We start from the raw sequence: 113,153 nt of genomic DNA, 5'->3' as shown, positions 1-113,153 counted from the left end.
ACTTTGGGCGCGGTCTCGGGGTTCCACCCGCAAGAACCGCGGGGAGGACCCGGTGCCGCGAACGGTGTGGGGCTTCCACCCCCGGGGGGGGAAAATTCACGCACGGGCGCCGAAGGCGCTTCCCCGACCGATTCACGTAAGGACCGCAGATGACCGAGGTCAAGACCCTCACCTCCACCCGGCCGTTCACCGACCTCACCACCCTCACCCCGCTCGGCGACGGCGCGTTCGGCGCACACATCGACCCGATCTGGACGATCGGACCCAAGGTGCACGGCGGCTGCATGATGGCGGTGTGTGCGGCGGCCGCGCGGGACGCCGTCCGGGCCGAGGGCGGCGCCGCCGCCATGCAGCCGGTGGCGGTCAGCGCGAACTATCTCACCGCCCCCGACCCCGGCGACGTCCGCCTCGTCACCACCGTGCGCAAGCGCGGCCGCCAGGTCTGCCTGGTGGACGTGGATCTGCTGCAGGGCGACCGGATCGCGGTGTCGGCGTCGGTCACGCTCGGTGTGCCCGACGAGGCGGCGTCCCGGCACCGGGAGCCGCTCGCGATCGACGCGCTGCCCGCCGAGCCGACCGCGGCGGCGGCCCGGATCACCGCCGACCACCCGATGGCCGCGATCGTGCACGTCGCCAAGGGCTGCGAACTGCTGGTGGACCCGTCGGCCGCCCGGTTCCTTGCCGGGGAACTCGGCGACCCGGTGAACCGGATGTGGGCGCGGCCGCTCTCCGCGGACGAGGCCGACGCGGACACCGCCGCCCTGTTCGCGATCATGCTCGGTGACATCAGCGCGCCGGTGACGATGAACCGGGGCATGTTCGGGTGGGCACCGACCGTGCAGCTGACCACCTACCTCCGGCGTCGCCCTGCGCCCGGCTGGCTGCGGGTGATGGCCAGCGCACAGGTCATCGGCGAGGCCTGGTTCGAGGAGGACCACCTGGTCCTCGATTCCGCGGGGCAGGTGGTCGTGCAGAGCAGGCAGCTGGCGATGGTGCCGAGGGCCTGACCGGTCGCCGGCCCACGTTTCGCCCGTGGCAGGCTTGCGGTCATGACGAGAATCGCAGTGATCGGTGGCGGCCGGATCGGTGAGGCCCTGATCGCGGGACTGGTGAAGGCAGGCCACGCGCCGAAGGACCTCGTGGTCGCCGAGCAGCACCCGCCGCGCGCCCAGGAACTGGCGGGCCAGTACGGCATCCGGGCCACCACGGTCGCCGATGCCGCGGAGGGTGCGCACGTCGTGGTTGTCGCGGTCAAGCCCGCCGATGTCGATGCGGTGATGGTCGCGCTGAACAGCATCGACCTCGACGGCGACGTCGACCAGCTGATCGTCAGCCTCGCCGCCGGGATCCCGACGGCCCGGTACGAGAGCAGGCTGCCCGCCGGGTTCCCGGTGGTGCGGGTGATGCCGAACACCCCGATGCTTGTCGGTGAGGGGGTCAGCGCGATCGCGGCAGGCCGGTACGCGACCGCCGAGCATCTGGACACCGTCCGCGAGATCCTCGGTGCGGTCGGCAAGGTGGTCACCGTGTCCGAGCCGCAGCTCGACGCGGTCACCGCGGTCTCCGGGTCCGGGCCCGCGTACTTCTTCCTGGTGGCGGAGGCGATGATCGAGGGCGGCGTCGGGCTGGGGCTGACCAGGGCCGTCGCGACCGAGCTCGTCGTCCAGACCATGGTCGGGTCGGCCGCGATGCTGGACGGGGCGGGCAGCACCGCGAACGAGCTGAGGGCGGACGTCACCTCGCCCGGTGGCACGACGGCGGCCGCGATCCGGGAACTCGAGCGTGGGGGAGTCCGGACCGCGTTCAACGACGCGCTCGCGGCCGCGAAGCAGCGTTCGGCTGCGCTCGGTGCGGGCCCGGAATGAGATTCGATACCTCACACACGTCGCAGTAACCCCACGTGTCCCGTTAAGCTCGGATGCAGCACGTGCGTGTCTGTTCCGCCGGAGGGGAAGCCGGCGGCGCGACACGTGCCGGAGGTATGCAATCTGATGGTGTCGACAGACAAGCCAAAGGGTGCGGGCACGGACAAAGAGCCCGCCCTCGGCGGCACACAATTCCTCACCGTCGCCGAGGTGGCGGCGTTGATGCGAGTGTCGAAAATGACGGTGTACCGACTGGTGCACAGCGGGGAACTGCCCGCGGTGCGGGTCGGACGGTCGTTCCGGGTGCACGCGAAGGCGGTGCACGACTACCTGGAAACGTCCTACTTCGACGCCGGCTGACGAGTCCGGTTTCGGACGGCCCGCGGCGTCCCGGTACGATGACTTATCGTCGTGCCGGCCAGCCGGGTGTCGTCAGGCGCTGGGCTCGCGGATACGAGAGGCACAGCGCCAGGTCGGTTCGCGCCGACCAGAACGCACGTACGTCACCGGCGTGCGCAGGAACGCTAGAGAAGAACGTGAGGAACTCCCGCCATGGGTTCAGTGATCAAGAAGCGACGCAAGCGCATGTCGAAGAAGAAGCACCGCAAGCTGCTTCGCCGGACTCGCGTGCAGCGCCGGAAACTCGGTAAGTAGTCCGCTCGGTCTCCGAGCGGGCCAACGCCCGCGATGCCCGTCACCGTTCCGGTGGCGGGCATCGTGCATTTCCGGGTCCCGGACCGGCTCCGAGTTGGTCGTCCAACCAGATGACACGCGCCGGGGAATCCGACAAAACGCCAGGTGGACGGGGTGTTTCGGGCTCGTTAAGTTTTTGAGCGACTGCTCCCGGACCGGCTACGCTCGACGTGATCGATCGGTGACGGATTCGAGACACGGGCAGGGGTGGTCGTGGCAGGTGATCGTGGCGTGCAGTATCCGTCGGTGGTGCTGGTGACGGGGGCGAGTCGGTTCCTTGGCGGGTACCTGGTGTCGCGCCTGGCCCAGGATCCCGGCATCGACCGGGTCATCGCCGTCGACTCGCGGTCGCCGACCAAGGACATGCTGCGCCGGATGGGCCGGGCGGAGTTCGTCCGCGCCGACATCCGCAATCCGCTGATCGGCAAGGTGCTGCGCGGCGCCGGGGTGGACACGGTGGTGCACGCGTCGACCCTGGTGAAGCCGCCGAAGTCGGGCAGTCGCACCGCGATGAAGGACATGAACATCCTCGGCGCCATGCAACTGTTCGCCGCCTGTCAGAAGTCGCCGGACGTGCGGAAGGTGGTGGTGCGCTCCACGACCGCCGTCTACGGTTCCAGCGCGAAGGACCCGGCGAAGTTCAGCGAGGAGATGAGCGCTCGGCGTCCGCCCTCCGGCAGCTACGCGCGGGACAGCATCGAGATCGAGGGGTACGCCCGAGGCCTGGGACGGCGGCGCCCGGATCTCGCGGTCACGCTGCTGCGGATGGCGCCGCCGATCGGGCCCAACCTGCACGGTTCGATGTCGCGATACCTGCGGTCGCCGGTGGTGCCCACCATCCTCGGGCGGGACGCCCGGATGCAGTTGCTGCACGAGGAGGACGCGCTCGCCGCGCTCGAACGCGCGACGCTCGCCGGGCCTGCGGGCACCTTCAACGTCGCCGGTGACGGGGTGGTGACCCTGAGCCAGGCGATCCGTCGGGCGGGCGGGGTCGAGGTGCCGGTGCCGTTCCCGCTGCTCGGCACGCTCGGTCGGGTGCTGCCGGGGGCGGGCACCCGCGGCGTCACGCGGGAGCAACTCGACTATTTCCACTTCGGGTGCGGCGTCGACACCACCCGGATGCGCACCGAGCTCGGCTTCGACCCGCGACGGTCGACGCTGCAGGCCCTTGACGACATGCTCGCCGGTTCCGCGTCGAGACCGATCGTGAGCAGGGACTGGGTGCGGTCGGTGGAATCCACGGTTCAGCAGTTGGTCGGCGTCGGCGAGGGGGCACGATGAACGAGGTCGCCAAGGTCATTCCGCTGCGGGGGGACGCGGCGCGGACCGCCCGCGGGCAGATCCGGCGGGCCCGGCTCGAACCGTCACCGCCGACGCGGCTGTATCCGGCGGCTCCCGCCATGCACCCCGCCGCGGCGCCCGGGTCGCTGGCCGCGTCGATGCGCGACGCGGCGCGGGACCTGGTTGCGGATCAGGTGGTGGCGGTCGCCGAGTTCCTGCGCCGCAGGCTGACCGGCGACTACCAGGTCGACGACTTCGGTTTCGACCCGCACTTCGCCGAGAACGTGTGGCTGCCGCTGCTGCGTCCGATGTTCGACTCCTGGTTCCGGGTCGAGGTGCGCGGCGTCGAGAACATCCCCGACGAGGGCGGCGCGCTCGTCGTCGCGAACCACGCCGGGGTGGTCCCGATCGACGGGCTGATGACCTCGGTCGCGCTGTTCGACCATCATCCCGCGCGGCGGCCGCTGCGGATGCTCGCCGCCGACCTGGCGTTCGAGCTGCCGGTCGTCGGGAACGTCGCCCGCAAGGCGGGCCACACCCTCGCCTGCACCGCCGACGCGGAACGGTTGCTGCGCGGCGGGGAGGTCGCCGCGGTCTTCCCCGAGGGGTTCAAGGGCATCGGCAAACCGTTCAGCGAGCGCTACAAGCTGCAGCGGTTCGGCCGCGGCGGCTTCGTGTCGGCCGCGCTGCGGACCGGTGTCCCGATCGTGCCGTGCTCGATCGTCGGTTCCGAGGAGATCTACCCCAAGATCGGGGAGCTCAAGTCGCTCGCGCGACTGCTCGGCATGCCGTACTTCCCGGTCACGCCCCTGTTCCCGCATCTCGGTCCGCTCGGGCTGATCCCGTTGCCGTCGAAGTGGTACATCGAGTTCGGGGAACCGATCCGCACCGACACTTACGACATCGCCGACGCGGAGGATCCGATGGTGATGTTCGAGGTGACCGATCACGTGCGGGAGACGATCCAGCAGACGCTGTACCGGCTGCTCGCCCAGCGCCGCAACGTGTTCCTCGGCTAGGTCAGTGCTTCTTTCGGCTCGCGGCGGCGGCGAGGGCGCCGCCGATCGCGCCGAGGGCGAGCGCGGTGGGAACACCGACCTTCGCGGCCTTGCGGCCGGTCCGGTAGTCGCGGATCTCCCAGCCCCGGTTCCGCGCCACCTCCTTGAGGTCGGCGTCCGGGTTGATCGCGACGGCGGTGCCGACCAGTGACAGCATCGGGACGTCGTTGTGGCTGTCCGAATACGCGGTGCAGCGTTTGAGGTTCAGGCCCTCCCGGACCGCGAGGGTGCGCACCGCGTGCGCCTTGCCCGCGCCGTGCAGGATGTCGCCGACGAGCCTGCCGGTGAACCGGCCCTCCTCGGACTCGACGACGGTGCCGAGCGCGCCGGTGAGGCCGAGACGCTTCGCGATGACCTGAGCCAGCTCGACCGGGGTCGCGGTGACCAGCCACACCTGCTGGCCCGCGTCGAGGTGCATCTGCGCGAGCGCCCGGGTGCCCGGCCAAATCTTGTCGGCGATCAGCTGGTCGTAGATCTCCTCGCCGAGGCGGCTGAACTCCGCGGTCTCGCGGCCCGCGATGAACGCGAGCGCCTTCTCCTTGCCGGACGCGACGTCGTCGCTGTTCTCCTTGCCGGTCACCCGGAACTTGAGCTGCTGCCAGCCGAATCCGGCCATGTCCCCGAGGGAGATGTACTTGCGGGCGGCGAGCCCGCGGGCGAAGTGGATGATCGAGGCGCCCTGCACCATCGTGTTGTCGACGTCGAAGAAGGCCGCGGCGGTGAGATCCCTGGAGATCGCCGGTTCGCCCGCCGCGTCGGCCGCCCCAAGGTCGGCGGCCGATTCGGCCTCGTGCAGGGCGAGGGCGGCGTCGGCGCTGGCCTCACCCGCGAGATTGGCCCGCAGCTGCGAATCGGTGGGACCCAGCGGGTTGCGCCACCGGCGGCGCACGCGGGACCACCCGGCACCCGGTCTTGCACCGGTCGGCCCTGTCAGCCCAGGCACACGCACCTCCCGTGGTTGGCAATCCGGGGTAACCCTATCCCCAGCCCTGAGCGGGCACCGCGAAGACGGAGCCGCAGGCGCACCCCGTGTGATGTCCGTCTCCGGTCATCCGGGCCGTCGCGGTGGCAAGGTGGACGTCATGACGGCCTCGACCCACACCATCACCCTGCTGACCCGAGCCGGCTGCGGCTCGTGTGTCGTTGCTCACGACCGGTTGGTGCCGTTGTGTGAGGAATTCGGCATTCTCCTCGAAACCGTCGACGTCGACGAGGCGGCGGGCCGAGATCCGGAACTCCGCGCCGAGTATGGCGATCGTCTTCCGGTCGTGCTGTTGGACGGCCGCGAACACAGCTACTGGGAGGTCGACGAGGTTCGACTGCGTTCGGATTTGACAATCCGAGGGTGAAGGGCTCGCCCGGACATCCGGTCGCTGTGCAGGTCGCGGCCGGTTGAGCAACTTTGTGCAGGGCTTCACAAGCAGTTACCGTGGGTGAGAACGTCCCCCCGGATCAATGTGAACTCCGGTCGTGTGCATGGCCGGACGAGGAGCCACCGAAGTGAGCGAACAGCACCAGTCGCATGGGTTCTCCGCCCGTGGCGCCTCCGGGGCTGATTCGACCACCGCCGCTTCGACCACCGCCGCCGGTGCGGCAGCAGCTGAGACCGCCGCGCCGCGGGCCGAGGTGAAGGATCTGCCGCAGGCGACCGTCACCCGGCTCGCGACCTACCTGCGGGTGCTCGGCGTGATGACCGACGCGGGCACCCACATCGTGTCCAGCGAGGAACTCGCCACCGCCGCCGGCGTCGGCTCGTCCATGCTCCGCAAGGACCTGTCGTTCCTCGGCCCGAACGGGGTCCGCGGCGTCGGCTACGACGTGACCCGGCTGCGGGCCCGCATCGAGGCCGCGCTCGGACTCGACCAGGGGCACCGGGTGGTGCTGGTCGGGGTCGGGAACCTGGGGCAGGCGCTGGCCCGGTACGGCGGCTTCGGCCGCCGCGGCTTCACGATGGTTGGCCTGTTCGACAGCAGCCCGGACCGGATCGGCACCGAGATCGACGGCCTGATCGTGCGGGACGTCGCCGAACTCGAGGCGGCGTGCCGGGAACTCGAGGCGACGATCGGGGTCGTTGCCACCCCGGACGACGCCGCGCAGCGGGTGTGCGACGGCCTCGTCGACGCGGGCGTCCGGTGCATCCTCAGCTTCGCGTCGGCGCCGTTGGAGTTGCCCCCGCACGTGGAGATCCGCAGGGTGGATCTCGCGGTGGAGATGCAGGTGCTCTCCTTCCGCAGCGCCCGCAGGACCGACGGTGAGCATGCGGCCGTCGCGCTCGGGGGCGGGGCGCCGCGTCGCGCGGCCCGCTCGACTTCGAAAGACCTGGGATCGACAAGGAATGGATCGGTGATCGCACCGTGAGTGTTCTCCTGGTCGGGATTTCGCATCGCAGCGCTCCCGTCTCCGTCCTCGAGCGGGTTGCCGTCGCGGACACCGATCGGCCGAAGCTGATCGACAAGTTGCTTGCCTCCCCGCACGTCTCGGAGACGATGATCGTCTCGACGTGCAACCGGGTGGAGATCTACGCGGTCGTCGACGCCTTCCACGGCGCCCTCGCGGACGTCGGGGACGTGGTCGCCGCGCATTCCGGGCTCGACCTGAACGACTTCACCAAGCACGCCTACGTGCGGTACAGCGAGGCCGCGGCCGAGCACCTGTTCGCGGTCGCCAGCGGCCTGGACTCGATGGTGATCGGCGAGCAGCAGATCCTCGGCCAGATCCGGACCGCGTACGCGGTGTCCGACGCGCAGAACGCGGCCGGCCGGGTGCTGCACGAGCTGGCGCAGCAGGCACTGCGGGTCGGCAAGCGGGTGCACTCGGAGACCGGGATCGACCGCGCCGGTGCCTCCGTCGTGTCGGTGGCGCTGGACCGCGCGGGCTCGATCCTGGCCGCGGCGGATGCGACGGGCACCGGGTTGGCGGGCCGGACCGCGATGGTCGTCGGCGCCGGGTCGATGGGCGGGCTGTCCGTCGCGCACCTGACCAGGGCAGGCATCGGCCGGATCGTCGTCGCCAACCGCACCCGCGAACGCGCCGAGCGACTCGCCGACACCGTGCGCGCCGCTGGCGTCGCCGCCGACGTGGTTGCGCTGTCCGACCTGGCGCCCGCGCTGGCGGAGGCGGACGTGCTGGTCGCCTGCACCGGCGCGGTCGGCGCCGTCGTCACCCTCGCCGACGCCCACCTTGCGCTCGCCGCCCGCAACGCCGCGCAGCGCCCGCTGGTGATCTGCGACCTCGGGCTGCCGCGGGACGTCGAACCCGCGGTCGCCGGACTGCCGGGGGTGGCGCTGCTCGACATCGCGACGATGAAGGCGGACCCCGGCGCCGGTGCCGCGGCCGCGGACGCCGACGCCGCCCGCGAGATCGTCGCAGGCGAACTGGCCACCTATCTGGCCGGGCAGCGGCTCGCGGAGGTCACCCCGACGGTGACGGCGCTGCGGCAGCGCGCCGCCGAGGTGGTCGAGGGCGAACTGCTCCGACTCGAGTCGCGCCTGCCCGGCCTCGACGATCCGCAGCGCGACGAGGTGGCGCGCACGGTGCGCCGGGTGGTGGACAAGCTGCTGCATGCCCCGACCGTGCGGGTCAAGCAGCTCGCGACGACGCCGGGCGGCGACGCCTACGCGGCCGCGCTGCGCGAACTGTTCGAGCTGGCTCCGGGCAGCGCCCAGGCAGTCGCCTCGCCGATGGAGATCCGGGCAGTCGAACTCGCCGACAACGTCACCGCCGAACGGCGTGACGAGGACGCGGTGACGTGGTGGAAGGGAATGCAGGAATGAACGCGGCAGCACCCGTGGCGCCCGGTACCGAGGCGTCCCGCAGGACCCTGCGCATCGGTACCCGCGGCAGCCTGCTCGCCACCACCCAGGCCGGGACCGTTCGGGACGCGTTGATCGCGGCGGGGCATCCGGCGGAGCTGGTGGTCATCACGACGAAGGGCGACGTCACCGCCGGACCGGTGCAGCGCATCGGGGTCGGGGTCTTCGTCGCGGAACTGCGCGAGGCGCTGCTCGCTGGCGACGTCGACGTCGCGGTGCACTCGTACAAGGATCTGCCGACGGCGCAGCCCGCCGACCTGGTGGTCGCCGCGGTGCCGCCGCGGGAGGACCCGCGGGACGCGCTGGTCGCCCGCGACGGGCTGGTGCTCGGCGAGCTGCCGCCGGGGTCGAAGGTGGGGACGTCCGCGCCGCGCCGCCGCGCTCAACTGCGGGCGCTGGGCCTCGGACTGGACATCCAGCCGCTGCGCGGCAACATCGACACCCGGATCGGCAAGGTCGAGTCCGGTGAGCTGGACGCGATCGTGATCGCGCGCGCCGGGCTCTCGCGGATCGGGCGGCTGGACGTGATCACCGAGTCGCTGGAGCCGGTGCAGATGCTGCCCGCGCCGTCGCAGGGGGCGCTGGCCGTCGAATGCCGCGCGGACAACCCCGACCTGGTCGCGGTGCTTGCCGAACTCGACGACGCGGCCACCCGCGCCGCCGTCGTCGCCGAACGGGCGCTGCTGGCGGAACTCGAGGCCGGGTGCACCGCCCCGGTCGGCGCGATCGCCGAGGTCGTCGAGTCCCTCGACGACGACGGCAGGGTCATCGACGAGCTGTCGGTGCGCGGCTGCGCGGCCGCGGTGGACGGGTCGGATTCGATCCGCGCGTCCGCCGTCGGATCGCCCGACCGCGCCGAGGAGTTGGGGCGCGCGGTCGCCAGGGAACTCCTCGACCTCGGTGCGCGCGAGTTGATGGTGGCCGCCGAGAGGGACGGTGCCGCCGATGACTGACCCGACCCCGTGGCGGTCGAAACGGTGCGCGCGACCACCGCGCATCGACCCGCCCGCCACCGCCCCGACCGCACCACGCCCGAACACCGGCATTTTGAACGCACTGGAGAACAACCGATGAGCCGAGTCCGAAAGAACACCCCCGGACGGATCCTGTTCGTGGGATCGGGCCCTGGAGACCCCGCCCTGCTCACGGTCCGCGCCCGCGATGTCCTCGCCCATGCGACGCTCGCGTTCACCGACCCCGACGTCGACAAGGGGGTGACCGCGCTGGTCGGCACCGCGCTGCACGTCAAGGGCGTGGAGGAGGATCCGGAGCACCCGCTCTCGGAGGTGCGACCGGCACTCGGCGAGCCCGCCGAGGTCGCGAAGACCCTGGTGCACGAGGCGAAGGCCGGGCACGACGTGGTGCGCCTCGTCTCCGGCGACCCGCTGACCACCGACTCGGTGATCGCCGAGGTCAACGCCGTCGCCCGTACCCAGGTCGTGTTCGAGATCCTGCCGGGCCTGCCGTCCGGCTCGGCGGTGCCGAGCTACGCGGGCATGGCACTCGGGTCCGGGCACACGGAGGCCGACGTGCGCGGCGAGGTCGACTGGGCGGCGCTGGCCGCGGCGCCGGGGCCGCTGGTCCTGCACGCGGGTGCAACGCACCTGGCGGAGACGGCGAGCGCGCTCGTCGAACATGGCCTCGCCCCGCAGACCCCCGCCGCGATCACCGTGCGCGGCACCACCCGTCAGCAGCGCACCGTGGAGGCGACCCTCGCGACGCTGAACGAGGCGGGCTCGGAACTGGTCGGGTCGCTGATCGTCACGGTCGGCAAGGTCGTCACGCACCGCAACAAGATGTCGTGGTGGGAGTCGCGGGCCCTGTACGGCTGGACCGTGCTGGTGCCGCGGACCAAGGATCAGGCGGGCGACATGAGCGACCGGCTGGTCACCCACGGCGCCATCCCGATCGAGGTCCCGACGATCGCGGTCGAGCCGCCGCGCAGTCCCGCGCAGATGGAACGCGCGGTCAAGGGCCTGGTCGACGGCCGCTACCAGTGGGTGGTGTTCACCTCCACCAACGCGGTTCGCGCGGTGTGGGAGAAGTTCGAGGAGTTCGGGCTCGACGCCCGCGCGTTCTCCGGGGTGAAGATCGCGTGCGTCGGTCAGGCCACCGCGGACAAGGTGCGCAGCTTCGGGATCAACCCGGAACTGGTGCCCGCGGGGGAGCAGTCCTCCGAGGGGCTGTTGGCCGAGTTCGCCCCGTACGACGACGTCTTCGACCCGGTCAACCGGGTGCTGCTGCCGCGCGCGGACATCGCGACGGAAACCCTCGCCGAGGGGCTGCGGCAGCGCGGCTGGGAGATCGACGACGTCACCGCGTACCGGACCGTGCGGGCGGCGCCGCCGCCGGCCGAGACCCGCGAGATGATCAAGACCGGCGGCTTCGACGCGGTGTGCTTCACCTCCTCGTCGACGGTCCGGAACCTGGTCGGCATCGCCGGGAAGCCGCACGCGCGCACCATCGTCGCGTGTATCGGACCGAAGACCGCGGAGACCGCGATCGAGTTCGGCCTTCGGGTGGATGTGCAGCCGGAGACGGCACAGATCGGTCCGCTGGTCGAGGCGCTCGCCGAGCATGCGGCCCGACTCCGCGCCGAGGGTGCGCTGCCGCCGCCCCGCAAGAAGTCCCGCAGGCGATAGGCGCTACGCGCCCGTGAGTCCTTATGGCCCCGTCGCGGGCCAAAAGGGCTCACGGGCCCGACGAAGGAGGCACCTCCCTTGTTCCCGGCCGAACGACCCCGACGCCTGCGTGGCACCGCCGCGCTGCGTCGACTGGTCGCCGAAACCTCCCTGGAGCCACGGCATCTGGTGCTGCCGATGTTCGTGGCCGACGGTATCGACACGCCGCGGGAGATCTCGTCGATGCCCGGGGTGTACCAGCACACCCTGGACTCGCTGCGCGCCGCGGCGACCGAGGCGGTTGCCGCCGGGGTCGGTGGGCTGATGCTATTCGGGGTGCCGCGACCCGAGGACAAGGACGCGGAGGGGTCGGGCGCGATTGATCCCGACGGCATCCTCAACCGCGGACTGCGGGCGCTGCGGGACGAGCTCGGTGACGCCACCGTCCTGATGGCGGACACCTGCCTCGACGAGTTCACCTCGCACGGACACTGCGGTGTGCTGACCGCCGACGGCGGAGCTGGCACCGTCGACAACGATGCGACCCTGGCCCGGTACGTGGACATGGCAGTTGCGCAGGCGGAGTCGGGTGCACACCTGCTCGGCCCGAGCGGGATGATGGACGGCCAGGTCGCCGCGATCCGTGAGGGGCTCGACGCCGCCGGGCACCTCGACACCGGCATCCTGGCGTACGCGACGAAGTATGCGTCCGCGTTCTACGGTCCGTTCCGGGAGGCCGTCGGCTCCACCCTCGACGGTGACCGCCGCACCTATCAGCAGGATCCGGCGAACCGCCGCGAGTCCCTGCGTGAGGTGGACCTCGACCTAGAGGAGGGCGCCGACATCGTGATGGTCAAGCCAGCGATGAGCTATCTCGACGTGCTCCGCGAGGTCGCCGACATGTCGACGGTTCCCGTTGCCGCCTACCAGATCTCGGGCGAGTATTCGATGATCACCGCGGCCGCGGAGCGGGGTTGGATCGACCGGGACGCCGCGATCATGGAATCGCTGCTGAGCATCCGGCGGGCCGGTGCCGACATCGTGCTTACCTATTGGGCCAGCGACGTGGCGGGCCGGTTGTGACGGCCCCGGGATCGCCGCAGGGCCCGCCGCCGCAGGGCCCGCCGCCGCAGGGCCCGCCGCCGCCGGGCCCGCCGCCCGGTGCACCGTGGCCGCCCGCCCAGTACGGCCCCCCACCGGTCGGCCCACCCCAGCGGCCGGAGCCGCCGGTGGACGTGGTGACCGCGTTCCAGTTGCTCTGCGCGGTCGCGGCCCTCGGCGTGCTGAACATGATCGCCTCGCTGTGCGCCGTCTACGCCGACCGCGAGACCTACGTCGACCAGTTGCTGCGCGACGTCGCGGCGCAGGATGCGTCGGTGCAGATCGGCCGGGACACCGCGGACTCGCTGATGATCGTCGGGCTCGGACTGACCGGGCTGATCGGACTCGGGATCACCGCGCTGTATCTGCTGTTCGTGTTCAAGATGCGGGCCGGGCGCAACTGGGCCCGCATGCTGGTGACGATGGCGGGCGTGCTGATGGTGTTCATGGCGATCCCCGTCCTGTTCGGGCTCGGCGGGGGCGGTGCGGCCGTGATGATCGCGGGCGGCGCGGGAATCCTGCAGGCGGTGCTCGTGGTCGGGGCGATCGTGCTGATGCACCGCGCGGACTCGAACCGGTACTTCCTGCCCGGTATCGCGCCGCGATGAGCGGGCGGGAGACTCGGCCACAGCAGGTCGCCATCGCGTACTGGCTGTGGCTGGCGTGCGCGGCGCTGCTGGTGCTGTTCGGTCTGCTTGCGTTGACGGCGTCCGGGGACGCGGTGCGGGACCAACTGCTGGCGAACGGCGCGGACCCCGGCGACGTTGATGCGCTGGTCGGGTTGCTGCGCGGATCCGGCGCACTGGCGGGCGCGGTCGGCGTCGCGATCGGATTCCTCGCCGGACCCGTTCGCGCGGGGGATCCGCGGTTCCGGCGGGCGGCCGTCGCCCTGAGCGCGGTGTACACGCTGATCCAGGTGCTGTCGACCGCGGTCGGTGTCGGCCAGGCACCGACGCTGATGACCGCGATCGGCCTCGTCATCGCGTCGATCCTGGTGTACCTGCCGTCCGCGCGTGACTGGTTCGTTCGTGGCTGAGGCCCCCTTCGTCGAGCCAGGGGGGCGGTGGCGCACGGTGGCGCTTGGCCCGCTGCTGTGCCTGATCGTGCTGATCGGCGACCTGTTCATCGGGGCAGGGGTGCACGTCGCGGGGCTCAGCCTGTTCGCGGTCCTGCTCGCCGCCCTGGTGTGGGTGCAGGTCAAGGCGGCCCGCACCCACGCGAGCGTCGAGGTCACCCCCACCACGCTGCGGTGTGGCACCGAGACCCTCGCCCTCGCCGACATCGCCGAGGTGCTACCCGATGCGGACCCGTACGCCGACGACCTGCAGCCGTGGGAGACGGCGCCGCCGCTCGGCGAGCTGTCGGGGGTACCGCGACGCCGGACCGGGATCGGGTTGCGGCTCACGGACGACCGGCTGGTGCGGGCCTGGGCGCGGGACGGCGAGGGGCTGCGGTCGGTACTGGAGGCGGCGGTGCCGCACGAGGGGAGCGAAGGATGACCGGTCGGGTCCGGGCCGTCGCGGCGGGGTCGGCCGCGGTGGTCGCGGCGGTCGTCGCGGTGCTGTGCTGGCTGCGCGGGGTGACGTCGTCGACGTTCGGCCCGGTCGTCGACGGCGCGCCGGAGTTCACGTCGACGCACTACTCCGGGCCGTGGATCGGCGGCGCGACCGTTGCGGTGATCGTCGCCGGGTTGGCGCTGCTCGACCTGTGGCGGCAGCGCGGCTAGCCACCCTGGCGGAAAATACCCAAGGGGGGTATGCTATGGGCATGAACGGATACACGCCCGAGAAGGAAGCCCTGCTCAAGCGGCTGCGCCGCATCGAGGGTCAGGTCGCGGGCATCTCGCGGATGGTCGACGACGACCGCTACTGCATCGACATCCTCACCCAGGTGTCCGCAGTGACCAGTGCGCTGCAGTCGGTCTCGCTCAAGCTGCTCGACGAGCACCTCTCGCACTGCGTTGTCGAGGCCGCGAAGCGGGGCGGACCGGAGGCCGACGCCAAGGTCAAGGAGGCGTCCGACGCCATCGCCCGCCTCGTCAAGTCATAGGAAGGGAACCGTCGTGCAGAGCGCCTACACCGTCACCGGCATGACCTGCCAGCACTGCGTCGCGTCGGTCACCGAGGAGGTCTCGGAGATCGCGGGCGTGACCGCCGTCGCCGTCGATCTGGACAGCGGTCGCGTCGACGTCACCAGCGAGACCCCGCTCGACCGGGCAGCCGTCGCCGCGGCCGTCGAAGAGGCGGGATACGAGCTGGCGCCGTGAGCGCCGACCTCCGGGAGGACGGTGTCGACCTCGACATCGGCGGGATGACCTGCGCGTCCTGTGCCAATCGCATCGAGCGCAAGCTCGGCAAGCTCGACGGCGTCACCGCGACGGTGAACTTCGCGACCGAGCGCGCGCACGTCACCCACACCGCCGCCGTGTCGGTCGCCGACCTGGTCGCCGCGGTGGAGGCCGCGGGCTACACCGCCGCGGCGGTCCCCGACCGGCCGGAACCGACCCCCGCGCCCTCCGACTCCCTCGGTGTCCGTCTCGCCGGGTCAGCGACCGCCGCGGTGCCGGTCGTTGCGCTGTCGATGGTCCCCGCGCTGCAGTTCGACTACTGGCAGTGGGTGTGTCTCGCGCTCACCACGCTCATCGTCTTCTGGGGCGGCTACCCGTTCCACCGTGCGGCGCTGACCAACGCTCGGCACCGCGCAGCCACAATGGACTCCCTCGTCTCGCTCGGCACCCTCGCCGCCTACGCTTGGTCGGTGTGGGCCCTGGTGTTCGGCACCGCGGGCCACGTCGGGATGACCCACGAGTTCACCTTCCGGCTCGGCGCGCACGACCCCGCCGGCCAGATTTACCTCGAGACCGCGGCCGCGGTGACGGTGTTCCTGCTCGCCGGACGGTACGCCGAGGCGAAGGCCAAACGGCGGGCGGGCGCCGCGCTGCGGTCGCTGCTCGATGTCGGCGCCAAGGACGTCGCGGTCCTCGCGGGCGGGGTGGACACCCACGGCGCCGCCGAAACGCGAATCCCGGTGCAGCAGCTGCGGGTCGGCGACCTGTTCGTGGTGCGGCCCGGCGAGCGGATCGCCACCGACGGGGTCGTGGTCCGCGGCAGCGCCGCCGTGGACGCGTCGACGATCACGGGCGAGTCGGTGCCGGTCGATGTCGGCCGGGGCGACGCGGTGATCGGCGGCACCGTCGACACCGACGGTCTGCTGGTGGTGCGGGCCGAGAAGGTCGGCGCGGACACGCAACTCGCGCACATCGCGACGCTCGTCACCGAGGCGCAGAACGGCAAGGCCGCCGTCGCGCGGCTGGCCGACCGCGTCTCGTCGGTATTCGTTCCGGCCGTGCTGGTGCTCGCGGCCGTGACCCTGGCCGGCTGGCTGGTGACCGGACACGGCGCGACGGAGGCGTTCACCGCCGCCGTCGCCGTGCTCATCGTTGCGTGCCCGTGCGCGCTCGGGCTGGCAACGCCCACCGCACTTCTCGTCGGAACCGGCCGTGGCGCGCAGCTCGGCATCCTCATCCGCGGCCCCGAGGTGCTTGAGCAGACCCGCCGCATCGATACCATCGTGCTCGACAAGACCGGCACCGTCACCACCGGCGTCATGGCGGTCGGGCGGGTGCTTGCCGCGGACGGGGTCGACCCCGGCCTGGTGTCGGCGCGTGCGGCGGCCGTCGAATCCGCGTCCGAGCATCCGGTGGCGCGGGCGATCGCCGGACCGCACGCGGGCCCGGTGACGGACTTCGCGAACCGGCCCGGACGCGGTGTCGTCGGCACCGTCGACGGAGTCCGGGTCGCGGTCGGCACGCCGGAGCACCCGGTGCCGCCGGAGCTGGCCGGGGCGTTTGGGTCGGGGGACACCACGGTCGCGGTGATATGGGGCGGCGCGGTCCGCGGCGCGATCACCGTTGTCGACGCGGTGAAGCCGACCAGTGCGGAGGCGGTCGCGCGGATGCGGGCGCTCGGGATGACGCCGGTCCTGCTCACCGGCGACGATGCGGCGGTGGCGCGACGGGTCGCGGCCGAGGTGGGCATCGACGAGGTCGTCGCCGGGGTGCTGCCGGACGAGAAGGCCGCCGTCGTTGCGCGGCTGCAGGCCGAGGGGCGGGCCGTCGCGATGGTCGGGGACGGTGTCAACGACGCCGCCGCGTTGGCGACCGCCGACGTCGGGCTGGCGATGGGCACCGGCACCGATGCCGCCATCGAGGCCGCGGACCTCACCCTGGTGCGCGGCGACCTGCTTGCGGTGCCGCAGGCCATCCGGCTGTCCCGTGCGACGCTGAACACCATCCGGGGCAACCTGTTCTGGGCGTTCGCCTACAACGTCGCCGCCCTGCCGCTCGCCGCGTTCGGCCTGCTCAACCCGATGATCGCCGGTGCAGCGATGGCGGCCTCGTCGGTGTTCGTGGTGACCAACAGCCTCCGCCTGCGCGGCTTCGCCGCCCGTGCGTGATTTTTACCCCGATCGGGGTAAAAATCACGCACAGTCACGGAGTGAATTTGCCTTTGCGAAGGATTACTTGAACACTGTTCAAGTGTGGGCGTGACAAGAGATGATGTGCGGACGGTGCGGGTGCTGATCGTCGGGGCCGGGTTCGCCGGGCTCGGGATGGCCGCCGTGTTGGACCGCGCTGGCGACCGGGACTTCCTGGTCCTGGAACAGGGTGCTGGCGTCGGGGGCACCTGGCGGGACAACACCTACCCGGGATGCGCCTGCGACATCCCGTCCGTGCAGTACTCCTATTCCTTTGCGCCCGGGGACGGTTGGACCACGGCGCGGGCGGCGCAACCGGAGATCCTCGGCTATCTCCGCGGCGTCGCCGCCGGATTTCGCGACCGCATCTCGTTCGGCGCGCGGGTCGCGGAGGGGCACTGGGACGAGGCGGGGGCATGCTGGCGCGTCACCACCGACGGCGGACGCCGCTACACCGCTCGGTATCTCGTCGTTGCGACCGGGGCGCTCACTGTCCCTCGGCTGCCCCGCATCCCGGGCGCGGAGACGTTCGCCGGGTCGGCATTCCACACCGCGGCCTGGGATCATGCGGTCACCCTCGACGGCAAGCGGGTCGCGGTGATCGGCACCGGCGCCTCCGCCGTCCAGGTGGTCCCCGAGATCGCGGCACGGGCCGCCGAACTGCACCTCTATCAGCGCACCCCGGCCTGGATCCTTCCGGCGCGAGGCGCGCGGCCGCCCCGCCTGCGCAGGCTCGCGCGGACCGCCGAGTACTGGCGGGCCGAGGCCCGAGTTCCCGCATTCGCCGGACCGGGCCCGGTGGCGTCGGCGCTGCACCGGCGGGCGCTGCGGCACCTGCGCCGCCAGGTGCCCGACCCCGCGCTGCGAGAGATGCTCACCCCGCAGTATCGCATCGGATGCAAACGGATCCTGCACTCCGACAGCTACTTCCCCGCGCTGACCGGGCCCGGCGTCGAGGTCGTCACGGCGCCGATCGACCGCATCGTCCCGGACGGCGTCGTGACCGCGGACGGCACCCGACGGGCCGCGGAGGTCCTGGTGTACGCCACCGGATTCCGGGTCGCTGGCGCGCTGGGGCGGCTACCGCTCGTCGGCAGGGACGGCGTCACCCTGCAGCAGCGATGGCAGGATCGGGGTGTTCGCGCGCACCTCGGGATCGCCGTCGCTGGCCTGCCCAACCTGTTCCTGCTGTCCGGGCCGAACACCGGACTCGGGCACAACTCGGTGCTGTTCATGATCGAGTCCCAGATCCGATACGTGCAGGACGCGATGGTCGCGGTCGAACGGGCAGGCGCCGCCGCACTCGAGGTCCGGGACCGGGTGCAGGAGGCCTCGCACGACGACGTGCAGCGCAGGCTGTCGGGGGCGGTGTGGAGCACCGGCGGCTGCGCCAGCTGGTACCTCGATGGACGCGGCGTCAACCATGCGCTGTGGCCGGGCGCCTCCTGGCGGTACCGATGGCGCACCCGCCGGGTGTCCCTCGCCGACTACCACCTGACCCACCTCCGGCCGCGTTGAATGGGGGTTCATGTGTCCGTTCCGGGCGGCGGATGACGCATGAACCCCCATTCAACGGTGGTGGGGGGCGGTGTGCGCGGCGTTGGTCGCCTGCTCCCCGCCCGAGGCGCCGAATCCGATTTCGCCGCGGTCGCCGACCTCGGTCCCGCCGCCCGCCGTCGAGGTGTCGACGCTGCTGGGCGACCTCGACCATCCGTGGGACCTGGCGGTGGCCCCGGACGGCGCCGTCCTGACCGGCGAGCGGTCCGGACGGTTCGTGGTGCGGCGGCCCGACGGCAGCACCGGTGAGCTGGCGGCGGACCTGGCCGACCTGCACGTGCTGCGGGAGACCGGGCTGATGGGCCTGACGTTGTCCCGCGACTTCCCCGACGACCGCACCGTCTACACCTGCCAGGGGCATCGCGGTGCGGACCGGCGAGACGTGCGGGTGGTGTCCTGGACCGTCGACCCGGGCTGGACCACGCTGACCCGCGGCGCCGACGTGCTCACCGGTCTCCCGGTGTCCGACGACGGCAGGCACAGCGGCTGCCGGCTGCTGCTGCACCCGGACGGGGCCCTGTACATCGGCACCGGCGACAGCAAGTCCGCAACGGTGCCGCAGGATCCGACATCGTTGGGCGGGAAGGTGTTACGCATCAACCTCGACGGTTCGCCAGCGGCGGGGAACCCCGATCCGGTCAGTCCGGTGTACACGTTGGGGCACCGCAACGTGCAGGGCCTGGCGCTGCAGCCCGGGACGGGTCGGGTGTATTCGATCGAGCAGGGCACCCACCTGGACGACGAGGTGAACCTGCTGCACCCGGGCGGGAACTACGGGTGGCGGCCGGACCGGTCCGGGTCCGGCTACGACGAGGACGTGCCGATGACCGACCCGGAGCGGGTGCCGGGAGCGCTTGCCGCGGTGTGGAGTTCGGGCTACCCGACCATCGCGACCCCGGGTGGGACGTTTCTGGACGGTCCGGCCTGGGGCGACTGGTCCGGGGCGCTCGTGGTCACCAGTCAGCAGGGCGAGAAGCTGGTGCTGCTGCGGCTGTCCGAGGATGGCCGCACCGTCACCGACGAAACCGCCCTGCTGGACGGGCAGTTCGGCAGGCTGCGGACGGCGCTCCTCGCGCCGGACGGCGCGCTGCTGGTCACCACCGACAACGGCTCAGACGACCGGATTCTGCGCATCACGCCCGCCACCTGATCGCCCGTTGAATGGGGGTTCATGTGTCACTTCCGTGCGGGGGGTGACGCATGAACCCCCATTCAATGCCGGGGGAGGGCGGGCAGCAGCGACACCTCCTGCGCCTTGACCGCGAACCACACCGCGCGCCCGGGCGCGAGGTCGAGGTCGGCGACCGCGGCGGGGGTGACGTCCGCGGCGAGCCCGATGCTGCCGTCGGGGTGGTCGGCGGCGCGGACCCGGACCGTGGACCCGTGCACGTCCAGTTCCGCGATCGTGACCGCGAAGACGTTGCGGGGGCTGGCATGTGGGGGTTCGGTGTGCACGGCGACCGCGGACGGCGGGAACAGCGCGACCGCGGCCACACCGGCGCCGGGCGGCTGCGCATTCTCGGCTGCCCCGGACACCGTGACACCCCACGACGTCACCAGATGGTCCGCGTCGCGCATCGTGCCCCCGACCAGGTTCACCCCGGCGATCCGGGCCGCGAACGGGCTGCGCGGCGCGGTGAGAACCGCACGGACCGTTCCGGTTTCGACCACCCTGCCGGATTCGACGACGAGTACCCGGTCGGCGAGGGCGAGCGCGTCGAGCAGGTCGTGGGTGACGACCACCGCGGTCCGGTGCTGCTCCCGCAGAATCCGGCGCAGCAGCCGGCGCAGGACGGGCGCGACGGCCACGTCCAGGGCGGCCATCGGCTCGTCGAGCAGCAGCAGCGTCGGATCGGCGGCCAGCGCCCGCGCCAGCGCGATCCGCTGCGCCTGCCCGCCCGACAGCTGCGACGGGCGGCGGTCCGCGAGGTCGAGGGCGTCCACCTCCCGCAGCCAGTGGGTGGCGACTTCCCGCGCCGCGTGCCGGGACATTCCGCGGCTGCGCGGCGCGAACGCGACGTTCGCCGCGGCCGTCAGGTGTGGGAACAGCAGGGCCTGCTGGGACAGCAACGCGACACCTCGGTCGTGCGGGGGCACGAACACCCCGGCCGCGGTGTCGGTGAGGGTCCGGTCGCCGAGCGTGACGGTGCCGGTGTCCGGGTGCAGCAGACCCGCGACGAGGCCGAGCAGGGTGGACTTGCCCGCGCCGTTCGGGCCGAGGACCGCCAGCACCTCGCCGTCGGCGAGCGCGACGTCGAACTCGGTGTCGCGCCGCGTCAGCCGGGCCCGGACCCGGAGCGCACTCACCCGAACCCCGACGACCGGTTGCGATGCGTCAACAACACGATCACGGCGGCGGCGACGATCAGGAGCAGCGACAGCGCGACCGCGGCCTGCGGGTCGGTCTCGCGCTGCAGGTAGATCTCCAACGGCAGGGTCCGGGTGACGCCCTGCAGCGACCCAGCGAAGGTGATCGTCGCCCCGAACTCACCCAGCGCCCGCGCGAACGCGAGGACGGCGCCCGACGCGAGCCCCGGCAACACCAGCGGCAGCGTCACCCGGCGCAGCACCGTCGTCGGACGGGCGCCGAGCGTCGCGGCCACCTCCTCGTACCGGCGTCCCGCGACCCGCAGCGCGCCCTCGAGGCTGACCACCAGGAACGGGAGGGAGACGAACGTTTGCGCGAGCACGACGGCGGTGGTGGAGAACGCGATTCGGATGCCGAGCGCATCGAGGTGCCTGCCAAGCAGCCCGGCGCGACCGAACGTGTACAGCAGGGCGATGCCGCCGACGACCGGGGGCAGCACCAGCGGCAGCAGTACCAGTGACCGCAGCGCGGCCCGGCCGCGGAACCGGCCCCGCGCCAGCACCAGTGCCAGCGGGACGCCGAACAGTACGCACACGACGGTGCTCACGCTCGCGGTCTTCAGGCTGAGCAGCAACGCGACCCTGGCCGATTCGGAGGTGACAAGGGACAGGAAGCTACCCCAGTCGATCTCGAGGAGCACCGCGACCAACGGCAGGGTCAGGAACACGGTGGCGACGGCGGCGGGCAGGTACGCCCAGCCGGGCAGGCCGATGCGTACCCGCCCGTCCGGGTCGTGCGCCGCCCCGAGCCTCACGGTGCGTCGAATCCCGCCCCGGACAGCACTTCCCGGCCCTCGGGGCCGGTCACCAGGGAAACGAACGCGGCCGCCGCCGCGGGGTTGCCGGACGTCGACACCGCCGCGATCGGGTAGGTGTTCACCGCTCCAGCCGATTCCGGGAACGGCACCTCGGTCACCCGGTCCCCGGCACCGGCGGCGTCCGTGCGGTACACCAGGCCGGCGTCGGCCTGACCCGAGAGCACCTTGCCGAGCACGTCGGTCACCGACGACTCCTCGCTGACTGGGGTCAGGGTGATTCCGCCTGCCTGCTCGACCTTGTCGGTCGCGGCGCCGCACGGCACCTGAGGCGCGCACACCACGACCTGCAGGTCGGGATCGGCGAGATCCGCGAACGAGGTGATCCGCGCGGGGTTTCCGGGTGGGGTGACGATGGTCAGGGTGTTGCTGGCGAAGTCGGTGGGCGTGCCGGCGACCAGGTTCCCGGCCCGGGTCATGTTGGTGGTGTCGGCGGAGGCGAACACGTCGGCGGGCGCACCCTGCCGGATCTGGGCGACCAGGTCCGACGACCCGGCGAAGTTGAACCGCACCGACGTCCCCGGATGCGCCGACTCGAACATCGCACCGAGTTCGGTGAACGTCGACGTCAGGGACGCCGCCGCGAAGACGGTGAGGTCGCCGCGCACCGCCCCGTCGGTGGCCGGTGCCGCCTCGTCCGCCGCCGACGTCGAGCACCCGGCGGCAAGGGCGACGGTGGCCGCGGCCGCCGCCAGGGCCGTCGGGGCGCGGCGGTGGTGGCTCACGAGGTTCCCTCCGGGGTTTCGACGATGACGGTGGTGGCCTTGACCATCGCGACCGCGATCGAGCCGGGTTCGAGCCCGAGGCTGCGGACCGACGCGCTGCTCATCAGCGAGACGACCGTGAATGGGCCGCACTGCATCTGCACCTCGGCCATCACCGTGTCGGTGGTGACCTTGGTGACCAGGCCGACGAATCGGTTGCGGGCCGAGCTGCCGGATCCGAGGGGGTCGGGCGGGGGAGTGGCGTGGTCGACCGCGAACTCGGCGAGCACCTTCCCGTCGACGACCTTGCGTCCCGAGTCGTCCTTCGATGCGGGCAGCGCGCCGCTGTCGATCCACCGCCGGACGGTGTCGTCGCTGACGCCGAGCAGGCCCGCGGCCTCCCGGATGCGGATCGTCGTCATGGCCCCTCCCGGTTCTGATCCGCAGATGCGGATTGGAGTCGATGATAGACCGGTGAATGCGGAAGGGCTCAGTAGACGTCCCGGAGGTATCGCTTCTCGGCCGCGAGCGCCCTGACATACGCATCCGCGCTGCGCGGCGCCAGCCTGCCGTGCTGCGCGACGATCCCGCACAGCGCCTCGTCGACGTCCTTCGCCATCCGCTGCGCATCGCCGCACACGTAGAGGTGGGCGCCGCGGCCGAGCCACGTCCAGATCTCGGCGCCGCGGGCACGCATCCGGTCCTGGACGTAGACCTTCTCCTCCTGGTCCCGGGAGAACGCCGCATCGAACTCGGTGAGCACCCCCTCCGCGCGGAGCTCCTCGACCTCGTCGCGGTAGTAGAAGTCGGTCGCGGCGTGCTGTTCGCCGAAGAACAGCCAGTTCGGACCGGTGTGCCCGAGCGCCCGCCGCTCCCGCAAGAAGGCGCGGAACGGGGCGATGCCGGTGCCGGGGCCGATCATGATCATCGGCGCGTCCGGTTCGGCGGGCGGCCGGAAGTGACGTGACTTCTGCACGAAAATGCCGACCTTCTCCCCCTCGGCGTGGTCGGCGAGGTAGGTCGAGCACACCCCGCGGCGCGGGGTGCCGTGCACGTCGTACCGCACCGCGGAGACGGTCAACTGCACCTCCCCGGCATTCTCCCTGGGGCTCGACGAGATCGAATAGAGTCGTGGCTGAAGCGGTTTGAGAATCGTGAGCCACTCCTCGGCGGTAGCGCGGACCGGAACCCGCGCGAGCAGGTCGAGCGACTGCCGACCCCACGACCAGTCGTCGAGTTCGGCCCGGTTCTCCGGCCGGAGCAGCGCGGCGAGCTCCTCGTCCCCGGTGCGGCCGTGCACGAACCGCAGCAGGTCGCCGGTGATGCGGGTGATGTCGAGGCGTTCGGTCAGCGCGGTCCGCAGCGGCATTGTGCCGTGCTCGCCGATCTCGACCGTCGCGGCACCGTCCAGCCCGGTCGCGTCGAGCCACTCCTCGACGACGCGGACGCTGTTGCGGGGCCACACCCCGAGCGCGTCGCCCGCCTCGTACTCGAGGGTGCCGTCGGGGAGATGGAACCCGAACTGCCGCACATCCTTTGCCGATCCGGGCAGGGACAGCGTCACGTTGCGGGTGAGGGTGGTCATCAACGGAGTCTTCCGGCCGTACTCGGGCGCCGCGGCGACAGGTGCGGCGGGTGGCGCCGACGGGGTCACCCCGCTGGCGTCGTCCGGTGCGGTGCGCAACGACTCGGTGACGGCGGCAAGCCAGGCCGCGGCGGAACCCTCGTAGTCGGGTTCGCAGTCGACCCGGTCGACGATGCGGGTGCCGCCGAGCTCGCCGAGCCGGGCATCGAGTTTGCGACCGTGGCCGCAGAAGTCGTCGTAGTTCGAATCCCCGAACGCGAGCACCGCGAACCGGGTGTCCGCGAGCCGCGGCGCGTCGTCCGCGGACAGCGCGTCCCACAGGCGGGACCCGTTGTCCGGTGCGTCGCCGTCGCCGTACGTGCTGGTGATCAGCAGCACGTCCCTGGTGTCCGCGAGTTTGGCGGCCGCGAAGTCGTCCATGCCGTGCACCGCCGCGGGCACCCCGGCCGCCGCGAGCGACGACGCGCACGCGGCGGCGAACTCCTCCGCATTCCCGGTCTGCGACGCCCACAGCACCACAACCGGCGACCGTCGTGCCGTGATGTCGGCGGGGTGAGTGGCCGTGGATCCACCGGGAAGCGTTGTGCGGGAAAACAACCCGGCAAGGATGCCGTCCACCCAGGCGCGGGTGGGCGGATCGAACGGCGCGCCGTCCGGCAGCGCAGGAACGTCCCGATCGGTGCCGCCCGGGTCGGTGCGCAGCGCGGCGACCATCCCCGCGAGATAGCGGCGCTGCACCGGACCGAGGTCGGCCGCGGGTTCGGCCGCGACACCGAGCAGGTCGGCGAGGGTGTCGAGTCGGGTCACGCCTGCCCCTCCGGTCGTCGGATGTGCTGGTGCCGAGGCCGGGGTCCGATCGGCGCCGTCCGTGGTCGCCGCATGGTCGGCTGCCGCGGCCACCCTGGTCAGGGTGACCGCGCACGCCTTGAACTCGGGCTGCTGCGAGACCGGGTCGATCGCGTCGTTCGTGACGGCGTTGATCGCCAGGTACTCCCCGAACAGGTCGTTCCAGTGGAACGGCGCGAAGCAGTTCCCCGGCCGCACCCGGTCGCTGACCACGGCGGGGAGCACCGCGCGACCGCGGCGGGACGCCACCTCGACCCGGTCGCCGTCCGTCACTCCGAGCCCCCGCGCATCGTCGGGATGGACCTCAACGAACGGTCCGGGTGCCAGCCTATTCAGCTTTGCGACCCGTCCGGTCTTGGTCATCGTGTGCCACTGGTGCGCCACCCGGCCGGTGTTGAGCAGGATCGGGTAGTCGTCGTCGGGCAGCTCGGCTGGCGGCAGGTGTGGCCGGGGGAAGAAGGCGGCCCGCCCGGACGGGGTCGGAAAGGCCAGTCGCGGCACGGTGCCGTCCGGGCGGACCAGAAGGTCTTGGCTCACACCGTCGTTGCGGTAGCGGATGGGGTGCCGGTCGGTGTCGACGCCGGGCGGGCACGGCCACTGCACCGGCGTGCGCCGCAGCCGCTGGTAGCTGATGCCCCGCAGGTCGTAGCCGGTCCGGGGATTCGCGAAGCGCGTGATCTCCTCGAACACCTCCTCCGCCGACGAGTAGGTGAATGCCTCCGAATACCCCATTTCGCAGGCGATCCGGGCGATGATCTGCCAGTCCGGGAGGGCCTGCCCGACCGGATCGAGTGCCTGCCGGAACAGCGTGAGGGTGCGTTCGGAGTTGACCATCACCCCGTCGGACTCGGTCCACAGCGCGGCGGGCAGCAGGACGTCGGCGTAGTCGTTGGTCTCGGTGTCGAGGTACGCGTCCTGGGTGATCACCAGCTCCGCCCGTTCCAGTCCTGCCAGCACCGTCTTCCGGTTGGCAACGGTGGCAACGGGGTTCGTGCACATGATCCAGCAGGCCTTGATGTCGCCGTCCGCCATCCGGGTGAACATGTCGATGGTGCCGCCGCCAACGTCGGCGCGCAGTGACCCGCGGGGAATGCCCCACGCGTCCTCGACGAAGGCCCGATCGTCCGCGGACGTCACCGACCGCTGGCCGGGCAGACCCGGGCCCATGTACCCCATCTCGCGGCCGCCCATCGCATTCGGTTGACCGGTCAGCGAGAACGGACCGCTGCCGGTGCGGCAGATCGCGCCGGTCGCCAGGTGCAGATTGCAGATCGCGTTGGTGTTCCACGTGCCGTGGGTGCTCTGGTTGAGACCCATTGTCCAGCAGCTCATCCAGTCGGCGGCCTCGCCGATCCACCGTGCCGCGGTGCGGATGTCGTCCTCGGGGATGCCGGTGACCTCGCCGACCCGGTCCGGGGTGTAGTCGGCGAGGAAGTCGGGCATCGCGTCCCATCCCTCGGTGAACTCGGCGATGAACCCGGGGTCGGTGTGCCCGCTGCTGGTGATCAGGTGCAGCAGACCGTTGAGGAGGGTGAGGTCGGTGCCCGGCGCGATCTGCAGAAACAGGTCCGCCTTGTCGGCGGTCGCGGTGCGGCGCGGGTCGACGACGATCAGCTTTGCGCCCGCCTTGACACGCTCCATCATCCGCAGGAACAGGATCGGGTGGCAGTCGGCCATGTTGGAGCCGATCACGAAGAACACGTCCGCGTGGTCGAAGTCCTGATACGAGCCCGGTGGGCCGTCGGCGCCGAGTGACTGCTTGTACCCGGTGCCCGCGCTCGCCATGCACAGCCTCGAGTTGGACTCGATGCGGGTGGTGCCGATGAATCCCTTGGCCAGCTTGTTCGCCAGGTACTGGGCCTCGAGCGACTGCTGCCCCGAGACGTACAGGGCGACGGCGTCCGGGCCGTGCTCGTCGACAATCGCCCGCAGCCGCGTCGCCGTCTCGGTGATGACGGCGTCCACGCCGGCTGGCGTGATCGAGGATCCGCGGTCGGGCCGGAGGTAGGCCGACTCCATCCGGCCGGGCCCGGCGAGCAGGTCGCTGGTCGTCGCACCCTTCGTGCACAGCCTGCCCGCGTTCGTCGGATGCGCAGCGTCGCCGGACGACCTCGCGGCGCGGCGCCTCCCGGTCTCCGGGTCGGTGGTGACGTCCAGAATCAGCCCGCAGCCGACCCCGCAGTACGCGCAGAGGGTCTCGACCCTGTCGATGTCGCCGGATGTGCCCACCTGGTGACCTCCCGTCGTTGCCGGTCCGGACGACGTGAAGTCTCGACGGCGGATGTTTCGACGCCCGGCCGCAGATATTTCGGGCAGGTGAATCGTTCATCACCGCCGCCGCGCCGGTGCGGTGCGCGCGCCGCCGGGTCGCGGTGGAGGTCAGTCCCGTGTCGGCGGCACCAGCTGGATGCGCCGCAGCGGGATCGGCGTCTCGAGGGCGATCGCCGTCGCCGACCGCAGCACGTGCCGTCCGTCGACGATCTCGTCGATCACCCGCTGCAGGTCCGCGTGCGTGCGCGCCACCACCCGGACCAGCAGGTCGCCCGCGCCGGTGGTGGTGTGCGCCTCGAGCACCTCCGGGATCGCGGCCAGGTGCTCGATCACCGGCGCGTGCCCCCGGCCCTGCGCGATTTCCAGGGTGGCGAACGCCGTCACCGGGAAGCCGAGCGCGGCGGCGTCCAGGGTGGGGGAGCGGCCGACGATCACGCCGTCCCGTTCGAGCCGGTCGAGCCGGGCCTGCACGGTGCCGCGGGCGACGCCGAGCCGCCGCGACGCCTCCAGCACCCCGACCCGCGGCTCGTCGTGCAGCAGCCGCAGCAGGGCGGCGTCGAGACGGTCGATCGACATCGCGGCCTCCTGGTCATCTTGCCCGGTAAAACGGCGACACCACTCAGCATTCTGTACAGGCTGTGCAGCGTCAACGGCGGCCGTTGCGCAGGGCTGGCGCCGGGGTGACCGTGGGGGATGACCTCCGCACGACTCACCAGCCACGAACGGGCAGCGCACCTGCGGGCCGGGCAACTGCGACGCCTGGTCGGGCTGGTCGACCACGACGACGACGCCGACCCGTTCCCCGTCGTCGGGATGGACGCGGTCGAGTTCGGGTGCGGCAACGCGACCCAGGCGGCGCACTACTTCGGCTCGGCGTGGGGCATGGACCTCGTCGCCTACGCGGGCCCGGAGACCGGGCGGCGCGACCACAAGTCGTACGTCCTCGAGTCCGGGTCGGCCCGGTTCGTGCTCAGCGGCGCCGTGGACCCGCGCAGCCCGCTCGCCGACCACCACCGCAGGCACGGCGACGGGGTCGTCGACCTCGCCCTCGAGGTCGTCGACGTGGACCGCTGCATCGCGCACGCCCGCGGCAGGGGTGCGGTCGTCCTCGACGAGCCGCACGATGTCACCGACGGCGACGGCACGGTCCGGGTCGCCGCGCTCGCGACGTACGGAAGCACCCGGCACACCCTCGTCGACCGGTCCGGATACCGCGGGCCGTATCTCCCCGGATTCGAGTCCCGCACCTCGACCGTCGTGCGCAGGCCGGGAGCCCCCGACCATGTCTTCGTCGCGCTCGACCACGCCGTCGGCAACGTCGAGATGGGCCGGATGGATCACTGGGTGCGCTTCTACAACGAGGTCATGGGGTTCACGAACATGGCCGAGTTCGTCGGCGACGACATCGCCACCGAGTACTCGGCGTTGATGAGCAAGGTGGTCGCGAACGGTAACCACCGCGTCAAGTTCCCGCTCAATGAGCCCGCGGTCGGGCGCAGGCGGTCGCAGATCGACGAGTACCTCGACTTCTACGGCGAACCCGGCTGCCAGCACCTAGCGCTGGCCACCGACGACATCCTCGCCAGCGTGGACGCATTGCTGGCCGAGGGGGTCGAATTCCTCGCCACCCCCGACGCCTACTACGACGATCCGCTGCTGCGGGCCCGGATCGGCCGCGTCCGGGTCCCCGTCGAGCAGCTGAAGGCCCGCGGGATCCTCGTCGACCGCGACGAGGACGGCTACCTGCTGCAGATCTTCACCCGGCCCCTCGGTGACCGGCCGACGGTGTTCTTCGAACTGATCGAGCGGCACGGCTCCCTCGGCTTCGGCAAGGGCAACTTCAAGGCCCTGTTCGAATCGATCGAACGCGAGCAGGCGGCGCGCGGGAACCTGTGAGGTCACCGTCCGATCTCGTTGCGCTGGCGAACGGCGCGCGAGTGGTGTTTCATCGGTGAACTATGAGCCACGTCACCCACGCCGCCCGCATCGCCACCATCGCCGCCGGAGTCGTCGCCGCAGCGGCCTCGTCGGTCGTGATCGCGACCGCTGCGCCAGCGGCGCCGGGCTCGGAACGGTTCACCCCGCTCGCCGACGGTTCGCACACCGAATTCCTCGTCAACCCGGTCGTCACCCAGGACGACCTGCTGTACACGGACAAGGACATCACCACGATGCCGGGGGTGCGCGCCCACAGCATCGACGGCCGCAGCTACTCCTTCTACCGGGTGGTCGACGGTGTCCGGATCGGGATGGCCCGGATCAGCGAGTTCTGCCTGCCCACCGGTGCCTGCCACGGCATCATCGTCGACGCCCCCAAGCTGCCCTGACCGCTCCGCCCGGTCGGGAGTGAGCCCGGTCTCCTACACCCTGTCGTTGTCAAAATCTCGGCAGCTGGGACACTGGAGGCCGTGACTGCCACCCCCGGCGCAGCAGCGCCCGACTACGCCCGGTCCGCCCAGCTCTTCGACCGGGCCTCCGCGGTCATCCCCGGCGGGGTGAACTCACCGGTCCGGGCCTTCGGATCGGTCGGCGGCACCCCCCGCTTCATCGCGTCCGCGTCGGGCTGCACCCTCACCGACGTCGACGGCAACGACTACGTCGACCTGGTCTGCTCGTGGGGTCCGATGATCCTCGGGCACGCGCACCCCGCCGTCGTCGATGCGGTGCAACGGGCGGCAACGACCGGACTCTCGTTCGGCGCACCGACCGAGGCGGAGGTCGAACTCGCCGAGCTGATCGTCGACCGGATCGCCCCCCTCGAGCAGGTCCGGCTGGTCAACTCCGGCACCGAGGCCACGATGAGCGCGGTCCGGCTCGCCCGCGGATTCACCGGGCGCGGCAAGGTCGTCAAGTTCGCGGGCTGCTACCACGGGCACGTCGACGCGCTGCTCGCCGAGGCGGGTTCCGGGCTCGCCACCTTCGGGCTGCCGACCTCGCCCGGCGTCACCGGCGCCCAGTCGTCGGACACCCTGGTGCTGCCGTACAACGACCTCGACGCGGTGACCCGCGCCTTCGCCGCGCACCCCGGCGAGATCGCGTGCGTCATCACCGAGGCGGCGGCGGGCAACATGGGCACCGTTCCGCCGGTGCCCGGCTTCAACGAGGGCCTGCGCAGGCTGTGCACCGAGCACGGCGCGCTGCTGATCATGGACGAGGTGATGACCGGATTCCGGGCCAGCCGCACCGGCTGGCACGGCATCGACGGCGTCGCTGGCGACCTGACCACCTTCGGCAAGGTGATGAGCGGCGGCCTGCCCGCGGCCGCGTTCGGTGGGCGCGCCGACGTGATGGGCCATCTCGCGCCGGCAGGCCCGGTCTACCAGGCGGGCACCCTGTCCGGGAACCCGGTCGCCGTCGCCGCCGGCATCGCGAGCCTGAAAGCCGCAGATCAGGCCGTGTACGACGCGCTGGACCGCAATGCGGCGACCCTCGGCGCCCTGATCGGTGACGCACTCCACGCGGAAGGGGTGCGGCACCAGGTGCAATTTGCAGGCACCATGGTGAGCGTGTTCTTCGCCGACCGACCCGTGACCGACTACGCGGCGGCGAAGGCCAGCGAGACGTGGCGGTACCCCGCGTTCTTCCACGCACTGCTCGACGGCGGCGTGTGCGCACCCCCGAGCGCGTACGAGACGTGGTTCGTCTCCGCCGCGCTCGACGACGATGCCTTTGACCGGATCGCGGCGGCACTACCCGCCGCGGCAGCGGCGGCCGCCGCCGCCACACCCGGCGCCTGAGCCTGCCCCGCCCGACCCAGACCACCCGCCCGATCCGAGCTCCCGGAGCAGCCCACCGTGACCAGTCCGCAGCAGACGCCGTCCGCAGCACCCGCCGAGTCCCGCACGATCGTGCACGTGCTGCGGCACGGCGAGGTGCACAACCCGAAGGGCATCCTCTACGGGCGGCTGCCCGGCTACCGGCTCTCGGTGGCGGGGCAGGCCCAGGCGCGGACGGTCGCCTCGGTGCTGTCCGGGCACGACATCACGCACGTCGTCGCGTCCCCGCTGCAGCGCGCACAGGAGACGGCGACGCCGATCGCCGACGCGCACGGCCTGACGCTGGCCACCGACGACAACCTGATCGAGGCGGCGAACGACTTCGAGGGCCTGAAGGTCTCGGTCGGCGACGGCGCGCTGCGGCGGCCCCGGCACTGGTGGAAGCTGCGCGACCCGTTCACCCCGTCGTGGGGTGAGCCGTACCTGCAGATCGCGCACCGGATGCTGGCGGCGGTCAACGCGGCCCGGGTCGCCGCGGTCGGGCACGAGGCGGTGTGCGTGAGCCATCAGCTTCCGGTGTGGACGCTGCGCCGCTTCCTGCAGGGTGAGCGGCTCTGGCACGACCCCCGGCACCGGCAGTGCGCGCTGGCCTCGCTGACGTCGCTGGTGTACGAGGGCGACACCCTCGTCGACATCGTCTACTCCGAGCCGGCGGGCGCCTCCGATCCGACGGTGACCGGGGCATGAGGGTGGTGTCGCCGCTCGTGCGTGGTCGGCGTGCCGCTCGCCTCCGGGTCCTCGTCGCGCTGCTGCTTGCGCTGGTCGTCGGGTCGACCGCGAGCGCCTGCGCCACCGGCGACGACGCGGTCGCGACCGGCGGCACCTTCGACTTCGTCTCGCCGGGCGGGCAGACGTCGATCTTCTACGACCCGCCCGCCGACCGCGGCACCATCGGCAATCTCACCGGCGAGAACCTGATGGAGGAGGGGCAGACCCTCTCGCTGTCCGACTTCGACGGCCAGGTCGTCGTTGTGAACCTGTGGGGCCAGTGGTGCGGCCCGTGCCGCGGTGAGGTGGACGACCTCGAGACGGTGTACGAGAACACCCGCGACCAGGGGGTCGCGTTCCTCGGCATCAACGTCAAGGACTATCAGCGGGACAAGGCGCAGGACTTCGTCACCAACAACAAGGTGGGCTTCCCGTCGATCTACGACCCGTCGATGCGCAGCCTCACCGCGCTCGGCGGCAACTTCCCGACCAGCGTCATCCCGTCCACCCTCGTCCTTGACCGCCAGCACCGGGTCGCCGCGGTGTTCCTGACCGCGCTGCTCGTCGACGACCTGCAGCCGGTGGTCGAGCGGATCGCGGCGGAACAGTGACCACCGCAACCCTCGCGCAGGGCATCAGCGTCAGCGCCCAGGGCATCGGCGCCACCTTCCAGGACACCGCGGCCACCGGTCCGCTGCTGCTGGCGCTGCTCGTGTGCGTGCTCGCCGGACTGGTGTCCTTCGCGTCGCCGTGCGTCGTCCCGCTGGTTCCCGGCTACCTGTCCTACCTGGCCGGGGTCGTCGGCTCGGACGCGCCCCCGGTGACGGTGCAGCAGGCCAGCGTCCGCACCGAGACGAAGTCGGCGCGGCTGCGGGTCGCGGGGGCCGCCGCCCTGTTCGTCGCCGGGTTCACCGTGGTGTTCGTGCTGGCGACGATGACGGTGTTCGGCGCGATGTCCGCGCTGTCCGTCAACCGGGAACTGTTCCAGCGGATCGGCGGCGTGGTCACGATCGCGATGGGCCTGGTGTTCATCGGCCTGGTCCCCGCGCTGCAGCGCGACGTCCGGTTCGAGCCGCGCCGGATCTCCGGCCTGCTCGGGGCGCCGCTGCTCGGCGGGGTGTTCGCGCTCGGCTGGACGCCGTGCCTCGGACCGACCCTGACCGGGGTGCTCACCGTCGCCGCTGGCACCGAGGGCGCCACCGCCGCGCGCGGGCTGGCGTTGATGGTCGCGTACTGCATCGGCCTCGGGCTGCCGTTCGTGCTGCTGGCGTTCGGGTCGGCGCGCGCGCTGCGCGGGGTCGGCTGGTTGCGCCGCAATGCGCGGACCATCCAGATCTTCGGGGGCGTGATGTTGGTTGCGGTCGGTGTCGCGCTGGTGACCGGCGCGTGGGACCTGTTCGTTGGGTGGGTCCGGGACGCGTTCGTGTCGGAAGTGACGTTGCCGATCTGATGGCGGCGGAGGAGAAGGAGTACGCAGTGACGGACCCGAACGGGAGCGCGGTTCCCCGGCAATCCGCCGTGGGACGGCTGGTCGCCCCGGTTCGCAACACGTGGCGCGGCCTCACGTCGATGCGCACCGCGCTGGTGCTGCTGTTTCTGCTCGCGGTCGCGGCCATCCCCGGCGCGCTGCTGCCGCAGCGCAGCCTCAACGCGGGCAAGGTCGACGAGTACATCGCGAACCGTCCGACCCTCGGGCCGTGGATGGACAAGCTGGAACTGTTCGACGTCTTCGGCAGCTTCTGGTTCACCGCGATCTACGTGCTGCTGTTCGTCTCGCTGATCGGGTGCATCATTCCGCGCTGCTGGGATCACTACAAGGCGCTGCGCACCAAGCCGGTCGCCGCCCCGCGCAGGCTGTCCCGGCTGCCGCACCACACCGAGACGGTCGTCGACGCCACCCCGGAGGAGGTCGCGGCGGGCGCCGTCGCCCGGCTGCGCGGCTGGAAGTCGGTCACCCGCAGCGGTGCCGCGCTGCGGTCCGGTCGGCCCGGGGAGATCACCGTGTCCGCGGAGAAGGGGTACCTGCGGGAGGCGGGCAACCTGGTGTTCCATCTGTCGCTGGTCGGCCTGCTCGCCGCGATCGCGGTCGGCAAGCTGTTCAGCTACGAGGGCAACGTCATCATCGTCGCGAACGGCGGACCCGGCATCTGCACCACCTCGCCCGCGATGTTCGACTCGTTCCGGGCGGGCAACATCGAGGACGGCACCGGGATGACCCCGCTGTGCGTGCAGGTCAAGGACTTCACCGCCGACTACCTCGACAATGGTCAGGCCGAGATGTTCACCTCGAACATCCGCTACCAGGCGGGCGCCGACCTCGAGTCGAACACCTGGCGGGACGCGCAGCTGCGGGTCAACCATCCGCTGCGCGTCGCCGGTGACCGCGTCTATCTGCAGGGCCACGGCTACGCGCCGACGTTCACGGTGACCTTCCCGAACGGGGAGACCCGCTCCGAGACGCTGCAGTGGCGGCCCGACGACGCGACCACCTTCCTCTCCAGCGGCGCGATGCGGTTCGACCCGCCCGGCGGCATGTACCCGGACGAGACCGAGCGGCGCAAGAACCAGATCGGCATCGAGGGACTGTTCGCGCCGACCGCCTCGTTCCACGGCGAGCTGCTGTCCTCGAGCTTCCCCGCGCTGACCGACCCGGCTGTCGCGATCGACGTCTACAAGGGCGACACCGGCCTGGATACCGGCAACCCGCAGTCGATCTTCTCGCTGAGCAAGGAACTGGTGAACCAGGGCCGGATGACGAAGGAGGCCCGCGTCAACCTGCGGCCCGGGGAGTCGACGACCCTCGCGGACGGCACCGTGGTGCGGTTCGACGGGGCGACGGACTTCGTGAACCTGCAGGTCTCGCACGATCCGGCGCAGAACTGGGTGCTGGTGTTCGCGATCTCGATGATGGGCGGCCTGCTGGTGTCGCTGCTGATCAAGCGGCGTCGGATCTGGGTGCGGGTGTACCCGGCGCCCGTCGACAAGGATGCCGACACCGCGTCGGATACATTGGGCGAGGGTCGACGACGTACCGTAGTAGAAATGGGTGGGCTCGCCCGCACCGATCAGGCCGGCTGGGGCGACGAGTTCGACCGGCTCGCCGACCGGCTGCTGGAGGACCTTCGCACGCCGGACACAGCGGCGTCGACCGACAGGTCGACGCGGAGTCGCGCCTGACGCGCGGGAGAGAGAACCATGCCGATCAACGAGAACCTGTCGCACCTCAGCGACCTGGCCTTCGAGTCCGCGTTCGCGATCTTCGTGCTGGCCTTCGTGCTGCTCATCGCGCAGTACGCGACGACCCGGGCGCGCGCCGTCCAGGAGCGTGAGCTGGTCGCCGCGGGCGGGCTGCCCACCGACGCGCCCGCGACCCCGGGCCGGGTGACAGCGCCGCAGGGCACGCCCCTGTCCGAGCGGCTCGGCAACATGGCGATGGCGGTGCTCGTCGTCGGTGTCGTGCTGCAGTGGGCGTCGATCCTGCTGCGGGGGCTGGCGACGGACCGCTTCCCGCTCGGCAACATGTACGAGTTCGTCAGCATGGCCGTCGCCACCGCCACCGCGGTCGGCGTGATCGCGCTCCGCAAGCAGCAGTACCGGTCGCTGTGGGCGTTCCTGCTGATCCCGGTGCTGATCCTGATGTTCCTTGCCGCGACGGTGCTGTACTCGGACGCCGCCCCGGTGGTCCCCGCGCTGCGCTCGTTCTGGCTGCCGATCCACGTCACGATCGTCAGCATCGGCAGCGGCATCTTCCTCGTCTCCGGCGTCGCCAGCCTGCTGTTCCTGCTCCGCATCCGGCAGCCGCGGGGCGAGGAATCGGCCGGGGTGCTCGGCAAGCTCGCCGCGCGCCTGCCCGACGCCCAGACGCTGGACCGGCTCGCGTACAAGACCACGATCGTCGCGTTCCCGCTGTTCGGCGCTGGCATCATCCTCGGCGCCATCTGGGCCGAGGCGGCCTGGGGCCGGTTCTGGGGCTGGGACCCCAAGGAGACCGTCTCCTTCATCGCCTGGGTGATCTACGCGGCGTACCTGCACGCCCGCGCGACCTCCGGCTGGCGCGATACCCGCGCCGCCTGGATCAACATCGCCGGCTTCGTTGCGATGCTGTTCAACCTGTTCATCATCAACATGGTCGTCTCCGGACTGCACTCCTACGCGGGCCTGACCTGACCGTCGTTCCGGGTGTCCCCGGAACGGGGTCACGAATCGACAGCGAAAAACACTACGGTCACGGAACCGTGGCGGAGTTGTGACCAACTAGGTCCCGGGTGCGGATGCCGGGGACCGCTGATGTAACGGATGATCGACACATGCGCAGGGCGAGGGGGAGGGTTCGGGTCTGGAGCACGATTGCGGTCGCCGTGATCGTGCTCCTGACGATCGGTGTGGTGACGGCTGTCCTGTCCCGGCCGGAAAGCGACGCGCCGACCGTCCTCGCCAGGTACGTCGCTGCGCTCAACGACGGCGACCTCGACGCCGCCGCCGACCTGACGTCCTACCCGAACGCGGCGAACGAGGTGATGGCGCAGGCGTTCGACGCGCTCGCACCCGAATCCGTCACCTTCGAGGTCAACCAGATCATCGACCTCGACGCCGACTCCGGCATGTTCAACGCGGTCGCGAGGTGGGACCTCGGCGACGACCGGGTGTGGACCTACGACGTCGACGGCTGGATCCGGAATCTGTCGGTGGGCTGGCGGGTGTCCTGGAACCCGGACACCTTCATGCCGGGGCTCGGCAACGGCCGCACCGTCCGGCTCGACCGCACCGACGCCGCCCCGCCGACCGTCTTCGACATCACCGGAACACCGATGATGACCGAGCAGACCATCAACTCGATCCGCCTGGACCCGTCCCGCACCCCGGACCCGATCGGCAGCACCGTCGCCCTGGCGAAGGCGATCGAGCCGGTTGCGCCGCTGATCACCGCCGAATCGCTGCAGCAGGAACTCGCCGCGGCGAACGGGCAGCCGATCATCGCGGTCAACCTCAGGGACGGCGACTTCGCGGTCCTTGAGGACCGGCTGCGCGCGGTGCCCGGCGTCGTGGTGGACGGGGAGCCGCGGCTGATCACCCTGGATCGGCGGGTGTCGGGGCCGGTGGTCGACGCGATGCGCGGGGTGTGGCAGGCGAACCGGGACGAGTCGGCGGGCTGGGCCGTGAACTCGGTCGAGCCGAACGGGAACGTCACCCGGCTGGCGGGCCATCAGGGCCCGCCCGGGCCCGACATCCGCTCGACGATCGAGCCGCGGCTGCAGATGGCCGCCGAACACGCCGCGGTCAGCGTCGGCACCCCGGCCGCGATCGTGGCGCTGCAGCCGTCCACCGGCGCGATCCTGGCGGTCGCCCAGAACAACCAGGCCAGCGACCTCGGGTCGATCGCGTTCACCGGCCTCTACCCGTCCGGGTCCACGCTGGACCTGGTCCGGGTCGCGGCCACCGCGCAGAACACCGACATCGAGCACGCGGCGAAGCAGCTGGGGCTCGGCGTGGACTACAAGATCCCCGGGCTGGAGCAGAAGACGGCTTCCTTCGTCGGCAGCGGGCCGAACCTGATGCGCTCGGAGTCCGACCGCACGCCGGACAATCAGGTGGCGGTCAGCCCGTTCGGGATGGCGCTGGTCGCGGCGTCGATCGCCCGCGGCGCGCCGACCGTCCCGCTGATCGCGGCGGGCCAACCGGCCAGCACCGACGAGCCGGTCGAGCAGTTGCCCGCCCCGGTCACCGACCAGCTGCGCGCCATCATGCGGGACACCGTGCACCGGGGACCGGCGAACCTGCTGGCCGGCTACGGCGACCTGATCGGCGCGACCGGCGCCGAGGGGGACGACCGCTGGTTCTACGGGTCGCGCGGCGACCTCGCGTTCGCGGTCTTCGTGCAGGACGCGGACGGTGGCGATCTGGCGGTCAAGGTGACCGACCGGATGTTCACGGCGCTGGCCCGGCCCGCCGAGTAGCGCACCGCCCGGTCGACGCCCGGCCGGATCAGTCCTGCGGGTCGCCGTCCGGGGTGTCGCGGGTCCGGCGATGATTCTCCCGATCGACCTGCCACAGGAACTCGGGGTCGTCGTCCGGGCCGACGACCCGGCCCGCGGGCCTCTGCAGGTCCGGTCCGAACCCCTTCCACAACAGCACGGCGAGCGTCACCAGTCCGATGAGCGCCAACAGGTAGATCACGACGCACCTCCTTCCCTTCAGGCTAGTCGCCCCGGCCGGGCCCCGTAACGGGGTGAGGGGCACCTTCGACCGGTTCAACCGGTCGAAGGTGCCCCTCACCCGAGATGTCGGAGCCGCGGGACGTCAGACGGAGACGATGACCGACGAGCCGTGACCGAACAGGCCCTGGTTGGCGGTGATGCCGACCCGGGCGCCCTCGACCTGACGGCCCTCGGCCTGCCCGCGCAGCTGCCAGGTGAGCTCGCACACCTGCGCCAGCGCCTGCGCGGGGACGGCCTCACCGAAGCAGGCAAGTCCGCCGGACGGGTTGACCGGGATGCGGCCGCCGATCGTGGTGTCCCCCGCGCGGAGCAGGTGCTCGGCCTCGCCGCGCTTGCACAGCGACAGGTCCTCGATCCAGTCGAGCTCCACCGAGGTGGCGAGGTCGTAGACCTCGGCGACGTCGACGTCCTCCGGCGAGATGCCCGCCTCTTCGTAGGCGGCGTCGCCGATCGACTCCTTGAACGTGCGCTCCGGCGCGGGGACCGCGGACGCCGACTCGGTGGAGAAGTTCGGCATGTCCATGATGGTCTGCGGGAACGTCGGGGTGACCGTCGAGATCGCCTTGATCTTCACCGGGTCGACGATGCCCTTCTTGCGGGCGTACTCCAGCGACGTCAGGATGATCGCCGCGCCGCCGTCGGAGGTGGCGCAGATGTCGAGCAGGTGCAGCGGGTCGGCGACCATCGGCGACGCGAGCACGTCCGCGGCCGCGACCTCCTTGCGGTAGCGCGCGTACGGGTTGTTCAGGCCGTGCTTCGCGTTCTTCACCTTGACCGCGGCGAAGTCCTCGACGGTCGCGCCGTACAGGTCGATGCGACGGCGCGCGTTGAGTGCGAAGTATGCGGGGTTCGTCATGCCCATCAGGCGGAACCGCAGCCAGTCCGGGTCGTCCCAGCGCTCGCCGGCGACCGGGGCGAGGAAGCCCTTCGGGGTGGTGTCGGCGCCGACGACGAGCGCGACGTCGGACAGGCCAGCCAGGATCCGGGCGCGGGCGGTGTCGAGGGCCTGCGCGCCGGTCGCGCACGCCGCATAAGAGGTGGCGACCCGGGCGCCGTTCCAACCGAGGGCCTGCGCGAACGTGGCGCCCGCGACGTAGCCGCCGTAGCCGTTGCGGACCGTCTCGCCGCCGACAATCAGGTCGACGTCCTGCCAGTCCACGCCCGAGTCGGCGAGGGCCGCGCGGGCCGCGGCGACGCCGTACTTGACGAACGAGTGCCCCCACTTGCCCCAGGCGTGCATGCCGACGCCGAGAACCGCCACATCGTTGTTGCTCATGCCACTGCCCCGTTCTCTGCTGCCGCGACCGGCTTCCAACGCCAGATCGTGCGATCGCCGGTCTCGTCGGTGTAGAGGGTCTCGACGACCAGCTCGACGGCGTTGCCCACCTTGAGGTCGGCGACGCCGAACCCGTCGGCGACCTGGCCGAGCACGACGAGGCCCTCCGGTAGCTCCACGGCGGCGAGCGCGAACGGTACGTACGGATCGGTGGTGGCGATGTACGGCGCGGGCGGCTTGTACTGGGCGTCGGTGTAGGACCAGACGGTGCCGCGGCGGGACAGCTCGACGTCGTCGAACTCCTCGCCGGCGCACGCCGGGTTCTTGCAGAAGGTGGTTTCCCGGGGGAAGGAGATCGTGCCGCAGGACCGGCACGAGGTTCCGATCAGGGCCGGCTCGGGGCCGGTGGTGAACCAGCCCTCCACGGCGGGGGTCGCGTCGCTCATCACGTCCTCATCTGCAGGGGAGAACCCGGCTCGGGCGAACATCACGAGACGGGTAGAACGCGTTGCAGTATTACACGAAATCGGCCGGTTGCGGGCTCGAGATCCCACCCAGCGGGTCCGGGCGGCTCGCGGTAGGTTCGGGGGCATGGCCGCCGCAGGGAGCGCCGCCCCGATCGAGGTCGGGGGCCGCGTGGTGCGCATCTCGCACCCGGACCGGGTGTACTTCCCGGCCACCGGCGCGACGAAGCTAGACCTCGCCCGGTACTACCTCGCCGTCGGGGACGGCATCGTCCGTGCGCTGCGGGAGCGGCCATGCATGCTGCACCGGTTCCCGGGCGGAGTTGCGGGGGAGAAGGTGCACCAGAAGCGGCTGCCGCGGGGCGCACCGGACTGGATGGACACGGTGCGCGTCCACTTTCCGCGTTACGACCGGGACGCGGACGAGCTGTGCGTCACCGAACTCGCCCAGGTGATCTGGGCGGTGCAGATGTCGACGGTCGAGTTCCATCCCTGGAACTCGCGGCGCGGTGACGTGGAGAAACCCGACGAGTGGCGGATCGACCTCGATCCGATGCCCGACTGCGGGTGGGACCGGGTGCTGCGCGTTGCCGGGGTCGTGCACGAGGTGCTCGACGAGCTCGGCGCGGTGGGCTGGCCGAAGACGTCGGGAGGCCGAGGGGTGCACGTCTACGTGCGGATCCCGCCAACGCACGGCTTCGCGGATGTGCGCCGGGCCGCCCTCGCCTTCGCGCGGGAGGTGGAGCGACGCGCACCGGCCGACGCGACCACCACCTGGTGGCGGAAGGACCGGGACCCGGCGGCCCTGTTTGTGGACTACAACCAGAATGCCCGCGATCACACGATGGCGGCGGCCTACTCGGTGCGCGGCGTGCCGAACGGGCGGGTGTCCGCTCCCGTTGGCTGGGACGAACTCGGGGACGCGGACCCGGACGACTTCACGCTCGCGACGATGCCGGGCCGTTTCGCCCGTCTCGGCGACCTGCACGCGGGCATCGACGACGCGGTGTTCGATCCGGCGCCGCTGCTCGATTGGGCGGACCGGGACGAGCGCGACGGCGCCGCCGACCCCGGCAATCCCGACTGAGTTCGCCGAGGCTCAGCGGGCGGTGGCCTCGGTGGTGAGGGACTGCAGCAGCGCCATGACCTCGGACTCGCGGAAACGGCGGTGCCCGCCCGGGGTGCGGAGGGAGCCGAGGCGTCCGGCGTGCGCCCATCGCGTGACCGTCTTGGGGTCGACATGGAACAGGGCGGCCACCTGGCCAGGGGTGAGCAGTGCTTCCTGGGTGGCGTGGAACGCGGGGACGCTCATCGAGGCCCTCCCTCAAGGGTCGTGTGCCGAGCCGTGGCCCGGGCCGTGGCATGGCCGGACGGCTCGGCCGCGGTGCACGTCGCGGACAGTGCGCACATCGTGGCACCCGACCCCCCAGGTACTCGAACCGTCTAAGTTCGGTAAAGGGGAGGTAATTCGCAAATCGGATAAGTCCGGCAGGTGTGATGGTCCGGTGCCCGGTCGGTACCCTGGGGTAGTGACTGACTCGACCCCCGACTCCGCCCCCGCGAACCCGAAGGGTTCACTCGCCAAGGCGATGGCGATCTACACTGCCGCCCGCCTCGGCCTGGTGGTGGTCATCGCGGCGATCATCCTGGGCGTGAGCAAGCTGGTCAGTGTCGAGGTACCGCTGCTGGTTGCGCTGATTTTCGCGGTTGTCATTGCGCTTCCGCTGTCGCTGGTGCTGTTCAAGACGCTGCGGATCCGCGTCAACGAGCAGATCTCCCAGGTCGACGCGCAGCGCCGCAAGGACCGCGACGACCTGCGGTCGAAGCTCCGCGGCGACAAGTAATGACGGCCACCGTCGACCGGAGCGCGCCGCGTGACTGGGTCGACGAGGCGGTGCGGCTGATCGACGCCGACACCCAGCGCAGCGCGGACACGCACCTGCTGAGGTACCCGCTGCCTGCGGACTGGAGCGTCGCCCTCTACCTCAAGGACGAGTCCACCCACGTCACCGGCAGCCTCAAGCACCGGCTCGCGCGGTCGCTGTTCCTCTACGCGATCTGCAACGGGTGGGTCACCGAAAACACCACCGTCATCGAGGCGTCGTCCGGGTCGACGGCGGTCAGCGAGGCGTACTTCGCGAAGCTCCTCGGCCTGGACTTCGTCGCGGTGATGCCGCGCAGCACCAGCCCGGCCAAGATCGCGCTGATCGAGGCGCAGGGCGGACGCTGCCACTTCGTGGACCGGCCCGGCGAGATCTACACCGAGGCGCAGCGACTCGCCGACGAGGTCGGCGGCCACTACATGGACCAATTCACGCACGCCGAGCGGGCGACCGACTGGCGCGGCAATAACAACATCGCCGAGAGCATCTTCGAGCAGATGCGGCTCGAGCGGCACCCGGTTCCCGACTGGGTGGTCGTCGGGGCCGGGACCGGTGGCACGTCAGCGACGATCGGCCGGTACCTCCGATACCGCAGGCACGCGACACGACTGCTGGTCGCCGACCCCGAGAACTCGGCGTTCATCGGCGGTTACGAGACCGGCTCGGCCGAGCACCGGACCGGGATGCCGTCCCGGATCGAGGGCATCGGCAGGCCGCGCATCGAGCCGTCGTTCATTGGGCAGGTCGTGGATCGGATGGCGACCGTCCCCGATGCCGCGTCGATCGCCGCCACCCGGCATGCCAGCGCCGTCCTCGGCCGCCGCGTCGGCGGATCCACCGGCACCAATCTGTGGGGCGCCTTCTCGGTGCTCGCCGAGATGCTCGCCGCCGGGCGTGCGGGCAGCGTCGTCACCCTGATCTGCGATGGCGGCGAGCGGTACGCGGGCACCTACTTCGACGACGACTGGGTTCGGGGTCAGGGCCTCGACCTCACCGGCCCTGCGGCGGTGCTCGACGCGTTCGCGCGCACCGGCCGCTGGACCGCGTGATCCGTCAGCGCGCTGGCGCGTGCTCATCGGTGTCGGCGAACTGGGTGCGGTAGAGGTCCTCGTACCGGCCGCCCGCGGCGAGGAGTTCGACGTGGGTTCCGCTCTCCACGACCCGCCCGTCCTCGATCACCAGGATCTGGTCCGCCGCCCGGATCGTCGACAGCCGGTGCGCGATCACCACCGACGTCCGGCCGATCAACGCCTCGCCGAGCGCGGCCTGCACCGCGGCCTCGGACGTCGAGTCCAGGTGCGCGGTCGCCTCGTCCAGGATCACCACCCGCGGATGCGCCAGCAGCAGGCGGGCGATGGTCAACCGCTGCCGCTCGCCGCCGGAGAGCCGATAGCCGCGCTCGCCGACCACGGTGTCGAGGCCGTCGGGCAGCGACCGGATCAGGTCGGTGAGCCGGGCCCGGTCAAGGACCGCCCACATCTCGTCCTCGGTCGCACCAGGCCTGGCCAGCATCAGGTTCGCGCGAATCGAATCGTGGAACAGATGCCCGTCCTGGGTGACCATGCCGACGGTCCCGCGGATCGCCTCGGCGGACAACTCCCGCACGTCGACGCCGCCGACCCGGACCGCGCCTGCATCGGTGTCGTAGAGCCGCGGCACCAGCTGCGCGATCGTCGACTTGCCCGCCCCGGAGGAACCGACCAGCGCGACCATCTGGCCCGGCTCGGCGCGGAACGAGATCTCGTGCAGGACCTCGACGCCGCCCCGGGTATCGAGGGTCGCGACCTCCTCGAGCGAGGCGAGCGACACCTTGTCCGCTGCCGGGTACGCGAACCGGACCTGTTCGAACTCGACCGACACCGGCCCGTCCGGCATCGGTGTCGGGCGCGCGGGTTCGGCGATCAGCGGCGGCAGGTCCAGGACCTCGAAGACCCGCTCGAAGCTGACGAGCGCGCTCATCACCTCGACCCTCGCGGACGCGAGCGCGGTCAGCGGCGCGTACAGCCGGGTCAGTAGCAGCGCAAGGGCGACAACGGAGCCCGCCTCGAGGCGTCCGGTCAGCGCGTACCAGCCGCCCAGTCCGTACACCAGGGCCAGCGCCAGCGCCGACACCAGCGTCAGGGAGGTGACGAACGCGGCCTGCGTCATCGCGGTGCGCACCCCGATGTCGCGGACCCGGTGCGCCCGGACCTCGAACTCCGCGGACTCCTCCTGGGGCCTGCCGAACAGTTTGACCAGGGTCGCGCCGGGTGCCGAGAACCGTTCGGTCATCTGCGTGCTCATGGTCGCGTTGTGGTCCGCCGCCTCGCGCTGCAGGACAGCCATCTTCGCGCCGATCCGGCGAGCAGGCAGCACGAACACCGGCAGCAGCAGCAGCGCCAGCACGGTGATCTGCCAGGAGATACCCAGCATGACCACCAATGTCAGGATGAGCGTCACCAGGTTCGCAACAACCCCGGACAGGGTGTCGCTGAACGCGCGCTGGGCCCCGATCACGTCGTTGTTGAGCCTGCTGACCAGGGCGCCGGTCCGGGTGCGGGTGAAGAACGCGATCGGCATCTTCTGCACGTGGTCGAACACCGCGGTGCGCAGGTCCAGGATCAGGCCCTCGCCGATGCTCGACGACAGGTAGCGGTTGTACAGCCCGAGCGCGGCCTCGAGCAGGGCGATGACCGCGATCGCGATCGCCAGCCACACCACGACGCTGGCGTCGGTGCCCTTGACGATGGCGTCGACGACCCGGCCCGCGAGTACCGGCGTCGCGACCGCGAGCGCCGCGGTCGCGACGCTGACCAGCAGAAACAGCGTGATCTTGCGGCGGTGCGGTGTCGCGAAGCCGAGGATCCGCCGGACCGTGGCCATCGAGAACGGACGCCGGTCGTCCTGGGCGTGCATCATCCGGTACATCGAGTTCCAGGCGACCGATTCCATGCTCATGACCGGGCTCCATTCCTGACCGTGCTGTTCACTGCCGTCCCCCTCGATTCGTCTGGTCGGTGCAACGCTACGGGCAGGCTCTGACATGCCCGGTGTGCAGCCGACCGTAGAACCTAAAGTGAACTTGAGGTCAAGCCGGGCAGCGTGCCGGGGCATCCTCGGCGAACGGGACGTCGTCCGGCAGCAGGTAGGTGACGAGGAGAACGACGGGGTCGGGGCCGAGATTGAGCCCGACATGGTCGCCGCCCGGGTCCTCGGTGACCCACGCTCCCGCGGGCGAGGTGACCCGCGAGCAGTCGGGCAGCACCCGCGTCAGGGTGCCCGACACGACGAGGCCCTGGACATGGCCGCCGTGGCGGTGCCAGCCGGTGCTGCCGCCCGGCGCGATGACGAGCCGGCGCAGCGTCCCCTCGGTCTCGTCCGGCACGGCGGCGTGTCCGGGCGGTGGCGGCGGCAGCAGGGACGGCGCGAGCTCGAGTTCGGCGAGGGTGTCCGCGGTGACGCCCTGCGGCGGCGTCGCGCCAGCAGGCGCGGTGAGGCCGAACGCCGCGATCGAGGTCAGGGCGGCGGTCGCGGCGAGGCGGGGAAGGGTGCGCATGGCGGTGATCCGTTCGAGTCGAGGTGCTCGTGCGTCTGGGTCGAATCCCTCGAGGCCGGGTCGGCCCCGGAACGTGTCCTGCCCGTCCATCGTCACGCACCCCGGTGGGGGGCGGCCGCGAAATCGGCCGATGGTGGCCACATAGTGATCACCACTGGAACGTGTTCTCGCTACGCTGCCGGGTATGCGCACCTCCCGTCGAGTCCTCGCCCTGTCCGCCATCGGGGCCGCTGTCGCCGTCTCCGCCGTGATCGCGACCGCGGGCACCGCTGCCGCCGGTCCCGCCGTCTCGGCTGATCCGGGTCGCGTCGACAGCGAGCGGGAGGCCGTCGCCCGCGCCTACATCGATGCGTTGCTCTCCCACGACGCATCGGACGTGGCGTTCGCGCCGGGCGCCACCCGGGTCGAGGCGGGCCTGAAGACCGGCTTCACCGGTGCGCAGATGGCGTGGGACCTCACCCACGGCCCGCAGTACCGCGTGATCCAGGGCATCCGCGACCTGGAACTCAGTGAGCAGGGGGACGTGGTGTCGACCCGCTACCTGCTCGACGCCGGGATCGCGGGCGCAACGTTGATGACCGTCGAGATCGTCGAGACGTTCGAGATTCCGGACGGCACCATCCATGCGGTCGTCGCGCACATCACGCCGAAGTTCGGCGCCTGAACCGTCCGGGACCTCGGCGCCGTCACCTGCTGATCAGCTGCGCGGCGGCCGCGGTGCCTGCCGCGACGACCCCGACCGACGGCCAGCACCTCGTGGACGCACCCATTCGTTGAATGGGTGTTCATGCGTCACTTCCGGGTGGCGGATGACACATGAACCCCCATTCAATGGTTCAGGGGGTGCGGGTCAGGTGGCTGGGGTTCAGGGGACGCTGCATCGCGATCCGGGGCCAGGCGTCGAGGCCGTGCGCGGCCTCGGCGGCCCGGACCGCCCGCAACTGCGGGCCAAGGTCGGAGTCCGGGATCGGCTCGAAACCGAGACGCCGGTAGTACGGCGCGTTCCACGGAACGTCGACGAACGTGGTCAGCGTCAGCCGCCGGTCGCCCCGGTCGACCGCCCACGCGGCGACCGCCTCGATCAGTGCCGCGCCGAGGCGACGGCCCGACCAGCGCGGATCCACCGACACCTGCTCGAGATGCGCGCCGCCGTCGACGACCTCGGCGCACGCGTAGCCCACGGCGGTGCCGTCGGACCGGCCGACCTGCGACCGGGCGAGCGAATGGACCATTCGGTCGATCTCATCGACTGAACGCTTCCGTTCACTCGATGCTGGGGAGGCGGCGGTGGCGACCCACAGCCGGCCCGCGCGCCGATACCGCTCGAGTCCAGCGATCGTCGGCGGCGCGTCGTCGGCGACGGCCGTCATCCCGAGCGCGCGAAACGGGTGCCCGGCGGCGACCTCGATGGCCGGCAGCGCGGACAGGTCGGCGGCGATGGCGAGTCGGATCATCGGTCCCGTCCGGAGCCTCTCGTGTGTCAGCATGGGCGCATGAGTTTCTTGGTGCGTCTGGTGATCAACGCGATTGCGATCTGGCTGGCGTCGGAATGGGTGTCCGGCATCGACATCGCCACCAAGGACGACGTCAGTCAGGTCGTCGTGATCGCGTTCATCGCGCTGGTGTTCACCGTAGTGAACGCGTTCGTCAAGCCGATCGTGCAGCTGCTGTCCCTGCCGCTGCTGATCCTCACGCTCGGGCTGTTCACGCTGGTGATCAACGCGCTGATGCTGCTGCTGACGGCCTGGATCACCGAATCGACCTCGCTGGGCATCTCCGTCGACGGGTTCTGGACCGCGGTGTGGGGTGCGCTGATCATCTCGGTGGTCAACTTCGTGCTCACCGCCGTGGTTCCCGGCGGCAAGCGCTGAGCCGACCCGCCGTCGGCGCGCGCGAGCGTCAGCCGAGCCACAACGCGAGGCCGGTCGCCGCACCCCAGACGAGCATCGCGGCCCCGGTTCCGGCGAGCGCCGGGATCAGGGCGAGGCCCTGGCCGCCGGACCGGACCGGGGCGTTCGCCTTCACCGCCAACGGCAGCGCCAGCAGGCCGAGCAGGGCCAGCGGGGTGCGCGCGACGAGAGCTAGCGTCACCACGAACGGCACCGCGAGCAGCGCCAGGTGCAGGGTGCGGGTCCGGGCGTCGCCGAGCCGCACCGCGAGGGTGTGCTTGCCGGACTCGGTGTCGGTGGGGATGTCGCGCAGGTTGTTCGCGACCAACACCGCGGACGAGAACGAGCCGACCGCGACCGCGGTCACCGTCCCGGCCCAGTCGACGCGGCCTGCCTGCACGAACTGAGTGCCGAGGACGGCGACCAGCCCGAAGAACACGAACACCGCGATCTCGCCGAACCCGCTGTACCCGTACGGCTTCGACCCGCCGGTGTAATACCAGGCGCCGACGATGCAGGCCGCGCCGACCAGGATCAGCCACCACGCCGACACCAGCGCCAGCACGACGCCCGCGACGGCGGCGACCCCAAAGCAGGCGAACGCCGCACCCTTGACCGCGGCGGGCGACGCGAGCCTCGACCCGACCAAACGGAGCGGGCCGACCCGCTCGTCGTCGGTTCCCCGGATCCCGTCGGAGTAGTCGTTGGCGAAGTTGACGCCGACGATCAGGGCCATCGACACCAGCAGCGCCAGCAACGCCTTCCACCACACGGCGCCGCCGATCGACGCCGCCGCGCCGGTGCCCGCGAGCACTGGGGCGATCGCGTTCGGCAGGGTGCGCGGTCGGGCGCCGGAGATCCATTCGGAAACAGAAGCCATGCCTGCGATCCTGTCACCATCCGGTCCCGGACCCGTCGGGGTGGCTAGCATGGGCGCCGGTGCACCCCCCTGTGAACGACCCCGGCCCGGACGTGTCCACCGATCTGGTGGTGGCCCTGCTCGGTGCGGTGTCGACGCGACGCGACGGATCCCTGGTCCCGCTGCCGGGCCCCCGGGCCCGCACCCTGTTGGTCGCGTTGGCGCGCACACCGGGGCGGGTGCGGGGCGCATCCGCCCTGATCGAGGACGTGTGGGGGGATGACCCGCCGCGGTCCCCGACGAATGCGCTGCACACCCAGATCTCGCGGTTGCGGTCCGCGCTGCCCGACGGTGCGGTGGAGAGCACCGCCCACGGCTACCGGCTGGTGCTGACCCGGACGCAGGTGGACCTGACCCTCGCGCGTGTCCTCGAGCAGGCGGCACAGCAGCACCTCGCCGACGGCGACCCGCGCGCTGCTGCGGAGTCCGTCCGGGCCGCGCAGGCGTTGTGGCGCGGCGAGCCCGGTGCGGACCTGCCGGCCGGTGCGCCCGCCCGCGAGCTCGTCGAGGAGGCGGCGCAGCGCAGGGCGGCGTTGGACGCGGCCCTGCTCGCCGCGCTGGTCACCGCCGGTGACCTGCGGCAGGCGCTGCCGCTGGCGCGAGCAGCAGCGGACCGGTCGCCCCTGGACGAGCAGGCGCACGGGCAGTTGATGCTGGTGCTCGCCGGACTGGGTCTGGCGAACGAGGCGCTGGACGTCTTCGCCGGGTTGCGGGAACGGCTCGCCGACCGGCTCGGTACCGACCCGTCGCCCCGGCTGGTGGAGCTCAACGCCGCGGTGCTGACCGGGGCCGCGCCGACGTTCGGCGGGCAGGCCAGGGCCGCCGGATCGGCGGTGCCCGCGGTAGCCGAACCGCTGCCGGGGGCGGCCGAGCCGGTTCCCTCCGCCGTCGGGCTGCGGGCGGCGCCGAACGCGCTGCTCGGCCGCGATGCGGACCTGGATGCGGTCGACGACCTGCTTGCCGCGGCCCGGGTGGTCACCCTGCTCGGTCCCGGCGGCACCGGGAAGACCCGGCTCGCGCACGCGATCGGACTGCGCGCCGCCGCCGACCTCCCGGTCGCACTCGTCGAACTGGCGCCGCTGCGCAGCGGCGCCGACGTGATCGGCGCGATCAGCGCGACCCTGGGGCTCAGCGAGATCGAGCTGACGCCGGGTGCCGGCCTGACCCGCGCCCGGATCCACGACGCGCGGAATCGGCTGCGGGACGCGCTGTCCGCGCGGCCGTCGCTGCTAATTCTGGACAATTGCGAGCACCTGATCGACGACGTCGCAGCGGTGGTGGCGGACCTCGTCGCGGTAAGTGACCGGGTGACGGTGTTGGCCACCAGCCGTGCGCCGCTGGCGATCAACGCCGAGGTGGTGTATCCGCTTGCGCCGCTTGAGGTTGACGAGAGCGGTTCCCCGGCAACGGAACTGTTCCGGACCCGGGCGCGGGCCGTGCGACCGTCGGTACGGCTGGACCCGCGGGAGGTGGCGCGACTGTGCCGCACCCTCGACGGACTCCCACTGGCCATCGAATTGGCGGCCGCCCGGGTCCGGACGATGAGCGTGGCGGAGATCAACACCCGGCTCACCGACAGGTTCACGCTGCTGCGGTCCGGGGATCGGACGTCGCCGGAACGGCACCGCACGCTGCGCGCCGTGATCGACTGGAGCTGGAATCTGCTCGGGTCCGGGCAGCAGGCGGCGCTGCGCCGCCTGTGCCGGTTCCCCGGCGGCGTCACGGGCGAGGCCGCAATGCTGGTCGCGCAGTGGGGTGCGGTGACCGACGCGGCGGACGCGGTGGAGGGCCTGGTCGGTCAGTCGATGCTGACGGTGGTCGAGGGAACCGACCGGGCAGGCCTGCGCTACCACATGCTCGAGACCGTGCGGGAGTTCGGCGAGGAACGGCTCGCGGAGGCAGGGGAGGTCGACGAGGTGGAGGCGCGCACCTTCGGGTGGGCGCGCGAATTCTGTTCCGCCGCAATGCGTGGTTTCCTCGATGGCGACGAGATCGCGGTGACCGCCATGGTCGAGGCGGAACACGACAACCTGCTCGCCGTCCTCCGGCGGGCCGCGGAGGTCGACGCGAACGATGTCGTCGTCGGGGTGTTATCCGTCCTCGGGATGCTGTGGTCGCTGCGCGGTTCGCAGTCCGAGGTGCTGGCCTGGGCTCCCCGGATCCTCGCCGTCGACCCCCGCGACGGCCGGCTGGCGGGGGTCCCGGGGAACAGTCTGGCGCTGTGCCACGTCCTCGTTGCCGGGACCGCGGCCTTCTCCGGGTCGGTACGGATGCTGGCAACGACCCGGGTACGGCTGCGTGAGATCGTCCGGACCCGAACCGATCTCGACCCAGTCCTGGTGTTGAGTGCGGCACTGCTCACCCTGCCCGCGGGAGGTGCGGGGGCGGCGCGGATCCTCGCGGAGGGTGTCCGGCATCCCGATCCTGCCGCCCGCAGTGCTGCCCTGATGTCCCGCGCGAACCTGCGAGAGAACAACGGGGACCTGCACGGGTCGCGGGTCGACGCGCTGGCCGCGTTGGCGCTCGCCAGGGAGTCCGGTCAGGTCTGGACGCTGTCGATGGTGTGTCAACATCTCGGCAGTCTCGCGGCGCAGGCCGCGAACTACGAGGAGGCCCTCGGGTACTACCGGGAGGGCGTGGAGTTGCTGGGGCAGCTGCGCGCGTACGACGAGGCGCTGGCCTCGCGCACCTATCTCACCGCCGTCCTGGTCGGTCTCGGCCGCGTCGACGAGGCCCGCCGCGAACTGGAGCGGGCCGGGAACCTGGCCGAGATCGCGAGCGGTGCCCCCGGACGCTTCGAGGACCGGCGCGGGGCCGCGGTGCTCGCGACGGCCCGCGCCGAGATCGACCTCGCGGCCGGAGAGGTGGAGGCCGGGCTGCGCGGGTACCGGCGGGCGCTGGGGTTGGAGGGCGGACCGGAGCCCGGCGCCGGGGACACCCCGGACCCGTTCGGGTTGATGGTGATGTCCGCGGCTGTCGACGCCCATGTACTGGCCGGCCGGGCCGGGGCCGTGGCCGACATCGTCGCCGCCTTCACCGAGCGGGTGCTGACCCAGCTCGGTCCGGCGGGCTACCCGGATCTCCCGCAGACCGGGGCGGTGGCCTGTGCGGTCGGCGGGTTCGACATCGCGACCGGCGACCCGGACGCCGGGCTGCGGCTGCTGGCACTGTCGACGAGAGTCTCACCGCGGCAGGACTTCCCGGTGATGCAGGTGTCCCGGCACCTGGAGCGGGCCCGCGCGGAGGTCGGCGCCGACCGAGTCGACGCCGCCCTTGCCGCGGTGGCGGGCCTGCCGAGGAGCCGGGCCCGGCGACAGATCCTGGACGCATTCCGCACCCGCGGGTGAGCGTCCCGCCGAAGCCGGGATCCGGAGTGCGGCTAGGCGTTCCGCATGTAGGCGCGCATCGTGATCGGAGCGAAGACCGCGACGATGACCGCGGCGCCGACCAGCGCCCACACCAGGTCGATCCCGACCGGGCCGCCGGACAGCAGCTCGCGGACCGCGGTGACGATGTGCGAGACCGGGTTCAGTGACACGAACGTCTGCATCCAGCCGGGCATGGTGTCGGCGGGAACGAACGCGTTCGACATGAACGTCAGCGGGAACAGCACCAGCATCGAGATGCCCTGCACGCTCGATGCCTTGCTCATCAGCACCCCCATCAGCGCGAAGATCCAGCTGATTGCGAAGGCGCACACCATCACCAGCAGCACCGCGGCAACGACACCGAGGATCCCGCCGCCGGGGCGGAAGCCCATCGCGTAGCCCATCGCGAAGGTGATGGTCGACGCGATCGCGTACCGCACCATGTCGGACAGCAGCGCGCCAGCGAGCGGTGCGATCCGGGCGATCGGCAGCGAAGTGAAGCGGTCGAACACCCCCTTATCCATGTCCTCGCGCAGCTGGGTTCCGGTGACGATCGACGCGGTGATCACCGTCTGTACCAGGATGCCGGGGATGATGATCGGCAGGTAGGAGGCGATGTCGCCGGCGATGGCGCCGCCGAAGATGTAGGTGAACATCACCGTGAAGATGATCGGCTGGACCACCACGTCGAACAGCTGCTCGGGGTTGTGCTTGACCTTGATCAGGCCGCGGTGGGCCATGGTCAGGGACTGGGCGACGGTGTCGCGGAGCCCGACGGTGCGGGCGGCGGGTAGCGGCGGGGCGGTGGTGGCCGGAGTGGCGAGGGTGGTCGTCATGCTGCGCTCCTGTCGGCGTCGGCGTCGGCGTCGGCGTCGTGTCCGGTGATGGCGAGGAAGACCTCGTCGAGGCTGGGCTTGCTCACCGTGATCTCGTCGACGCCGATCCCGTTGTCGCGCAATCGGATCAGCAGTTCCGGTGTGATCGAGGTGTCGGCGAGCGGTGCGGTCAGCCGCGCGGCCTCCGGGCTGACGACGACCTCCACGCCCAACGCGCCTGCAAGCAGGGCGCGGGTGGCCTCGATGTCGGCGCGGTCGACCAGGCTCAGCTGCAGCGACGACGTCCCGACCGACGCCTTCAGCTCGTCCGCGGTCCCGTCGGCGATCACCCGGCCGTGGTCGATCACCGCGATCCGATCCGCCAGCTGGTCGGCCTCGTCGAGGTACTGCGTGGTCAGTAGCACCGTCGACCCCTCGGCGACGAGCCGCCGGATGGTGTCCCACATCTGGGCGCGGGTGCGCGGGTCGAGGCCGGTGGTCGGTTCGTCGAGGAACAGCAGCGGCGGGCGTGAGATGAGGCTGGCGGCGAGGTCGAGGCGTCGCCGCATGCCGCCGGAGAAGTACTTGAGCGCCTTGCTCGCGGCGTCGGTGAGCGCGAACTCCTCGAGCAGTTCGGCGGTCTTGCGTTTGGCGTCCGCGCGGCTCAGCCCGAGGAGTCGGGAGAAGATCATCAGGTTCTCGGTCGCGGTCAGGTCCTCGTCGACCGACGCGTACTGCCCGGTGACGCCGATCAGCGACCGCACCGCGGTCGGTGCCGCGGTGACGTCGTGCCCGAAGACGGCCGCGCGGCCCGCGTCGGGTCGCAGCAGCGTCGCGAGCATCCGGATGGTGGTGGTCTTGCCCGCGCCGTTGGGGCCGAGCACACCGTAGACGGTGCCGGTGGGGACGGTCAGGCTGACGCCGTCCACGGCCGTGTGGGTGCCGAAGCGCTTGACGAGTCCGTCCGCCTCAATGGCGGGGGGAGTCGAGTGTGTCATGCGGGGTGTCCTTTCGGATCGAGTGCTGACGCCACTGTCCGCGTCCCCGCTTGCACGACCCTTGCACCGCCCTTGCATGCCCTCCGCAAGCGATGAACGGGGGTTCATGCGCTGGCCCGCGGGCGGAAACGACGCATGAACCCCCGTTCAACCCTTGGGGGTGAACCGGGCGGTGAGCGCGCGGCGGTCGACCTTGCCGGGGCCGCGCAGCGGCAGCGCCGCCAGCAGGTGCACCTCGCGGGGCGCCGCGGTGCCGTCCAGGGTGCGAACCAGATGCTCCCGCAGGGACTCTGGCGTCGGGGCGGTGCCCGCGACCGGGACGACCGCCGCCGCGACCCGCTGCCCCAGGCGGGTGTCGGGGAGGGCGAACACCGCGACCTCGGCGACCTCCGGGTGGGTCGCCAGCGCCGCCTCGACCACCTGCGGGACGATCGTGAGCCCGCCGGTGGAGATCGCCTCGTCGAGCCTGCCGAGGATCCGCAGTGTCCCGTCCACGACAACACCCGCGTCGTCGGTGCGGAACCAGCCGGGCTCGGCGAACGCCGGGTGGGTCGGCAGGCGCCGATACCCGGACGCGAGCATCGGGCCGCCGAGCAGCACCCGCGCATCGGTGTCGATCCGCACCAGCACCCCGTCAAGGGGGGCGCCGTCGTATACGCAGCCGCCGCAGGTCTCGCTCATCCCGTAGGTGCGGACCACGGTGATCCCCGCCGCCTCCGCCCGGGCCAGCAGCGGTGCCGGGGTCGCGGCGCCGCCGAGCAGGACGGCGTCCAGGTCGGCGAGGGCCGCCGTCGCCTCGGGGTCGCCGAGCGCCTTGACCAGCTGGGTCGGGACCAGCGAGGTGTACCGCCGCGGCCCGTGCAGCGCGGCAACCGCCGCGGGCAGCGTCGCGGGGTCGAAACCGTGAGAGACGTCGACGACCACCGGCTCGGTGCCCGCCAGCAGCCCGCGCAGCAGCACCTGCAGGCCCGCGATGTGATGGGCGGGCAGCGTCAACAGCCACGCACCCGGCCCGCCGAGCCGGTCATGGGTGGCGGCGCCGCTGGCGTGCAGCGCCGCTGGCGACAGTTGCGCGCCCTTCGGGACGCCGGTGCTCCCGGACGTCGCCACCACCAGCGCGACGCCGTCGTCGATCGGCTCCCCCGGAGCCAACGCGTCGGACAGTCGGGCGATTTCGCGGTCGTCACCGGCGGGGACGGGCAGCAGCGCCGGGCCGTCGCCTGCGAGCGCCCGATCGAGCACCGGAAGCAGGTCGAGCACCGCCGATCCGGCCGGGACGGGCAGGGACTGCAGGACGGGACTCACCCGCCCCATGCTGCCCTAGGCCCGCTCGGACGGGCCCTCGAGGGGCCAGCCGCCCGCCGTCAGGTGCGCGGTGACGCGGGCGATGTCGGGCTCGAGCGGCATCTCGTCGGTGACCTTCGTGATCAGGACCCCGATGTCGACGCGGTCGATGGTGTCCTGGCCCTGCAGCAGCAGGGCATCGGTGACGGTGCGTACCTCGTCATCGGACAGGCGCCGCCGCAGCAGCGCGATCAGCGGTACGTAGTCCTGCTCGGGCACACCGTTCGGGTACCCGGCCCGCAGCCAGCCGATGATCGAGGCCAGGAACGGTGGACGGCTCACGGGATACCCCCTTTCGTCAGGTGTCCTCGGACGTGGCATCCGCCAGCGGCCAGCCGGCCGCGACCAGCACGGCCGCGACCCGGGTGATGTCCTCGGCGGAGGGCTCGGTCGCGGTGACCTGTTCGATCAGGTCACCGATCTCGGCGCGGGTGATCGTCGGATCCTGCGCCCGCCCGGCCTCCTCGGCGAGCGCGACGGCGACGTCCTTGATCTGTTCGCTGGACATCTGTCGGTACAGCAGCGCGACGAGCGGGATCCGGTCCTTCGGCGGAACGCCCTCCGGGTACCCGGCGCGCAGCCACTTCACGACCGACAGCGGGAACGTTGCTTTCGTGGTGGTCACACACCCTGCCTCTCGACGTGACGGCCCGACCGGGTGGTCGGCGCCAGGAGCGACGCTAGAACAGTTCGACGCCGAAGGTGTGATCGAGGAAGTCGGCCATGATGAACAGGATGCCGGTGACGATCGCGATCACCACGACCGCGAAGCACACGGCAGCGGCGGCGACCATCAGCGGTCTGCGCGTCGCTGCGTCGCCGCCGTCGGCGACCGGCGCGGCGTTGCCGGATCCGAGCAGCCGCAGTCCGAACGCGAACAGCGCGGGCAGCCCTGCGCCGAGCAGCAGGCCGACCAGGATCACCTGCCACAGCGATTCGGCGGTCTTCGTCAACAGGTCCATCGGTGTTCTCCGTCCGTCAGGCCGACACGTTGTCGGCGGGCTCGGCGCGGGTGGCCTGCGGGGTGGCCGGCTTCGCGGTCGGCGGGGCGGGGATGTCCTTGACGACGGCGGCGTCGAGGTCGGCGAGGAGGGCGTCCGCGGTGGCGGGCAGGGCCGGCGCGGCCTCCGGCTCGAGCTTGCCGGTCCACTCGGCGTTGACGTTGCTGTGGTCGACGGGCTGGCGCCGCGACCGCAGGTACATCAGCGCGGACAGCGCGAGCAGCAGCGCGAACACGACGAGCACGCCGGGCAGCCCGCCGATCAGGTGCGCGATGCCCCAGCAGAGGGCGCCGGCGAGGGCGGCGGACGGCAGGGTGATCAGCCAGGCGACGCCCATCCGGGCCGCGACCCCCCAGCGGACCTCTGCACCCCGGCGGCCGACGCCCGAGCCCATGATCGATCCGGTCGCGACGTGCGTCGTCGACAGCGGAAGGCCGAGGTGGCTCGAGGTCAGGATGATCGCCGCTGACGACGCCTCGGCGGCCATGCCCTGCGGGGCGGCGATCTCGACCAGGCCCTTGCCGAGGGTGCGGATCACCCGCCAGCCGCCGAGGTAGGTGCCGAGCGCGATCGCGACCGCGCAGCTGAACTTGACCCAGAACGGCATCGGGGTGTCGGCGGTGATGGTGCCGTGTGCGACCAGCGCAAGGAAGATCACGCCCATCGTCTTCTGGGCGTCGTTGGTGCCGTGTGCGAGGGAGACCAGGGAGGCCGAGCCGACCTGCCCGAGCCGGAACCCCCGCTCCTTCGTGCCCTCGTCCACCCCGTGGGTGATCCGGTAGATCAGCCAGGTGCCGCACACCGCGACCAGGCCGGCGACGACCGGGGCAAGCAGGGCGGGCACGATCACCTTGCTCAGCACCCCGGCCCACTCGACACCGTTCACCCCGATGCCGGCGATGGCGGCGCCGATGAGGCCGCCGAACAGTGCGTGCGAGGAACTCGACGGGATGCCGAACAGCCAGGTCAGCAGGTTCCAGAGGATGCCGCCGACCAGCCCGGCGAACACGATGATCAGCAGATCCTCACCGCCGGTCGAGCTGAGATTGACCACGCCCTTGGCGACGGTGGCGGCGACCTCGACCGAGAGGAACGCGCCGACCAGGTTCAGGGTTGCGGACAGCGCCACCGCGACTTTTGGTCGGAGTGCCCCGGTCGCGATGGAGGTGGCCATCGCGTTCCCGGTGTCGTGGAAGCCGTTGGTGAAGTCGAACCCGAGGGCGGTGACGACCACGACGAGAAGAACGATGAGTTCCGCGTTCACAAGCCTTCATCCTCCGTTACGAGGGCGTAAAAGTCGAGTTCACGAGGGGCTGCTCGCGGGTGCCGTTCGGCACAGTCGCTGCGCCCCGCTGCCTGCCCGTTTACCGGCGCGGACGGGTCCGATCCGGAACCGCAGCGCGATGGCCCCGGTCACACGAAGCGCGGCGATGTGGCGGAACTCACGGTCCGGTCCCACTCACCGGGAATGGGCGGTTGCGGGAGGTGGCGCCTGGCTACCGTCCCCGCATCGAGTGACGCAGAACACGTTTTCTGCGCCTTGTGCATCTCGACCGCGTTCCAAGAACGGAGACACCGATCGTGAAACCCCGCACGTCCGCGAAACTCGTCGCGGCTCTCGCCCTGTCGGCCGCATTGGTGTCGGCCTGCGCCACCGAACGCGGCGGCGACGTCGGCATCCCGACCTCGGGCGGAAGTGGCGACGCGCAGGCCGCGTCCAACTCCGACACCCAGTTCGGGACCCTCGACTCCCCGTGCGGGGACGGCGACGCCTCGGGCGCCACCGATCAGGGTGTCACTGACACCGAGATCAAGATCGGGTACGGCGACGACCGCGGCTACGCGCAGAGCCCCGGCCTGAACAAGGAAATGTCCGACGCCGTCTCCGCGATGATCGACTGGTGCAACGAGCAGGGCGGCATCAACGGCCGCACCATCGTCGGCACCGACTACGACGCCGCGATGACGAACGCGAATACGGTCATGCAGGAGGCCTGCCGGTCCGAGTTCATGATGGTCGGCCACGGCTTCGCGATGGACCAGACGGCCGAGCAGACCCGGGTCGCCTGCAACATGGCGGCGGTCCCCGGCTTCACCGTCTCCCCGGACGCCGCGAACGGCCCGATGACCTACCAGGGCGTGCCGTTCCCGGTCGACTACGCCAACGGGTCGGGGCTGTTCCAGGTCGCCGAGCTGAACCCCGAGCTCAAGGACGGGCTCGACCTGGTCGGCTCCACCATGCCGACGATCATCTCCTCGCTGGGCAAGGTCCGCTCGATCGCCGAGGCCGCCGGCTACACGCCGAAGGACTGCGGCGTCACCCTGAACTACCAGGGGGAGCCGAGCTACGTTCCGTTCGCCGAGAAGTACAAGCAGTGCGGCGTCGAGGCGCTGTGGACCTCCCGCTCGCCGGTCCCGAACGAGTTCAACTTCTTCAAGGCGCTCGACCAGGTGGGCCTGGACGCGCAGATCGTCGGCGAGGCCACCTGGTATGGCACCGCGGCCAAGCAGTTCAACGCGGACAGCGGCATCCTCGACGGGCTGAAGGCGGGCATGACCTTCCAGATGCTGGAAAACGCCGACGAGTCGCCCGCCGTGCGCAAGTACGTCGAGCTGGTTGAGGCGGAGGGCGGCAAGACCGCGCTGCTCGGCATGCAGGCCGCGTCCTCGTTCCTGCTGTGGGCGACCGCCGCCGACGAGTGCGGATCCGACCTGACCCGGCAGTGCATGATCACCGAGCTCTCCCAGGTGCATGACTGGGATGCAGGCGGACTGCACGCCGCAACCGACCCGGGCAAGAACATGCCCTCCGAGTGCGGGCTGCTGGTCGAGCTGAACGGCGACACCTACACGCAGGCGTTCCCGGCGGAGAAGGGCGAGTTCGCGTGCGACTCCGCCTACCTGGTCAAGACGGATCCCTCCACCTGGGGCACCGAACTCGGCCCGGACCGGATCTCCACCAAGTACCTCGGACCGAACGTGATCACGCCGCAGGTCTGACCGGACCGGTCAGCACACACGGATTCGCAACGGGGGCGGTGCGGCACTAGGGCGCACCGCCCCCGGACTCGACCAAGGGTTCTCACATGGACACTTTCGTGACGTTCACGATCCTGGGCCTCGTGCTCGGCTCCGTGTACGCGATCGCCGCCTCCGGGCTGGTGCTCACCTACAACACCTCCGGCATCTTCAACTTCGCGCACGGCGCGCAGGCGATGCTCGGCGCCTTCCTCTACTGGCAGTTCAGCGTCGGCTGGGGACTGCCGACGCCGCTGGCGCTGCTGATCGTCCTCGGCATCTTCGGCCCGCTGATGGGGCTCGGCCTGTACTTCCTGATCATGCGGGGCCTGCGGGACACCGCCGAGGTGACCAAGATCGTGGTCACCGTCTCGATCATGCTCGGGATGCTGTTCCTGTCCCAGTGGTTCTGGCATGCGGAGGAACCGCGCACCCTGCCGATGTTCTTCGGCGACGACAGTAAGTTCGCGTTCCTCGGCGCCACCGTGCACGTGCACGAGCTGCTCTGCCTGATCGCCGCCGTCGCGATCGCGGTCGGGCTGCGCCTGCTGTTCACTCGCACCCGGATGGGCGCGACGATGCGGGGCGTCGTCGACGACCCCGACCTGCTGCGACTGAGCGGTCACAACCCGGAACGGATCGCCGGGTTCTCCTGGGCACTGAGCTCGATGCTCGCCGTCCTCGCCGGCATCCTGATCACGCCGATCAGCGGCGGCACCCTCGAGGCGAACCTGCTGACGCTGCTGGTGATCGACGCCTTCGCCGCCGCGATGTTCGGCAGGCTGCGCAGCATCCCGCGCACCTTCGTCGGCGCCGTCGTGCTCGGCCTTGCCGGCACCTACCTGCTCGGGTACGCGCCGTCCACCTGGACGTGGACATCGAATCTGCGGGTCTCGCTGCCGATGATCGCGCTGTTCGTGGTGCTGATCGTGCTGCCGCAGGACCGGCTCCGGGGCGCCGCCGTGCGGACCCGCGAGCGCTACCACGTCCCGTCGGTACGCAAGGCGATCGGCTGGGCCATCGCCCTGATCGCCATCGTCTTCCTGATCCGGCAGCTGATGGTCGAGTCCGCGGTGACCACCCTGACCATCGGGGTCTGCTTCGCGATCATCGCGCTGTCGCTGACCGTGCTCACCGGGTATGCGGGGGAGATGAACCTGGCCCCGCTCTCGTTCGGTGCGATCGCCACGATCGTCGTCTACCACTTCGGCATCACCGGATCGGGCCTTGCGCAACGCCTCACGATCGTCGGCGTGATCCTCGGCGTGATCGTCGCGGCGCTCGTCGGCGGCCTGGTCGCGCTGCCCGCGCTGCGCCTGCGGGGGCTGTATCTGGCCTTGGCGACCATGGCGTTCGGGGTGTTCCTATCGAACATGGTGCTGCGGGACACCACCGAGCACGAGCTGTTCGGGGTGAAGTTCTCGATCTTCACCGGCGGCAACCTGGTGATCCCTCCGCTGCAGATCGGTCCCCTCGACCTGGCGAACCCGACCGCCTTCCTGATGACCGCCACCGTCGTCTTCGCGGTGCTCGGTGTCGGCGTCGTCGCGCTGCGCAACAGCGGCTACGGCCGCAGGCTGACGGCGATGAAGGACAGCCCGGCCGCGTCGGCGATGCTCGGCCAGAGCCTGGTCCGGCTCAAGCTCAGCGTGTTCGTGATCTCGGCGGGCATCGCAGGCCTCGGCGGCATCCTGATGTCGTCGGCGATGGGCTCGGTCTCCGGCGAGACGTTCACGATCATCATCAGCCTGACCTTGCTGATGCTTACCGTCGTCGCGGGCATCGGCTACGTCAGCGGCGCCTTCTTCGGCGGGGTGATGGCCGGGGTCGGCTTCTCGGTCATCATGGTCTCGTTCAACAACCTGGCGAAGGCCCAGCCCGACCTTGAGGGCCTCTACCTGCTGCTCGGCAACCTCGCCGCGGTCAGCCCGGCGTTGATCGGTATCGGTGTCGGCCACAACCCGTCCGGCAGCGTGCATCAGGTGGTCGAGGGCTACCGCAAGCTGCGGAACGCCAAGCCGGTCCTGGTCGGGGGTGCCGCGGTCGTCGCGGTCGCCTACCTGCTCGCGCTGACCGGGGTCCTGGACAACTGGTGGTTCGCCACGATCACCATCGTCACCGTGTTCGCGTTGCCGGTGGTCGGGGAGATGGTCATGCCGACCGAGGTGCTCGGGGCGGAGGAGGCCGCCCGCAGGCGTCCGCTCGACCCGGAGCGGATCGGGATCGACGAGCCGTACGGACCCGAGGCCACCGACCTGGTGGACCGGGAGCTGGGGCTGCCCGCCCCGGCCCTGCCCGCCGGAACCGTGCCCGCCGCCACCGCAGTCCCCGCCCCCGTCGACGAGGAGCCGGCGGCAACCGCGGGCTCCGAACCCGAGAAGGAGTTGACGACCAATGCCGTCTCCTGAAGCGACCCCCAGCACCCCGTCCGGGTCGACGCCGCTCCTCGAAACACGGGGCGTCACCGTCCGATTCGGCGGCCACGTCGCCGTCAACGATGTCAGCCTCGCCGTGCACGCCGGCGCCGTCACCGGCCTGATCGGCCCCAACGGCGCGGGCAAGACGACCCTGTTCAACACGGTCACCGGGTTGCAGAAGCCGACCTCGGGGCGGGTGCTGATCGACGGGCGGGACGTCACCGGTAAGCCCCCGTACAAGCGGGCGCGGCTCGGGCTGGCCCGCACCTTCCAGCGGCTGGAGCTGTTCCTGTCGCTGTCGGTGCGGGACAACCTGCGGGTGGCCGGTGACATCCACGGCACCGGCAGCAGGCGGCGGCGGGACCTCGCGGCCGAGACCGACCGGCTGCTCGAACTGACCGGGCTGACCGACGTCGCCGACCAGGACGTCTCGGACATCCCCACCGGACGGGCCAGGGTCGTCGAGGTGGCGCGGGCGTTGATGACCGAACCGCGGGTGCTGCTCCTCGACGAGCCCGCGTCCGGGCAGACCGAGCAGGAGACCGAGGACTTCGCGGAGCTGCTGCTGCGGCTCGCGGGGGAGGGGCTCGGCATCTGCCTCGTCGAGCACGACCTGCCGCTGGTGATGCGGGTGTGCTCCCGGATCCACGTGCTCGACTACGGATCCCTGATCGCGTCCGGGACACCCACCGAGATCCAAAACGATCCCGCGGTCATCGCGGCCTACATCGGAACGGAGGAGGTGGCATGAGCGCGCCTGCCATCGGGGCCGACCCGTCCACCCCCGGGCAGCCGGCGCCGCTGCTCGAATTGTCCGGGGTGCGCGCCGGGTACGGGGCGATCGAGGTGCTGCACGGGGTCGACCTGCAACTGCACCCCGGTGCCGTGGTCGCGCTGCTCGGCCCGAACGGCGGCGGCAAGACCTCGACCCTGAAGATCTGCTCCGGCATCCTCCCGGTGACGGACGGGGAGTTCCGGCTCGCTGGCCGCTGCGTCAACGGCGTCGACGCGGCCGCCCTGGCCCGGCTCGGGATCTGCACGATCCCGGAGGGCAGGGGCATCTTCGCCAACCTGACCGTCCGCGAGAACCTCTGGGTCGCCACCGGGACCGGTGCCGCACTGAAGGATCTCGAAGCGGTCGCGTACGAACGGTTCCCGATTCTCGGGAAGCGCCGGGGCCAGCTCGCCGGATCGATGTCCGGCGGCGAACAGCAGATGCTCGCGCTCTCCCGCGCCCTTGGCACCGCCCCGACCGTGCTGCTGCTCGACGAGCTCTCGATGGGACTCGCGCCCCGCGTCGTCAGCGAGATGTACGACATCGTCGGTGGGCTCGCGGCGGAGGGGCTGTCGATCCTCGTCGCCGAGCAGTTCGCTCGCGCGGTCCTGCCGATCGCCACCTCGGCGGCGCTGATGCTGCAGGGCCGGGTGGTCCGGACCGGGAATCCCACCGACATCGACCGTGAACTTTCGACCAGCTACCTAGGAGGGTGACGATGACCGCACTTGCCGATGAACGTCGCGACCAGTTCAAGAAGGATGTATCCGAGTTGAAGTTGAAGACCGGCAATTCCGGTGCAGGGGACGGCAAGGCCCGCATCGCGGGCCTGGTGCTGATGGTGGTCGGCGCGGCGGCGGCGTTCATCGTCTACATTGCCTCGCTCACCCTCGACGACCTGCGCAACATCGCGTCGTATCAGATCCTGGCGACGGCGCTGCTCGCCGTCACCGTGATCGGCGCGGCCCTGTACCTCGCGGGCGCCGTCTCCCGGGTGCTGCGGCTGTGGCTACTGCGGCAGCTGATGGAGAGCCAGGCGCAGTCCGACCGGATCGCCGAGGCCCTGACGCGCTGACGCGCCGGTGCGTGATTTTCACCCCGATCGGGGTGAAAATCACGCACAGTCGGCGGAGCCGCAGGTCAGCGGGGGATGCGGCGGCTAGCGACCAGCGCGCCTGCGGTGATCAGCGCGGCGAGAGCGAACGCAACCTGCAGCGCCTCCAATCGGGCGTCGGCGTTGACGGCGACGATCTCGTCGGTCGTCTGCGCCGGCACCCCCGCGTCGGCGAGCGACGACCGGAGTTGGGTGTCTGACAGGAACGGCACCCCGGCCGCGAGGTCGGTGCTCGCCCGCTGCTGCACCGACACCGGGACCGCCGGGTTCGTCTCGATCCCCGCGACCACCGACGAGCTCAGCGTCGCGATCAGCACCGACCCGATCAGCGCGGTGCCCAGCGACGCCCCGAGATTCGTTGCCGTGTTTTGCAGGCCACCGACCTCCGGCGACTTCTCGTCCGGGACCGCGGACACCGTCACCGCCCCCAGCTGCGACGACAACGCACCCAACCCGAGACCCATCAGCAGCATCGGAACCGCGACCACCGCCGCGTTCGCGCCGGGATCCATGCCAGCGGCGAGGATCACGATGCCCGCCAGCATCGAGACGAGGCCGAGCCGGACCACCCGCCGCGGCGATGCCTGCGGCCACACCTTCGGGATCCCGGCCGCGGCGATCAGCAGTGCCACCGACAACGGCAGCAGCCGCACCCCGGTTGCCAGCGCGTTCAGTTCGAGGACCACCGACAGGAACAGGGGCACCGCGAAGAACACGCCTGCCTGAATCATGAACTGGGCCAGGAACATCGTCAGCCCGCCCGATAGCTGACGGTTGCGGAGCAACGTCACGTCCAACAACGGTTGCCTGCCGGTCGCCGTCAGCCGCGACTGCCACTGCAGGAACAGCCCGATCACCAGCAGGCCGGCGAGGATCAGCCAGAACACCGGCGACAGGCCGACGACCTCGGGGCCGCCGGGACGCGCCAACACCCACCCCCATTCGCTCGACCGCAGCACGCCGAACACCAGCATGCCCAGGCCGGCGATCGACAGCGCCGAGCCGACCAGATCCAGCTTCACCCGCTGCGGCGGGACGTCGGCGATCCGGCGCAGCACCAGCAGGATCGCCACCACGATCACCGCCTCGCCCGCGAACACGTACCGCCACGACGCGAACGTCGTCACCGCCCCGCCGACCAACGGCCCCGCCGCGACCGCCATCGCGCCTGCCGCGGCGATCAGGCCGTACGCCGTCGTCCGCCGCTCCGGCGGGAAGTTCGCCGCAACCAACGCGACGATCGCGGGCATGATCAGCGCCGCACCGACCCCCTCCAGGAACGACCACCCGATCAGCAGCACGGTCAGATTCGGGGCCAGCGCCGTCGTGGTCGACCCCACCGCGTACACGATCAGCCCGACCCCGAATGCCCGACGCCTGCCCAGGATCGTCCCGACCTTGCCGCCGGTGATCATCAGCGTCGCCATCACCAGCGTGTACAGGGTGATGGCCGTCTGGATCCCGGTGATCGTGGTGCCGAGGTCGGCCGCCACCGTCGCCATCGACACGTTCATCACCGAACTGTCCAGCGTCATCAGGAACTGGCCTGCCCCAAGGACGGCCAGCACCAGCGCCGACCCCCGGGTCGTGCCTCCCGCACCGCCAGCAGTCATTGGACCCACCTCGCCGCTCCCGACCCGACGATTGTCCTCCGGACGGCGGCACCGCGCAGGGCGGAACGCGGGATCTCATCCGGCGAGGGTGATCCGCGAGCGACCCGAAACCTGGTCTGATCCACATCGGTTGCCGACGCGCGGCGTGCCGTCGACGTGGTGCGCAGCCGCGGCGGAAGGAGACGGTGATGGCCGGGACCGGACAGGATGAACCGTTGGCGCCCGACGAGCGGGCCGAACTCGAGCGGCTGCGCAGCGAGGTCGCGGAGCTGCGGGCGGGCCGCGCCGGCGCCCCGGCGCCCGCACCCGCCGCGGCGACGACGCGGCAGTCGGCGCTGCGGTGGACGGCGGCCGGACTGCTGCTGGTCCTGGTCGCGGTCCTCGGGATCGGGTCCGTCGCGGCCCGGTATGCGCGCAGTCAGGTGCTCGACACCGACCGGTATGTGCAGACGGTGGCCCCGCTCGCGGCCGACCCCGCCCTACAGGCGGCGCTCGCCGACCAGATCACCGACCAGATCATGACGCGGGTCGACGTCGAGCAGATGACCGCGGACGCGCTCACTGCCCTGACCGAGGTCGCCCCCCGCGTCCCGCAGGCCGTGGTCGGTCTCGCCCCCGTGATCGCGGGCCAGGCACAGTCGTTCGTGCACAACGCCGCAACGAAACTCGTCGGGTCCAGCCAGTTCGAGTCGACGTGGATCGAGGCGAACCGGCAGGCGCACGAGGAACTGGTGTCGGTCGCGACCGGCGAGAACTCGGGCGCCGTCGCCGTCGACGACAGGGGGCAGGTGAGCATCAAGCTCGCGACGATCATCGACACGGTGAAGGCCGACCTCGTCGGGCGTGGATTCACCTTCGTCGAGCGACTCCCGGACGTCGACGCCAGCTTCGTGATCTTCCAGAGCGCGGACCTGGTGAAGGCGCAGCGCCTGGTGAGCTGGCTCGACAAGGCATCAGTGGTGCTGCCATGGGTGACGCTGCTGGTCGCGTTGCTCGCGATTTGGATGGCCCCGCGCGGCGGGCGCAGGCGGGCGGTGTCCCTGGTCGGGGTCGCACTCGCGATCGGGATGGGGATCCTCGCCGTGGCGATCGCCGTCGGCCGCGGCGTCTACCTCGGGCAGGTGCCCGCGGACGTGCTGCCGCCGGACGCGGCCGGGGTCCTGTTCGACACCCTCGTCCAGCCGCTACGCACCACGCTGCGTGCGGTGTTCGTGGTGGCGGTCCTGCTCGGGGTGGTCGGCTACCTGTCCGGTCCGTCGGCGTCCGCCGCCGCGATCCGCGGCGGGTACGGCAGGGTGATGGACCGGCTGCGGGCGCCCGACGAAACCAGGGAACCGCGGACCGTCGAGACCCAGGTCGCGCGGTTCCGGCTGCCGCTGCGGTTCGCGATCGTCGCGGTCGCGGTGGCGGCGTTGGTGTTCTGGCGGTACCCGTCCGGGACGGTGGTCGTGGTGACCATCCTCGTTGCGGTGGTGGCCCTGCTCGCCGTCGAACTCCTCGCCCGGCCTGCGCTGGCACACCGCCCGGACCGGTCGCAGGCCGCCGCGCCCGCCGACCGAACGGCACATCCGCTCGATCAGATCGAGTGAACGGAAGCGTTCAGTCGATCCGATCAGATCGAGTGAACGGCGCATTCGGTCGTCGGTCGGGGGGGTCAGCGGGTGTCGCGGCGCAGCGGATGATCCGCGGGGACCTGCACCAGCACCAGCGGGACCCCGTCCGGGTCGGCGATCCACATCTCGTGCAGGCCCCACGGCTCGTGCCGCGGCTCCCGGACGATCGGGACCCCGGCCGACACCAGCTCGGCGTTGGCGTCGTCGAGGTCGCGGACCTGCAACCAGACCGCGCCCTCGAACGTGGACTCGACGTCGCTGCCGCCGTGGCCCGCCACCTCGATCAGGTTCTGGCCCGCGTAGAATACCGTGCCGCCCGGGTACTCGCGGGCGATCGCCAAGCCGAGGGCGTCCCGGTAGAACGCGAGGGTCCGCGGATAGTCCTTCGGGCGCAGGATGATCCGGCTGCTCAGAATCTCCATGGTCATTCCCCTTCCGCTGGGCGTGCTTCGTGGCCCGGGCGGCCGTGGGTGCGCCGAGCCTCCTTCATTTCGGCCTCGTGCACGTGCCTGCGGCCGCCGAGCAGTGCGTCGCGGGCGGCGGCGTCCCAGCGCCGGAACGCCGTCCAGTAGCCGTCGTCGAACGCCTCGACCAGCTGGAACGTCCACCTGCCCGGGATCACGTTGCGGCCGACGAGGTCGGCGTCGATGGCCGCGGCGAGCTCGGCGTGGCCTGCGGCGCGGAGGGCATCGACGGCCTCGCCGAGCTGGCGGTCGGCGTGGCCGATCAGCTGGTGGAAGGTGTACAGCTGGCCGCGGGCACGTTCGACCGTCTCGAGCGCCTCGGACAGCCTCCCGGCAGCGGCCACCGCGGCGTCGCTGACACCGGAAGGACGGGTGTGCTCGGCCGCGGGGCGCTCACGACCGTCGTCCGGTTCGGTGCGCTCACTCATGACGGTCAGTGTGCCCGAGGTCGCCGCCCCGCGGGGGATGGGTGACCGCACCCATTTCCGTCGGCGGTCGCAGGCGGCCAGAAATGGGAGTCAGGAACGCGATCGAGGGAATGTCATTCGGGAGGCCGACGGGCTTTCAATTGACGAACAATGATGTGTCATTTATTCGAACGACGACACTATTTTGGGGTCCGGCGAATGTGGGGCGCATTTCCGGTATTTCCGGCCCGACATGGGAGGTGCCCGCCCCGGCGAGCCGGGACGGGCACCTGGTGATGCTGGGGCGGCCGGCTAGGAGCTGCCGAACAGGTTGCCCAGCGAACCGGAGCTGGAACCGCCGCCGGACCCGGAGTCCGAGCCGGAGTCGGAGCCGGTGCCGGGCTCCGGATCGTTCTTCGCGAAGTTGGTGGTGCAGCCGTTGAACACGATCTCGTCGACGAGCGTCGTGATGTTCGTCGAGCCGGTGCCGATGCTCACGCCGTAGTGCTCGACGGTCGCGTTCGGGTTGGCCTTCGCGATGTCGGCGAGCGGGACCGCCTTCCGGCCCGGGGCGCCGTCGATGTTCTGGGTGCTCCACCACAGGCCGTCCTGCAGCTTGGTGTGCCGGGCGCCGTCGGCGGTGTCCGCCGCGTCGTTACCTGCGGCAACCCACACCAGGGTGGTGAATCCGTTGTCGAACTTGCCGCCGGTGGTGCCGAGCAGGCGGATCTGGAACGAGGCCCGCGAGGTGTCGGCCCGCTCCGCGAAGCCGATCTCCTTGTCGACGATGTCCGCGAGCGTGACGGTCTCCGGTGCGGTGCCTGCCGCGGAGTACCACGCCCGACGCTCGGACGAGTCGGTGACCGAGAACACCAGGCCGCCGTCCTCGTCGAGGATGCGGTCGGCGGTGTAGCTGGCCTTCTGGCCCTGCTCGTCCTCGAACGGGACCCCCCACCCGTTCGGGGTGTTCTCGGTGGACAGCGAGGCGCAGAACGGGCCTGCCTTGGCGTCGCTGGAGCCGGGAAGCGCGGTGCCGACCGCGGGCAGCGCGCAGGCGGCGGTCGCCGTGATGGCGGCCGCGACGGCGGTGCGGCGGAGAATGGAATTCGACATGTATCGAGACCCTTTCGATAGTGAGGTCGCCAAGTAAACACCGCGAGCGAATAGCGCGCAATCCGACGGGGTGTCGTGAATTCGTGACCTGGCGAATTGTTCCGTATCCGGAAACGCATTTGTCGTCTCTGCCCGCGGGTGACGCCTGCTGGCGGGGCGTCGGCACCGGCGTTGCGGCGCGCGAGTACGTTGACGTTGTGTTGCACACTTTCCGCGTGCGGTCGTTGGACACGCACCGATCGCCCGCCCGCCCACACACTGCCGAAGCCGGGGTGGTCGCCAGGCCCTCGGCCCGGACGAGCCAGGCCGTCGTGGCGACGGTGGTGCGACGATGAAGTGGTCGCTGCCGGTCGCGATGATCGACACCAACGAACTCCGGGAGACGGTGCTCGCCGCGGAAGAGTCCGGCTTCGACTCGATCGCGTTGCCGGACTCGGTGTTCTACCCGGAGACCGTGTCCGCGCCGTACCCGTACTCGCCGGACGGGAAGCGAATGTGGTCCGGCGAGACGCCGATGCCGGACCCGTTCATCACGATGGCGTCGATGGCCGCGGTCACCAGCCGGATCCGCTTCTACACCAACGTGCTCAAGCTGCCGCTGCGGGACCCGCTGCTGACGGCCAAGCAGATCGCGACGCTCGCCGTGCTGTCCGACAACCGCGTCGAGATCGGGGTCGGCCTGGCCTGGATCCCCGAGGAGTTCGCCTTCACCCGCACCGACATGCGCACCCGCGGCGCGCGGACCGACGAGGCGCTCGAGATCATCCGGGCGGTGTGCGCGGGCCGCGGCCCGGAATGGGTCGAATTCCACGGCAGGCACTACGACTTCGATCGGCTGATGATCAGCCCCGCTCCCGATCGGCCGGTGCCGCTCTACGTCGGTGGGCACAGCGACGCGGGCCTACGCCGTGCGGCGCGCCTCGGGGACGGCTGGATCTCCGTCAACACTGACGCCGAGCAGCTGACCGCCGCGATCTCCCGGCTGCGGGAGCTGCGTGCCGAGCACGGCCGCGCCGATGACCCGTTCGCGATCAACGTCTCGCTCGGCGCGGTCCGCGGCGTCGAGGAGCTGCTCGCCCTCGAGGAGCTCGGCGTCACCGAGGTCCGGGTCTCCCCGTGGCACCTCTACGGGGAGGACGGCACGGACCCGCAGGCCCGGACCCGGGCGATCCGCCGGTTCGCCGACGAGGTGATCGCGGACTGATCCCCGCGGACGGCGGTGGCGTGGCTGCCGCCACCGCCGTCCGGTCAGGGCGTCAGAAGTGCCACGGGTAGGGCGACCAGTCGGGGTCCCGCTTCTCCAGGAACGAGTCCCGGCCCTCGACGGCCTCGTCGGTCATGTACGCCATCCGGGTGGCCTCGCCCGCGAACAGCTGCTGCCCGACCAGACCGTCGTCCTGCAGGTTGAACGCGTACTTGAGCATTCGCTGCGCCTGCGGCGACTTGCCGTTGATCTTCGCCGCCCACTCGAGGGCGACGTCCTCAAGCTCGGCGTGGTCGACGACCCGGTTCACCGCACCCATGTGGTGCATCTGCTCGGCGGTGTAGGTGTCGCCGAGGAAGAAAATCTCGCGGGCGAACTTCTGGCCGACCATCTTCGCGAGGTACGCGCTGCCGTAGCCGCCGTCGAAGCTGCCGACGTCGGCGTCGGTCTGCTTGAAGCGGGCATGCTCGCGGGACGCGAGGGTCAGGTCGCAGGTCACGTGCAGGCTGTGCCCGCCGCCCGCCGCCCAGCCGTTCACCAGCGCGATGACCACCTTCGGCATGAACCGGATCAGGCGCTGCACCTCGAGGATGTGCAGCCGGCCCGCCCGCGCCTGGTCGACGGTGTCCGCGGTCTCGCCCTCCGCATACTGGTAGCCGCTGCGGCCGCGGATCCGCTGATCGCCGCCCGAGCAGAACGCCCAGCCGCCGTCCTTGCTGCTCGGCCCGTTGCCGGTCAGCAGCACCGCGCCGACGTCGGAGGTCATCCGGGCGTGGTCGAGGGCCTGGTACAGCTCGTCGACGGTGTGCGGGCGGAACGCGTTGCGGACCTCCGGCCGGTCGAACGCGACGCGGACGGTGCCCTGCGTGACGTGCCGGTGGTAGGTGATGTCGGTGAGGTTCTCGAACCCGGGGACGGGGCGCCACAGCTGCGGAGTGAAGGTCACGGGAACCAACCCTATGCCCGCGCCCTGCGGGCGGGTGCGCCGCGCCGGGGGTCCGGGAACGCTACCGTGCAGACCATGAGCGAGCAGACCGAGCGGGACGGCGATTACGAGCGGCACGGCGGGTTCCCGGTGTACGCGGCGGCCCCCGACGACGGCGGACCGCACTTCGGTCGGCTCGTTGAGGCGCTGCGCACCGTCCAGGACCTTGCGGTGTCCACCGCACCGCCGCCGGAGGTGATCGAACGGGCCGCCGAGCAGGCCGAGGCGCTGGCCGCGCTGCTCGCCCCGCACCGGGTCCCGGAGGGCAGGCAGCCGGGCGGCCGGTCCGTCGGCCTGCCCGGCCGCGGCAGCCTGCTGATGCTGCCGTGGACGATCGAGAAGTTTGACGAGACGGGTGTCCGCTCCACCGGGGTGTTCCGGCGCTACCACATGGGCGGCAACGGGGCCGCGCACGGCGGCGTCCTTCCGCTGCTGTTCGACGACCTGTTCGGGATGGTCACCCACGCGTCCGGCAGGCCGATCAGCCGCACCGGATACCTGCACGTCAACTACCGAAAGATCACCCCGCTGGAGACCCCGCTCGTCGTCGAGGGACAGGTCGACCGGGTGGAGGGGCGCAAGACGTTCGTCACGGCACGGCTCACCGAACCGGACGGCACCCTGCTCGCGGATGCCGAGGCGCTGATGATCGTGCTGCTGCCCGGGCAGCCCTGACCGTGCCGACCCCACCCGCACCGCCCGCCCATCGTCAGGGCGCGCACCGGAACCGCTTCGACTGGGGTCCCGCGGGCGCGGCAGCGGTCGCGGTCGGCTGCGATGTCGCCGTCGTCGTCGATGTGCTGTCGTTCAGCACCACCCTCACCGTCGCGCTCGAGGCGGGCGCCGTCGTCCTCCCGTACCCGTGGGACCCGGCGGGCGCCGCCGCCTACGCCGCCGACCACGATGCGACGCCGGCGGTGGGGCGGTCGCGGGCCCGCCCCGGGCAGCCGAGCCTGTCCCCGCTGTCGCTGCGGGCGGGTGCGGTGCCGACGCGGTTGGTGCTGCCGTCGCCGAACGGGTCCGCGCTGTCGTTCGGCCTTGCCACCGGCGGGTCGCCGCATGTCGCTACCGGCGGGTCGCCGCATGTCGCTACCGGCGGGTCGCCGCATGTCGCTACCGGCGGGTCGCCGCTTGTGGTTGGGGCGTGCCTGCGCAACGCGTCCGCGGTCGCTCGCTGGATCGCCAGCTCGGGCGCGTCGACGGTGGCGGTGATCGCGGCGGGGGAGCGGTGGCCGGACGGCTCGCTGCGTCCGGCCGTCGAGGACCTGTGGGGGGCCGGGGCGGTGCTCCGGGCGTTCGCGATCGCCGACCCGGGCGGATGCTCCCCCGAATCGCTGTCCGCGGCGGCCGCGTTCGATGCCGCGGCGCCGACGATCGGGGCGCTGCTCGACTCCTGCGCGGGCGGGCGCGAGCTGGCGGCCAAGGGGTTCGGCGGCGACGTGGCCGTCGCCGCCGAGGTCGACGTCAGCGCTGTCGTGCCGGTGCTGCGGGGCATCGAATTCGTCGACGCCGCGACCGAAGGAGATCCGGCGTGACCGGACCGACCCCGACCCTCGACGAGCTGCGCGCCGCCGCCCGCGTCGTCGCCCTGCCGATGCGGGTGCGGTTCCGTGGCATCACGGTGCGCGAGGTGCTGCTGCTTCGGGGGCCCGCCGGGTGGGGCGAGTTCGCGCCGTTCCCTGAGTATGGGGATGTCGAATCGTCCGCGTGGCTGCGGTCTGCGATCGAGAGTGCCTGGCTGGGGCCGCCGCCCGCGGTGCGCACCACGATCCCCGTCAACGCGACGGTGCCCGCGGTCGCTGCCGCGCAGGTGCCGCAGATCCTGACCCGCTTTCCGGGTGCCAGCACCGCGAAGGTGAAGGTCGCCGAGAGGGGGCAGTCCCTCGCCGACGACGTGGCCCGCGTTGCCGCGGTCCGCAACCGTGTCGAGCACGTCCGGGTCGACGCGAACGGCGGGTGGTCCGTCGACGAGGCGGTGGCGGCGCTGTCCGCGCTGACCGACGGGGGCGCGGTGCAGTACGCCGAACAGCCGTGCGCGACGGTCCCCGAACTCGTCGAACTGCGTCGGCGGCTGGCGGGCCGGGGCATCTCGGTCCCGATCGCCGCCGACGAGAGCATCCGCCGTGCCGACGACCCGCTGCGGGTCGTGCGCGCCGGCGCCGCCGATGTCGCGGTCGTGAAGGTCGCGCCGCTCGGCGGGATGCGGTCGCTGCTGCGGCTGGCCGACGAACTCGCCGGACACGGCGCGCGGATCGTGGTGTCGAGCGCGCTGGACTCGGCGGTCGGGATCGCGACCGGGCTGGCCGCGGCCGCCGCGCTGCCCGCCCTTGACCTGGCCTGCGGGCTCGGGACCGGCAGCCTGTTCGCCGCCGATGTCGCGGCGCCGCTCCCGCTGTCGGGTGGCGAGCTCGAGGTCGCTGCCGTGGTGCCGGATGAGGAGCGGCTCGCGGCGTTGGCGGCCGCACCCCAGCGCACCGGCTGGTGGCTGGATCGGCTGGCTCGGTGTCACGCCCTGCTATGAATGCGCTGCATGATTGCTGACCTGGGCTGCTTGCCGTTGACTCGGGTGGCTGGTGTGGCTCCAGGTGACTGGAGTTGATGGTGTGGTCGGTGCGTCGTATAGGGTCGGCGCTCGACATTCACGCACTATCGGAGGCATTGAAAGTGGTTGCAGCACTGAACGACACCCTGCTCGACCCGGCGCGGCTGCCCGCTGTCGTCGCGGACGTGCAGGAGCTCATCGACGCCGAGGTTTCGGACAAGTCCGGCGCCTCGGGTCTGGCCCTCAAGACCGGCTACGGCGCCGTGAAGAAGGTCGGACCGTCGATCGTTCCGGACGCGGTCGAGGGCCTGCTGCCGAGCTTCGTTACCCGGCTGGAGCCGTTCTGGCAGGACTTCGGCGCCACCGGCGGCGCGTTCGGTGACTTCCTCACCGCCCGCGGCGACGAGGTCGCGGACGCGCTGCTCGGCGTGACCGACGACAAGATTGAGGGCACCAGCAAGGCCGCCGTCAAGAAGGTCTACTCGTCGCTCCGCCCGTCGGCGAAGAAGAACGTCGTCGAGGCCCTGCCGCGGCTCGGCGCGCTCGTCCAGAAGCACGCCAGCTAGTCGGCTCCGCCAACTGTGCGTGATTTTCACCCCGATCGGGGTGAAAATCACGCACCGGGCGCGAAGCGCAGCGGAGCCGCCTCTCTGCACCGGGCGCGAAGCGCAGCGGAGCCGCCTCTCTGCACCGGGCGCGAAGCGCAGCGGAGTCGCCTCTCTGTACCGGCGCCGCAGGCGCATTTACCCCGCGGCGCGGCCGTGCCGCCAGAAGCCGGTGAACGCGATGTCGGCCTTCGCGACCCCGCGATCGTTCACCAGGGTGCGGCGCACCCCGGTCGCGAGCGCCTGCTCGCCAGCCACGAACGCGTAGTCCGGGACGTCGGCGAGGGCGGCGGCGCGCACCGCGTCGAGGGCCAGCGTCCCCGGTCGGGCATGCGGATCGCTCCGCGCCAGCCAGTGCACCGTCATGCCGTCCGGCGCAGGCAGGTCCTGCGCGTCGTCGGCGTGCGGCACCTCAAGGTAGGTCTCCCCGCGCACGTCCGCCGGTGCCGACTCCAGGATCCCCGCGATCGCGGGCAACGCGCTCTCGTCGCCGACCAGCAGCCACCGCCGGGCGTCCGGCCGCGGATGGTGGATCAGTCCCTCGTCGAGCAGGGCGACCTCGTCGCCGGGGGCGGCGGACTGGGACCACGCCGAGGCGGGGCCGCTCGCGTTGTCGTCGCCGTGGCAGACGAAGTCGATGTCGATCTCCGGGTCCGCGCCGTGCCGCGCCTGCTCCGCGTTCCGGAACGCCCGCACCGTGTAGTTCCGCACCACCGGCCGGGTCGCCTTGCTCATCGCCAGGTACTGCGCGTACCAGAGTTTGCCGGTCGCCGTCGGCAGCCGCAGGCCGGTGCCGGGGGCGGGCAGGAACATTCGGAACCACTGGTCGCTGCCGAGCGGGGTGAACGAGCGCAGCTCGGGTCCGCCGACCGTGACGCGGACAAAGTGGGGGCTGATCTGCTTGCTCGCGACGACCTGCGCCCGCAGGAACGCGCGCTGGTCGGGTCTGATGTAGGTGGGGCGCCTGGCCATGAAATTCGTCCTCCCGTGCCGAATTAGATCAGGCAATCCTAACTAGCGGCGGGTCGTCGGTGGGGGCGCTTCGGCCTGCCCGCGAGGTCTGACACCCTGGACACCGTGAATCCGTCCACAGCCCAGGCCACCGCCGTCGTCGACGAACTGATCCGCGGAGGCGTCCGCGACGTCGTGCTGTGCCCGGGTTCGCGGAATGCGCCGCTCGCGTTCGCGCTGCAGGCCGCCGACGCCGCCGGGCGGATGCGCCTGCACCTGCGGATCGACGAGCGGACCGCAGGCTTCCTTGCGCTTGGCCTCGCGATCTCCTCCGGCCACCCGGTGCCGATCGTGATGACCTCCGGCACCGCGGTCGCCAATCTCGGGCCCGCCGTGCTCGAGGCCAACTACGCGCGGGTGCCGCTGGTGGTGCTCTCCGCGAACCGGCCCTACGAGATGCTCGGCACCGGCGCCAACCAGACCGTCGAACAACTCGGGCTGTTCGGCACCCAGGTGCGCGCCACGATCAGCCTCGGTCTCGCCGAGGCCGACGGCGACGCGGCGCTGCAGAACAGCCAGTGGCGGTCGGCGGTGTGCCGGGTGCTCGCGGCCGCCCGCGGCACCCGCTCCGGCAATGCCGGACCCGTCCACTTCGACATCCCGTTCCGGGAACCGCTCGTTCCCGACGCCCATCCGCAGGGGCCGGCACACGAGGGCAGGCCCGGCGGCGCGGCCTGGACGACGACCGCGCACGCCACCCTGGACGTGCCGCTTGAGATCGACCTCAGCCCCGACACCGTGGTGATCTCCGGGCACGGCGCCGCCTACCGGCCCGAACTCGCCGCGCTCCCCACGGTCGCCGAACCGACCGCACCGATGCACGGGGTCCCGCTGCATCCCCTCGCGCTGTCCCAGCTGGCGCCGCGTCAGGCGATCATCACCGGCCGCCCGACCCTGCACCGCCCGGTGTCCAAGCTGCTCGCCGACCCGCGGGTGTCGGTGTTCGCCCTGACCACCGGGCCCCGCTGGCCCGACGTCTCCGGCAATGTCCAGGCCACTGGCACCCGGGCGATCGTCAGCGGCGCGCCGCAGCAGGCGTGGCTCGAGCGCTGCAGGCATCTGACCGAGCACGCGGACAAGGCGGTCCGGCAGCAGCTTTCCGTCCATCAGTGTGCGACCGGCCTGCACGTCGCCGCCGTCGTCGCCGATGCGCTCGGCGACGGGGACCAACTGTTGCTCGGCGCGTCCAACCCGGTACGGGACGCCGCGCTGGTCGGCTACCCGCGTCCCGGGGTGCGGGTGCTGTCCAACCGCGGCGTCGCGGGCATCGACGGCACCGTGTCGGCGGCGGTCGGGGCGGCGCTGTCCGCCGACGCGGCAGGCGGGGGCCGGACGATTGCGCTGATGGGGGACCTGACGTTCCTGCACGACGCGTCGGGGCTGCTGATCGGGACCGGGGAACCGCGACCGAAGGACCTGACCGTCGTCGTCGCGAACGACGACGGGGGCGGCATCTTCGAACTCCTGGAACAGGGCGACCCGCAGTACGCGGGCGTCTTTGAGCGGATCTTCGGCACCCCACACGGCATGGACCTTGCCGCGCTGTGCGCCGCCTATCGGATCGAGCACGCCCGGGTGACCTGCGATCGGCTGGCGACCGAGCTGGCCACCCCCTACGGTCGCGGGATTCGGGTGCTCGAGGTCGGCACCGACCGGGCGGGACTGCGGGAGCTGCACGCCGCGATCCGGGCGCAACTGTGACCCCGAGAACCGCGCATCGCGTCGCCCGCGGGGTGCTGGTCGTCGCCACCGGCATCTCGGTGCTGGCGGTGCTGCTGGTGCTCGCGGCGTGGCGCAACGACCACACCATCAACTCCGACCGCGGCGTCGCGACCGCCGAGGTGCTCTCGGCGGGCGCGCTGCGCTCGGCGGTCAGCTTCGTCACTCCCGACGGGGTGACGCACACCCCGCGGCTCGGTGTGCTGTACCCGACCAAGCTGACCGCGGGCCAGCGCATCGACGTCGAGTACGCCCGCTCCGACCCCGACCTGGTGCGGGTGTCCGGGAGGGACGTGCGGGTCGCGGTGCTCCCCGCAGCGTCGGTGATCGTGGTGACGTGGCTGGTCGCGGCGCCGGTCCTGTGGGCGGTCAGGCGACGGACGGGCTGACCGGGCGCGACGGTACGGTGGGCGGCGTGGCAGCAACGAAGGGCTCGCGGGCATCGCTCGACAAGGAACCGCACGAGGTCGCGTCGATGTTCGACGGGGTCGCGCGTCGATACGACCTGACCAACACCGTCCTCTCCTTCGGGCAGGACCGGCACTGGCGGACCGCGACCCGCGCGGCCCTCGACCTCAAGCCGGGGGAGCGGGTCCTCGACCTGGCGGCTGGCACCGGGGTGTCGACCGTCGAACTCGGTCGGTCCGGGGCCTGGGTGGTCGCCACCGACTTCTCGAAGGGGATGCTGCACGCTGGGTCGTCCCGGCGGGTGCCGATGGTCGCGGGCGACGCGATGGCCCTGCCCTACGCGGACGCCGTCTTCGACGCCGCGACCATCTCGTTCGGCCTGCGCAACGTCTCCGATTTCGAGGCCGGGCTGCGGGAGATCGCCCGCGTCACCAAGCCGGGCGGTCGGCTGGTGGTCAGCGAATTCTCGACGCCGACCTTCGGCCCATTCCGAACCGTCTACATGGAGTACCTGATGAGGGCGCTGCCCCGGGTGGCGCGCGCCGTCAGCTCCAATCCCGACGCCTACGTCTACCTCGCCGAGTCCATCCGGGCGTGGCCGTCGCAGGACGAGTTGGCCCGAACAATTGAGGCGGCGGGCTGGCGAGACGTACAGTGGCGCAACCTGACCGGTGGGGTCGTGGCACTGCATCGCGCCCGCCGGTAACACTCGGTGCGTTGTCGGGGCGCACCGAGGCCAGAACGGGAGTGACGCGAGTATGAACCAGTCCGGTGCGCGCGGGGGGCAGGGAAACCTGCCCCAGGAACTGACCAGCTTCGTCGGTCGGCGGAGGGAACTGACCGAGGCCAAGCGGCTGCTGTCCGCGTCACGGCTGGTCACCCTCACCGGGATCGGCGGGGTCGGGAAGACGCGGCTCGCGTTGCGGGTCGCCGACGACGCACGGCGCGCGTTCCCGGACGGGGTGTGGCTTGTTGAGCTCGGGGAACTGCACGACCCGGACCTGGTCGCGGACGCCGTCGCTGCCGCGCTCGGACTGCGGCAACTGCCCGGGCATTCGCCGCTGACCCAGCTCACCGATCACCTCGTCGAACGGAACCTGCTGCTGGTCCTCGACAACTGTGAGCATCTGATCGACGCCATCGCCGCGCTCGCGGAGGCGCTGCTCCGGTGCTGCCCGGATCTGCGGATCCTCGCGACCAGCAGGGAGCCCCTGTCGATCGGCGGCGAGGCGGTGAGCCGGGTGCCCGCGATGACGGTGCCGGATCCGCATCGGCCGCCGCACCTGCAGGGTCTGCCGCAGTACGAGGCGGTGACCCTGTTCGTGGAGCGGGCGGCCGCCGCGGTGCCGGGATTCGCGCTGACGGAGGAGAACCGGGTCGCGATCTCGTCGATCTGCTATCAGCTCGACGGGCTGCCGCTGCCGATCGAACTGGCCGCGGTCCGGCTGAGGGCGATGTCGGTCGACCAGATCCTCGAGCGGCTCACCGACCGGTACCGGCTGCTGACGAAGGGCAGCCGCGGTGCCCCCACCCGGCAGCAGTCGCTGCGCATGAGCATCGACTGGAGCCACGAACTGTGCACCGACACCGAGCAGGTGCTGTGGCGGCGGCTGTCCGTGTTCGCGGGCAGTTTCGAACTCGACGCCGCGGAAGGGGTGTGCGGCGAGCCGGACGACGCGGGCGCGCTGCTCGACGGGGTCGCGTCGCTGGTCGACAAGTCGATCCTGATCCGGGAGGAGGTCGATGCCGGGGTCCGGTACCGGATGCTCGAGACGATCCGCGAGTACGGCCGCGAGAGGCTGCGGGACGCGGGGGAGTTCACCGCGATGCGGCGTCGGCACCGGGACTGGTACGAGGGCATCGCGGCGACCGCGGAATCCGAGTGGATCGGTCCCCGTCAGGTCGACTGGATCCGCAGGCTGGACCGCGAACAGTCGAACCTGCGCGAGGCGATCGCGTTCAGCGTCACCGAGCCAGGTGGTGTCGACGGTGCGCTGCGGATCGGAACCGCCATGTACCCGTACTGGTTGTGCCGCGGCATGTCCAGCGAGGGCAGGCACTGGCTCGACCGCGCCCTCGACCGGGGACCCGACCTGCCGAGTCTCGATCGGGTGAAGGCGCTGTACGTGGACAGCGTGCTGGCGGGCACCCAGGGCGACCTGCGACGCGCCGCGGACCTGGTGGCGCGTTGTCGGCGCGTCGCGGCCGAACTCCGCGACCCCGAGGCCGACCTGTTGACGAATCTCGCCGCCGCCTCGGAGTCGCTGTTCGCGGGCAGCCTCACCGAGGCCATCCCGGCGTTCGAGGCGGTCATTGCCCGGTTCCGGGCCTCCGGTGACCTGCTTCGGCTCGCCAACGCGCTGGTCGGTGCGGCGGTGTCCGCCGGTGTCCTCGGGGAGGAGAGCCGGGCGATCTCCTATCACGAGGAGGTCCTCGACATCACCGAGGAGCACGGCGAATCCGCGATCCGCGAGTACTCCCTGCTCGCGTTGGCGTTGAGCCGATGGTCCGACGACCCGGACAGCGCCTCCGACCTGCTGGAGCAGGGATTGCGGCTCGGGCGGGTCATCGACGATCCGCTCGGGTGCAGCTCCTGCGTCGAGGTGCTCTCCTGGATCGCCGCCGCGGACGGGCGCTATCGGCGGGCCGCGGTCCTGATGGGGGCGGCGCAGGCCCGGTCCCGGGCGGTCGGCAGCCCGATCGTGTTGCTGCCGAACGTGCTCGTCTACCACGAGGAGGCGGAGAAGCGCACCCGCGACGCGCTCGCGGAGGGGGTCTTCGACGCGGCCTGGCGGCAGGGCGGCGCGATGTCCTGCGACGACGTCCTCGCCTACGCACTCGGCGAGCAGCAGGTGCCCGCGCCTGCCCCGGAGCCCGAGGCCGTCACCCTGACGCGGCGCGAACAGCAGGTCGCGGAACTCGTCGCGCAGGGCCTGACCAACCGCGCGATCGCCGGGAAGTTGGTGATCTCGCAGCGGACGGCGCAGGGGCACGTGGAGCACGTGCTGGCCAAGCTCGGCTTCAGCTCACGAACCCAGATCGCGGCCTGGTTCGTCGAACAGCAGACGAGCCGGTCCGGGGCGCCCGGCGACCCCGTCGGGGGGCGGTGACCGGCGGGTTTTCGGTGACACCGGGTACCCGGAAATCGAAAAACAGGTACCCATCCCCGTCATTCGGCCGTCGTGCCCCGCACGGATACCCGGCACTGTGATGAACGTCTCAGCAACCGAGTCGTTCTCCAGTGATGGCACTCGCCGTGAAGTCGAGGTACCCGATGCACGAGTCTCCACCCCGAAATTCGTCGGCCGCCGGTCACCGGCCCGCCCAGGACCTGCGCTGGCGACAGGTCCGCGTCGACCGCAGTGCAGTGGACTACGCGGTCGGTGGGCACGGCAGGCCGGTTGTCTTCCTGCACGGCTGGGGACTCGGACCTGCCCCGTACCGGGCCGCGCTCCGGGAGCTCGCGCATCGGGGGGTGCGGGTCTATGCCCCCGCGATGCCCGGATTCGGCGGCACCCCGGAGCTGCCCCAGGGCGAACGCGACCTCGACGGGTACGCACGCTGGGTTGGCCGTTTCGTCGACGCCATCGGCATCCGCCGCCCGGTCACCGCGATCGGACACTCGTTCGGCGGTGGCGTCGCCGCCCGGGCCGCGCACGACCTGCCCGACCATGTCGAGGAATTGGTGCTCGTCAACTCCGTCGGCGGGGCCCAGTGGACGTCCGAGGGGGCGGCCCGGCCGATCGGTGAGCGGCCGCTGTGGGACTGGGCGCTGCGCCTGCAGGCCGATGCGCTCGGCTCGCCGTCGCTGAGCCAGATCGTCGGGGCCCTGGCCGGGGACGCGCTTCCGAACGTGCTCCGGGACCCGATGGCGGTGTGGCGGGCCGGGCACGTGGCCCGCACCGCCGACCTGCGGCCGGAGCTGATCAGGCTCGCGGAGCGGAGGCTGCCCGTGACGCTGCTGTGGGGTACCGCGGACAGCGTGATCCCGGAGGCGAGTTTCGACTCGATGCGGGCCGCGCTCGGCGACCCGAACGTGGTGATGGTGCCCGGCAACCACTGCTGGCCGATCGGTGAACCCGACCGGTTCGGGGAGACCGTCGGCCGGGTCCTGTCGCGATGCAGGGAGCAGGTGTCGGCATGAGCGTCGACGCGGTCACCAGGCCGTTCGAGACGGAGGCCTTCATGCTGCGGTGCTGCGGATCCTGCTCGGCCCTGTACGCGCCCGAGACGTGGGTGTGCACGAGCTGCGACGGCAACCTCGAATGGGTGCCGTCGACGGGGCAGGGGGCCGTCGTGTCCTGGACCCGGCTCGACCCGGCGAACGCGGGAGCGAGTGGACGCGGGCTGGACCCGCTGACCATCGCGATCGTCGAACTCGACGAGGGACCGTGGATTTATGCGGCGATCGAGGGCGGCCACCCGGACGCCGCCCCTGGCCGGGCCCGGGTGGTGTTCGCGCAGGAACCGGTCGTCGGCCGGTTCCCGGTGTTCGTCCTCGACCCGGCGGGGTCCGAGTGACCGGACCGTTCAGGCCACCCGACGGCCTGAACGGTCCGGTCACGCCGAGGATCAGCTGAACGGGGGGCGGCCGTCGACGCGCAGCGACGCCGCCCCCGCAGCCCGCCACGCCCGCGCGGTCAGGTCGGCGTCCTCGTCGGTCACCAGATTGCCCATCACCCGGACCGCGACGGTCATCAGCGCCCGCGACCGCATCGCCACCGGCCCACCTGCTGGCAGCACCCGCGGCACCGTCAGCAGCCCGGCGAGCCTGCGGGCGATCGAAAACGCCCGGCCGTAGTGCTGCCGCAGCACGGTGGGCCACAATTCGGTGAGCTCGCCAGCATCGAGGAGGTCGACGATCATCCGGCCGGTTTCCAGGCCGTAGTCGATGCCCTCCCCGTTCAGCGGGTTCACGCACGCCGCCGCGTCCCCGACCAGCGCCCAGTTCGCGCCAGCCACCCCGGACACCGCCCCGCCCATCGGCAGCAGCGCCGACCCGACCGATCGGATCGGCCCGTCCAGGTGCCATTCGTCGCGGCGTTGCGCCGCGTACAACTCGATCAGCGGGCGCAGCGCCCCCGGCGCCGGGTGGGTCGCGGTCGCCAGCGTTCCGACCCCGAGGTTCACCCGGCCCCCGCCGAGCGGGAACACCCAGCCGTAGCCGGACAGCAGCGCCCCCGCACCGTCCCGCAGTTCCAGGTGGGAGGTGATCCACTCGTCGTCGGCGCGACCGGAGTCGACGTAGGCGCGGGCCGCGACGCCGTAGGCGGTCTCGCGGTGCCACCGCCTGCCCAGCAGCTTGCCGAGGGGAGACCGGACGCCGTCGGCGACCACCAGATACCGGCACCGGACGGTGCGGGCGCCGTCCGCCGTCGCGAACGTGACCGCGCGCACGGTGTCGGCGTCCCGCTCGACGTCGACCGCCTTCGCGCCGGCGAGCATCGTCGCGCCCGCCGCCACCGCGACCCGGCGGATCCGGTCGTCGAGTTCCGTCCGTGGCACCGCGCTGCCGGTGGCGGGGAACGCGCCGTCCGGCCATTGCAGCTGCAGTTCCCTGCCGAACCCGGTCAGCCGCAGCCCCCGGTTCACCGGGCGGCCGCTCAGCCACTCGCTGAGCCCCAGATGGTTCAGTTCGCCGACCGCGCGCGGCGTCAGGCCGTCGCCGCAGGTCTTGTCGCGGGGAAACGCCGCGGCATCCGCCAGCAGCACCTCGCGGCCGGATCGGGCCGCCCAGGCCGCGGCCGCGGAGCCGGCCGGACCTGCGCCGACAACCAGCACCTCGGTCCGCTCGGGGACGCCCGTCGGTGCGGCGTCTGGGACGCCCGTCGGTGTTGCGGCGGTCGGTGCGAATTGATCGGATTCGGCAGGCGGAGGCACCACGGCAGTATCTTGTCAGGCCCGGCCCCACGCCCGGTGGCAGCCCGGGTACCCCGCACCCGCCGCGTGCCCACTACCGTGGGCATCCACAGCAGTCGTCGGGCCGGTGACAGTGGGATCGGTTTGGCCGGTGTCTCGGAGAACAGGATGGGTACTGAGATCGTGAGCACGAGCGAAGCGACGAGCACCGTCGTCGCCGGTGTGGATCTGGGCGACCAGGCACTGGCCGAGGTGGTGCGGACGGGTCTGACCGACGTGGAGGCCCTGCTGGTCGGCGAGCTGTCCGACGGAGAGGACTTTCTCACCGAGGCCGCCCTACACCTGGCCAAGGCGGGCGGGAAACGGTTCCGGCCGTTGTTCACCCTGCTGACCGCCCAGCTGGGGCCGCGGGGCACCGATCCGGCGGTGATCACCGCCGCGACCGTCGTCGAGCTGGTGCACCTGGCCACGCTGTATCACGACGACGTGATGGACGAGGCGTCGATGCGGCGCGGCGCGCCGAGCGCGAACTCCCGCTGGGACAACAGCATCGCGATCCTGGCCGGCGACTACCTGTTCGCCCACGCCTCACGGCTGGTGTCGACCCTCGGCCCGGACGCGGTCCGGATCATCGCGGAGACGTTCGCCGCGCTGGTCACCGGCCAGATGCGGGAGACCATCGGGGCGAAGCAGAGCCAGGACCCGGTCGAGCACTACCTGAAGGTGGTGTGGGAGAAGACCGGATCGTTGATCGCCGCGTGCGGGCGTTTCGGTGGCACGTTCGCGGGCGCGACGGCCGAGGACGTGGTCCGGCTTGAGCGGCTCGGCGACGCGATCGGCACCGCATTCCAGATCGTCGACGACATCATCGACATCTCCTCGGTGTCCGCGCAGTCCGGGAAGACACCGGGAACGGATCTGCGGGAGGGGGTGCACACCCTCCCGGTGCTGTACGCGCTCCGCGAGGAGGGCCCCGACGGCGACCGCCTCCGGGAACTGCTTGCCGGGCCGGTCACCGAGGACGCCGCGGTCGCGGAGGCCCTGAGCCTGCTGGAACGGTCGCCGGGGATGGCCGCCGCGAAAGCGAAGCTCGGCGAGTACGTCGACCTCGCCCGCACCCAGCTCGCGGAGCTGCCGCAGGGACCGGCGAACGAGGCACTGAAACGCCTGGTCGAATACACGATCGCCCGCGTCGGCTGAAGTAACGTTCCCACCGAGGGAACCCCTCCAGGTGATCCCTCGTTCAACGGGTGGTGGGCCGGTCCCGGCCGGCCAGGGGAATGAGGTGGCTGTGCACAGGTACTCGAACGGGGTCAAGACCTTCGGCCTGCTGGTGGTCATGTCGGCGCTGATCGTCTTCGTCGGATCCCTGTTCAACAGCCGGACGATTCTGATCCTCTCGATCCTGCTGGCCGTCGGCACCAACGCGTACGCCTACTTCAACAGCGACAAGCTCGCCCTGCGCGCGATGCACGCCCAGCCGATCACCGAGGTGGAGGCGCCGGTCATCTACAAGATCGTGCGCGAACTCGCGACCGCCGCGCATCAGCCGATGCCGCGGCTGTACATCAGCCCCACCGCCGCCCCGAACGCCTTCGCGACCGGACGCAACCCGCGCAACGCCGCGGTCTGCTGCACCAGCGGAATTCTGCAGATCCTCGACGAACGGGAGCTGCGTGCGGTGCTCGGGCACGAGCTCTCGCACGTCTACAACCGCGACATCCTGATCTCCTCGGTTGCCGGTGCGATGGCGGCGGTGATCTCCGGGCTGGCGAACATGGCGATGTTCGCTGGCATGTTCGGTGGACGCGGGGAGAACCGCCCGAACCCGCTCGCGCTGCTGCTGGTGTCGCTGCTCGGCCCGATCGCCGCGACCGTGGTGAAGCTGGCGGTCTCGCGGTCGCGGGAGTACCAGGCGGATCAGTCGGGTGCGGAGCTCACCGGTGACCCGCTGGCCCTGGCGTCGGCGCTGCGCAAGCTCGAACGGGGCACCCAGGCCGCGCCGTTGCCGCCGGAACCGAAGATCGCTGCGCAGTCCCACATGATGATCGCGAACCCGTTCCGGGCGGGCGACAAGATGAGTCGGATGTTCGCCACACACCCCCCGATGGCCGACCGGATCGAGCGGCTGGAAAACCTCGCGGGTCGCCGGCTCCCCGAGTAGCGGGGGTAGGTTTACCGTCCGATACGGACTTCGATGCAGATCGGGCGGTAGATGAGGACGACAACCCTGTTCGCTGCCGTCGCCGTGGTGGTTGGCGCGGCACTCCCGGTGAGCGTGGCACACGCCGATCCGGTCGGGTTCAGCAAGAAGAGCCTGTACTTCGACACCACCGTCGGGGCCGGGAACGACCAGCACTGCGCCGTCGAGGCGGACCTCTACACCCCGGTAGGGGTGTCGGTGACGAACCCGGCACCGGCCGTGCTCACCACCCACGGCTTCGGCCAGGACAAGGACGCCCAGACGCCGACCGCCGAGTTCCTCGCAGGCCGGGGATACGTGGTCCTTGCGTACTCGGGTCTCGGCTTCGGCGGCTCCGGGTGCAAGGTGACCCTCGACGACCCGGAATTCGACGGCCGGGCCGCGCAGGACCTCGTCAGCTTCCTCGGCGGCGCGGACGGCATCGCCTACGCCGACGCCGCGCACACCCAGCCGGTGCCGGGTGCGGAGCACGTGGTGCGTGACGTCGTCGCGCAGGACGGCCGGGTGCTGCCGAACGACCCGCGCGTCGGTATGGTCGGCGGCTCCTACGGCGGCGCGATCCAGCTCGCCGCGGCCGCCGTCGACCCGCGGATCGATGCGATCGTGCCGATGATCACCTGGAACGACCTGAGCTATTCGTTGGCGCCGAACAGCACGGGAGCCGACGTGGGGGTGTCCGGCGCGGTCCCCGGCGCAACCAAGACGTCGTGGACGGCCCTGTTCACCGGGGCGGGCCTGACGGCGCCCGGTGTCGACGGCTACCGCACCGACCCGTCCAAGCTTGTCGGCTGCCCGAACTTCGCCGATCCGACCTGCGGGGCGCTCGTCACCTCGCTGACGCAGGGCTTCCCGGATCCGCAGGCGGTGCGGTTCCTGCGGGCCGCCTCGGCCACCTCGTACGCGGACCGGATCCATACCCCCACCCTGCTGATCCAGGGCGCGGAGGACACCCTGTTCACCCTCAACGAGGCACAGGCCACGTTCGAGGCGCTGCAGCGGCGGGGAACCGAGGTGAAGATGATCTGGCAGCGGTCCGGGCACTCGTCCGGCGGGGAGACGAACCTGCTGCTCGGCGGGCTCGGCAGGCCCGACCCGGACACGCAGTATCCGGCGGCGCGCTACCTGGATTGGTTCGAGCATCACCTCAAGGGGCTCGCCGTCGACACCGGACCGACGTTCGCCTACCACCGTGACTGGGTCGCCGCCGGCGACACCGCCGAAAGCTACGCGACCGCCGCGGGCCCGACCGTGGGGGAGCCGCGGTCGCTGTTCCTGTCCGACGGCGGGCAGTTGGTGACCGACCGCGGCGATATCCGGGCGGGCGCGGCGGCATTCGACACCCCGGCGGGCGGGGTGGTTCAGGGCTCAACGGCGTCGAACATCCGCGTCGATCCCGGCCCGCGGCCGGAGGATCAGCCGCCGGGCAGCGTCGTTGCCTGGACCGGAGCGCCGCTCGACGGCCCGCTCGACGTCGTCGGGGCACCGGAGCTGGCGGTGACCGTGACGACCCCCACCCCCGTCGGCGACGAGCGGGACGCGGTCGTGATGTTCGCGAAGCTCTACGACGTGGCGCCGGACGGTTCGGCGACGCTGATCAACGGGCAGGTCGCGCCCGTGCGCATCGTCGACCTTGGTGCCAGCACCGAGGTGACGCTCCCCGCGATCGTGCACCGATTCGACACCGGCCACCGCATCCGGGTGGCGTTGTCGGGTAGCGATTCGAACTTCCGCGGCGGGCTGGTGCCGCGTCGGGTCACCGTCGCCGCAGGCGATCCCGGTCAGCAGTTGACGCTCCCGGTCGTCGAGGGCTGAGCGGAGGGCCGTGCCCGCAACGGAGTGAACGGATCGTTCAGTCGATCAGATCGACTGAACGCTTCCGTTCACTCGGTGGGGGGGGACGCGGGTGCCTACCGGTGTGCCGGTGCTACCGGTAGTTGACGAACTGCAGCGCGATACCGAAGTCCTCGCCCTTGAGCAGCGCGATCACGGCCTGCAGGTCGTCGCGCTTCTTGCTGCTCACCCGCAGCTCCTCGCCCTGGATCTGCGCCTTGACGCCCTTCGGGCCCTCGTCGCGGATCTTCTTCGAGATCTTCTTCGCGTTCTCGGTCGAGATGCCCTGAACGAGGGAGCCGGTGAGCTTGTAGATCTTTCCGGACTGGGCGGGTTCGCCCGCGTCGAAGGCCTTCAGCGAGATGTCCCGACGGATCAGCTTCTCCTTGAACACCTCCAGTGCGGCCTTGAGGCGCTCCTCGGTCTCGGCGGCGAGGGTGATCGACTCCTCTCCCGACCACTCGATGCTCGCCCCGGTGCCGCGGAAGTCGAAGCGCGTGTTCAGCTCTTTCTCGGCCTGGTGCAGCGCGTTGTCCACTTCCTGCCGGTCCACCTTGCTCACCACGTCGAAGGACGAATCCGCCACGTCTTGTCTCCCTACTTCGTCGGTCCCGGCCAGGTCCCGGGGGTTCGAGAACCCACGATAACCACCCGGTTTGCGTTCACCCGCCCCGGTAGTTGTATTCTTCTCAACGCGTCAGGGAGAACCGGGTTGCCCGAGAGGGCCGGCCGAGGAACCCTGGATGACACCAGGCAGGTTGCCCGAGCGGCCAATGGGAGCGGACTGTAAATCCGTCGGCTTACGCCTACGTAGGTTCGAATCCTACACCTGCCACACCGGGGTCCCGGCGAGCGTCAGCTCGCTGGGACCTGGCGGTTGCAAAGTTGAAAACGGCTCCTGACCAGGCGGTTTGGAACTCCGGACAGAGACTGTGTAACCTTCGGAAGGCTTCAAAGCGCGAGAGCGCAGCGGAGCATGCCCCCTTAGCTCAGTCGGCAGAGCGTTTCCATGGTAAGGAAAAGGTCAACGGTTCGATTCCGTTAGGGGGCTCGCTGGATGGGTGTCGCGTACCTGGCTCACGTACCATGTGGGTCACGTGCACTGGCGCCGATGCATCGAGGCGGTGTAGCTCAGTCGGTAGAGCAAACGACTCATAATCGTTGTGTCGCCGGTTCAAGTCCGGCCATCGCTACAAACCTGACAAGGCTCTGATTGACCCTGATCAGAGTGACCCACAGTTTCTCCGAAAGAAGGCATACTCGTGGCCTCCTCCACCGACGTTCGTCCCAAGATCACCTTGGCCTGCGAGGTATGCAAGCACCGGAACTACATCACCAAGAAGAACCGGCGCAACGATCCCGACCGGCTCGAGCTGAAGAAGTTCTGCCCGAACTGCGGAACACACCAGGCGCATCGGGAATCCAAGTAGCATCAATCGCGTGCCCCGCCAATGCGGGGCACGCGATTTTTTCGTTATGACGCGGGGGCCGGGACGGGAGGAATCCCGTGGCCGGCCCGTCGCTGTGTTTCAGCCGCGTCCAGTGCAGATAAGGGTCCTGCTTCGGTGAAACTGAATGCTGATCTCGTTGGCCTGCATCACAGGTTCAGCGACTACTACGAGGTCGGCCGCGAGAAGGTGCGCGAGTACGCACGCGCGGTCAAGAACGACGACCCGGCGTTCCGCAGCGAGGACGCCGCGCGTGAGCTCGGCTACGACGGACTGGTGGCGCCGCTGACGTTCATCTCCGTCTTCGGGTTCATGGCGCAGGAGGAGTTCTTCGACACGCTCGGCCTCGAACTGGACCTGAGCAACATCCTGCACACCGATCAGCGGCTGGTGTTCAACCGGCCGATGAAGGTCGGCGATCGGCTGTACTGCGACGTCTACGTCGACTCGCTGCGCGTGATGGGTGGCAGCGACATCATCGTCACCCGGAATGAGATCACCGATCAGGACGGCGAGCTGGTGCTCACCACCTACACCACGTTGATGGGCCGGCACGTCGAGGAGGGTGAGTGATGGCGCTGCGGAGCTTCCAGGGTGTCGCGGTCGGGGAGGAACTGCCCGCCAAGACCGTTCCGTTGACCCGGGCCGACCTGGTCCAGTATGCGGGGGTCGCTGGCGATCCGAACCCGATTCACTGGGACGACGAGGTCGCCCGATCAGTGGGTTTGCCAATGGCGGTCGCACACGGCATGCTGACGATGGGTATCGGGGCCGGGTACATCACGTCCTGGCTCGGAGACCCGGGCGCGGTGCTCGAGTACAACGTCCGTTTCACGAGCCCCGTCTACGTGCCCAACGGCGGCGGGGGTGCCGAGATCGAGCTGACCGGTAAGGTACGCTCGGTCGACGATGAGGCCCGCACCGCGGTGATCGCCATCGTGGCCAAGGTGGACGGCAAGAAGATCTTCGGTCGGGCCACCGCGACCGTCCGGCTCGGCTGAACACGACACCGGTAGGGTTCGGTCGATTGGGTTTGTCAGACCACCGTGCAGTACACTGAGATTTCTGGGATTGTTCAGCGCTGCGCGCTGCCCTTCGATGTCAACGGCGTCGAGCGGGGTGGCGCGCGTGTTGTGTGGTCACAGAGCTGGTTGACCGGCTCGTGAGAGCGGTTCGGTCCACCAAAGGGGCGTAGCTCAACTGGCAGAGCAGCGGTCTCCAAAACCGCAGGTTGCAGGTTCAAGTCCTGTCGCCCCTGCTCCGGATGTCAGCGACTGAGAGGAACTACGGTGAGCGAGGATCGCGGAAAGGCCGAGGACTCGGCAGGGTCCTCGGGCGCCGACGATGCCGCCAACGGCGCCGCACCGTCCTCTCGACCGACTGGCAAGCGTCCGGGTCGCCGTTCCCACGCGGCGGCGGACGCATCCGCGGCGACCACGGTCGCCGCCACCGCCGGCACTCCGGCCAAGCCTGCCAAGGCGAAGGCGGAGAAGCCGCGCAAGGAGAACTTCTTCAAGCGCCTGCGTCGGTTCCTGCGCGAGGTGATCGCCGAACTCCGCAAGGTCATCTGGCCGAATCGCAAGCAGATGGTCACCTACACCACCGTCGTGGTCGCCTTCGTGACCTTCATGGTGGCGTACATCAGTGGATTGGACGTGGCGTTCATCAAGGGCGTCACCTGGTTGTTCGGCTGACCCCGGACACCGAAATGCAATGAGAGGAAGCGAGCGCGCCAGTGAGCACCCCCGATAACGACGCAAATGAGGCCCTGGCCGGAGAGCCTGTTGCCGATGACGCGCTCGCTGCGGAGTCCGCTGACGGTGTGATCGTCGACGACTCCGGCGACATCGAGGCCGCCACCGCCGACTCCGACGCCGCGGCACCGGACGCCCCCGCCGAGGCGGAGGAGGCGGTCGATCCGGTCGCCGAGATGAAGGCAGCGCTGCGCCGTGCCCCCGGTGACTGGTACGTCATCCACTCGTACGCCGGGTACGAGAACAAGGTGAAGGCCAACCTCGAGACGCGCGTGCAGAACCTTGACGTCGGCGACTACATCTTCCAGGTCGAGGTCCCGACCGAAGAGGTCACCGAGATCAAGAACGGCCAGCGCAAGCAGGTCAACCGGAAGGTGCTGCCCGGCTACATTCTGGTGCGGATGGAGCTCAACGACGAGTCGTGGGGCGCGGTGCGCAACACGCCGGGCGTCACCGGCTTCGTCGGCGCGACCTCCCGCCCGTCGCCGCTGTCGATCAACGAGGTCGTCAAGTTCCTGATGCCGCAGCAGGGCGCCAAGAAGCCCGCCGCCGCGGCCGCGGCCACGGCAGGCGAGGCAGCAACGGAGACCGTCGCCAAGCCGCTGATCGAGGTCGACTTCGAGGTCGGCGAGTCGGTCACCGTCATGGACGGTCCGTTCGCGACGTTGCCCGCCAGCATCAGCGAGGTCAACGCCGAACAGCAGAAGCTCAAGGTCCTGGTCTCGATCTTCGGCCGCGAGACTCCGGTCGAGCTGTCGTTCAACCAGGTCTCGAAGATCTAGCAGCCTTGAAGATCACGTCGCGCACCGTTCGCCGGCCCGCGTGACCCCACACTTGCACTGCAGCAAGAAACACACCCGCAAGAATTAGGAACGAAGATGCCCCCCAAGAAGAAGAAGCTCGCAGGGCTGATCAAGCTTCAGATCCAGGCCGGTCAGGCGAACCCTGCCCCGCCGGTGGGTCCCGCGCTCGGTCAGCACGGCGTGAACATCATGGAGTTCTGCAAGGCCTACAACGCGGCCACCGAGTCGCAGCGCGGCAACGTGATCCCCGTGGAGATCTCGGTCTACGAGGACCGGACCTTCGACTTCAAGCTGAAGACCCCGCCCGCCGCCAAGCTGCTGCTCAAGGCGGCAGGCGTGCAGAAGGGCTCCGGCGAGCCGCACAAGACCAAGGTCGCGACCGTGACCATGGATCAGGTGCGCGAGATCGCGAAGACCAAGCAGGAAGACCTCAACGCCAACGACATCGACGCCGCCGCGAAGATCATCGCAGGCACCGCCCGCTCCATGGGCATCACCGTCGAGGGCTGACAGGCTCCCTCCGCGCCGTGAGGTCGCGGAACCCGAAGAATGCGTGGGAGGGCCGGCCAGGCCCGCAACCACAACCGAATCATTCGCCCGGTGCGACGACGCCGGGTGAGACGTAAGGACAGAACACATGGCAAAGCGCAGCAAGGCGTACCTCGCCGCCGCCGAGAAGGTCGATCTGAGCACGCTCTACAGCCCGCTGCAGGCTGCGAAGCTGGCGAAGGAGACCTCCTCCTCGAAGATGGACGCGACCGTCGAGGTCGCCGTCCGCCTCGGCGTCGACCCCCGCAAGGCGGATCAGATGGTCCGTGGCACCGTCAACCTCCCGCACGGCACCGGTAAGACCGCCCGTGTGATCGTGTTCGCCGCTGGCGAGAAGGCCGCCGAGGCCGAGGCCGCTGGCGCGGACGCCGTTGGCGCCGAGGACCTGATCGAGCGCATTCAGGGCGGCTGGCTGGACTTCGACGCCGCGATCGCCACCCCGGACCAGATGGCCAAGGTCGGCCGGATCGCCCGCGTCCTCGGGCCGCGCGGCCTGATGCCGAACCCGAAGACGGGCACCGTCACCACCGATGTGGCGAAGGCCGTCGCGGACATCAAGGGCGGCAAGATCAACTTCCGCGTCGACAAGCAGGCCAACCTGCACTTCGTGATCGGCAAGGCGTCGTTCGACGACGCCAAGCTCGTGGAGAACTACGGCGCAGCGCTGGACGAGATCCTGCGTGCGAAGCCGTCGTCGGCCAAGGGGCGCTACGTCAAGAAGGTCACGGTTTCGACCACCACCGGACCGGGCATCCCGGTGGATCCGAACCGCACCCGCAACCTCCTTGAGGACGAGGCGTAGCCCGTTCGTTCACAGCGTGATCGGTGAGGGCCGGTCGGGGGCAGTGCTCCCGACCGGCCCTCACCGTCTCTCGTCCCCGCACCGGTCGATTTGGTGTCGGGCCTGGTCTCCGGTAGCCTCTACCGGAGAGTTCGACTAGTTCGAGTTCATCCCAACAAGATCCACCCAAGACCGTTGGTCATCGCTGTGCCGGTTCCGGTGCACCGATTGAAGGTCCGGACATGTCCGGCGGCCCGCGCAGGAGGACGAGGCTGGGGAAGGTGTTCGGCGTGAGCTGGACCGTTTCCTCGTGTACGCCCCGTGGCCCTGCGCCCGGGGCGTTTTTCGTGTGTCGGCCCTTCCGGCCCGGGCGACTGCGTCCGGCGCCACACGCCAACACGATGTCACGAGAGGAGGCGAAGTATGGCAAAGCCCGAGAAGGTCACCGCGGTTGCGGAGATCACTGAGCAGTTCAAGGGTTCGACTGCCGCCGTTGTCACGGAGTTCCGTGGCCTGTCGGTGGGAAGTCTGACGCAGCTGCGTCGCGCGCTCGGAGAAGGCGCTACCTACTCCGTCGCCAAGAACACCCTGGTCAAGCGCGCCGCCGCTGAGGCGGGCGTCGAGGGCCTTGACGACCTGTTCGTCGGACCGACCGCCATTGCATTCATCAAGGGCGAGCCGGTCGACGCCGCGAAGGCACTGAAGGCCTTCGCGAAGGACAACAAGGCACTCATCATCAAGGGCGGCTACATGGACGGCGCTGCGCTGTCCGTGGACGAGGTCAACAAGATCGCGGACCTCGAGTCCCGCGAGATCTTGCTGGCCAAGATGGCCGGCGCGATGAAGGGCAACTTGGCAAAGGCCGCTGGCCTGTTCAATGCCCCCGCGTCGCAGGTGGCCCGACTGGCCGCCGCGCTGCAGGAAAAGAAGGCCGCGGAAGGCTCCGCAGCCGAAAGCTGATCCGCACGAGATGTCGGGTCCGTACGGACCCGGTCTTGCGTATCACGTAACCACTCATCCCAGCTCGTCGCGGATCAGCGACATGGGACTTACAGGAAGGACGCCATCATGGCGAAGCTCACCACCGAAGAGTTGCTGGACCAGTTCAAGGAGCTCACCCTCCTCGAGCTCTCCGAGTTCGTGAAGGCCTTCGAGGAGACCTTCGAGGTCACCGCTGCGGCTCCGGTCGCCGTCGCCGCTGCCGGTGCCCCGGCCGCCGCCGCCGACGCTGCCGAGGAGCAGGACGAGTTCGACGTCATCCTCGAGGGTGCCGGCGACAAGAAGATCCAGGTCATCAAGGTCGTCCGCGAGGTCGTCTCCGGCCTCGGCCTGAAGGAGGCCAAGGACCTCGTCGAGGGCGCGCCGAAGGCCATCCTGGAGAAGGTTGCCAAGGACGCGGCCGACGCCGCCAAGGAGAAGCTCGAGGCTGCAGGCGCGACCATCACCGTCAAGTAAGACGGTTGTCGCGTAACGCTTCGGCGTCACGTTAGAAAGAGGGCCGCTCCCCGTTGGGGAGCGGCCCTCTTTCGGTTCCGGGAACGGGTGGGGTTCCTGGACGGCGGTCCAGCTGCCGGCCAGGCCATCGCCGCAGGTGGAGCGGGGTGCCGAGGGCGGGAAACCGCACTATTGCGTTCCGTACTTACTCGTGAGTAGGATCCGTGGTCACGGGTACCACATCGATACGATAGAGTGACCCAACCCACAGTGGGGGTGACGTGTCGAACAGCGTGGAGGTAAGTGGTGGGAGTAGAGGTAAAGGTCGAGGGACTCACCAAGTCCTTCGGCTCGCAGAAGATCTGGCAGGACGTCAGCCTGACACTGCCCGCTGGTGAGGTCAGTGCCCTGCTCGGGCCGTCCGGCACCGGCAAGTCGGTGTTCCTCAAGTCGCTGATCGGCCTGCTGCGACCCGAGCAGGGATCGATCGTGATCGACGGCACCGACATTCTCCAGTGCTCGTCGAAGGAACTCTACGAAGTTCGGCAGATGTTCGGGGTGCTGTTCCAGGACGGCGCGCTGTTCGGCTCGATGAACCTCTACGACAATGTCGCCTTCCCGCTGCGTGAGCACACCAAGAAGTCCGAGTCCGACATCCGCAAGATCGTGATGGAGAAGCTCGAGCTGAACGGCCTGCTCGGCGCCGAGAACAAGCTGCCCGGCGAAATCTCCGGCGGTATGCGCAAGCGCGCCGGGCTGGCCCGCGCCCTGGTGCTCGATCCGCAGATCATTCTCGTCGACGAGCCGGACTCCGGCCTCGACCCGGTACGCACCACGTACCTGAGCCAGCTGCTGATCGACATCAACGCGCAGATCGACGCGACGATCCTGATCGTGACGCACAACATCAACCTGGCCAGGACCGTGCCCGACAATCTCGGCATGCTGTTCCGTAAGCAGCTGGTCATGTTCGGTCCCCGCGAGGTGCTGCTCACCAGCGAGGAGCCCGTCGTCAAGCAGTTCCTCAACGGCAGCAAGATCGGCCCGATCGGCATGTCCGAGGAGAAGGACGACTCGCAGATGGCGGCCGAGCTGGCGCTGAAGGAGGCCGGGCACCATGACGGCTCCCAGGAGGTGTCCGGGGTGGTCCCGCAGATGCAGGCGACCCCCGGCATGCCGACCCGGCAGGCCGTTGGCCGTCGGCAGGCCAGGGTGCGGTCGATCCTGCACACCCTGCCGCCGGAGGCGCAGCGCAGCATCCGCGAGAGCCTGGGCGACGACGATGCCGCCACCCAGGTGATCCCGGTGTACAGCGAATCCGCGCCGGGCGGAGCAACGGGGGACAACGCGGGGTCGTCCTGGAGTCACGGGTAGACCGCGGGTGGGGGGTTCGAAGAGCACGCTGCTTGGCCCGATCTCAGCAGCGTTGACCCAGGCCGGGCTGATCGTCCAACTGTTCGTCGACGTCGTACGCAACCTGTTCCGCCGACCGTTCCAGTTCCGTGAGTTCATCGAACAGGCGTGGTTCATCGCGAGCGTCACCATCCTGCCGACCGCGCTCGTCGCGATTCCGTTCGGTGCGGTGGTGTCGTTGCAGACGGGGTCACTGATCAAGCAGCTCGGCGCCGAGTCGTTCACCGGTGCCGCGAGCGTGCTGGCCGTGATCCAGCAGGGCAGCCCGATCGTGACGGCACTGCTGATCGCGGGCGCCGCCGGATCGGCGGTCACCGCGGACCTGGGTTCCCGCACCATCCGCGAGGAGATCGACGCGATGGAGGTGCTCGGGATCAATCCGATCCAGCGTCTCGTCGTGCCTCGGGTCCTCGCGATGGTCCTCGTTGCGGTGCTGCTCAACGGACTCGTCTCGGTCGTCGGCATCGCGGGCGGCTACTTCTTCAACGTGATCCTGCAAGGTGGCACGCCGGGCGCCTACCTGGCGTCGTTCTCGGCGCTGGCGCAGCTACCGGACCTCTACATCGCCGAGGCGAAGGCCGCGATCTTCGGTGTCATCGCTGGCGTGATCGCGGCGTACAAGGGGCTGCACCCGAACCCGGGTCCGAAGGGGGTCGGCGAGGCGGTGAACCAGACGGTCGTCATCACGTTCCTGCTGCTCTTCTTCGCCAACCTGATCCTGACCATGGTGTACCTGCAGATCGTCCCGGCGAAGGGGGCCTGACCGATGACCATCGCACGAGGTCGCGGTGACCGTGTCCTGCTGACCGCGCGCCGGGTCGGTCGCGCCCCGCTGAACATGCTCGACCGGGCGGGCGACCAGATGTCGTTCTACGCCCGCGCGATCGGGTGGATTCCGCGCACGATCACGCATTACGGCAGGGAGGTCCTGCGCCTGCTCGCCGAGGTCACCTTCGGCAGCGGGGCGCTCGCCGTGATCGGCGGCACCATCGGCGTCATCGTGATGATGTCCGGCTTCACCGGCGTCGTCGTCGGACTGCAGGGGTATGCGGCGCTCGATCAGCTCGGCAGCTCCGTGCTCACCGGCTTCCTGTCCGCGTACGTCAACACCCGCGAGATCGCGCCGATCGTGGCCGCGCTCGCGCTCTCCGCGACCGTCGGGTGCGGCTTCACCGCGCAGCTGGGTGCGATGCGGATCTCCGAGGAGATCGACGCGCTCGAGGTGATGGCGGTGCCGTCGGTGCCGTTCCTGGTGACCACCCGGATGGTCGCCGGGTTCGTCGCGGTGATCCCGCTGTACATCGTCGGCCTGCTCGCGTCGTACTTCGCGTCCCGCCTGATCAGCACCCTGTTCAACGGGCAGTCGAGCGGATCCTACGACCACTACTTCAACCTGTTCCTACCACCGGCGGACGTCCTATGGTCGTTCGGCAAGGTGCTGGTCTTCGCGTTCGTGCTGATCATGATCCACTGCTACTACGGCTATACCGCGTCCGGCGGTCCGGCGGGCGTCGGCGTCGCGGTGGGGCGCGCCGTGCGGACCGCGATCGTCACGATCGCGGTGCTGGACTTCTTCCTCAGCCTCGCGATCTGGGGCACCACCACGACGGTGCGGGTGGCGGGATGAGCGCCGGCGGGTCGGTGGTGCGTAGGCGACTGCTCGGGCTGGTCTTCTTCCTGATGTTGGCGCTGTTCCTGACGTTCACGATCGGGATGTACAACAAGACATTCACGAAGGTCGTCACCGTCAACCTGGTGACCGACACGGTCGGCAACTCGCTGCCCTCGCACGCGGATGTGAAGGTTCGGGGACTGATCGTCGGTGAGGTGCGGTCCTCGTCGACGGAGGAGGGGGAGGTGACGTCCGTCCTTGCGATCGACCCGGACAAGGCCGCGCTGATCCCGTCGAACACGACCGCCCGGCTGCTGCCGAAGACGCTGTTCGGCGAGCGGTACGTCTCGCTGATCGTGCCTGCCGGCGACACCGCGGCCCCGATCACCGAGGGGGACACCCTGCACCAGGACAAGAGCGGCAACGCCATTGAGGTCGGCGAACTGCTCGACGGGTTGCTCCCGCTGCTGCAGGCGGTACCGCCGCAGGACCTCGCGAACACGCTCGGCGCGCTGAACCAGGCACTGTCCGGTCGCGGCAACGAGATCGGGCTCAGCCTGGAACGGCTGGAGACCATCTTCGCCGGTGTCAACACCGAGCTGCCGAACCTGGAGCAGGGTCTCAAGGGCCTCGCCGACTTCTCTCAGACCTACGCGGACGCGGCGCCGGACCTGGTGGTTGCCCTCGACAACCTGCGCACGACCGGCGCGACCGTGGTGCAGCAGCAGAACCAGATCCGGACGCTGATGTCGGCGGCGACCGGGGCGGCGGGCAGCACCGCCGACTTCCTCACCGCGAACCGGGACACGCTGATCTCGATCGCCGAGGACTCGCGCGCCAGCCTCGAGGTGCTCGCGGCCGCGTCACCCACATTCGGGTGCACGTTCGCGCAGTTCGTGCCGATCGTGCACAGCGCAAGCGCGATCCTCGGCCTCAACCCCGATGGCAGCCTGCAGGATCATCCCGGCGCCCGCGCCGCGACGGTCTTCGTCAACCCGAAGGGTCGCTACCTGCCGAACCAGGATGAGCCGCGACTCTTCGACAACCGCGGGGCCAAGTGCTACACCCCGGCCGCGCCGGGCGACAAGTTCCCGCAGTACCCGGGCGGCTCGTACAACGACGGCGCCTACCAGGTGCCATCGCGGAACCCCGGACCGGCGTACGTGCCGTCGCCGGAACGCCCGCAGTTCGCGCCGGTTCCTGCGGCGCAGACCACCCCCGCCCGCTACACCGGGTCGACGTTCGAGCAGGACACCCTCGCCGTCATCTACGGGGAGGGGACGGGCGCACTGCCCGAGAACGTGCCGGGCTGGACCACGTTGCTGGGGGCGCCTGCACTGAGGGGGACGGAGGTGAGCGTCCGATGAAGGCCCAGTTGCGGGGGCTCGGGGGCCCGCTGACCAAGCTCGTCATCTTCGCCGTCGTCACCATCGTCGCGACCACGACGCTGGCGCTCACGATCGCGAATAGCGGAGGCGGCGGCGGCACCAGGTTCAATGCGGTGTTCTCCGATGTCACCTCGCTGAACAAGGGGGACGAGGTGCGGATCGCGGGTGTCCGGGTCGGGCAGGTCGACGACATCTCGATCGTGAACGACCGTGAGGCGAAGGTCGAGTTCTCGCTGTCCGACCGGGACTGGCTGCCCGCCGGGTCCCGGGCCGTGATCCGATACCGGAACCTGGTGGGGCAGCGCTACATCGCGCTCGAGCAGGGCGAGGGCCCGCAGGGCATGAAGCTGACCGAGGGTCAGACGATCGCCCTCGACCACACCAAGCCTGCGGTCAACCTGACGACCCTGTTCAACGGCTTCCGACCGCTGTTCCAGACGCTCAGTGCCGACGACGTGAACAAGCTGTCGTACCAGATCATCCAGGTGTTCCAGGGGGAGGGCGGCACCATCTCGGAACTGGTCCGCAACACCGCATCGCTGACCAACACGATCGCCGACAAGGATCGGGTGATCGGGGACGTCATCAACAACCTCAACGGCGTGCTGGAGACGGTGAACAGGCACGACGACGAGCTCAGCTCACTGATCGTGAACACCCAGCAGCTGGTGACCGGGCTCGCCAACGACCGCGGTGTCGTCGGGGAGGCGGTGACCTCGCTGGCCACCCTCACCGACACCGCGGCCGACGTGCTCGAGCCGACCCGGCCGTCGATCCAGGGATCGGTGTCGGCGCTGAACACCCTCGCTGGCACGCTGAACGAGCAGGATGCGGCGGTGAACAAGATCCTCGCGAACCTGCCGGTGAAGCTGGAGAAGCTGAGCCGGATCGCCAGCTACGGGTCGTGGTTCCAGTTCTACCTGTGCGGCATCGACGTGGTCGCGGGCCCCGGTGAATCGAAGTACCTGAACCTGCCCACCGGCCTGCCCACCGTCAACCAGCCGATTTACACCAACTCGGCACCGCGGTGCTCGGCGAACGGGGCGGGCCAGTGAGCACGAAGCGGCGCAGCCCCGCGACCACCGGCGCCCTCGGCATCGCGCTCGTCCTCCTCGCGACGATGTCGGCGTTCTTCCTCGACGACCTGCCGATCATCGGCGCCGGTGCGACGTATCGCGCGGAGTTCAGTGAGGCCGCGGGCCTCAAGCCGGACAACGAGGTGCGGATCGCGGGCGTGAAGGTCGGCAAGGTCACCGAGGTCACCCTCGCCGGGGACAAGGTCGACGTCGCCTTCAAGGTGAAGGACGCCTGGGTCGGCGACCAGACCACCGCGTCGATCCAGATCAAGACGATCCTGGGGCAGAAGTATCTGGCGCTCGACCCGCGCGGGTCGTCGACGTTGAAGCCGGCCGATCCGATCCCGCTGGAACGCACCACGTCGCCCTATGACGTGATCGACGCCTTCTCCAGCGCCGCGACGACCCTCGGCGAGGTCGACACCCCGCAGCTGGCGGAGAGCATGCGGACGTTGTCGGAGGCGTTCGAGGGCACACCCGCCGACATCCGGGCCTCGCTCGACGGGGTTGCCCGGCTGTCGAGGACGATCGAGAGCCGCGACGCCGAGCTGACGAAGCTGTTCGCGGCGACGGCGAAGACGTCGACGGTGTTGGCGGACCGGAACGCCGAGTTCACCGAGCTGATCGCCAGCGGCGGTCTGCTGCTCGGGGAGCTCAACGCGCGCCAGCAGTCCATCGCGCAACTGCTGACGGGGACGCAGCGACTGTCGCAGCAGCTGACCGGGCTGGTGCGGGACAACGAGGCGCAGATCGGTCCCGCGCTTGAGCAGTTGCGGGGCGTCGTGCAGATCCTGCAGGACAACAACGACAACCTGGACCGGGCGATCAAGCTGTACGCACCGTTCACCCGGCTGTACGCGAACATCGTCGGCAACGGTCGCTGGTTCGACCAGGTCGTGGTGAACCTGACGCCGCCGCAGCTCCCGCTGATCCCCGGATACCGGGATCCGGTGCGCACCCTGGGGGGTAACTGATGACGGGGATGACGTCCGGCCGGATGCCGAAGTTCAGCCGTGCGCAGGTCCTGACCACCGTCGGCGTGCTGGTGGTCGCGCTGGTGCTCGGCGTCGGCGGCTGGTGGCTGTTCACCAGGGCCGGGACGACGAAGATCACCGCCTACTTCGACAAGTCCGTCGGCATCTACACCGGTTCCGACGTGCGGGTCCTCGGGGTCAAGGTCGGGTCGGTGGACGAGGTCACCCCGCTCGGCGACCAGGTGCGGGTCGTGATGCGGGTCGATCGGGGTGTCGACATCCCGGCGGACGCGAAGGCCGCGCAGGTGACGCCGTCGGTGGTCGCGGACCGGTACATCCAGCTCGCGCCCGCCTACTCGGGTGGGGACGTGATGGCCTCCGGTGCGACCATCCCGCGGGAGCGGACGGCGACCCCGGTCGAGGTGGATCAGCTCTACTCGAGCATCGAGGAGCTGTCCGATGCGCTGGGGCCGAACGGGGCGAACAAGGACGGCGCCCTGTCGACGCTGGTGGACACGGCGGCCGAGAACCTCGACGGCAACGGTGCCGCGCTCGGCACCACGATCACCGAGCTGTCGAAGGCGGCGGCGACGCTGAACTACTCGCGGGGGGACCTGTTCGACACGGTCCGGAACCTGCAGACGTTCGTCAGCGCGCTGGCCGCGAACGACGAGCAGGTCCGGCAGTTCAACGGTCAGCTGGCCGACCTGACCGGCTTCCTCGACGGGGAGCGCGAGAACCTGGGGGCGGCGCTGAACCAGTTGTCGGTGACGCTCGGTGATGTGGCGGTGTTCATCCGGGACAACGAGGACCTGGTCACCAGCAACGCCGAGGGGCTGGTGCAGGTGACGCAGACCCTTGCCGACAATCGGCAGGATCTGGTGGACGCGCTGACCACGCTGCCGCTGGCGATCAGCAACGTCGTCAACTCGTACGACGCGGAATCGGGCACCCTGGCCTCCCGGGTCAATCTGCCGGAGACCCAGGACCCGTTCGGGACGCTCTGCAAGCTGATGGACCTCGGCAAATTGATGCCGGGGGATCCGAAGTTCGATGCGCTGAGCAGGCAGATGCGACCGGTGATCGACAATTGCGCTGCGATCATGGGCCAGGTCACCGCGGGTGTGAAGACCCCGACGCTGAACCTTCCGTTCGGGATTCTCAGCGGTGACAATCTGCAGCGCCCGTCCCAGCCGGGGACGGTGCCGGGACAGATCTCGCCGCGGCTGGGCAACTCGCAGGCACCGGGTCTGAGTGACCAGAACATTCCCCGGGGTGGGCAGTGAAACGGGTGGGAACGGCCACCGCGTGGGCAGTGAAACGGGTGGGAACGGCCACCGCGTGGGCAGTGAAACGGGTGGGAACGGCCACCGCGTGGGCGGTGGGGCGGGGAGGCGCGGTGACGCGGGTGGGACAGGAGCGTTCGTTGAGGCGCGCGGTCGCGATCGGTGCGGGCACCTGCGCGGTTGCGCTGGTGGTGTCGGGGTGTGGATCGGATGGCATCTACAGCATCCCGTTGCCCGGTGGCGCGGACATCGGTGACAACCCGATGCACGTGACCGTGCAGTTCGACGACGTCCTCGACCTGGTCCCGCAGTCGACGGTGAAGGTGGACGGCGTCCCGGTCGGGCGGGTCGAGACGATCGACGTCCCGGACGACGGCTGGACCGCCGAGGTCGGCGTGGTGATGGACTCGGCGGTGAGCCTTCCCGCGAACGCGGTGGCGAGCGTGCAGCAGACCAGCCTGCTCGGCGAGAAGTTCATCGAGCTGACCGCGCCGGAGCTGGATCCGTCCTCGGCACCGCTGTCCGATGGCGCGACGATCCCGGTGGATCGGACGCGCCACGCCACCGACATCGAGCAGGTGCTCGGCGCGTTGTCGCTGCTGCTCAACGGCGGCGGGGTGGCGCAGCTGCAGCCGATCATCCACGAACTGTCGGCGGCGCTCGGTGGCCGTGAGGATCGGGTGCGGTCCCTGCTGGATCAGGCGAACACGCTGATCGAGGGCCTCAACCGTCAGCGGGACGACATCACCCGGGCCCTGGACGGCCTGGACACGCTCAGCGGCCGGGTCGTGCAGCAGACCGACCAGATCGACAGGATCCTCGCGGAGATCCCGCCCGCGGTGCAGGTGCTGAACGAGCAGCGGCCGCAGTTCGTGCAGATGCTCGGGCAGCTGGATCGGCTCGGGCAGGTCGGCAGCGACGTGCTGGTTCGCTCGCGGGACAATCTGATCGCGGATCTGCGGGCGCTGCGCCCGACCCTGCAGGCCCTCGCGGATTCGGGCGACGACCTGGTCACGGTGTTGCCGTTGATTCCGACGTTCCCGTTCCCGGATGGCGCGGAGAAGGTCATCCACGGCAACTCGATGAACCTCTTCCTGACCCTCGACATGCGGCTCGGCCAGCAGTTGGAGGCGCTCGGGGTTGGGATGCCGGACCCGGTGTACGTGCCGCCGCCGCCGGGCATCAACGGGCACGTGCCGAACGTCGACCCGTCCAATCCGTACTACAACGGCAACGGGCCGCGTCCGGGGTGGCCGACGGTGTCGCTGCTGCCGCTGCCGCCGATCGTGCCTGCGCCGCAGCCTGCGCCGGGGCAGCCGCCCGCGCCCGGCACCGAACCGGTGTCCGGTGATGCGGCGGCCCCGCCGAACCCGCTCAGCGGAATTCTCGAGAAGCTGGGGGTGGGTGGCCGATGAGGTCGAAGCTGGTGCGCGTCCAGTTGGTCGCGTTCATCCTGGTCGCCGCGGTTGGTCTGCTGTATGTCGGCGCCAAGTACGTCCGGCTGGACAATCTGCTCGGCTTCGGGCAGTACACGGTGAAGGCCGATTTCGCGGATTCGGGGGGCATCTTCACCAACGCCGAGGTGACCTATCGGGGTGTCCCCGTTGGGCGGGTCGGGGACCTGCACCTCACCGCGGACGGCGTCGAGGTGGACCTGAAGCTCGACAACGGCGCCCCGCAGGTGCCCGCGACGGCGCGGGCCGTGGTGGCGAACCGGTCGGCGATCGGCGAACAGTATGTGGATCTGCAGCCGAGCAGCGAGGGCGGGCCGTACCTGCAGGACGGGTCGACGATCACCCGGCAGGACACGTCGATCCCGGTCCCCGTCGAGCAGGTGCTGTCGAGTGTGAACTCGTTGGTGCGGTCGGTTCCGCTGGATTCGCTGAACACGACGGTCACCGAGCTGGGTCGGGCCTTCGACGGTCGGGGCGACGACATGCAGGTCCTGGTGGACTCGTTGAACTCGCTGACCGAGGCGGGCATCGAGAATCTGCCGCAGACGTTGACGCTGATCCGCGACAGTCGGACGGTGCTCGACACCCAGTCGGCGCAGGCGTCCTCGATCCGCCAGTTCAGCGCGGACCTGAATCGGATCTCCGCGCAGCTGCGGGACAGCGATCCGGATCTGCGCAGGCTGATTGGCACCGGCACGGACGCGAGCACCGAGGTGGGATCGCTGATCGACACCGCGGGCCCGGCCCTCTCGAGCGACCTGCACAACCTGGCGCTGGTGTCGGAGTCGCTCGGCCCGCGGTCGATCGCGTTGAACATCCTGTTGACGTTCCTGCCCGCGCTGGCGGCGGGGGCGAGCACGGCGGCCCCCGGCGACGGAACCCTGCACCAGGGTCTGCTGCTGGAGACGAACAATCCGCCGCCCTGCACCCAGGGCTACGAGGGGACGTACGAGATTCTCGACCGGATGAAGCGGGAGAACCCGGACTTCGATCCGACCCGGGACGAGTTCCCGCTCAACATGCAGGCGAACTGCACCACCCCGTTGGGGAGTGTGACGGGGGTGCGGTCGGCGAACCGGGTCGTGTACGCGGATCCGGACACCCCGCAGCCGTGGGACAACAAGCCGAAGGTGGCTCCGGACGCACTGAACCTCAATCCGATCGCGACGCAGCTCGCGACGCTGATGGGAATCACGCCGCGGTAGGCGGGGCGTGGCAGGCGCGGACGTCGGCGGCGGCGAGCGGAAGTTACTTTCAAGTAGGGTGAAGATGTGATGCGTAGCACGACACTGCTCAAGCCCGCCCTCGTCGTGGTGAGCGTCCTCGCCGTCGCGGCGTTGGCGGCCGCCGCCTGGTTCGGCTACGGCTGGGTCCGCGCCCTGGTCGTCGACAAGCAGGTGGCGGCCGCGCGTGACGACGCGCTGACCGGCGCCCGCCAGGCGGCGATCAACCTCAACACCGTGGATTCGGCGAACCTGGACCAGACGTTCGCGAACATGGAGTCGTCGATCACCGGCGACGAGATGGTCAACTCGCTGAACGAGACGCGGGACCAGATGACCGAGCAGGTCCGGCAGACCGGTGCGAAGAGCGAGGCGCAGATCATCGACGCCGCCCTCACCGACTTCGCGCGGGACGAGGGCACCGCGACGTCGCTGGTGATCCTGTCCACGACCACCACGTGGCCGGACCAGCCGCCGAGGAAGGTCAAGGTGACGATGCGCATCGGGCTGACCGAGACGGACGGGGAGTGGAAGGCGTCCCGGGTCGAGAACGTCGGAGCTCCGCTCGCGATGGACGCAGGCGCGGCGCCGCCGGCCCCGGTGCCGGACGTGCCTGCGCCGGAGGTGCCCGCCCCGGCGCCCGACCAGAGCACCGGCGGACAGTAGGTCCGCACCATCGCGCCCGCCCGCCACCGGTGTCGGGTCGCCCCGAGTCCGCCAGCGTTCCAAGGAGAATCGACCAGTGCCTCCCACCCGCCGCACCCCCAGCGCCCCACAGCCGAAGGGTCGCGTGCCCAAGATCGCAGGCAGGCAGGCGCCCGGACGCGCCAAGGATCCGACCTCGGATGTACCGGTCGACGACCGGAAGGCCGTCGACCGTGCGGTAGGGGAGCCGCCCGCGCCCGTCGAGCACGACGCCGTTGAGCCCGCGCCCGTCGAGCCCGCGCCCGTCGAACTCGGACCCACCGGGGCCGTGTCCGGCGCACCCGCGGACGCGGAGGCCGACGCCGCATCGACCGCGCCTGCCCGCGAGACCGCGGACGGCGACGCGACCGAGCCGACCCCCGGTCGACCGGTCAACCGGACCAGTGCCCTGCGCCCGCGTAGCCGCGACGACGCGACCGGGGTCGCGGTCACCGCACCGGTCTCGGCGGCGGAACGGGCGGGGTGGCGATCGGTCGCGGTGATCGGGATCGTCGCGGTGGCCCTCGCGGCGTTCGCCGCCGTCGCCGCGTTCCGGCCCGGGGCCACCCTGGCGAACCGGGCGTGGGTGGACACGGCGGAAACCACCCGGGTGTCCGCGGCGGCACGGGACGCCATCCAGACCCTGTACACCTACAAGTTCGACACCGTCGATCAGGACTTCGACAACGCGCGAGCCGTCCTCACCGACGACATGCGCACCCAGTTCGACGAGACCGCTCAGGTCACCCGAGACGCGGTGATCCAGACGAAGACGGCAACGAATGCGCAGGTCACCGACATCGGGGTGAAGCTGCTCGACGACGATCGCGCGGAGTTGGTGGCGAGCATGAACGTAAGCGCGAGCAACGACGGCGTTGAGCAGGGCAGCGCGGAGGGGCCGCTGTCGGTGACGATGGCGAGGGTCGACGGCACCTGGCTGCTGTCCGACATTCGCGACCGCTGAGCCGAAAGTCGGAGTCGCTCTTGACGGAAGGCCCGGGAGGCGTCACTCTATTGGTCGAGACTGCGAGGAATCGCGAGTCCGGGTGATCACGCGCCGGCGCAAATGGAGGCATCGGGCGCGAGCACGCACAGGTATCGAGCAGGCAGGTGTCCGGCCGCCGGTATCGAACGCGATCGCCGCGGGACACGCATTTCGACCACGCCTCGCACGACCGCACCTCCCCGCACGCTTGGGGCCCGGTTGCGACCGGGTGCCGATTTGACAGAGTCGGGCGCTCGACGCTGCCCAGGTTGTGTTATCTGCCGAATTCCGGTACCTTTGGACGTTGCGCTGGCTGCCTCCTGTCCTACCTCTCGACCGTGCCGCATCGAAGTTTCCGCTTCCTGCGTTGTGTTGACGAGTTTCGTTCGGGTCGTGACCAGCGAATTCGCCCCACAGAAGAAGCAGATACAGCGGCGGTCGCACTCCAGCGAGCGGCCCGCGTGAGGTGCTGGAAGGACGCATCTTGGCAGTCTCTAGCCAGACCAAGGCCGGAATCCCCGGAGCCCCGAAGAGGGTGTCGTTCGCGAAGATTCGCGAACCCCTCGAAGTTCCGGGTCTACTTGATCTTCAGACCGATTCCTTCGAGTGGTTGATCGGCTCGCCGGCATCCCGCGAGCGGGCCAAGGCCCGCGGCGACGAGGGTGCCACCGGCGGCCTGGAGGACATCCTCGCCGAACTGTCCCCGATTGAGGACTTCTCGGGCTCGATGTCCCTGTCCTTCTCCGATCCGCGCTTCGACGAGGTCAAGGCCTCCGTCGAGGAGTGCAAGGACAAGGACATGACGTACGCGGCACCGCTGTTCGTCACTGCCGAGTTCATCAACAACAACACCGGCGAGATCAAGAGCCAGACGGTCTTCATGGGTGACTTCCCGATGATGACCGACAAGGGCACCTTCATCATCAACGGCACCGAGCGTGTCGTCGTCTCGCAGCTCGTCCGCTCGCCCGGCGTGTACTTCGACGAGTCGATCGACAAGGCCACCGAGAAGACGCTGCACAGCGTCAAGGTGATCCCGGGTCGCGGTGCCTGGCTCGAGTTCGACGTGGACAAGCGCGACACCGTCGGCGTCCGCATCGACCGCAAGCGTCGTCAGCCGGTCACCGTTCTGCTCAAGGCCCTCGGCTGGACCACTGAGCAGATCACCGAGCGGTTCGGTTTCTCCGAGATCATGATGTCCACGCTGGAGAAGGACAACACCGCGGGCACCGACGAGGCGCTCCTCGACATCTACCGCAAGCTGCGTCCGGGTGAGCCGCCGACCAAGGAGTCCGCGCAGACCCTGCTGGAGAACCTGTTCTTCAAGGAGAAGCGCTACGACCTGGCGCGCGTGGGTCGCTACAAGATCAACAAGAAGCTGGGCGTGAACACCGGCCAGCCGATCACCGCGTCGACCCTCACCGAGGAAGACATCGTCGCGACGATCGAGTACCTGGTGCGCCTGCACGCCGGTGACCAGTCGATGACCGTGCCGGGGGGTGTGGAGGTGCCCGTCGAGGTCGACGACATCGACCACTTCGGCAACCGTCGCCTGCGCACGGTCGGCGAGCTGATCCAGAACCAGATCCGGGTCGGCCTGTCCCGCATGGAGCGCGTCGTCCGTGAGCGGATGACGACCCAGGACGTCGAGGCGATCACGCCGCAGACCCTGATCAACATCCGGCCCGTTGTCGCCGCGATCAAGGAGTTCTTCGGAACCTCCCAGCTGTCGCAGTTCATGGACCAGAACAACCCGCTCTCGGGTCTGACCCACAAGCGTCGCCTTTCGGCGCTCGGCCCCGGCGGTCTGTCCCGTGAGCGCGCTGGCCTCGAGGTCCGCGACGTCCACCACTCGCACTACGGCCGCATGTGCCCGATCGAGACCCCCGAGGGTCCGAACATCGGCCTGATCGGCTCGCTGTCGGTGTACGCGCGGGTGAACCCGTTCGGCTTCATCGAGACCCCGTACCGCAAGGTCGAGGACGGTGTCATCACCGACCAGGTCGACTACCTGACCGCCGACGAGGAGGACCGCCACGTCGTCGCGCAGGCCAACTCGCCCGTCGACACGTCCGGCCGGTTCGTCGAGGACCGCGTGCTCGTCCGCAAGAAGGGCGGCGAGGTCGAGTTCGTCGCGTCGACCGACGTCGACTACATGGACGTCTCGCCGCGGCAGATGGTCTCCGTCGCCACCGCGATGATCCCGTTCCTCGAGCACGACGACGCCAACCGCGCCCTGATGGGTGCGAACATGCAGCGTCAGGCCGTGCCGCTGGTCCGTTCCGAGTCGCCGCTGGTCGGCACCGGCATGGAGCTGCGCGCCGCGGTCGACGCCGGTGACGTCATCGTCACCGAGAAGAGCGGTGTCATCGAGGAGGTGTCCGCGGACTACGTCACGGTGATGGCCGACGACGGCAGCCGCAAGACCTACCGCCTCAACAAGTTCGCCCGCTCCAACCAGGGCACCTGCTCCAACCAGCGTCCGATCGTGGACGAGGGGCAGCGGGTCGAGTCCGGCCAGGTCCTCGCCGACGGTCCCTGCACCGAGAACGGTGAGATGGCGCTCGGCAAGAACCTGCTCGTGGCGATCATGCCGTGGGAGGGCCACAACTACGAGGACGCGATCATCCTGTCGCAGCGCCTCGTTGAGGAGGACGTGCTCACCTCGATCCACATCGAGGAGCACGAGATCGATGCCCGCGACACCAAGCTCGGTGCCGAGGAGATCACCCGGGACATCCCGAACGTCTCCGACGAGGTCCTCGCGGACCTCGACGAGCGCGGCATCGTGCGGATCGGCGCCGAGGTCCGGGACGGCGACATCCTGGTCGGCAAGGTCACCCCGAAGGGCGAGACCGAGCTGACGCCGGAGGAGCGCCTGCTGCGCGCGATCTTCGGGGAGAAGGCCCGCGAGGTGCGCGACACCTCCCTGAAGGTGCCGCACGGTGAGACCGGCAAGGTGATCGGCGTCCGCGTGTTCTCGCGCGAGGACGACGACGACCTGCCCCCCGGTGTCAACGAGCTGGTCCGGGTGTACGTGGCGCAGAAGCGCAAGATCCAGGACGGCGACAAGCTCGCCGGCCGGCACGGCAACAAGGGCGTCATCGGCAAGATCCTCCCGCAGGAGGACATGCCGTTCCTGCCCGACGGCACCCCGGTCGACATCATCCTGAACACCCACGGCGTCCCGCGTCGTATGAACATCGGTCAGGTCCTCGAAACCCACCTCGGCTGGATCGGCAAGACCGGCTGGAACGTGCAGGTCGCCGGCGACGGCACCCGCCCGGACTGGGCGCAGAGCCTGCCCGAGGAGATGCTCTCGGCTCCCGCCGACTCGAACATCGCCACCCCGGTGTTCGACGGTGCCAAGGAAGACGAGCTCACCGGCCTGCTCGGCGCGACGCTGCCGAACCGTGACGGCGAGCAGATGGTCGGGCCCGACGGCAAGGCCACCCTGTTCGACGGCCGCTCCGGCGAGCCGTTCCCGTACCCGGTGTCGGTCGGTTACATGTACATCATCAAGCTGCACCACCTGGTCGACGACAAGATCCACGCGCGGTCGACCGGTCCGTACTCGATGATCACCCAGCAGCCGCTCGGCGGTAAGGCCCAGTTCGGTGGCCAGCGCTTCGGTGAGATGGAGTGCTGGGCGATGCAGGCCTACGGTGCGGCGTACACGCTGCAGGAGCTGCTGACCATCAAGTCGGACGACGTGGTCGGCCGCGTGAAGGTGTACGAGGCCATCGTCAAGGGCGAGAACATCCCCGAGCCGGGCATCCCCGAGTCGTTCAAGGTCCTCCTCAAGGAGCTCCAGTCGCTCTGCCTGAACGTGGAGGTGCTCTCCAGCGACGGCGCCGCGATCGAGATGCGGGACGGCGACGACGAGGACCTCGAGCGGGCGGCAGCGAACCTGGGCATCAACCTGTCCCGGAACGAGGCTGCGACGGTCGACGACCTCGCCAACTAGGAGCCGACCCGGTGCGAGCGCAGCGACGCAGGACACACACAGTCAGCGTGCTGCGCCCGCACCGGGGCCCGGCAGCAATAGCGAACTAGCAGCAATTTCAACCCGAACAGGGGAAAGGAAGTTACGTGCTCGACGTCAACTTCTTCGATGAGCTCCGCATCGGTCTCGCCACCGCGGAGGACATCCGGCAGTGGTCCTACGGCGAGGTCAAGAAGCCGGAGACCATCAACTACCGCACGCTCAAGCCCGAGAAGGACGGCCTCTTCTGCGAGAAGATCTTCGGCCCCACCCGGGACTGGGAGTGCTACTGCGGCAAGTACAAGCGGGTCCGCTTCAAGGGCATCATCTGTGAGCGCTGCGGCGTCGAGGTGACCCGGGCGAAGGTGCGTCGTGAGCGGATGGGCCACATCGAGCTCGCCGCCCCGGTCACCCACATCTGGTACTTCAAGGGCGTGCCGAGCCGGCTCGGCTACCTGCTGGACCTGGCGCCGAAGGATCTCGAGAAGATCATCTACTTCGCCGCGTACGTGATCGTCGGCGTCGACGACGAGCTGCGTCACAACGAGCTGTCCACGCTCGAGGCGGAGATGGAGGTCGAGAAGAAGACCATCGCCGACCAACGCGATGCCGACCTGGAGGCCCGCGCGCAGAAGCTCGAGGCGGACATCGCCGAGCTCGAGGCCGAGGGCGCCAAGTCCGACGTCCGCCGCAAGGTCAAGGACGGCGGCGAGCGGGAGATGCGTCAGCTCCGCGACCGTGCCCAGCGCGAGCTGGACCGGCTCGAGGAGATCTGGACCACCTTCACCAAGCTGGCCGTCAAGCAGCTGATCATCGACGAGAGCATCTATCGCGAGCTCGTCGACCGCTACGGCGAGTACTTCACCGGCGCGATGGGCGCGGAGTCCATCCAGATCCTGATGAAGAACTTCGACATCGATGCCGAGGCCGAGAACCTCCGCGAGACCATCCGCAGCGGCAAGGGCCAGAAGAAGCTCCGTGCGCTCAAGCGGCTCAAGGTCGTCGCGGCGTTCCAGCAGTCCGGCAACTCGCCGATGGGCATGGTCCTCGACGCCGTTCCGGTGATCCCGCCGGAGCTGCGCCCGATGGTGCAGCTCGACGGTGGCCGCTTCGCGACCTCCGACCTGAACGACCTGTACCGCCGCGTGATCAACCGCAACAACCGCCTCAAGCGTCTGATCGATCTCGGCGCCCCCGAGATCATCGTGAACAACGAGAAGCGGATGCTGCAGGAGTCGGTGGACGCCCTGTTCGACAACGGTCGTCGCGGCAGGCCCGTCACGGGCCCGGGCAACCGTCCGCTCAAGTCGCTGTCCGATCTGCTCAAGGGCAAGCAGGGTCGTTTCCGGCAGAACCTGCTCGGTAAGCGCGTCGACTACTCGGGCCGTTCGGTCATCGTCGTCGGCCCGCAGCTCAAGCTGCACCAGTGCGGCCTGCCGAAGCTGATGGCGCTCGAGCTGTTCAAGCCGTTCGTGATGAAGCGTCTGGTCGACCTGAACCACGCGCAGAACATCAAGTCGGCGAAGCGCATGGTGGAGCGGCAGCGCGCCCAGGTGTGGGATGTCCTCGAAGAGGTCATCGCCGAGCACCCGGTGCTGCTGAACCGTGCACCCACGCTGCACCGCCTTGGTATCCAGGCGTTCGAGCCGCAGCTCGTCGAGGGCAAGGCCATCCAGCTGCACCCGCTGGTGTGTGAGGCGTTCAACGCCGACTTCGACGGTGACCAGATGGCCGTCCATCTGCCGCTGTCCGCCGAGGCGCAGGCCGAGGCCCGCATCCTGATGCTGTCCTCGAACAACATCCTCTCGCCCGCGTCGGGTCGGCCGCTCGCCATGCCGCGTCTGGACATGGTCACCGGCCTGTTCCACCTGACCCGGATGGACGACGGTGCGATCGGCGAGCTGGCCGCGGCCACCGCCGACGCGCCGGAGCAGGGTGTCTACTCGTCGCCCGCCGAGGCCCAGATGGCCGTCGACCGTGGCGCGCTGTCGGTGCAGTCGCGGATCAAGGTGCGGCTGACGACGCAGCGTCCGTCCGCCGACATCGAGGACGAGCTGTTCCCGGACGGCTGGGACTACGGTCAGGGCTGGGTCGCGGAGACCACCCTCGGCCGCGTCCTGTTCAACGAGCTGCTGCCCGCGGACTACCCGTTCGTCAACGAGCAGATGCCGAAGAAGCGTCAGGCGACGATCATCAACGATCTCGCCGAGCGGTACCCGATGATTGTCGTCGCGCAGACCGTCGACAAGATGAAGGACACCGGCTTCTACTGGGCGACCCGCTCGGGTGTCACCGTGTCCATCTCGGACGTGCTGGTGCCGCCGGAGAAGGCTCAGATCATGGAGTCCTTCGAGGCGCAGGCCGATCAGATCGAGAAGAAGTACCAGCGCGGCGCGCTCAACCACGCCGAGCGCAACAGTGCTCTCGTCAAGATCTGGTCCGAGGCCACCGACGAGGTCGGCAAGGCGATGGAGGCCCACTTCCCGGACAACAACCCGATCCCGATGATCGTGAAGTCCGGCGCGGCGGGCAACATGACGCAGGTCCGCTCGCTGGCGGGCATGAAGGGTCTGGTGACGAACCCGAAGGGTGAGTTCATCCCGCGTCCGATCAAGTCCTCCTTCAAGGAGGGCCTGACCGTGCTCGAGTACTTCATCAACACGCACGGTGCCCGTAAGGGTCTGGCCGACACCGCGCTGCGCACCGCCGACTCGGGCTACCTGACCCGTCGTCTGGTGGACGTCTCGCAGGACGTCATCGTCCGCGAGGTCGACTGTGGCACCGAGCGCGGCATCGTCACCACGATCTCGGAGAAGCAGCCGGACGGCTCGGTCATCCGCGATGCGCACGTCGAGACCTCGACGTACGCCCGCACCCTGGCCGCGGACGCGGTCGACGAGAACGGCAACGTGATCGTCGAGCGCGGTCACGACCTGGGCGACCCGGCGATCGACGCGCTGCTCGCCGCCGGCGTCACCGAGGTGAAGGTGCGCTCCGTGCTCACCTGCACCACCGGCACCGGCGTCTGCGCGACCTGCTACGGCCGTTCGATGGCGACCGGCAAGCTGGTCGACATCGGCGAGGCCGTCGGCATCGTCGCCGCCCAGTCGATCGGCGAGCCCGGTACCCAGCTGACGATGCGTACCTTCCACCAGGGTGGTGCGGCAGGCGCGGCCGACATCACCGGTGGTCTGCCGCGTGTCCAGGAGCTGTTCGAGGCCCGCGTCCCGAAGGGCAAGGCCCCGATCGCCGACGTCACCGGCCGGGTGCAGCTCGAGGACGGCGACCGCTTCTACAAGATCACCATCGTCCCGGACGACGGTGGCGAAGAGGTTGTCTACGACAAGCTGTCCAAGCGTCAGCGGCTGCGCGTCTTCAAGCACGACGACGGTTCCGAGCGCCTGCTGGCGGACGGTGACCACGTCGAGGTCGGCCAGCAGCTGATGGAGGGTGCTGCCGACCCGCACGAGGTGCTGCGCGTGATGGGCCCGCGCCAGGTGCAGATCCACCTGGTCAACGAGGTTCAGGAGGTGTACCGGAGCCAGGGTGTGTCGATCCACGACAAGCACATCGAGGTGATCGTGCGCCAGATGCTGCGCCGCGTCACGATCATCGACTCGGGTGCGACGGAGTTCCTGCCCGGTTCGCTGGTCGAGCGGGCCGAGTTCGAGGCGAGCAACCGCCGCGTCGTCGCCGAGGGTGGCGAGCCCGCGTCGGGTCGCCCGGTGCTGATGGGCATCACGAAGGCGTCGCTGGCGACGGACTCGTGGCTGTCGGCGGCGTCCTTCCAGGAGACCACTCGCGTGCTGACCGATGCGGCGATCAACTGCCGCTCGGACAAGCTGATCGGTCTCAAGGAGAACGTCATCATCGGCAAGCTGATCCCGGCGGGTACCGGCATCAACCGGTACCGGAACATCCAGGTGCAGCCGACCGAGGAGGCGCGCGCCGCGGCGTACGCCGTGCCGTCGTACGACGACCAGTACTACAGCCCGGAAGGCTTCGGCCAGACCACCGGCGCTGCGGTCCCGCTCGACGACTACGGCTTCGGCGGCGACTACCGCTAGGCGCTCCGCGCCCGTGGGTGGGTTTTCCCCCCCTCGGGGTGGGAAGCAAACACAGGGTCAATGTCGGGGGAGGACGCACAACCCCCTTGGGTGT

General features: G+C 70.4%; 108 protein-coding genes and 4 tRNA genes. 82 read left to right on the top strand and 30 right to left on the bottom strand.

Going from position 1 to position 113,153, the window contains the following annotated elements; all coding sequences use genetic code 11:
- Positions 1–149 precede the first annotated feature (149 nt).
- From ACFWQG_RS14235 to ACFWQG_RS14210, 6 genes are all read left to right on the top strand, one after another.
- Positions 150–1,007, top strand: a complete 858-nt coding sequence (locus ACFWQG_RS14235) for a thioesterase family protein (protein WP_378508268.1) — start codon at positions 150–152, stop codon at positions 1,005–1,007.
- A gap of 42 nt (positions 1,008–1,049) precedes the next feature.
- Complete coding sequence (proC, locus tag ACFWQG_RS14230; RefSeq protein WP_378508267.1) at positions 1,050–1,865, top strand: pyrroline-5-carboxylate reductase; 816 nt, start codon at positions 1,050–1,052, stop codon at positions 1,863–1,865.
- A 126-nt stretch (positions 1,866–1,991) separates the two neighbouring features.
- The gene (locus ACFWQG_RS14225; RefSeq protein ID WP_378508266.1) at positions 1,992–2,225 is read left to right on the top strand and encodes a helix-turn-helix domain-containing protein; all 234 of its coding nucleotides are present in this window, start codon (positions 1,992–1,994) and stop codon (positions 2,223–2,225) included.
- A gap of 192 nt (positions 2,226–2,417) precedes the next feature.
- Entirely contained in the window at positions 2,418–2,519 is a 102-nt protein-coding gene (locus ACFWQG_RS14220; protein ID WP_003402602.1) for a 30S ribosomal protein bS22, read from the top strand.
- Positions 2,520–2,765: 246 nt separating this feature from the next.
- Positions 2,766–3,839: an NAD-dependent epimerase/dehydratase family protein gene (locus tag ACFWQG_RS14215; RefSeq protein ID WP_378508265.1), complete on the top strand. Its 1,074-nt coding sequence runs from the start codon at positions 2,766–2,768 to the stop codon at positions 3,837–3,839.
- On the top strand, positions 3,836–4,858 hold the full coding sequence (locus tag ACFWQG_RS14210; RefSeq protein WP_378508264.1) for a lysophospholipid acyltransferase family protein: 1,023 nt from the start codon (positions 3,836–3,838) through the stop codon (positions 4,856–4,858). Before ACFWQG_RS14215 ends, ACFWQG_RS14210 begins: the two co-directional genes overlap by 4 nt.
- Position 4,859: 1 nt before the next feature.
- On the opposite strand, the gene ACFWQG_RS14205 is transcribed toward ACFWQG_RS14210, so the two are convergent.
- The gene (locus tag ACFWQG_RS14205; RefSeq protein ID WP_378508263.1) at positions 4,860–5,840 is read right to left on the bottom strand and encodes an HAD family hydrolase; all 981 of its coding nucleotides are present in this window, start codon (positions 5,838–5,840) and stop codon (positions 4,860–4,862) included.
- A 139-nt stretch (positions 5,841–5,979) separates the two neighbouring features.
- Here ACFWQG_RS14205 and ACFWQG_RS14200 point away from each other — a divergent pair, with 139 nt between their 5' ends.
- The 15 genes from ACFWQG_RS14200 (at position 5,980) to ACFWQG_RS14130 (ending at position 19,614) form a co-directional block, all read left to right on the top strand.
- Positions 5,980–6,246 (top strand): glutaredoxin family protein, encoded by a 267-nt coding sequence (locus ACFWQG_RS14200; protein WP_378508262.1) that lies wholly within the window; start codon positions 5,980–5,982, stop codon positions 6,244–6,246.
- Positions 6,247–6,397: 151 nt separating this feature from the next.
- Positions 6,398–7,255 carry a redox-sensing transcriptional repressor Rex gene (locus ACFWQG_RS14195; RefSeq protein WP_378508261.1) on the top strand — a complete coding sequence of 286 codons (858 nt, stop codon included), beginning with the start codon at positions 6,398–6,400 and terminating at the stop codon, positions 7,253–7,255.
- Positions 7,252–8,670, top strand: a complete 1,419-nt coding sequence (locus ACFWQG_RS14190; RefSeq protein ID WP_378508260.1) for a glutamyl-tRNA reductase — start codon at positions 7,252–7,254, stop codon at positions 8,668–8,670. Before ACFWQG_RS14195 ends, ACFWQG_RS14190 begins: the two co-directional genes overlap by 4 nt.
- A complete protein-coding gene (gene hemC, locus ACFWQG_RS14185) occupies positions 8,667–9,662 on the top strand; it encodes a hydroxymethylbilane synthase (RefSeq protein ID WP_378508259.1) in 996 nt (331 codons plus the stop codon). The genes ACFWQG_RS14190 and hemC overlap by 4 nt, the downstream gene beginning before the upstream one ends.
- Before the next feature lie 117 nt (positions 9,663–9,779).
- Positions 9,780–11,351, top strand: a complete 1,572-nt coding sequence (locus ACFWQG_RS14180; protein WP_378508258.1) for a uroporphyrinogen-III synthase — start codon at positions 9,780–9,782, stop codon at positions 11,349–11,351.
- A 78-nt stretch (positions 11,352–11,429) separates the two neighbouring features.
- Positions 11,430–12,413, top strand: coding sequence for a porphobilinogen synthase (hemB, locus tag ACFWQG_RS14175; protein ID WP_378508257.1), 984 nt, complete (start codon positions 11,430–11,432; stop codon positions 12,411–12,413).
- 146 nt (positions 12,414–12,559) lie between these two features.
- Positions 12,560–13,039, top strand: a complete 480-nt coding sequence (locus ACFWQG_RS14170) for a hypothetical protein (RefSeq protein ID WP_378508256.1) — start codon at positions 12,560–12,562, stop codon at positions 13,037–13,039.
- On the top strand, positions 13,036–13,467 hold the full coding sequence (locus ACFWQG_RS14165) for a hypothetical protein (protein WP_378508255.1): 432 nt from the start codon (positions 13,036–13,038) through the stop codon (positions 13,465–13,467). Before ACFWQG_RS14170 ends, ACFWQG_RS14165 begins: the two co-directional genes overlap by 4 nt.
- Positions 13,460–13,930, top strand: a complete 471-nt coding sequence (locus ACFWQG_RS14160; protein ID WP_378508254.1) for a hypothetical protein — start codon at positions 13,460–13,462, stop codon at positions 13,928–13,930. The genes ACFWQG_RS14165 and ACFWQG_RS14160 overlap by 8 nt, the downstream gene beginning before the upstream one ends.
- Positions 13,927–14,157, top strand: a complete 231-nt coding sequence (locus tag ACFWQG_RS14155; protein ID WP_378508253.1) for a hypothetical protein — start codon at positions 13,927–13,929, stop codon at positions 14,155–14,157. The genes ACFWQG_RS14160 and ACFWQG_RS14155 overlap by 4 nt, the downstream gene beginning before the upstream one ends.
- Positions 14,158–14,198: 41 nt before the next feature.
- Positions 14,199–14,480, top strand: a complete 282-nt coding sequence (locus ACFWQG_RS14150; protein WP_378508252.1) for a metal-sensitive transcriptional regulator — start codon at positions 14,199–14,201, stop codon at positions 14,478–14,480.
- A 13-nt stretch (positions 14,481–14,493) separates the two neighbouring features.
- Positions 14,494–14,697 (top strand): heavy-metal-associated domain-containing protein, encoded by a 204-nt coding sequence (locus ACFWQG_RS14145; protein WP_378508251.1) that lies wholly within the window; start codon positions 14,494–14,496, stop codon positions 14,695–14,697.
- Entirely contained in the window at positions 14,694–16,886 is a 2,193-nt protein-coding gene (locus tag ACFWQG_RS14140) for a heavy metal translocating P-type ATPase (protein ID WP_378508250.1), read from the top strand. The genes ACFWQG_RS14145 and ACFWQG_RS14140 overlap by 4 nt, the downstream gene beginning before the upstream one ends.
- Before the next feature lie 90 nt (positions 16,887–16,976).
- A complete protein-coding gene (locus tag ACFWQG_RS14135; protein WP_378508249.1) occupies positions 16,977–18,425 on the top strand; it encodes a flavin-containing monooxygenase in 1,449 nt (482 codons plus the stop codon).
- Positions 18,426–18,495: 70 nt separating this feature from the next.
- Positions 18,496–19,614: a PQQ-dependent sugar dehydrogenase gene (locus tag ACFWQG_RS14130; RefSeq protein ID WP_378508248.1), complete on the top strand. Its 1,119-nt coding sequence runs from the start codon at positions 18,496–18,498 to the stop codon at positions 19,612–19,614.
- 62 nt (positions 19,615–19,676) lie between these two features.
- Here ACFWQG_RS14130 and ACFWQG_RS14125 read toward each other — a convergent pair whose 3' ends face one another.
- From ACFWQG_RS14125 to ACFWQG_RS14100, 6 genes are all read right to left on the bottom strand, one after another.
- Positions 19,677–20,771, bottom strand: a complete 1,095-nt coding sequence (locus ACFWQG_RS14125) for a sulfate/molybdate ABC transporter ATP-binding protein (protein WP_378508247.1) — start codon at positions 20,769–20,771, stop codon at positions 19,677–19,679.
- Complete coding sequence (locus ACFWQG_RS14120) at positions 20,768–21,586, bottom strand: ABC transporter permease (RefSeq protein ID WP_378508246.1); 819 nt, start codon at positions 21,584–21,586, stop codon at positions 20,768–20,770. Before ACFWQG_RS14120 ends, ACFWQG_RS14125 begins: the two co-directional genes overlap by 4 nt.
- Positions 21,583–22,371: a molybdate ABC transporter substrate-binding protein gene (modA, locus tag ACFWQG_RS14115; RefSeq protein ID WP_378508245.1), complete on the bottom strand. Its 789-nt coding sequence runs from the start codon at positions 22,369–22,371 to the stop codon at positions 21,583–21,585. The genes ACFWQG_RS14120 and modA overlap by 4 nt, the downstream gene beginning before the upstream one ends.
- Positions 22,368–22,772: a molybdopterin-binding protein gene (locus ACFWQG_RS14110; RefSeq protein ID WP_378508244.1), complete on the bottom strand. Its 405-nt coding sequence runs from the start codon at positions 22,770–22,772 to the stop codon at positions 22,368–22,370. Before ACFWQG_RS14110 ends, modA begins: the two co-directional genes overlap by 4 nt.
- 68 nt (positions 22,773–22,840) lie before the next feature.
- Positions 22,841–27,010 carry a molybdopterin-dependent oxidoreductase gene (locus tag ACFWQG_RS14105; protein WP_378508243.1) on the bottom strand — a complete coding sequence of 1,390 codons (4,170 nt, stop codon included), beginning with the start codon at positions 27,008–27,010 and terminating at the stop codon, positions 22,841–22,843.
- 150 nt (positions 27,011–27,160) lie between these two features.
- Positions 27,161–27,628, bottom strand: coding sequence for an Lrp/AsnC family transcriptional regulator (locus ACFWQG_RS14100; protein ID WP_378508242.1), 468 nt, complete (start codon positions 27,626–27,628; stop codon positions 27,161–27,163).
- A gap of 117 nt (positions 27,629–27,745) precedes the next feature.
- On the opposite strand from ACFWQG_RS14100, the gene hppD reads away from it, so the two are divergent.
- From hppD to ACFWQG_RS14055, 9 genes are all read left to right on the top strand, one after another.
- Complete coding sequence (gene hppD / locus ACFWQG_RS14095) at positions 27,746–28,948, top strand: 4-hydroxyphenylpyruvate dioxygenase (protein ID WP_378508241.1); 1,203 nt, start codon at positions 27,746–27,748, stop codon at positions 28,946–28,948.
- A gap of 62 nt (positions 28,949–29,010) precedes the next feature.
- Complete coding sequence (locus ACFWQG_RS14090; protein WP_378508240.1) at positions 29,011–29,379, top strand: hypothetical protein; 369 nt, start codon at positions 29,011–29,013, stop codon at positions 29,377–29,379.
- Between the two features lie 81 nt (positions 29,380–29,460).
- Positions 29,461–30,789, top strand: a complete 1,329-nt coding sequence (gene hemL, locus ACFWQG_RS14085) for a glutamate-1-semialdehyde 2,1-aminomutase (RefSeq protein WP_378508239.1) — start codon at positions 29,461–29,463, stop codon at positions 30,787–30,789.
- Positions 30,790–30,846: 57 nt separating this feature from the next.
- A complete protein-coding gene (locus ACFWQG_RS14080) occupies positions 30,847–31,515 on the top strand; it encodes a histidine phosphatase family protein (RefSeq protein WP_378508238.1) in 669 nt (222 codons plus the stop codon).
- The gene (locus ACFWQG_RS14075) at positions 31,512–32,147 is read left to right on the top strand and encodes a TlpA disulfide reductase family protein (RefSeq protein WP_378508237.1); all 636 of its coding nucleotides are present in this window, start codon (positions 31,512–31,514) and stop codon (positions 32,145–32,147) included. Before ACFWQG_RS14080 ends, ACFWQG_RS14075 begins: the two co-directional genes overlap by 4 nt.
- Complete coding sequence (locus ACFWQG_RS14070; protein ID WP_378508236.1) at positions 32,144–32,986, top strand: cytochrome c biogenesis CcdA family protein; 843 nt, start codon at positions 32,144–32,146, stop codon at positions 32,984–32,986. The genes ACFWQG_RS14075 and ACFWQG_RS14070 overlap by 4 nt, the downstream gene beginning before the upstream one ends.
- A complete protein-coding gene (locus ACFWQG_RS14065; protein WP_378508235.1) occupies positions 32,986–34,713 on the top strand; it encodes a cytochrome c biogenesis protein ResB in 1,728 nt (575 codons plus the stop codon). The genes ACFWQG_RS14070 and ACFWQG_RS14065 overlap by 1 nt, the downstream gene beginning before the upstream one ends.
- Before the next feature lie 18 nt (positions 34,714–34,731).
- Positions 34,732–35,703, top strand: a complete 972-nt coding sequence (gene ccsB, locus ACFWQG_RS14060) for a c-type cytochrome biogenesis protein CcsB (RefSeq protein WP_378508234.1) — start codon at positions 34,732–34,734, stop codon at positions 35,701–35,703.
- Between the two features lie 140 nt (positions 35,704–35,843).
- Positions 35,844–37,490 (top strand): NTF2-like N-terminal transpeptidase domain-containing protein, encoded by a 1,647-nt coding sequence (locus tag ACFWQG_RS14055; RefSeq protein ID WP_378508233.1) that lies wholly within the window; start codon positions 35,844–35,846, stop codon positions 37,488–37,490.
- A 28-nt stretch (positions 37,491–37,518) separates the two neighbouring features.
- Here the strand turns inward: ACFWQG_RS14055 and ACFWQG_RS14050 are convergent, their stop codons facing one another.
- From ACFWQG_RS14050 to ACFWQG_RS14040, 3 genes are all read right to left on the bottom strand, one after another.
- Entirely contained in the window at positions 37,519–37,710 is a 192-nt protein-coding gene (locus tag ACFWQG_RS14050) for a hypothetical protein (RefSeq protein WP_378508232.1), read from the bottom strand.
- A gap of 123 nt (positions 37,711–37,833) precedes the next feature.
- A complete protein-coding gene (locus tag ACFWQG_RS14045) occupies positions 37,834–39,027 on the bottom strand; it encodes a lipid-transfer protein (protein WP_378508231.1) in 1,194 nt (397 codons plus the stop codon).
- Positions 39,024–39,473 carry a Zn-ribbon domain-containing OB-fold protein gene (locus ACFWQG_RS14040; protein WP_378508230.1) on the bottom strand — a complete coding sequence of 150 codons (450 nt, stop codon included), beginning with the start codon at positions 39,471–39,473 and terminating at the stop codon, positions 39,024–39,026. Before ACFWQG_RS14040 ends, ACFWQG_RS14045 begins: the two co-directional genes overlap by 4 nt.
- Positions 39,474–39,618: 145 nt before the next feature.
- Between ACFWQG_RS14040 and ligD the strand changes: the two genes are divergently transcribed.
- The gene (gene ligD / locus ACFWQG_RS14035; RefSeq protein ID WP_378508229.1) at positions 39,619–40,578 is read left to right on the top strand and encodes a non-homologous end-joining DNA ligase; all 960 of its coding nucleotides are present in this window, start codon (positions 39,619–39,621) and stop codon (positions 40,576–40,578) included.
- Between the two features lie 12 nt (positions 40,579–40,590).
- On the opposite strand, the gene ACFWQG_RS14030 is transcribed toward ligD, so the two are convergent.
- Positions 40,591–40,803, bottom strand: a complete 213-nt coding sequence (locus tag ACFWQG_RS14030) for a BldC family transcriptional regulator (protein WP_378508228.1) — start codon at positions 40,801–40,803, stop codon at positions 40,591–40,593.
- A 277-nt stretch (positions 40,804–41,080) separates the two neighbouring features.
- Between ACFWQG_RS14030 and ACFWQG_RS14025 the strand changes: the two genes are divergently transcribed.
- Positions 41,081–41,335 carry a DUF4229 domain-containing protein gene (locus tag ACFWQG_RS14025; protein WP_378508276.1) on the top strand — a complete coding sequence of 85 codons (255 nt, stop codon included), beginning with the start codon at positions 41,081–41,083 and terminating at the stop codon, positions 41,333–41,335.
- Positions 41,335–42,423 (top strand): PLP-dependent cysteine synthase family protein, encoded by a 1,089-nt coding sequence (locus ACFWQG_RS14020; protein ID WP_378508227.1) that lies wholly within the window; start codon positions 41,335–41,337, stop codon positions 42,421–42,423. The genes ACFWQG_RS14025 and ACFWQG_RS14020 overlap by 1 nt, the downstream gene beginning before the upstream one ends.
- 4 nt (positions 42,424–42,427) lie before the next feature.
- Here ACFWQG_RS14020 and ACFWQG_RS14015 read toward each other — a convergent pair whose 3' ends face one another.
- Together ACFWQG_RS14015 and ACFWQG_RS14010 are read right to left on the bottom strand one after the other, a co-directional pair.
- Positions 42,428–44,311, bottom strand: a complete 1,884-nt coding sequence (locus tag ACFWQG_RS14015; RefSeq protein ID WP_378508226.1) for an ABC transporter ATP-binding protein — start codon at positions 44,309–44,311, stop codon at positions 42,428–42,430.
- Positions 44,312–44,441: 130 nt separating this feature from the next.
- Positions 44,442–44,909: a cupin domain-containing protein gene (locus ACFWQG_RS14010; RefSeq protein WP_378508225.1), complete on the bottom strand. Its 468-nt coding sequence runs from the start codon at positions 44,907–44,909 to the stop codon at positions 44,442–44,444.
- A gap of 184 nt (positions 44,910–45,093) precedes the next feature.
- On the opposite strand from ACFWQG_RS14010, the gene ACFWQG_RS14005 reads away from it, so the two are divergent.
- Positions 45,094–45,573, top strand: coding sequence for a hypothetical protein (locus tag ACFWQG_RS14005; protein WP_378508224.1), 480 nt, complete (start codon positions 45,094–45,096; stop codon positions 45,571–45,573).
- Between the two features lie 172 nt (positions 45,574–45,745).
- Here ACFWQG_RS14005 and ACFWQG_RS14000 read toward each other — a convergent pair whose 3' ends face one another.
- Entirely contained in the window at positions 45,746–46,363 is a 618-nt protein-coding gene (locus ACFWQG_RS14000; protein ID WP_378508223.1) for a GNAT family N-acetyltransferase, read from the bottom strand.
- Between the two features lie 39 nt (positions 46,364–46,402).
- On the opposite strand from ACFWQG_RS14000, the gene ACFWQG_RS13995 reads away from it, so the two are divergent.
- Positions 46,403–46,780, top strand: a complete 378-nt coding sequence (locus ACFWQG_RS13995; RefSeq protein WP_378508222.1) for a phage holin family protein — start codon at positions 46,403–46,405, stop codon at positions 46,778–46,780.
- Positions 46,781–46,808: 28 nt separating this feature from the next.
- On the opposite strand, the gene ACFWQG_RS13990 is transcribed toward ACFWQG_RS13995, so the two are convergent.
- Complete coding sequence (locus tag ACFWQG_RS13990; protein ID WP_378508221.1) at positions 46,809–47,678, bottom strand: 1,4-dihydroxy-2-naphthoate polyprenyltransferase; 870 nt, start codon at positions 47,676–47,678, stop codon at positions 46,809–46,811.
- Positions 47,679–47,737: 59 nt separating this feature from the next.
- Between ACFWQG_RS13990 and ACFWQG_RS13985 the strand changes: the two genes are divergently transcribed.
- Positions 47,738–51,064, top strand: coding sequence for a BTAD domain-containing putative transcriptional regulator (locus ACFWQG_RS13985; RefSeq protein ID WP_378508220.1), 3,327 nt, complete (start codon positions 47,738–47,740; stop codon positions 51,062–51,064).
- 32 nt (positions 51,065–51,096) lie between these two features.
- Here the strand turns inward: ACFWQG_RS13985 and ACFWQG_RS13980 are convergent, their stop codons facing one another.
- The 7 genes from ACFWQG_RS13980 to ACFWQG_RS13950 all read right to left on the bottom strand — a co-directional run bounded on the left by ACFWQG_RS13980 (position 51,097) and on the right by ACFWQG_RS13950 (position 56,507).
- Positions 51,097–51,921, bottom strand: a complete 825-nt coding sequence (locus ACFWQG_RS13980) for an ABC transporter permease (RefSeq protein ID WP_378508219.1) — start codon at positions 51,919–51,921, stop codon at positions 51,097–51,099.
- Positions 51,918–52,898, bottom strand: coding sequence for an ATP-binding cassette domain-containing protein (locus tag ACFWQG_RS13975; RefSeq protein WP_378508218.1), 981 nt, complete (start codon positions 52,896–52,898; stop codon positions 51,918–51,920). Before ACFWQG_RS13975 ends, ACFWQG_RS13980 begins: the two co-directional genes overlap by 4 nt.
- A gap of 147 nt (positions 52,899–53,045) precedes the next feature.
- The gene (gene menE, locus ACFWQG_RS13970; protein ID WP_378508217.1) at positions 53,046–54,203 is read right to left on the bottom strand and encodes an o-succinylbenzoate--CoA ligase; all 1,158 of its coding nucleotides are present in this window, start codon (positions 54,201–54,203) and stop codon (positions 53,046–53,048) included.
- Between the two features lie 15 nt (positions 54,204–54,218).
- Positions 54,219–54,524 (bottom strand): DUF3349 domain-containing protein, encoded by a 306-nt coding sequence (locus ACFWQG_RS13965; RefSeq protein WP_378508216.1) that lies wholly within the window; start codon positions 54,522–54,524, stop codon positions 54,219–54,221.
- Between the two features lie 16 nt (positions 54,525–54,540).
- Positions 54,541–54,867 (bottom strand): DUF3349 domain-containing protein, encoded by a 327-nt coding sequence (locus tag ACFWQG_RS13960; protein WP_378508215.1) that lies wholly within the window; start codon positions 54,865–54,867, stop codon positions 54,541–54,543.
- Positions 54,868–54,922: 55 nt separating this feature from the next.
- Positions 54,923–55,204: a hypothetical protein gene (locus tag ACFWQG_RS13955; protein ID WP_378508214.1), complete on the bottom strand. Its 282-nt coding sequence runs from the start codon at positions 55,202–55,204 to the stop codon at positions 54,923–54,925.
- Positions 55,205–55,220: 16 nt separating this feature from the next.
- Positions 55,221–56,507 (bottom strand): anion permease, encoded by a 1,287-nt coding sequence (locus ACFWQG_RS13950; RefSeq protein ID WP_378508213.1) that lies wholly within the window; start codon positions 56,505–56,507, stop codon positions 55,221–55,223.
- Between the two features lie 317 nt (positions 56,508–56,824).
- Here ACFWQG_RS13950 and ACFWQG_RS13945 point away from each other — a divergent pair, with 317 nt between their 5' ends.
- The 5 genes from ACFWQG_RS13945 to ACFWQG_RS13925 all read left to right on the top strand — a co-directional run bounded on the left by ACFWQG_RS13945 (position 56,825) and on the right by ACFWQG_RS13925 (position 62,528).
- Positions 56,825–58,243, top strand: coding sequence for an ABC transporter substrate-binding protein (locus ACFWQG_RS13945; RefSeq protein ID WP_378508212.1), 1,419 nt, complete (start codon positions 56,825–56,827; stop codon positions 58,241–58,243).
- Positions 58,244–58,329: 86 nt separating this feature from the next.
- Entirely contained in the window at positions 58,330–60,669 is a 2,340-nt protein-coding gene (locus tag ACFWQG_RS13940) for an ABC transporter permease (protein WP_378508211.1), read from the top strand.
- On the top strand, positions 60,656–61,429 hold the full coding sequence (locus ACFWQG_RS13935) for an ABC transporter ATP-binding protein (RefSeq protein WP_378508210.1): 774 nt from the start codon (positions 60,656–60,658) through the stop codon (positions 61,427–61,429). Before ACFWQG_RS13940 ends, ACFWQG_RS13935 begins: the two co-directional genes overlap by 14 nt.
- On the top strand, positions 61,426–62,169 hold the full coding sequence (locus ACFWQG_RS13930; RefSeq protein ID WP_378508209.1) for an ABC transporter ATP-binding protein: 744 nt from the start codon (positions 61,426–61,428) through the stop codon (positions 62,167–62,169). Before ACFWQG_RS13935 ends, ACFWQG_RS13930 begins: the two co-directional genes overlap by 4 nt.
- Before the next feature lie 2 nt (positions 62,170–62,171).
- The gene (locus ACFWQG_RS13925) at positions 62,172–62,528 is read left to right on the top strand and encodes a hypothetical protein (RefSeq protein WP_378508208.1); all 357 of its coding nucleotides are present in this window, start codon (positions 62,172–62,174) and stop codon (positions 62,526–62,528) included.
- 65 nt (positions 62,529–62,593) lie between these two features.
- Here the strand turns inward: ACFWQG_RS13925 and ACFWQG_RS13920 are convergent, their stop codons facing one another.
- Positions 62,594–64,180, bottom strand: a complete 1,587-nt coding sequence (locus ACFWQG_RS13920) for an MFS transporter (RefSeq protein ID WP_378508207.1) — start codon at positions 64,178–64,180, stop codon at positions 62,594–62,596.
- 188 nt (positions 64,181–64,368) lie between these two features.
- Here ACFWQG_RS13920 and ACFWQG_RS13915 point away from each other — a divergent pair, with 188 nt between their 5' ends.
- The gene (locus tag ACFWQG_RS13915) at positions 64,369–65,769 is read left to right on the top strand and encodes a hypothetical protein (RefSeq protein ID WP_378508206.1); all 1,401 of its coding nucleotides are present in this window, start codon (positions 64,369–64,371) and stop codon (positions 65,767–65,769) included.
- A gap of 65 nt (positions 65,770–65,834) precedes the next feature.
- On the opposite strand, the gene ACFWQG_RS13910 is transcribed toward ACFWQG_RS13915, so the two are convergent.
- The 3 genes from ACFWQG_RS13910 to ACFWQG_RS13900 all read right to left on the bottom strand — a co-directional run bounded on the left by ACFWQG_RS13910 (position 65,835) and on the right by ACFWQG_RS13900 (position 67,777).
- A complete protein-coding gene (locus ACFWQG_RS13910; RefSeq protein WP_378508275.1) occupies positions 65,835–66,215 on the bottom strand; it encodes a VOC family protein in 381 nt (126 codons plus the stop codon).
- A gap of 2 nt (positions 66,216–66,217) precedes the next feature.
- Positions 66,218–66,685, bottom strand: coding sequence for a hypothetical protein (locus tag ACFWQG_RS13905; protein ID WP_378508205.1), 468 nt, complete (start codon positions 66,683–66,685; stop codon positions 66,218–66,220).
- A gap of 291 nt (positions 66,686–66,976) precedes the next feature.
- A complete protein-coding gene (locus tag ACFWQG_RS13900) occupies positions 66,977–67,777 on the bottom strand; it encodes a hypothetical protein (protein ID WP_378508204.1) in 801 nt (266 codons plus the stop codon).
- Positions 67,778–68,108: 331 nt separating this feature from the next.
- Here ACFWQG_RS13900 and ACFWQG_RS13895 point away from each other — a divergent pair, with 331 nt between their 5' ends.
- Complete coding sequence (locus ACFWQG_RS13895; RefSeq protein ID WP_378508203.1) at positions 68,109–68,981, top strand: TIGR03619 family F420-dependent LLM class oxidoreductase; 873 nt, start codon at positions 68,109–68,111, stop codon at positions 68,979–68,981.
- Positions 68,982–69,033: 52 nt separating this feature from the next.
- Here the strand turns inward: ACFWQG_RS13895 and ACFWQG_RS13890 are convergent, their stop codons facing one another.
- Positions 69,034–69,927 carry a 1,4-dihydroxy-2-naphthoyl-CoA synthase gene (locus tag ACFWQG_RS13890; protein WP_378508202.1) on the bottom strand — a complete coding sequence of 298 codons (894 nt, stop codon included), beginning with the start codon at positions 69,925–69,927 and terminating at the stop codon, positions 69,034–69,036.
- A gap of 75 nt (positions 69,928–70,002) precedes the next feature.
- Between ACFWQG_RS13890 and ACFWQG_RS13885 the strand changes: the two genes are divergently transcribed.
- The 4 genes from ACFWQG_RS13885 to ACFWQG_RS13870 all read left to right on the top strand — a co-directional run bounded on the left by ACFWQG_RS13885 (position 70,003) and on the right by ACFWQG_RS13870 (position 73,074).
- Complete coding sequence (locus ACFWQG_RS13885) at positions 70,003–70,641, top strand: PaaI family thioesterase (protein ID WP_378508201.1); 639 nt, start codon at positions 70,003–70,005, stop codon at positions 70,639–70,641.
- A gap of 2 nt (positions 70,642–70,643) precedes the next feature.
- The gene (locus ACFWQG_RS13880) at positions 70,644–71,501 is read left to right on the top strand and encodes a 2-phosphosulfolactate phosphatase (RefSeq protein WP_378508200.1); all 858 of its coding nucleotides are present in this window, start codon (positions 70,644–70,646) and stop codon (positions 71,499–71,501) included.
- Entirely contained in the window at positions 71,498–72,487 is a 990-nt protein-coding gene (locus ACFWQG_RS13875) for an o-succinylbenzoate synthase (RefSeq protein WP_378508199.1), read from the top strand. Before ACFWQG_RS13880 ends, ACFWQG_RS13875 begins: the two co-directional genes overlap by 4 nt.
- A 143-nt stretch (positions 72,488–72,630) precedes the next feature.
- Positions 72,631–73,074: a DUF6918 family protein gene (locus ACFWQG_RS13870; protein WP_378508198.1), complete on the top strand. Its 444-nt coding sequence runs from the start codon at positions 72,631–72,633 to the stop codon at positions 73,072–73,074.
- A 177-nt stretch (positions 73,075–73,251) separates the two neighbouring features.
- Here ACFWQG_RS13870 and ACFWQG_RS13865 read toward each other — a convergent pair whose 3' ends face one another.
- Positions 73,252–74,085, bottom strand: coding sequence for a siderophore-interacting protein (locus tag ACFWQG_RS13865; RefSeq protein ID WP_378508197.1), 834 nt, complete (start codon positions 74,083–74,085; stop codon positions 73,252–73,254).
- A gap of 105 nt (positions 74,086–74,190) precedes the next feature.
- Here ACFWQG_RS13865 and menD point away from each other — a divergent pair, with 105 nt between their 5' ends.
- The 6 genes from menD (at position 74,191) to ACFWQG_RS13835 (ending at position 80,772) form a co-directional block, all read left to right on the top strand.
- On the top strand, positions 74,191–75,825 hold the full coding sequence (gene menD / locus ACFWQG_RS13860; RefSeq protein WP_378508196.1) for a 2-succinyl-5-enolpyruvyl-6-hydroxy-3-cyclohexene-1-carboxylic-acid synthase: 1,635 nt from the start codon (positions 74,191–74,193) through the stop codon (positions 75,823–75,825).
- Positions 75,822–76,232: a DUF3592 domain-containing protein gene (locus ACFWQG_RS13855; RefSeq protein WP_378508195.1), complete on the top strand. Its 411-nt coding sequence runs from the start codon at positions 75,822–75,824 to the stop codon at positions 76,230–76,232. The genes menD and ACFWQG_RS13855 overlap by 4 nt, the downstream gene beginning before the upstream one ends.
- 26 nt (positions 76,233–76,258) lie before the next feature.
- The gene (locus ACFWQG_RS13850; RefSeq protein WP_378508194.1) at positions 76,259–76,957 is read left to right on the top strand and encodes a demethylmenaquinone methyltransferase; all 699 of its coding nucleotides are present in this window, start codon (positions 76,259–76,261) and stop codon (positions 76,955–76,957) included.
- 52 nt (positions 76,958–77,009) lie between these two features.
- Positions 77,010–79,361: an ATP-binding protein gene (locus ACFWQG_RS13845; RefSeq protein WP_378508193.1), complete on the top strand. Its 2,352-nt coding sequence runs from the start codon at positions 77,010–77,012 to the stop codon at positions 79,359–79,361.
- Positions 79,362–79,525: 164 nt separating this feature from the next.
- Positions 79,526–80,395 carry an alpha/beta fold hydrolase gene (locus ACFWQG_RS13840; RefSeq protein WP_378508192.1) on the top strand — a complete coding sequence of 290 codons (870 nt, stop codon included), beginning with the start codon at positions 79,526–79,528 and terminating at the stop codon, positions 80,393–80,395.
- Entirely contained in the window at positions 80,392–80,772 is a 381-nt protein-coding gene (locus tag ACFWQG_RS13835; protein ID WP_378508191.1) for a Zn-ribbon domain-containing OB-fold protein, read from the top strand. The genes ACFWQG_RS13840 and ACFWQG_RS13835 overlap by 4 nt, the downstream gene beginning before the upstream one ends.
- Before the next feature lie 51 nt (positions 80,773–80,823).
- Here the strand turns inward: ACFWQG_RS13835 and ACFWQG_RS13830 are convergent, their stop codons facing one another.
- Positions 80,824–82,032, bottom strand: a complete 1,209-nt coding sequence (locus ACFWQG_RS13830; RefSeq protein ID WP_378508274.1) for a geranylgeranyl reductase family protein — start codon at positions 82,030–82,032, stop codon at positions 80,824–80,826.
- A 246-nt stretch (positions 82,033–82,278) separates the two neighbouring features.
- Between ACFWQG_RS13830 and ACFWQG_RS13825 the strand changes: the two genes are divergently transcribed.
- From ACFWQG_RS13825 to ACFWQG_RS13815, 3 genes are all read left to right on the top strand, one after another.
- Positions 82,279–83,310, top strand: coding sequence for a polyprenyl synthetase family protein (locus ACFWQG_RS13825; RefSeq protein ID WP_378508190.1), 1,032 nt, complete (start codon positions 82,279–82,281; stop codon positions 83,308–83,310).
- Positions 83,311–83,401: 91 nt separating this feature from the next.
- On the top strand, positions 83,402–84,274 hold the full coding sequence (htpX, locus tag ACFWQG_RS13820) for a zinc metalloprotease HtpX (protein WP_378508273.1): 873 nt from the start codon (positions 83,402–83,404) through the stop codon (positions 84,272–84,274).
- A 51-nt stretch (positions 84,275–84,325) separates the two neighbouring features.
- Positions 84,326–86,125 (top strand): CocE/NonD family hydrolase, encoded by a 1,800-nt coding sequence (locus tag ACFWQG_RS13815; RefSeq protein WP_378508189.1) that lies wholly within the window; start codon positions 84,326–84,328, stop codon positions 86,123–86,125.
- 112 nt (positions 86,126–86,237) lie between these two features.
- On the opposite strand, the gene ACFWQG_RS13810 is transcribed toward ACFWQG_RS13815, so the two are convergent.
- Positions 86,238–86,729 (bottom strand): YajQ family cyclic di-GMP-binding protein, encoded by a 492-nt coding sequence (locus ACFWQG_RS13810; RefSeq protein ID WP_378508188.1) that lies wholly within the window; start codon positions 86,727–86,729, stop codon positions 86,238–86,240.
- Positions 86,730–86,895: 166 nt separating this feature from the next.
- On the opposite strand from ACFWQG_RS13810, the gene ACFWQG_RS13805 reads away from it, so the two are divergent.
- The 26 genes from ACFWQG_RS13805 to ACFWQG_RS13680 all read left to right on the top strand — a co-directional run bounded on the left by ACFWQG_RS13805 (position 86,896) and on the right by ACFWQG_RS13680 (position 113,059).
- A tRNA-Tyr gene (locus ACFWQG_RS13805) sits at positions 86,896–86,978 on the top strand.
- A gap of 143 nt (positions 86,979–87,121) precedes the next feature.
- Positions 87,122–87,194, top strand: a tRNA-Thr gene (locus tag ACFWQG_RS13800).
- Positions 87,195–87,263: 69 nt separating this feature from the next.
- Positions 87,264–87,336: transfer RNA gene (locus tag ACFWQG_RS13795), tRNA-Met, on the top strand.
- Between the two features lie 69 nt (positions 87,337–87,405).
- The gene (gene rpmG, locus ACFWQG_RS13790) at positions 87,406–87,573 is read left to right on the top strand and encodes a 50S ribosomal protein L33 (protein WP_031937658.1); all 168 of its coding nucleotides are present in this window, start codon (positions 87,406–87,408) and stop codon (positions 87,571–87,573) included.
- Positions 87,574–87,708: 135 nt separating this feature from the next.
- Entirely contained in the window at positions 87,709–88,164 is a 456-nt protein-coding gene (gene hadA / locus ACFWQG_RS13785; RefSeq protein ID WP_378508187.1) for a (3R)-hydroxyacyl-ACP dehydratase subunit HadA, read from the top strand.
- Positions 88,164–88,592 (top strand): (3R)-hydroxyacyl-ACP dehydratase subunit HadB, encoded by a 429-nt coding sequence (gene hadB, locus ACFWQG_RS13780; RefSeq protein WP_378508186.1) that lies wholly within the window; start codon positions 88,164–88,166, stop codon positions 88,590–88,592. Before hadA ends, hadB begins: the two co-directional genes overlap by 1 nt.
- 184 nt (positions 88,593–88,776) lie before the next feature.
- Positions 88,777–88,849: transfer RNA gene (locus tag ACFWQG_RS13775), tRNA-Trp, on the top strand.
- A 31-nt stretch (positions 88,850–88,880) separates the two neighbouring features.
- Positions 88,881–89,285, top strand: coding sequence for a preprotein translocase subunit SecE (gene secE / locus ACFWQG_RS13770; protein WP_378508185.1), 405 nt, complete (start codon positions 88,881–88,883; stop codon positions 89,283–89,285).
- 41 nt (positions 89,286–89,326) lie between these two features.
- Positions 89,327–90,127 (top strand): transcription termination/antitermination protein NusG, encoded by an 801-nt coding sequence (gene nusG, locus ACFWQG_RS13765; RefSeq protein ID WP_378508184.1) that lies wholly within the window; start codon positions 89,327–89,329, stop codon positions 90,125–90,127.
- 96 nt (positions 90,128–90,223) lie between these two features.
- Positions 90,224–90,658 (top strand): 50S ribosomal protein L11, encoded by a 435-nt coding sequence (gene rplK, locus ACFWQG_RS13760; protein ID WP_031937663.1) that lies wholly within the window; start codon positions 90,224–90,226, stop codon positions 90,656–90,658.
- A gap of 127 nt (positions 90,659–90,785) precedes the next feature.
- Positions 90,786–91,499: a 50S ribosomal protein L1 gene (gene rplA, locus ACFWQG_RS13755; RefSeq protein ID WP_378508183.1), complete on the top strand. Its 714-nt coding sequence runs from the start codon at positions 90,786–90,788 to the stop codon at positions 91,497–91,499.
- A gap of 402 nt (positions 91,500–91,901) precedes the next feature.
- Entirely contained in the window at positions 91,902–92,438 is a 537-nt protein-coding gene (rplJ, locus tag ACFWQG_RS13750) for a 50S ribosomal protein L10 (protein ID WP_378508182.1), read from the top strand.
- A gap of 108 nt (positions 92,439–92,546) precedes the next feature.
- The gene (gene rplL / locus ACFWQG_RS13745; RefSeq protein WP_378508181.1) at positions 92,547–92,933 is read left to right on the top strand and encodes a 50S ribosomal protein L7/L12; all 387 of its coding nucleotides are present in this window, start codon (positions 92,547–92,549) and stop codon (positions 92,931–92,933) included.
- A 282-nt stretch (positions 92,934–93,215) separates the two neighbouring features.
- On the top strand, positions 93,216–94,286 hold the full coding sequence (locus tag ACFWQG_RS13740; RefSeq protein ID WP_378508180.1) for an ABC transporter ATP-binding protein: 1,071 nt from the start codon (positions 93,216–93,218) through the stop codon (positions 94,284–94,286).
- Between the two features lie 7 nt (positions 94,287–94,293).
- A complete protein-coding gene (locus tag ACFWQG_RS13735) occupies positions 94,294–95,088 on the top strand; it encodes an MlaE family ABC transporter permease (RefSeq protein WP_378508179.1) in 795 nt (264 codons plus the stop codon).
- A 3-nt stretch (positions 95,089–95,091) separates the two neighbouring features.
- Positions 95,092–95,952, top strand: coding sequence for an MlaE family ABC transporter permease (locus ACFWQG_RS13730; RefSeq protein ID WP_378508178.1), 861 nt, complete (start codon positions 95,092–95,094; stop codon positions 95,950–95,952).
- Positions 95,949–97,304, top strand: a complete 1,356-nt coding sequence (locus ACFWQG_RS13725) for an MCE family protein (RefSeq protein ID WP_378508177.1) — start codon at positions 95,949–95,951, stop codon at positions 97,302–97,304. The genes ACFWQG_RS13730 and ACFWQG_RS13725 overlap by 4 nt, the downstream gene beginning before the upstream one ends.
- Before the next feature lie 8 nt (positions 97,305–97,312).
- Positions 97,313–98,380 (top strand): MCE family protein, encoded by a 1,068-nt coding sequence (locus ACFWQG_RS13720; protein ID WP_378508272.1) that lies wholly within the window; start codon positions 97,313–97,315, stop codon positions 98,378–98,380.
- Complete coding sequence (locus ACFWQG_RS13715; protein ID WP_378508176.1) at positions 98,377–99,375, top strand: MCE family protein; 999 nt, start codon at positions 98,377–98,379, stop codon at positions 99,373–99,375. Before ACFWQG_RS13720 ends, ACFWQG_RS13715 begins: the two co-directional genes overlap by 4 nt.
- 8 nt (positions 99,376–99,383) lie before the next feature.
- On the top strand, positions 99,384–100,661 hold the full coding sequence (locus ACFWQG_RS13710; RefSeq protein ID WP_378508271.1) for an MCE family protein: 1,278 nt from the start codon (positions 99,384–99,386) through the stop codon (positions 100,659–100,661).
- Positions 100,662–100,801: 140 nt separating this feature from the next.
- Positions 100,802–102,076, top strand: coding sequence for an MCE family protein (locus ACFWQG_RS13705; protein WP_378508175.1), 1,275 nt, complete (start codon positions 100,802–100,804; stop codon positions 102,074–102,076).
- The gene (locus ACFWQG_RS13700) at positions 102,073–103,320 is read left to right on the top strand and encodes an MCE family protein (RefSeq protein WP_378508174.1); all 1,248 of its coding nucleotides are present in this window, start codon (positions 102,073–102,075) and stop codon (positions 103,318–103,320) included. Before ACFWQG_RS13705 ends, ACFWQG_RS13700 begins: the two co-directional genes overlap by 4 nt.
- A gap of 69 nt (positions 103,321–103,389) precedes the next feature.
- Positions 103,390–104,004 carry a hypothetical protein gene (locus tag ACFWQG_RS13695; protein ID WP_378508173.1) on the top strand — a complete coding sequence of 205 codons (615 nt, stop codon included), beginning with the start codon at positions 103,390–103,392 and terminating at the stop codon, positions 104,002–104,004.
- A gap of 124 nt (positions 104,005–104,128) precedes the next feature.
- Entirely contained in the window at positions 104,129–104,986 is an 858-nt protein-coding gene (locus tag ACFWQG_RS13690) for a hypothetical protein (RefSeq protein WP_378508172.1), read from the top strand.
- Between the two features lie 487 nt (positions 104,987–105,473).
- Complete coding sequence (locus ACFWQG_RS13685; protein ID WP_378508171.1) at positions 105,474–108,974, top strand: DNA-directed RNA polymerase subunit beta; 3,501 nt, start codon at positions 105,474–105,476, stop codon at positions 108,972–108,974.
- A gap of 125 nt (positions 108,975–109,099) precedes the next feature.
- Positions 109,100–113,059, top strand: a complete 3,960-nt coding sequence (locus ACFWQG_RS13680) for a DNA-directed RNA polymerase subunit beta' (RefSeq protein WP_378508170.1) — start codon at positions 109,100–109,102, stop codon at positions 113,057–113,059.
- Positions 113,060–113,153 lie beyond the last annotated feature (94 nt).

Source organism: Rhodococcus sp. NPDC058532, assembly GCF_042719255.1.
Taxonomy (GTDB): domain Bacteria; phylum Actinomycetota; class Actinomycetes; order Mycobacteriales; family Mycobacteriaceae; genus Rhodococcus_G.
The sequence above is the reverse complement of the archived record's forward strand: the minus strand, read 5'-3'. Positions and strand labels throughout refer to the sequence as shown.

Excerpts from the sequence above, each read along its gene's own strand:
- ACFWQG_RS14090 (WP_378508240.1), top strand. The coding sequence starts at position 29,011 with ATGAGCCACGTCACCCACGCCGCCCGCATCGCCACCATCGCCGCCGGA.
- ACFWQG_RS14210 (WP_378508264.1), top strand. The coding sequence starts at position 3,836 with ATGAACGAGGTCGCCAAGGTCATTCCGCTGCGGGGGGACGCGGCGCGG.
- ACFWQG_RS13980 (WP_378508219.1), bottom strand. The coding sequence starts at position 51,921 with ATGACGACCACCCTCGCCACTCCGGCCACCACCGCCCCGCCGCTACCC.
- ACFWQG_RS14010 (WP_378508225.1), bottom strand. The coding sequence starts at position 44,909 with ATGCGCACCCTTCCCCGCCTCGCCGCGACCGCCGCCCTGACCTCGATC.
- proC (WP_378508267.1), top strand. The coding sequence starts at position 1,050 with ATGACGAGAATCGCAGTGATCGGTGGCGGCCGGATCGGTGAGGCCCTG.
- ACFWQG_RS14165 (WP_378508255.1), top strand. The coding sequence starts at position 13,036 with ATGAGCGGGCGGGAGACTCGGCCACAGCAGGTCGCCATCGCGTACTGG.
- ACFWQG_RS14055 (WP_378508233.1), top strand. The coding sequence starts at position 35,844 with ATGCGCAGGGCGAGGGGGAGGGTTCGGGTCTGGAGCACGATTGCGGTC.
- ACFWQG_RS13940 (WP_378508211.1), top strand. The coding sequence starts at position 58,330 with ATGGACACTTTCGTGACGTTCACGATCCTGGGCCTCGTGCTCGGCTCC.
- ligD (WP_378508229.1), top strand. The coding sequence starts at position 39,619 with ATGGCCGCCGCAGGGAGCGCCGCCCCGATCGAGGTCGGGGGCCGCGTG.
- ACFWQG_RS13935 (WP_378508210.1), top strand. The coding sequence starts at position 60,656 with ATGCCGTCTCCTGAAGCGACCCCCAGCACCCCGTCCGGGTCGACGCCG.
- ACFWQG_RS14005 (WP_378508224.1), top strand. The coding sequence starts at position 45,094 with ATGCGCACCTCCCGTCGAGTCCTCGCCCTGTCCGCCATCGGGGCCGCT.
- ACFWQG_RS14065 (WP_378508235.1), top strand. The coding sequence starts at position 32,986 with ATGGCGGCGGAGGAGAAGGAGTACGCAGTGACGGACCCGAACGGGAGC.
- ACFWQG_RS13930 (WP_378508209.1), top strand. The coding sequence starts at position 61,426 with ATGAGCGCGCCTGCCATCGGGGCCGACCCGTCCACCCCCGGGCAGCCG.
- ACFWQG_RS13840 (WP_378508192.1), top strand. The coding sequence starts at position 79,526 with ATGCACGAGTCTCCACCCCGAAATTCGTCGGCCGCCGGTCACCGGCCC.
- ACFWQG_RS13905 (WP_378508205.1), bottom strand. The coding sequence starts at position 66,685 with ATGAGTGAGCGCACCGAACCGGACGACGGTCGTGAGCGCCCCGCGGCC.
- ACFWQG_RS13695 (WP_378508173.1), top strand. The coding sequence starts at position 103,390 with ATGCGTAGCACGACACTGCTCAAGCCCGCCCTCGTCGTGGTGAGCGTC.
- rplK (WP_031937663.1), top strand. The coding sequence starts at position 90,224 with ATGCCCCCCAAGAAGAAGAAGCTCGCAGGGCTGATCAAGCTTCAGATC.
- ACFWQG_RS13955 (WP_378508214.1), bottom strand. The coding sequence starts at position 55,204 with ATGGACCTGTTGACGAAGACCGCCGAATCGCTGTGGCAGGTGATCCTG.
- ACFWQG_RS13995 (WP_378508222.1), top strand. The coding sequence starts at position 46,403 with ATGAGTTTCTTGGTGCGTCTGGTGATCAACGCGATTGCGATCTGGCTG.
- ACFWQG_RS14020 (WP_378508227.1), top strand. The coding sequence starts at position 41,335 with ATGACGGCCACCGTCGACCGGAGCGCGCCGCGTGACTGGGTCGACGAG.
- rplJ (WP_378508182.1), top strand. The coding sequence starts at position 91,902 with ATGGCAAAGCCCGAGAAGGTCACCGCGGTTGCGGAGATCACTGAGCAG.
- rplA (WP_378508183.1), top strand. The coding sequence starts at position 90,786 with ATGGCAAAGCGCAGCAAGGCGTACCTCGCCGCCGCCGAGAAGGTCGAT.
- ACFWQG_RS14015 (WP_378508226.1), bottom strand. The coding sequence starts at position 44,311 with ATGAGCATGGAATCGGTCGCCTGGAACTCGATGTACCGGATGATGCAC.
- ACFWQG_RS14045 (WP_378508231.1), bottom strand. The coding sequence starts at position 39,027 with ATGAGCAACAACGATGTGGCGGTTCTCGGCGTCGGCATGCACGCCTGG.
- ACFWQG_RS13895 (WP_378508203.1), top strand. The coding sequence starts at position 68,109 with ATGAAGTGGTCGCTGCCGGTCGCGATGATCGACACCAACGAACTCCGG.
- ccsB (WP_378508234.1), top strand. The coding sequence starts at position 34,732 with ATGCCGATCAACGAGAACCTGTCGCACCTCAGCGACCTGGCCTTCGAG.
- ACFWQG_RS13865 (WP_378508197.1), bottom strand. The coding sequence starts at position 74,085 with ATGGCCAGGCGCCCCACCTACATCAGACCCGACCAGCGCGCGTTCCTG.
- ACFWQG_RS13975 (WP_378508218.1), bottom strand. The coding sequence starts at position 52,898 with ATGACACACTCGACTCCCCCCGCCATTGAGGCGGACGGACTCGTCAAG.
- hppD (WP_378508241.1), top strand. The coding sequence starts at position 27,746 with ATGACCTCCGCACGACTCACCAGCCACGAACGGGCAGCGCACCTGCGG.
- ACFWQG_RS13700 (WP_378508174.1), top strand. The coding sequence starts at position 102,073 with ATGAGGTCGAAGCTGGTGCGCGTCCAGTTGGTCGCGTTCATCCTGGTC.
- ACFWQG_RS14180 (WP_378508258.1), top strand. The coding sequence starts at position 9,780 with ATGAGCCGAGTCCGAAAGAACACCCCCGGACGGATCCTGTTCGTGGGA.
- ACFWQG_RS14225 (WP_378508266.1), top strand. The coding sequence starts at position 1,992 with ATGGTGTCGACAGACAAGCCAAAGGGTGCGGGCACGGACAAAGAGCCC.
- ACFWQG_RS14155 (WP_378508253.1), top strand. The coding sequence starts at position 13,927 with ATGACCGGTCGGGTCCGGGCCGTCGCGGCGGGGTCGGCCGCGGTGGTC.
- ACFWQG_RS13920 (WP_378508207.1), bottom strand. The coding sequence starts at position 64,180 with ATGACTGCTGGCGGTGCGGGAGGCACGACCCGGGGGTCGGCGCTGGTG.
- hemC (WP_378508259.1), top strand. The coding sequence starts at position 8,667 with ATGAACGCGGCAGCACCCGTGGCGCCCGGTACCGAGGCGTCCCGCAGG.
- ACFWQG_RS13730 (WP_378508178.1), top strand. The coding sequence starts at position 95,092 with ATGACCATCGCACGAGGTCGCGGTGACCGTGTCCTGCTGACCGCGCGC.
- ACFWQG_RS13925 (WP_378508208.1), top strand. The coding sequence starts at position 62,172 with ATGACCGCACTTGCCGATGAACGTCGCGACCAGTTCAAGAAGGATGTA.
- ACFWQG_RS14025 (WP_378508276.1), top strand. The coding sequence starts at position 41,081 with ATGGCGATCTACACTGCCGCCCGCCTCGGCCTGGTGGTGGTCATCGCG.
- ACFWQG_RS13910 (WP_378508275.1), bottom strand. The coding sequence starts at position 66,215 with ATGGAGATTCTGAGCAGCCGGATCATCCTGCGCCCGAAGGACTATCCG.
- ACFWQG_RS13990 (WP_378508221.1), bottom strand. The coding sequence starts at position 47,678 with ATGGCTTCTGTTTCCGAATGGATCTCCGGCGCCCGACCGCGCACCCTG.
- hadB (WP_378508186.1), top strand. The coding sequence starts at position 88,164 with ATGGCGCTGCGGAGCTTCCAGGGTGTCGCGGTCGGGGAGGAACTGCCC.
- rplL (WP_378508181.1), top strand. The coding sequence starts at position 92,547 with ATGGCGAAGCTCACCACCGAAGAGTTGCTGGACCAGTTCAAGGAGCTC.
- ACFWQG_RS13825 (WP_378508190.1), top strand. The coding sequence starts at position 82,279 with ATGGGTACTGAGATCGTGAGCACGAGCGAAGCGACGAGCACCGTCGTC.
- ACFWQG_RS14075 (WP_378508237.1), top strand. The coding sequence starts at position 31,512 with ATGAGGGTGGTGTCGCCGCTCGTGCGTGGTCGGCGTGCCGCTCGCCTC.
- ACFWQG_RS14220 (WP_003402602.1), top strand. The coding sequence starts at position 2,418 with ATGGGTTCAGTGATCAAGAAGCGACGCAAGCGCATGTCGAAGAAGAAG.
- ACFWQG_RS13845 (WP_378508193.1), top strand. The coding sequence starts at position 77,010 with ATGAACCAGTCCGGTGCGCGCGGGGGGCAGGGAAACCTGCCCCAGGAA.
- ACFWQG_RS13885 (WP_378508201.1), top strand. The coding sequence starts at position 70,003 with ATGAGCGAGCAGACCGAGCGGGACGGCGATTACGAGCGGCACGGCGGG.
- ACFWQG_RS14200 (WP_378508262.1), top strand. The coding sequence starts at position 5,980 with ATGACGGCCTCGACCCACACCATCACCCTGCTGACCCGAGCCGGCTGC.
- ACFWQG_RS14000 (WP_378508223.1), bottom strand. The coding sequence starts at position 46,363 with ATGATCCGACTCGCCATCGCCGCCGACCTGTCCGCGCTGCCGGCCATC.
- ACFWQG_RS13915 (WP_378508206.1), top strand. The coding sequence starts at position 64,369 with ATGGCCGGGACCGGACAGGATGAACCGTTGGCGCCCGACGAGCGGGCC.
- ACFWQG_RS14110 (WP_378508244.1), bottom strand. The coding sequence starts at position 22,772 with ATGACGACGATCCGCATCCGGGAGGCCGCGGGCCTGCTCGGCGTCAGC.
- ACFWQG_RS14030 (WP_378508228.1), bottom strand. The coding sequence starts at position 40,803 with ATGAGCGTCCCCGCGTTCCACGCCACCCAGGAAGCACTGCTCACCCCT.
- ACFWQG_RS13815 (WP_378508189.1), top strand. The coding sequence starts at position 84,326 with ATGAGGACGACAACCCTGTTCGCTGCCGTCGCCGTGGTGGTTGGCGCG.
- ACFWQG_RS13835 (WP_378508191.1), top strand. The coding sequence starts at position 80,392 with ATGAGCGTCGACGCGGTCACCAGGCCGTTCGAGACGGAGGCCTTCATG.
- ACFWQG_RS14150 (WP_378508252.1), top strand. The coding sequence starts at position 14,199 with ATGAACGGATACACGCCCGAGAAGGAAGCCCTGCTCAAGCGGCTGCGC.
- ACFWQG_RS13710 (WP_378508271.1), top strand. The coding sequence starts at position 99,384 with ATGACGTCCGGCCGGATGCCGAAGTTCAGCCGTGCGCAGGTCCTGACC.
- ACFWQG_RS14235 (WP_378508268.1), top strand. The coding sequence starts at position 150 with ATGACCGAGGTCAAGACCCTCACCTCCACCCGGCCGTTCACCGACCTC.
- ACFWQG_RS14100 (WP_378508242.1), bottom strand. The coding sequence starts at position 27,628 with ATGTCGATCGACCGTCTCGACGCCGCCCTGCTGCGGCTGCTGCACGAC.
- ACFWQG_RS13900 (WP_378508204.1), bottom strand. The coding sequence starts at position 67,777 with ATGTCGAATTCCATTCTCCGCCGCACCGCCGTCGCGGCCGCCATCACG.
- ACFWQG_RS13725 (WP_378508177.1), top strand. The coding sequence starts at position 95,949 with ATGAGCGCCGGCGGGTCGGTGGTGCGTAGGCGACTGCTCGGGCTGGTC.
- ACFWQG_RS14040 (WP_378508230.1), bottom strand. The coding sequence starts at position 39,473 with ATGAGCGACGCGACCCCCGCCGTGGAGGGCTGGTTCACCACCGGCCCC.